Here is a 112,415-nt window from a genome sequence, read left to right on the forward strand (position 1 = left end):
TCGCGCCGATGATAGTGCGGATTCCCGTGTGAAAGTAGGTCATCGTCAGGCTTTTATACTGATCAACCCCTCTGCTCCTCCGAGTAGAGGGGTTTTTCTTTTGGGCCGCTGCCCTAGCGCTGCCAGGCAGTGCATGCCGCATAATGGCTCATCCAGAACAACAAGCACAGACAAGGGGACCATGACACCGACTTATTCCATCGGGCAGCTGGCAGCAGAATTTGATCTGACGACCCGGGCCATCCGCTTTTACGAGGACATGGGCCTGCTGCACCCTGAGCGCACCGGCACCGGCGGCAAGCAGCGCGTGTACTCGGCCAAGGAGCGCACACGCCTGCGCCTGACCTTGCGTGCCAAGCGCCTGGGGCTCACCTTGCAGGAAGCCAAGGAAATCATCGACCTCTACGAGTCGCCGCGCGATACTGGTGTGCAGCTGAGCCGCTTTATCGAGGTGCTGACGGCGCATCGCCAGCGCCTGCAGACGCAGTTGGCAGATTTGCAGGCCAACTTGGCAGAAATTGATGAGCATATGCAGGAAGCCCATGCTTTGCTCTCAAAGCAGCCGTCAAAAAAATAATATATAGTTGACGTGAACGTAAACGTAATGATGCCGCTCTACCGCCTTGGCGTGCCGGCGGCATCTGGTGCGCCATATAGATAGGAGACAAGACCATGTCCGGATTACCAGGCCTGAATTTCCAGTTGGGTGAGGATATCGACGCCCTGCGCGACGCCGTGCGCGAGTTTGCGCAGGCCGAAATCGCGCCGCGTGCCGCCGAGATCGACCGCAATGACCAGTTTCCGATGGACCTGTGGCGCAAGTTTGGCGACCTGGGTGTGCTGGGCATCACAGTGTCCGAGCAATATGGCGGTGCCGACATGGGCTACCTGGCCCATATGGTGGCGATGGAGGAGATCTCCCGCGCCAGCGCCTCGGTGGGCCTGTCCTATGGCGCCCACAGCAACCTCTGCGTGAACCAGATCAACCGCAACGGCAATGAAGCCCAGAAGGCCAAGTACCTGCCCAAGCTGATCAGCGGTGAGCATGTGGGCGCGTTGGCGATGAGCGAGCCGGGCGCCGGCTCCGACGTCATCAGCATGAAGCTCAAGGCCGAGGACAAGGGCGGCTACTACCTGCTCAATGGCAACAAGATGTGGATCACCAATGGCCCGGATGCCGACACCCTGGTCGTGTATGCCAAGACCGAGCCGGAGATGGGCGCACGGGGCGTGACTGCCTTCCTGATCGAGAAGGGTATGCCCGGTTTTTCGATTGCGCAGAAGCTGGACAAGCTGGGCATGCGCGGCAGCCACACCGGCGAGCTGGTGTTCCAGAACGTTGAAGTGCCGGCCGAGAACGTGCTGGGCCAGGTCAATGGCGGCGCCAAGGTGCTGATGAGTGGTCTGGACTACGAACGCGCCGTGCTGACCGGTGGCCCGCTGGGCATCATGCAATCGGTGATGGACAACGTGGTGCCTTACATCCATGACCGCAAGCAGTTTGGCCAGAGCATTGGTGAGTTCCAGCTCATCCAGGGCAAGGTGGCCGATATGTACACCGTGCTGCAAGCAGGCCGCTCTTTTGCCTATACGGTCGCTAAAAACCTCGATCTGCTCGGAACAGACCATGTACGCCAGGTGCGCAAGGACTGTGCCAGCGTTATCCTCTGGTGCGCCGAGAAAGCCACCTGGATGGCCGGCGAAGGCGTGCAAATCTATGGAGGCAATGGGTATATCAATGAATATCCACTCGGCCGCCTCTGGAGAGATGCGAAACTCTATGAAATTGGCGCCGGCACCAGCGAGATTCGCCGCATGTTGATTGGGCGTGAGCTGTTCGCAGAGACCTGCTGACCGGCTGCGCTGCGCCATCCTGATACCCACACAACAAAGGATAGCCTTATGACTACGACCTCCATCAAAGACCTGTTTGACCACAACCGCTTGTGGGCAGAGCAGATGGAGCGTGACCGCCCCGGGTTCTTCACGGGCCTGATGTCGCAGCAGCACCCCAAGTACATGTGGATCGGTTGTTCGGACAGCCGTGTACCGGCCAACCAGATCACCGGCCTGGAGCCAGGTGAAGTGTTTGTGCACCGCAATGTGGCCAATGTGGTCGTGCCCAGCGATCTGAACTGCCTGTCCACCATCCAGTATTCGGTGGACCAGCTCAAGATCCAGGACCTGATGGTCGTGGGCCACTACGGCTGCGGCGGCGTGCTTGCGGCGCTTGAAGGCCTGCGCCTGGGCCTGGTCGACAACTGGACGCGCCACGTGCGCGATGTGCGCGACAAGCACCTGGACCTGCTGCAAAGCCTGCCGCCCCAGCACCGCCATGATGCGCTGTGCGAGCTCAATGCCATCGAGCAGGTGGTGAATGTGGCGCAAAGCACCATCTTGCAGGACGCCTGGACGCGCGGCCAGAAGGTGACCTTGCACGGCTGGTGCTACAGCCTCAAGAACGGCCTGATCACCGACCTGGAGATGACCGTTCCAGGCATTGGCGGGCTGTCCGAGGTCCACCAACGCGCCGTGGCCCTGGTGGCCGAGCGCAAGCGCGATTAAACCCGCCAGGCATCCCTGCGTCCAGGGCTGCCTTTTTTACAGCGCGAGCGGTCCCTGAGAGGCCTGCCGCACAAGACCCGAATTCAATCAGGAGACACCAGATGCATGATCCCGTCGTTATCGTTGGCGCAGCCCGTACCCCCATGGGTGCCTTCATGGGCGATTTTGCCGAGCTCTCGGCCAATGACCTGGGCGGCGCGGCCATCAAGGCAGCGGTGGAGCGCGCGGGTGTCGCCCCTGAAAAAGTGGAAGAGGTGCTGTTCGGCAACTGCCTGATGGCTGGCCAGGGCCAGGCCCCGGCGCGCCAGGCCCTGTTCAAGGGTGGTCTGCCCAAGAGCACCGGCGCTGTGACCCTGTCGAAGATGTGCGGCGCCGGCATGGAGGCCACCATCCTGGCCCATGACCAGCTGGTGGCCGGCAGCCGCGATGTGATGGTCGCCGGCGGCATGGAAAGCATGACCAATGCCCCCTACCTGCTCAAAAAGGGCCGTGGCGGCTACCGCATGGGCCATGACAAGGTGTTCGACCACATGATGCTCGATGGCCTGGAAGACGCCTATGAGCCCGGCCGCTCGATGGGGACCTTTGGCGAGGACTGTGCCGCCAAGTACCAGTTCAGCCGCGAGCAGCAGGACCAGTTCGCCATTGCCAGCGTGCAGCGCGCGCAGGCGGCGACCGCGTCCGGCGCTTTCAAGGCCGAGATCACGCCGGTGACCGTCTCCACCCGCAAGGGCGATGTCACCGTGAGCGAAGACGAAGGCCCCGGCAAGGCGCGTCTGGACAAGATCGCCGCGCTCAAGCCGGCGTTCAAGAAGGATGGCACGATCACGGCGGCGTCCAGCTCCAGCATCAACGATGGCGCAGCGGCCCTGGTGCTGATGCGCGAATCCACTGCCAAGGAGCTGGGCTGCAAGCCACTGGCCAAGATCGTGGCCCATGCCAGCTATGCGCAGGAGCCCGAGTGGTTCACCACCGCACCGATTGGCGCGACCGAGAAGGCGCTGAAAAAGGCCGGCTGGAAGGTCGAGGATGTGGACCTCTGGGAAATCAACGAAGCCTTTGCCGTGGTGCCGATGGCGCTGATGGCCGACATGAAGGTCTCGCACGACATCGTCAACGTCAACGGCGGCGCCTGTGCGCTGGGCCACCCCATTGGTGCCAGCGGTGCGCGCATCCTGGTGACCCTGCTGCACGCGCTGCAGGCCCGTGGCAAGCGCCGTGGCCTGGCCACCCTGTGCATCGGCGGAGGTGAGGCCACTGCGATGGCGATTGAAATCATGTAGTCTAGTCATCCTGACAGAGGAGAAACTATGACGAACGAATCGGTGGGCCCCGGCCCGGGGCAGCTGCAGGCAAAGGATATCGAGTCCTTCTGGCAGGAATTGGCCTACCAGGAGCGCCACCTGGCGCTGTTGCCCAACCAGGCCTTTGTGGTGCAGGCCAACGAGATGCTGGCCCGCATCGCCCCCGATTTGGCGCTGGAGCTGGAGCGCTCGGAAGGCAGTCTGTTTTCGCGCCTGGTGTTCAGCGCCCATGGCAATGTCGACCAGTTCGAGAACCTGATGGCGCTGGTGCGTGCGGCGCCCAGCCTGCCGGGCTACAAGGTGCAGGCCTTCCGCAACCGCAGCCCCATCAACGATTTCAGCATGGCGATGGAGGGACTGGAGCTCTCCTGCTCGGACGTGCTGGTGGCCCACTACGATGCCGGCGGCATCGTTGGCCTGGAGCTGGGTTTTGAGAAGATCATCGCCCCCGAGCAGCGCGAACTGGCCAAGCACATGGCCTTCATCATGCTCGACCATGTCCTGGGCGAATGGGACTTTGCGGTGCGGGTCGGCCCGGTCGATGTGGTCGATGCCTTCGCGCCCGAGGTTGCGGGTGTGGGCCCGCTGTCGGCCTTCCCTGCCGTGTTCGATGCCTTTTTGCGCGACAGCCTGGGGCGCAGCTACCGCTTCCCCACGGCCGACGATGACCGCTGGAAAATGCTGGAGGCACGCCGCCGTGATGCGCCCGCCGATGCCGTGCCCGATCTGCTGGGCCTGCGCCTGTCGGCCAATGCGGTGGCCACGCGCGCCGATCTGCCTTACTGCCTCCAATGGACCTTGGCGTTTGAGGACGGCGAGACCCTGGACCAGGCACGTGATGCACAGGAAGGCTTGCAGGCGGCGCTGGAGCGCATGGAAAACGGCATTCTGGCTTATACCCGTATCGAAGGCATGCGCGAGCGCACTGCCTGCTACTACGTCGACGACGCTGCAGCCGCCCGCCAAAGCCTGCAGCAGCAGGCGGTGGCCCAGCCCGGGCGCGTCGACGTGTCTTTTGATCCCTCCTGGGATGCGTATCTGGCCGTCTATGCAGCCGCAGGCGCTGCGGCGGCCGATGCAGAACATGGTGACCCGGAGGCTGCATGATCGAATCTACCGAGCAACTGCGCGCGCTGTACGCCCAGCCCGCCGAGCGCGCGCTGGCCAAACAGCTCGACCACCTCGATGTGCATTGCCAGCGCTTTATCGCGCTGTCGCCGCTGTGCGTGGTGGCCACGGCCGGCCAAGCTTACGAGATGCTCGATGCCTCGCCCCGGGGCGGCCCGCCAGGATTTGTCAAATGCCAGGGCGCGCAGCACCTGCTGCTGCCCGATGCCGGGGGCAATAACCGGCTCGATTCGCTCAGCAACTTGCTGACCGATGCCCGTATCGCGCTGTTGTTCCTGCTGCCTGGCGTGGACGAGACCTTGCGCGTCAACGGCACCGCAAAGCTGCGCGATGAGGCCCGCTTCATCGATGTGTTCGATGGCGAACGCCAACGGCCCAAGCTGGTGATCGAGATCGAGGTGCGCGAAGCCTATCTGCACTGCGCCAAGGCTTTGATGCGCTCGCGTCTGTGGCAGGCCGAGGCACAGATCGCGCGCAGCACCCTGCCCACGCTCAACCAGATGATCCATGACCAGATGGGCTCAAGCGCGGCGCCCGAGCCGCAGGCGGACATGGTGGCGCGCTACCAGCAGCAAATTCTGCAAGAGCAGGGACAGTGACGACAACCGCCGAGGAGGGCGTAGGAATGGCTGTGATTTTGGTGATTGGCGCCTCGCGCGGCATCGGCCTGGAGCTGGTGCGGGAATATGTGCAGGCAGGTTGGACGGTGCTGGCCACCGTGCGTGATAGCGAGGCCCAGGCGCGGCTGCAGGCGCTGGGCGCGCGGGCTTTTCTGGTCGATGTACTGAAGCCGGAGAGCGTGACCGCGCTGGCGACGGCGTTGGCGGGCCAGCAGATCGACTTGGCGATGTATGTGGCCGGTGTGATCCGCCGGCCCAATGCCCGCACGGTGCCGACCCAGGCCGATTTTGATGCGGTGATGCACACCAATGTGCTGGGCGCCATGCAACTGCTGCCGCAGATCGGCCCGATAGTCGAGGCCAGCGGCGGCGTGTTTGCCTTTATCTCGTCGTCGATGTCACAGATCGAAGGTGTGGATGACAGCTATTCCTGGCTGTACAGGGTCAGCAAGACGGCGCTGAACATGGCGGTGGCCTCCGCCCAGCATGACTACCCCGGCGCGCGCCTGATCACCTTGGACCCGGGCTGGGTGCAGACCGACATGGGCGGGAATGAAGCGCCGCTGACCGTGCAGCAAAGCGTCAGCGGCATGCGCCAGACCCTGGCCTCGGTCAGCGATGCGGACAAGGGGCGCCTGCTGCACCACGATGGCCGCCGCGCCAAGCACTGGTAAGCCCGCCAAGCAGACAGCGACAGAACGAGAAAATCCGGAGACAACCGATGCTTTTGAACGACGACCAGACGATGATCCGCGACGCGGTGCGTGAATTTGCCCAGGCCGAGCTGTGGCCGCACGCCGCGCAGTGGGACCGCGACCATGTGTTCCCCAAGGCAGCCCACCAGGGCCTGGCCCAGCTGGGTGCCTACGGCATCTGCGTGCCCGATGCGCTCGGTGGCGCAGGGCTGGATTACATCAGCCTGGCCTTGGTGCTGGAAGAAATTGCCGCTGGCGACGGCGGCACCAGCACCGCCATCAGCGTGACCAACTGCCCCGTCAATGCCATCCTGATGCGCTACGGCAGCGATGCGCAGAAAAAGCAATGGCTGGCACCATTGGCAAAGGGCGAGATGCTGGGCGCCTTCTGCCTGACCGAGCCCCATGTCGGCTCGGACGCCAGCGCGCTGCGCACCACCGCCAGCAAACAGGGCGATGCCTATGTGATCAATGGCGTCAAGCAGTTCATCACCAGCGGCAAGAACGGCCAGGTGGCGATCGTGATTGCGGTGACCGACAAGGGCGCCGGCAAAAAGGGCATGAGCGCCTTCATCGTGCCCACCGACAACCCGGGCTACCAGGTCGCGCGGCTGGAGGACAAGCTCGGCCAGCACAGCAGCGATACCGCGCAGATCAATTTTGAGAACTGCGTGGTGCCGGCCGAGAACCTGATCGGCGCCGAAGGCGAGGGCTACAAGATTGCGCTGGGCGCGCTCGAAGGCGGGCGCATCGGCATTGCCGCGCAGAGCGTGGGCATGGCGCGCAGCGCCTTTGACGTGGCCGTGCAGTACGCCAAGGAGCGCGAGAGCTTTGGCACGCCCATCATCAACCATCAGGCCGTCGGCTTTCGCCTGGCCGAATGCGCGACGCAGATCGAGGCGGCCCGCCAGCTGATCTGGCATGCCGCCAGCCTGCGCGATGCCGGCCAGCCATGCCTGAAGGAAGCCGCCATGGCCAAGCTGTTTGCCAGCGAGATGGCCGAGCGCGTCTGCAGCGCCGCCATCCAGACCTTGGGCGGCTATGGCGTCGTCAATGATTTTCCGGTGGAGCGCATCTACCGCGATGTGCGGGTCTGCCAGATCTACGAAGGCACCAGCGATGTGCAGAAGATTCTGATCACCCGCGCGCTGGCTTGAGGGCCTTTGCAGGCGTACTAAAAACAAACCCGGCGCTGCCGGGTTTGTTGATTTGAACAGGCTCTTAAAGCGCCAGGCGCCGGCCGTCGGCAAACACCATCAGCTCGCCGGGTTGGAAAGCTGTCCACTGCTCGTTGGTGGTCAGTGGCGCTGTCACTACTACGGCCACCCGGTCCTGCGGTGTGGTGCAGGTGGCAAAGTCGATGCTCAGGTCCTCATCGCTCAGCTGTGCCTGCGAGAAGGGATGCGCGCGCTCGGTGTAGCAGAGGAAGGTGTTGGCATGGGCCCAGAGCGCATCGCCGTTGGAGAGCAGAAAGTTGAAGGTGCCATGGGGCGCAATCTGCGCCGCCAGCTCGCGCAGGGTGTGGGTCAGTTCGGCAATGCTGGGCGTGCCGGCATGGGATTTCCACAGCTCCTGCATCAGCCAGCAAAACACATGCTCGCTGTCGGTATCGCCCACCGGGTGAAAGTGGCTGTGCAGGCGCGGGCGGAAGTCCTTGAGATCGCCATTGTGGGCAAACACCCAGTTCTTGCCCCAGAGCTCGCGCACAAAGGGGTGGCAGTTTTGCAGCATCACTTGGCCCTGGGTGGCCTTGCGGATATGCGCAATCACATTGCGGCTGTGGATGGGGTAGCGCCGCACCAGCTCGGCCACCGGCGACTGGACGGCCGGCTGGTGGTCCACCAGCAGGCGCAGGCCGCCTTCTTCAAAGAAGGCGATGCCCCAGCCATCGCTGTGGTGGTCGGTATTGCCGGCCCGCTGCGAAAAGCCGCTGAAGCTGAAGTTGATGTCGGTGGGGGTGTTGCAGTTCATCCCCAGCAGTTGGCACATGGCAAAAACTCTTTGGAAACCGTTGGATGGCCCAGTGTAGACCATTCGCCAGCTGCTCAGGGCTTGGCGCCCGCACGCGGCTGCAGCTGGCGGGCAGCGATGCCCGCGAGCACGCAGACCACGGCCAGCATCAAAAAAGTGTCGCGAAAACCCGCCACCCGCTCGGCCAGCGCAATGTCGATGGCGGGCGACTGGTTGGCGTAGAAGGCCACGCGCCACTCCAGAAAGATGCCGCAGAGGCTCACCCCGGCGGCGCCGCCGAGCATGCGCAGAAAGCTGAAGCTGCTCGACCCCTGTGAGATCAGGCTTTTGTCCAGCGAGCGCATGCTGCCCAGGGTCAGCGACGGCAGGATGAAGCCCAGGCCAACCCGGCCCAGCACCGTGTAGCCGACCAGCAGCCACAGCGACGAGCCAGGCTGCAGCACACCGGTCAGCACAAAGGACAGCGCCAGCAGCGAGAGGCCGCCGATCACCAGCCAGTGCACAGGAGTGCGGTCGGCCATGCGGCCGGCCAGCGCGATGACGCCGCCCAGCACCAGGCCGGCGGGCAGCATCGTGGTACCCACGACCGACGCCGAATAAGACAGCCCCAGCTGCATGAAAACCGGCAGCAGGTAGGTGGAGCCAAACAAGGCCACGCCGTAGATGAAGGCCACGATGCAGCCGGCTGCAAAAGGCTTGCTGGCAAACAGGCGCAGGTCCATCAGCGGCTTGCCGCCCTGGGCCAGCAGGCGCCGCTGCCAGCCAATGAAGGCGGGCAGGCAGACCAGCGCAATCGCCAGCAGCACGGCGCTTTGCTGCCAGCCGCTGCCATGCAGGGCCACCAGGCCATTGAGCAGGCAGACCGTGCCGGTGGTGGCAATGGCCAGGCCCAACCAATCCAGGCTGTTGCCATGGCGGTCGGCGGCGGCACCGCCCGGCGCACTGACCGGCACAAACTTCAGCCCCAGCCAGACCGAGGCCAGGCACAGCGGCACCACCATGAAGAACACCGAGCGCCAGCCCATCCAGTCGACCAGCAGGCCGCCCACGCTGGGGCCAATGGCCGGCGCCAGCACGATGCCCATACCAAACAGGCCGTTGGCGCGGCCCTGCTCATGGGCGGCAAAGGCATGCAGGATGATGATGGCTGGAATTGGCTGGATCACGCCGGCCGCCAGGCCTTCGACCACGCGCGCCACCAGCACCAGGTTGTAGTCGCTGCTGAAGCCCCCGCCAATGCCGCCCAGCATCAGCAGCAGCACGGCGCCCAGGTAGGTGTTGCGGTAGCCGTAGCGCGACAGCAGCCAGGGCGTGGTCAGCATCGCCACCGTGGTGGCCACCATGAAGGACGAGGTCACCCATTGCGCGCGCGACTGGCCGAGCTGGAAGTGCAGGCTCATCGCCGGGATGGCGACATTGAAGATGGTCGAGGAGATGATCGAGGCCATCGTGCCCACCATGACGCTGAACAGCAGGTACCAGCGAAAGCGGTCCCCATAGAGGCTGCGCAGATCCTGGGAGGTGTGGTGTCGTATCTGCATGGCGTGGGCTGAGCGGATGGGCGCGTGTGGCGGGGGCCTGGTGGGGTGCCTGCAAGCAGGCGGGCCCCGGGCGTTTGATGATGATCCTGGCGCTGGCGCTTGTCAGTCACCCCGGTTGGGGCGGGCGCCGGGATCGGGCTCCGCGCGGCCACAAGCCGGGCAGATACAGCGCTGGCCGCGCTCGGCAGGGGCCAGGCGCTGCAAGGCCTTGGGGTCGATATCGGCGGTTATGCACCAGCACTGGGCAGCAGGCAGGCCCTGGGCCACGGCACAGCCGTTGCGCTGGCCGCACAAGGGGCATTGCTGCGCCCAGGTGCTGCTGTCCGTGCGGGTGGCAGGCATCATGGCGTGCCCGTGGGCACCGGGGTGGGGGCGGCGGCTGGCGCAGGGCGTGGGGGCGGCAGTGCGTCTTCGGGCCGGGCGGTCAGGCTGCCGGCCAGCAGCTCGGGCAGGCGGTCCACCCCCATGCGGAAGCCGCAGGCCTGGGCATGGCCGCCGCCGCCCATGCTTTCGGCCAGCGGGATGCAGTTGAAATCCGAGCGCGAGCGCAGGCCGCATTTGGCGCCCTTGGGGCTGGCGCTCCACATCAGCGCAAAGGTGCCGCTCTGCTTGGCCAAGATGTCGCCGACCTGGCTGTGGAACATGCCCGGGGCGTTGACCATCAGACCGGCCACGCCATTGAACACCAGCGGCTGTGCGCCTTCGGCGATGTCGCTGCAGAGCTTGAGGTATTTCTCGTCCATCGCGCCGCCACGGGCCATGAAGGCGCTCAGCTGCTCGGGGCTGAAGGCCGCAATCTCGGCCCAGCGCTCAAAGCTGCGCGGCTCCATGTCCAGCGCGGCCAGAAAGGCACCGCTCTCGGGGTACTGCCAGCGCCAGATGTCGCGGTCTTCGATGTGCAGCACCAGCGCGGGGATGGGGTCCTTGGGGAAGAAGAACTCCCAGGCCAGGCGTGCGCCGGACTTGTTCATGTCGAAATGCACGACGCCGCAGGTGCATTGGTAGCCATTGAGCTTCTCGGCCGCGCTCTTGTGGTGGTCCAGCAGCACCAGCTTGTGCGCCTGGGCTTCGATGGCCGCCAGCAGCTCGGGGCCAAAGGCAAAGTCCAGGATGTAGATCGTGCGGCCGGCCAGCGGGCCCAGGTCGTCCACGGTCTGGATTTCGCCATGGTCCAGGCCGCGAAACTCTGCGTTGCCGGAGAAGAACAGCCAGGCCGCCAGCGCCGCGCCATAGCCATCGGGGCAGTTGCGGCCGTGGTAGAGGATCAGGGGCTGGGGATCGTTGATGTCGGCTTTTACCGGCAGAGAAAGGTCGGGCAGAAGTTTCATCCTGCCATTTTCCGCCAAGCGCAGTACCTGAGGGTGGCCAGGTACTGCGCAGACGCGTGTCAGACGCTTAGGCCAGCGTATAGGCGGTCTTCACCGTGGTGTAGAACTCCTGCGCATAGCGGCCTTGCTCGCGCGGGCCGTAGCTCGATCCCTTGCGGCCACCAAACGGCACATGGTAGTCCACGCCGGCGGTGGGCAGGTTCACCATCACCATGCCGGCCTGGGCATGGCGCTTGAAGTGGCTGGCGTACTTCAGGCTGGTGGTGGCAATGCCGGCAGACAGGCCAAAGGCGGTGTCGTTGGCAACGGCCAGCGCCTCTTCATAGTCCTGCACGCGGATGACGCTGGCGACGGGGCCGAACACCTCTTCGCGGTTGATGCGCATCTGGGGTGTGCTGTCCACCAGCAAGGCTGGCTGCATGAAAAAGCCTTCCTTGCCGCTGCCGGTATGGCAGGCAATGCGGCTGCCACCTGTTGCCAGCACGGCGCCTTCGGCCTTGGCGATTTCCACATAGCTCAGGTCCTGCTCCAGCTGGGCCTGGCTCACGACGGGGCCGATATCGGTGCCGGCGGCGCGCGCATCGCCCACCTTGATCTTGGCCATGCGCTCTTGCAGCGCCTGCACAAAGGCGGGGTAGATCTTGTCGGTGACGATCAGGCGGCTCGATGCGGTGCAGCGCTGGCCAGTCGAGTAAAAGCAGCTCTGGGCTGACAGCTCCACGGCCTGGGCCAGGTCGGCATCGTCCAGCACCACCTGCGGGTTCTTGCCACCCATCTCCAGCTGCACCTTCTTGCCCGATTTGACGCAGGCCTCGGCAATGCCCCGGCCCACACCGACCGAGCCGGTAAAGCTGATCGCAGCCACATCGGGGTGCTGCACCAAAGCATCGCCAATGATGCGGCCCCGGCCCATCACCAGATTGAAGACGCCAGCGGGGATGCCGCTGCGGTGGATGATGTCGGCCAGCGCCCAGGCGCTGCCGGGCACCAGGTCGGCGGGCTTGATCACCACGCAGTTGCCAAAGGCCAGCGCGGGTGCAATCTTCCAGGCCGGAATGGCGATGGGGAAGTTCCAGGGCGTGATCAGGCCGACCACACCGATGGGCTCGCGCGTGATTTCCACGCCAATGCCGGGGCGCACCGAAGGCAGGCTCTCACCGGCCAGGCGCAGGCATTCGCCGGCAAAGAACTTGAAGATCTGGCCGGCGCGGGCCACCTCGCCAATCGCCTCGGGCCGGGTCTTGCCCTCTTCGCGGGCCAGCAGGTCGCCCAGCTCTTCCTTGCGTGCCAGGATTTCGTTGCCGATCTTGTCCAGCGCATCATGGCGCGCCTGGATGCCCGACACGCTCCAGGCCGGGAAGGCGGCCGTGGCCGCCGCCACTGCGGCATCCACGTCGCTGGCATCGCCTTGGGCGTACTGGCCGATCACATCGGACAGGTCGCTGGGGTTGGTGTTGGGAGAGGTGGTCTTGCCGGGTGTCCAGCTGCCGTTGATAAGGTTGTTGTGTGTCGTCATGGGCTTGCCAGGCGGTTGGGGCCTGGTCTCAAGAAATGGGTGGATGGTTCGGTCGTCGTCAAAACGTTATCAGGCAGCGCGGGCCTGTGCCGCAGCCTGGGACCAGGGCACTTCCTGCAGCGGCTGGCCGTGGTCGATCAGGCTGCGCAGGTTGGCCAGCACCAGATCGGCCATCGCGCGGCGCGTCTCCTGCGTACCGCTGGCGATATGCGGTGCCAGCACCACGTTGTCCTGCTGCAGCAGGCCGGGCAGGGGGCGGGGCTCGTCCTCGAACACATCAAGGCCGGCGCCGGCAATGCGCTGGTGTAGCAGCGCGTCCAGCAGCGCCGCTTCATCGACCACGCTGCCGCGCGCGACATTGATCAAAAAGCCCTGCGGGCCCAGCGCTTGCAGCACTTTGGCATCGACCAGGTGGCGGGTGTCGTCGCCACCGGCGGCGGTGATGACCAGAAAATCGCACCACTCGGCCAGCTCCTGCAGCGATGCCATGTAGCGGTGCGGCGAATCGCTGACCGGGCGGCGGTTGTGGTAGGCCACCTCCATGTCAAAACCGCTGGCGCGGCGCGCCACTTGGCGGCCAATGCGGCCCATGCCCAGAATGCCCAGGCGCTTGCCCGAGGCGCGGGTGTAGACGCCAAAGCGCTCGCTGGGCCAGAGGCCGGCGCGCACAAAGCGGTCGGCCGCTGCCAGGCGGCGGGCGCTGTCCAGCAGCAGCGCAAAGGCCATGTCGGCCACGCAGTCGTCCAGCACGCCGGGGGTGTAGCCCACGCGGGCGGATTGGGCCAGGATGGCCTGCTGGTCCAGCGCATCAAAGCCGACGCCAAAACTGCTGATGCCGCGCAGCGCCGGCAAGGCCTGGATCACCGAGGCCGATGCGCCCATGCTGGCCGAGGTGACCAGGTAGGCAAACTCCGAACCATGGGCAGCCAGGAACTGCTGCGGGTCCGCTTGTGCGCTCAGCACGGTGGTATCGAATTCCTGGGCCAGATCGGCATCAAGCGCGGGCAGCGGCATCTTGCCCATTTGCAGCACGCGCGGGCGTTGGGTAGCAGTCATGTGTGGAGGGGGCTTTCAACGGAAAGAGCCCGGCACCATCCGCAGCACAGCGCTGCGGGGGGTTACCGGGCCAGGAGGTCAACGCAGATCAGGCTTCAACCTTCTTGATCAGCGCTGCCAGCATATCGACTTCCTCGGGCTTGAGGTCGGCCAGCGGTGCGCGCACCGGACCGGCATCGTGGCCCACCAGCTTGGCGCCGGCCTTGATGATGGACACGGCGTAGCCAGCGCTGCGGTTGCGGATCTTCAGGTAAGGCATGAAGAAGTCCTTGAGCAGCTGGTGCTGGGTGGCGTGGTCATCGGTGCGCACGGCTTCGTAGAAGCGGATCGCGGTCTTGGGGATGAAGTTGAACACGGCGGACGAGTACACCGGCGTGCCCAGCGCCTTGTAGGCAGCGGCATAGACTTCGGCGGTGGGCAGGCCACCCAGGTAGGCCAGGCGGTCACCCATGGTCAGGTACATGGCTGACATGGCTTCGATGTCGCCCACGCCGTCCTTGAAACCCACCAGGTTGGGGTTGCGTTCGCAGAGCTTGGCAACGGTCTCGGGGGTGAAGCGGCTCACGCCACGGTTGTAGATGATGACGCCGAACTTCACGCTCTTGCAGACGGCTTCGACGTGGGCGGCCAGGCCTTCCTGGCTGGCTTCGGTCATGTAATGGGGCATCAGCAGGATGCCGTGGGCGCCAGCGGCTTCCGCAGCCTGTGCGCACTGGATCGCAAAGCGGGTCGGGCCGCCTGCACCGGCAATGATCGGCACCTTGCCCTTGCAGGTGTCCACGGCGGTCTTGATGATGGCGGGGTATTCCTCGGCGGTCAGCGAGAAGAACTCACCGGTGCCGCCGGCGGCGAACAGCGCGCTGGCGCCGTAGGGGGCCAACCATTCCAGGCGCTCGGCATAGCCCTTGGCGTTGAAGTTGCCTTGTGCATCGAAGTCGGTAACGGGGAAGGACAGCAGTCCGGAACTCATCACGCTTTTCACATCCTGGGGGCTCATGGTGCTCATATCAAACTTTCAAAAAAAACGAGGGCTAATGCAACAGTGCCAAATCTGCGCGGCTCAATCGAGCTGCAGGTTGGCGGTTTGGACGACCGTGCGCCAGCGCTGGCGTTCGGCCTTGAAAAATTGGTCGGTCTCGACCGGCGTCATCGTGACCACCTCGGCGCCCTGGCCGGTCAGGCGCGAGCGCACCTCGGGCGAGCGGATGGCGGTCAGCAAAGCCTGGTTGACCTTCTGAATGATGGCTTCGGGGGTCTTGGCTGGCAGTACCACGCCTTGCCAGGTGCCCGAGGCAAAGCCGGCTGCGCCTTGTTCGGCCAGGGTCGGCACATCGGCGATCAGCGGCATGCGGGTGTTCTTGGAAATGCCCAGCAGCTTCAACTTGCCGCTTTGCACATGGGGGTAGGTGGCCAGCATGCCGTTCATCAGCACCTGGGTCTGGCCGGCCACGGTGTCCTGCACCGATTGCACGCCGCCCTTGTAGGGCACATAGACCCACTTGGCGCCCGTCAGCCGGGCCAGTTCCACACCGGCCAGGTGCGGCGCGCTGCCGGTGGCCGTGACGGCAAAGTTCAGGTCCTGCTTTTTAGATAGCGCCACCAGCTCTTGCAGGTTGTTGGCCTGCACCGAGGGGTGCACCACCAGCATGTGCGGCGAGTAGGCCAGCATGGCGGCGCCACGCAGGTCCTTGCTCGGGTCAAAGCTGAGCTTGGTATAGATGGATGGCGAGATCGCCAGCGCACCCAGGTCACAGAGCAGCCAGGTGTAGCCATCGGGCTGGGCGCGGGCCACAAACTCGGCCCCCAGGTTGCCGTTGGCACCGGGCTTGTTGTCGATCACCACCGTCTGCTTGAGCTCTTGCGAGATCAGCTGGCCAATCGAGCGGGCGATGATGTCCGAGCTGCCGCCGGGTGGGTAGGGAACGATCAGCCGGATCGGCTTGCTCGGCCAGGCATCGGCCGCCAACAGCGGAGTCGATAACAAGCTACCGGCAGCCAGGGCCAGCGCTGAATAGATCAGGTGCGAACGGCGATGCATATGTCTCTGTCTCCTTTTTAGATATAAGACATCATACAACTTAAAACATAGATCGCCAAGGTTTGGTGGACTAGGGGAAACGCTTGGCTGGGGGATGGGGGTGGGGATTCAGACCGCTTTGCGCGGCCTCGGTTCGAGTGCTGGCGCGGGCCTGTTGCTGTGTTTTGGCGGGCTGGCTGGCTCAGCTGCTGAGGGGCTGGGTTATAGCGCAACAGCCCGGGGCGGGGCCGTTGCGTGTGTGGTTTAGCGTTCGCTGCCCGGCGCGCCGGCTGCTTGCTGTTCCTGGGCCAGGCGCTGGGCCAGGCGCAGGCGTTCGCGCGAGTTGGTCAGGTGGATGCGCATGGCTGCGCGGGCCGAGTCGGCATCCTGGCGCTCGATCGCAGAGAAGATTTCTTCATGCTCGCGGTTCACGCGCTTGAGGTAGTCCGGGTCGCGCGTGGGGATGTGGATCGAGGCAATCCGGTTGCGCGGAATCAGCATCGAGCCGAAGTGCTGCAGGATCTCCTGGAAGTAGCGGTTGCCGGTGGCCTTGGCGATGCTGAGGTGAAAGTCCAGGTCATGGCTCACGGTCTCGCGGCCCAGTGCAAAGTTCTGCTCAAAGGCCTGCAGGGCAGTGCGCATCGCGCGCAGATGCGGCTCCTGGCGCCGGGTGGCGGCCAGGCCGGCGGCCTCGGTCTCCAGGCTGATGCGCAGCTCCAGCACGGCGAGCACATCGACCGATTCACTCAACTCATGGGCACTCAGCACCATGCCCGGCGTGCTGCGCGCGGGCAGCACAAAGGTGCCGATGCCGTGCTTGGTCTCCACCAAACCGGAGGCCTGCAGCTTGGACAGCGCCTCGCGCACCACGGTGCGGCTCACGTCATAGCTGCGCACCAGTTCGGTCTCGGTGGGCAGCTTGTCACCCTCTTGCAACAGGCCCTGGCGGATCTTGTTTTCAAACTCTTCCGACAGCAGATTGGCCAGGCTGCGGCTGCCTTTGGCGGCACGGCTGCCGCGCAGGCTGGCGGCCGAGTCCGATGCCATCGATGGGGATGCGGCTAATTCCGAAGGGCTTTTAAGCATGGCTGTGGTCCGGCAGAACAAGGGTCTGGCCGTTGGCTTGTGCGGCACGGCAACCGTGGCAAATGGCATCCGGGGTGGATGCCATTGACGGGGATGCGGGTAATTCCGAGGGGCTTTTGGGCATAGCTGTGATCATAATTCAGCCTTGTCATCAGACAACACATGACTGATGCCTTGTTGTAACCTACTTTCCCATCATGCTCAAGCTTTTCTCGAAAACCACCGTATGTGCCGTCACCCTGCTGGCTGCTTCCCTGGCGCAAGCGCAGACCCCCAGCACCCTGGAGAAGATCAAGCAAAGCGGTGCGATCACCATCGGTGCACGCGACATGTCCGTGCCCTTCAGCTACAAGGTCAACGGCAACGCGGATCCCATCGGCATGATCAACGACATCTGCCTGAAGGTGGCCGAGGCAGCACAAAAGGCCGCTGGCCTGCCCAAGCTTGAGATCAAGTACCTGATCACCACGCCCACCAGCCGCATTCCGCTGATCCAGAACAACACCGTCGATCTGGACTGCACGCCGGTGACCAACACCATCGCGCGCCAGGAGCAGGTCTCCTTCTCGCCCAGCTACTTCTCGGCCAACGTGACCCTGGCGGTGCGCAAGGATTCGCCAGTCAAGGGCATTGCCGATCTGCAAAACCGCAATGTGGCCACCGTCACTGGCACCACCTCGATCCAGCTGCTGCGCGCCTACAAGAAGGCCCAGAACGTGAAGTTCAACGAGGTCTATGGCAAGGACCCGTCCGAAGCCTTTGTGATGTTCGAATCGGGCAAGGCCGATGCCTTTGTGCTCGATGACGTGCAACTGGCCAGCTTTATCGCCACCTCGCCCCAGCGCGACCAGTACGTGATCCTGAACGAGCCACTGCGCACCGAGCCCTATGGCGTGATGCTGCGCAAGGACGACCCCGCCTTCAAGAAGCTGGTCGATGACACCGTCTACGCGATGATCAAGTCCGGCGAGATGGAAGCGCTCTACCAAAAGTGGTTCATGGCCACGATCCCTCCGCGCAACGTGAACATCAACTTCCCGCTCAGCGATTCGACCAAGGCGCTCTACGCCAACCCCAATGACAAGGGCATCTAAGAGAAACTGAGCGATTGCGAATTTATGTTGAAGCTAAGTCAAAAAGTCGAGAGCCTGCCATCGTCGCCCAGCATGGCGATTTCCTCGCAGGCCAAGAAGATGAAGTCCGAAGGCATCGATGTCATCGACCTGAGCATTGGTGAGCCCGATTTCAATACGCCCGAGCACATCATCGATGCGGCGATGGCGGCGGCCAAGGCCGGGGCCACCAAGTACACCGTGCCCGCCGGCAACGAGAGCCTGCGCAAGGCGATTGCGCAGAAGTTCAAGCAGGACAATGAGCTCGACTACACCGTGGCCGAGATCACCACCGGCGTCGGCGCCAAGCAGCTGATCTTCAATGCCTTCATGGCAACCCTGGAGAGCGGCGATGAGGTCGTGGTACCCACGCCTTGCTGGGTGTCCTATGGCGACATCGTGGCCCTGCATGGCGGCGTGCCGGTCTATGTGCCTTGCTCCGAGGCGGTGGGCTTCAAGCTGACGCCCGAGGCCCTGCGCCAGAGCATCACGGCCAAGACGCGCTGGTTGATCATCAACAGCCCCGGCAACCCCACCGGCGCGGTCTACAGCCGTGCCGAGCTGGAAGCGCTGGGCGAGGTGCTCCAGGACTTCCCCGAGGTGCTGGTCATGTCCGATGAGATCTACGAGCACATCATCCTGACCGGTGTGCCCTTTGTCTCGTTCGCCCAGGCCTGTCCTTATCTGAAGGACCGCATGCTGATCATCAACGGCGTCTCCAAGTCCTACGCAATGACCGGCTGGCGCCTTGGCTATGCGGCAGGCCCCGAGAAGCTGATCGGCGGCATGAACAAGCTCGAATCGCAAAGCTGCACCAGCGCCACCTCGGTGGCGCAGGCCGCAGCGCAAGCGGCGCTGCTGGGCGACCAGGACTGCGTGCGCCAGGCGCGCCAGACCTTTGTCGACCGGCTGGCGACCATCCGCAGCGAGCTGGCCATCGTGCCTGAGCTGACCCTGTCGTCGGTGCCTGATGGCGCCTTCTACCTGTTCCTCGGATGCCAGAGCCTGATCGGCCGCCGCACGGCTGAAGGCAAGGTGCTGGACAGCGATGCTGCCGTGTCGGGCTTCCTGCTCAACGCCGCCAAGGTGGCGACCGTGCCGGGCGCTGCCTTTGGCATGTCGCCTTATGTTCGTCTGTCGTTCGCCACCGACCCTGCGCTGGTGGTGAAGGCCCTGAAGAACATCCGTTCTGCCATCGACGGCCTGGCACAAGGCTGAGCAACCAAGGCGCTTTTCATAAGCGCCTTTTTTTATGAAAAAGGAGCAGCAGATGCAGGCACAAACTCCCCCGCTGCAACGCTTGCTGTTGACCGGCGCCGCCGGCGGCCTGGGCCAGGTGCTGCGCCAGCGCCTGCGTGGCCTGGCGCCCGTCTTGCGCGTGTCCGACATCGCCGGCATGGGCGCGCCGCAGGATGCCCGAGAGGAAGTCAACACCTGCGACCTGGCCGACAAGCAGGCGGTGGATGCGATGGTGGCCGGTTGCGACGCCATCGTGCACCTGGGCGGTGTGTCGGTGGAGCGGCCTTTTGAAGAGGTGCTGGAGGCCAATATCAAAGGCATCTTCCACCTCTACGAGGCCGCACGCCGCCATGGCGTGAAGCGCATTGTGTTTGCCAGCTCCAACCATGTGATCGGCTTTTACCAGCAGAGCGAAAAGATCGACGCCAACGCGCGCCGCCGCCCGGATGGCTACTACGGTCTGTCCAAATCCTTTGGCGAAGACATGGCGAGTTTCTACTTTGACCGCTATGGCATCGAGACGGTGAGCATCCGCATTGGCTCGTCCTTCCCCGAGCCCAAGGACCGGCGCATGATGCACAGCTGGCTGAGCTATGACGACCTGGTGCAGCTGGTGGAGAAAAGCCTGTTCACCCCGAACGTTGGCCATACCGTCGTCTACGGCGCATCGGCCAACCGCGACCTGTGGTGGGACAACCATGCCGCGGCCCACCTGGGCTTTGTGCCCAAGGACAGCTCCGAGCCCTGGCGCGCCAAGGTGGAGGCGCAACCTGCGCCCGCCGCCAACGACCCGGTCGCCGTCTACCAGGGTGGTGCCTTCACCGCCCAGGGCCCCTTTGGCGATACGCCGGAGCAGCCTGCATGACAGCCGCCGAGCTGGTCCTCGATGCCCGCAACGCCACCGGCGAAAGCCCCGTGTGGCGTGCGCAGGAGGCTGCGCTGTACTGGGCCGACATACCGCGCGGCCTGCTGCAGCGCTGGCAGCCCGGGCAAGGCAAGGCCAGGCAATGGCAGCTGCCGCAGATGCTGGCCTGCATGGCCGCCTGGCAGGGTGAGCCGCAGCGCTGGATTGCAGGTTTGGAGGATGGCATTTATCAAGTGACGCTGGGCGATGGAGGGGCCCACACCCAGCCGCTGGCCACTGTTGACCACGCCATGCCTGGCATGCGCTTCAACGACGGCCGCTGCGACCGCCAGGGCCGCTTTGTGGCGGGCAGCATGCTGATGGATATGGCGGCCGCGCAGCCGGTGGGCAAGCTCTACCGCTTGGGGGCCGATGACCTGGCGGCAGGACGCGCGCAGGACCTGCAGCTGGGCCCGCTGATCACGCCCAACGGCCTGGCCTTCAGCCCCGATGGCCGGACCATGTACCTGTCGGATTCGCACCCGCGCAGCCAGCAGATCTGGGCTTTTGACTACGACACCGACAGCGGCACGCCCCGCAACCGCCGCCTGTTTGTCGATATGACGGGCCTGCCGGGCCGGCCCGATGGCGCGGCTATCGATGCCGAGGGCTGTTACTGGATCTGCGGCAATGACGCCGGCCTGGTGCACCGCTTCCGGCCCGATGGGCAGCTGGACCGCTCGCTGCCGCTGCCGGTCAAAAAGCCGGCCATGTGCGCCTTTGGCGGCCCGGGTCTGGATGTGCTCTATGTCACATCGATACGGCCCGAGGGCATCGATCTGTCGGACCAGCCGCTGGCCGGTGGCCTGTTTGCGCTGCGCCCCGGCGTATCAGGAATGGAGGAGACGGAATTTCGGCCCCTGTAAACAGGCGAGGTGTGTGTGACCCAGAGACCCGGAAACCATCCGGGCATGTTCCCCAACCACAGAGATAACGAGGTAGACAAATGCGACTTTCCACTATCAGTGCAGCACTGGCTGCCGGTCTGCTGGCGCTCAGCGCGCAGGCCACCGAATTTCGTTCATCGGATATCCACCCAGACGACTACCCGACCGTGCAGGCGGTGAAGTTCATGGGCGAGCGCCTCAAGGCGCTGTCAGGCGGCAAGCACAGCATCCGCGTCTACCCGAACGGGGCGCTGGGGGGCGAGAAGGAAACCATCGAGCAGGCCAAGATTGGTGCGCTGGCGATGGTGCGGGTCAATGTGGGCGCGATGAACAATGTCTGCAACGAGACCGTGGTGCCCACGATGCCCTTTCTGTTCCGCTCGGTGGAACATATGCACAAGGTGCTCGATGGCCCTGTGGGCGAGGAGATCCTCAAAGCCTGTGAGAAGCAGGGCTTTGTCGGCCTGGGCTTTTACGACAGCGGCGCGCGCTCGATGTTCACCGCCAAGCGGCCGGTCAAGAGCCTGGCCGACATGAAGGGCATGAAGGTGCGCGTGCAGCAGTCCGATCTCTGGGTGAGCATGCTCGAAGCCATGGGCGCCAATGCCACACCGATGCCGATGGGCGAGGTCTACACCGGGCTGAAGACCGGCCTGATTGACGCCGCCGAAAACAACTACCCGACCTTCGAGAGCTCGCGCTCGTTTGAAGTCGCCAAGTACTTCAGCAAGACCGAACACTCGATGGCGCCGGAGATTCTGCTGTTCTCCAAACGGACCTTCGACAAGCTCTCGCCCGAGGAGCAGGGCTGGGTGCGCCAGGCTGCCAAGGAGTCGGTGCCCTATATGCGCAAGCAGTGGGCCGAGCGCGAGGCCAAGTCGCTCGAGGTCGTGAAGGCAGGCGGTGCCGAGATCATCGAGGTGGACAAGGCCCCGTTCCAGGCGGCGATGCGGCCGGTGTACGACAAGTTCATCACCGATGCCAAGCTGAAGGACCTGGTCAAGCGCGCGCAAGACACGCCTTGATCCGACGCTGATCCCACGCCAATGCCAGTGCCCGCCGGGTGCTGGCTCCTTGCAACCATCGCCCGGAGGCTGTGCGCCCCGGGCTGCTCGGGCACCACGATGTTTACCAAGATTTGCAGCGCCTTGTCGCGCTTGTGCATGTGGCTGGGTATTGCCGGCCTGATGCTGCTGATTGCTGCCGTCAGCTGGCAGGTGTTTGGCCGCTATGTGCTCAACAACACGCCGACCTGGGCCGAGAGCCTGTCGCTGTTGCTGGTGCTCTACGTGACCATGTTCGGCGTGGCGGTCGGCGTGCGCGACAGCAGCCATATCGGGCTGGAATCGCTGCTGGTGCTGGCGCCGGACTGGCTGCGCACCAAGATGGAGTTTCTGATCCATGCGCTGATCCTGCTGTTTGGCGCGACCATGGCCTATGGCTGCGCATCGCTGGCCGAATCGGTCTGGGACTACCGCCTGCCGACCTTGGGCGTGTCCGAAGGCTGGAAATACGTGCCCGCCATCATTGCCGGCAGCCTGATCGTGCTGTTTTCCATCGAACACCTGATCGCACTCGCGCAAGGCCGCGAAGTGCAGCCCAACTAGGAGCGCGGCGATGACCACAGCCTTGCTGATTCTGAGCCTGAGCTTTGCCGTCCTGCTGCTGCTGGGCGTGCCGGTGGCCTTCTCCATTGGCCTGTCTGCGCTGGCCACCCTGGCCTACGAGGGGCTGCCGCTGGAGGTGGGTTTTCAACAGATGACCGCCGGCATGGGGGTGTTCTCCTTCCTGGCGATTCCCTTCTTCATCTTTGCCGGTGAGCTGATGCTGCACGGCGGCATTGCCGACCGCATCGTCAACTTTGCGCGGGCGCTGATCGGCCATGTGCGCGGCGGCCTGGGCATGTCGAATGTGGTGGCCTGCACCTTGTTTGGCGGTGTCTCGGGCTCGCCGGTGGCCGATGTCTCGGCCATGGGCGCGGTGATGATCCCGATGATGAAGAAAGAGGGCTACCACGCGGACTATGCCGTCAACGTGACCACGCATGCAGCCCTGGTGGGCGCGCTGATGCCGACCAGCCACAACATCATCATCTATGCGCTGGCGGCCAGCGGCAAGGTGTCGATTGCGGCGCTGATTCTGGCGGCCATCATCCCGGCCATCATCCTGACCCTGAGCAACCTGGGTGCGGCCTACTGGGTGGCACGCCGCCGGGGTTACCCGGCCGGCACCTTCCCCGGCTGGCAGGTGGTGGGCCGCAGCCTGGCGGCGGCGCTGCCGGGGCTTTTTGTGGTGGTGCTGATCCTGGGCGGCATTCTGTCGGGCGTGTTCACCGCCACCGAATCGGCTGTCGTGGCCGTGCTGTATGCGCTGGCGCTGACGGTGTTTGTCTACCGGTCGCTGAGCTGGTCGCACTTTGTCAAGGCCGCCTCCAAGGCGGTGCGCAACACCGGCATCATCCTGCTGCTGATCGGCATCTCCAGCACCTTTGGCTACCTGATCAGCCTCTACGGCGTGGCCGAGCTCACCGGCCAGATGCTGGCCCAGGTGACCACCACGCCGTGGATGGTGTTCCTGATGATCAACATCATCCTGTTCCTGCTCGGCACCTTCCTCGACATGGCCGCCACCATCCTGCTGTGCACGCCCATCTTCCTGCCGATTGCCCAGCACTACGGCATGAGCTCGGTGCAGTTCGGCATTGTGCTGCTGATCAACTGCGCGCTGGGCCTGAACACGCCGCCGGTGGGCACCACCCAGTTTGTCGGCTGCGCCATTGGCGGTGTGTCGGTGGGCACCGTCATGCGCACCATCTGGCCCTTCTATGGCGCGCTGATCTTTGCGCTGGGCCTGGTGACCTTTGTGCCGGCCTTCACCACCTGGCTGCCGCAGATCATCATGACCGTGCGCTAAGCCTTCACAGCCTCCCACCCCTTCACCCCTTCTGCTTTCTTCTGCGTTTTCACGATGAGTACCTCACACGCCATTCGCCATATCCGCATCACGCCGATTGCCTTCCGCGACCCGCCGCTGCTCAACGCTGCCGGCATCCATGAACCCTGGGCGCTGCGATCCATCATCGAGATCGAGACCGCCTCGGGTCTGGTGGGGATCAACGAGAGCTATGGCGACCAGCCCATGCTTGATGCGCTGGCCAAGGCGGCGCCGGCCTTGGTGGGGCTGTCGCCCTGGGCGCTGAACGAGATGGAGCAGCGGGTGGCTGCGCTGGTGGCACCACCGGTGCAGACGGCCTCGGAGTTCCTGGGCCAGCAGGTATCGCTGGCGCCGGGCACCCATGTGTCGAAAACGGTGGCCAAGGTGGTCAGTGCTTTTGAGGTGGCCATGCTCGATCTGCAAGGCCAGATGGCGAATGCGCCGGTGGTCGATCTGCTGGGGGGTGCGGCGCGCAGCAGCGTGCCGTTCTCGGCCTACCTGTTCTACAAGTACGCCGAGCATGCCGGCCAGCCCTATGCGCCCGATGCCTGGGGCGAGGCGCTGACACCGCAGCAGCTGGTGGCGCAGGCGCAGCGCATGATAGGCCAGTACGGCTTCCAGAGCATCAAGTTGAAGGCCGGGGCCTTGCCGCCCGATGAGGAGGCCGCCGGCATTCTGGCCATGGCCGAGGCCTTTCCCGGCCTGCCTTTGCGTATCGATCCGAATGCCAACTGGACGGTGGAGACCAGCCTGCGCATTGTCGAGAGGCTGCGCGGCGTGCTGGAGTACTACGAAGACCCGGCGCCCGGGCTGGATGGCATGGCGGCCGTAGCCCGCGCCTGCGAGGTGCCGCTGGCCACCAATATGGTGGTGACCGATTTTGCCGAGTTCCGGCGCAATGCCGAGATGGGTTGCCCGGTGAAGATTGTGCTGAGCGACCACCACTACTGGGGCGGCCTGCGCGCGACGCAGCGCCTGTCCACCCTGTGCCGCACCTTTGACCTGGGGCTGTCGATGCACAGCAACTCGCACCTGGGCATCAGCCTGGTGGCGATGACGCATCTCTGCGCCAGCGTGCCCTTGCTCACCTATGCCTGCGACACCCACTACCCCTGGCAGGACGAGGAGGTCATCGAGGGCGGGCGCCTGCAGTTTGAAGCGGGCAGCCTGCGTGTGCCGACAACGCCAGGCCTGGGCGTGCGCCTGGACCGCAACGCGCTGGCGCGCCTGCATGACAACTACCTGCACTGCGGCATCCGCAACCGCGATGACCTGGGCCAGATGCGCAAGTACGACCCCAGCTTTGACGGCAAGCAGCCGCGTTTTTGATCCCCACCGAGTTCATTGCTTTCGACGATTACAAACCAAGGAGACATCCATGCAACGCAGAACCCTGATCCAAAGCTCGCTCGCAGCCAGCGCCCTGATGCTGGGGGCCGGCCTGGCCAGCACATCCGCGCTGGCACAAAGCAGCTGGCCCACCGGCAAGTCCATCACCTACCTGGTGCCGTTTCCGCCCGGTGGCAATACCGATACCCTGGCGCGCGTGGTGGCCCAGCCGCTGGGCAAGGCACTGGGCACACCGATGGTCATCGAGAACAAGGGCGGTGCGGGCGGCAGCGTGGGCTCGGCCCTGGCGGCCCGCGCGGCGCCCGATGGCTACACCATCCTGGGCGGCACGATCAGCTCGCATGCGATCAATATCAGCCTCTACTCCAAGCTCGACTACGACCCGGTCAAGTCCTTCACGCCGGTCGCGATGCTGGGCTCGGGCCCGCTGGTGCTGGTGGTGCCCGCCTCCAGCCCCTACAAGACCCTGGCCGATGTGATGGCCGGCAGCAAGGCCAAGGCATCGAGCGGCGGGCTGACCTCGGCGTCGCCGGGCAGCGGCACCTCCAACCACATGGCGCTGGAGCTGCTGGCCTACCAGACCGGGGTCAAGTTCACCCATGTGCCCTACAAGGGCAGCGGCCCGGCGGTGCAGGATGTCATCGGCGGCCAGGTGGACATGATGTTCGACACGGCCCTGGTCGTGGGCCCGCATATCCAGGCCGGCAAGCTGCGCCCGATTGCGGTGACCAGCTCCAAGCGCCTGGAGTCGCTGCCCGATGTACCCACCATTGCCGAGGCCGGTGAAAAGGGCTTTGACATGGGTTCCTGGCAGGCGGTGTTTGCGCCAGCGGGCACGCCCAAGCCGGTGGTGGACCGCCTGCATGCCGAGATCATGAAGATCGTCGCCACACCCGAGGTACAGGCTCGCCTGAAGGCCTTTGGCATGCAGCCTTCGACGATGACGCCGGCCGAGCTGGCCGAGTTCCAGAAGGCCGAGGTGGCCAAATGGGCGCAGGTGATCCAGGCCGCCGGCATCAAGGCCGATTGACCGTGAGTAGCCGGCCCGGTGACTGACAGGGCCGCGCGGCCGGGTGGCACCAGCACGCTAAGCTGCTGGTGCCCCGCGCCAGAGAGTATTGGATATGACACAAGCCAGAACGACCCCCCTTTCGATTTCCATGCATGCGGCGGACAACGTCGCGATCATCGCCAATGACGGCGGGCTGCCGGCGGGCACGGTGCTGCCCTCGGGCCTGCGCCTGGTCGAGCAGGTGCCGCAGGCCCACAAGGTGGCCCTAGTGGACCTGGCAGAAGGCGAGGCCGTGCGCCGCTACAACGTGGTCATCGGCTATGCGCGCCAGGCCATTGCGGCGGGCAGCTGGGTGCATGAGCGCCTGCTGCAGATGCCCGAGGCCCGCTCGCTCGAAGGCCTGCCGATCGCCACCGTGCCGGCGCCCGATCTGCCGCCGCTGGAGGGCTATACCTTTGAGGGCTACCGCAATGCCGATGGCACGGTGGGCACGCGCAATATCCTGGCCATCACCACCACGGTGCAGTGCGTGGCCGGCGTGCTGGATTTTGCGGTGCGCCGCATCAAGGCCGAGCTGCTGCCGCGCTATCCGCATGTTGATGATGTCGTCGGGCTGGAACACAGCTATGGCTGCGGCGTGGCCATTGATGCGGTGGGTGCTGACATACCGCAGCGCACCTTGCGCAATATCAGCCACAACCCGAACTTTGGCGGCGAGGTGATGGTCGTGAGCCTGGGCTGCGAAAAGCTGCAGCCCGAGCGCCTGCTGCCGCCGGGCTCGTTTCCGATCACCGACGAGCGCGCGCCCGAGCTCGATGTGGTCTGCTTGCAGGACGAGGCGCATGTGGGCTTTATGTCGATGGTTGCATCGATCATGACCCGGGCCGAGGCGCACCTGGCACGGCTGAACCAGCGTCGGCGTGAGACTGTGCCGGCCAGTGCCCTGGTGGTGGGCGTGCAGTGCGGCGGCAGTGATGCCTTCAGCGGCGTGACGGCCAACCCGGCCGTCGGCTTTTGCACCGATCTGCTGGTGCGCGCCGGTGCCACGGTGATGTTCAGCGAGGTGACCGAGGTGCGCGATGGCATTGACCAGCTGACCTCCCGCGCTTCCAGCCCCGAGGTGGCGCAGGCCATGATCGACGAGATGGCCTGGTACGACGCCTACCTGGACAAGGGCAAGGTGGACCGCAGCGCCAACACCACGCCGGGCAACAAGAAGGGCGGCCTGTCCAACATTGTGGAAAAGGCCATGGGCTCGATCATCAAGAGCGGCACGGCGCCCATCACCGGCGTGCTGTCACCCGGCCAGCGGCTGGCCGAGCGCGGCATTGAGCGCGGCCTGGTCTATGCGGCCACGCCCGCGAGCGACTTCATCTGCGGCACCTTGCAACTGGCCGCCGGCATGAACCTGCATGTGTTCACCACCGGGCGCGGCACGCCGTATGGGCTGGCGCAGGTGCCGGTGATCAAGGTGGCCACACGCAGCGATCTGGCGCGCCGCTGGCATGACCTGATGGATGTGAACGCCGGGCGCATTGCCGATGGCGAGGCGACCATCGAGGAGATGGGCTGGGAGATGTTCCGCCTGATGCTGGAGGTGGCCAGCGGCCGCAAGAAGACCTGGGCGGAAGAGTGGCAGCTGCACAATGCGCTGGTGCTGTTCAACCCGGCCCCGGTGACCTGAAGCGCTGGGCGCTTAGCGGCTTATTTTTTCCACTTCTCGCGCAGCGCGGCGCAGTGGTCCTGGGCCGGCAACGCCGGGGTGCTGTGCACCCAGTCACGGTCGGCCGCATCGGCCTGGGCCTGGCTGCCCGCCTGGCCAATGGCCACCACCGAGCGGGTGCCCGCAGGCAGCCAGGTGGGAATGCCGATGCTGCGCAGCACGTGGCCACGCCCGGCGATCAGCAGCACGGTCTTGCCGGGCTGCAGCTGGGATGTAACGGTCTGGGCCATGCTGTCGTCCTTGGCCAGCTGGATGCGCGCCATCGGGGCCAGCTGGGTGTCGGGCAGCAGGCCGCAGTGGCCGTCGGCAATGGCGTCGAGCTGGCGTTGCCATGCGGCGGCAGGCAGGTGGCTGTCCCAGCGGGTTTACTGCATCACATCGCGCATCTGCGCACGCGGCAGATTGCCGCCCAGCACGGGCACTCCCGCCTTTACCGCCGTCATCACCGCCGGGCCATAGTGGCGCCAAGGCCAGCCCTTGTCATTCCAGGCCAGTGCCTGCTGCACCTGGGCTTCGCTGGCATCGGCGGCCAGGCCCTGGGTGCTGTGGCCGGCATCGGCCATCTCCAGCACCACGGCCGCCAATTGCCGCCGTGCCGCCCAGTGCGCCACCGTGGCCTGCTGCCACTGCTGGTGCGCTTCGGCATCATGCTGCTCGCCCAGCAGCAGCACATCGGGCGCTTCGGCCAGTGACATCGTCGACCGGTCGAGCTCGGCGTTGGCAGCGCTTTGCGGCGCCTGGCTGGCGCAACCGGCCAGCAGCGCCAAGCCCAACAGGCCGGGCAGCCAGCCAGCATTGCGAATGAATTTTATTTGCATCATTCGCGCATGGTAGTGGCTGGCCAGCGGCCTGAGGGCTTGAAGGGTTGCCGAAGGGGTACTTAACGGCGCTGGCCGTTGGTCCAGATCGCGCCGGTGGTCAATGCGCCTTCCATCGACACATTGACCAGGGTGGCGCCGCTCAGGTTGGCGCCGGCCAGGTTGGAGTTGTCCAGGCTCACATTGACCAGCTCGGCGCCCTGGAAGTTGGCGCCCTGCAGGTTGGAGTTGGACAGGTCCACATTGGTGAAGCTGTGGCCGGCAAAGTTGGCCTGGGGCAGGTTGGAGCCCGACATATTGGCGTTCACATGGGCCTGGTTGCTGCCGCCGCCGCTGCGCTTTTGGCTGCGCACGGTGGTGGAGGACTTGCCCTGGCCTTCGACCACGACCGCTGCGCCACCGGCACCACCGTGTACGGTGCTGCTGCGGCCGGGGATATTGGTCTCGGCCACGGCGCCACGGCCCGAGGCCGCGTTGACGACGGAGCCGTTGACGGTGACCGAGGCGCCCTGGCTGCCGCCACGCACATCGACGCCGGGGGCGGAGATGACGGCGCCTTGTGCCCAGACGCCGCCAGCGGCCAGGCCCAGGGTCAGCACGGCCAGGGCCTGCTTGATGTTGGTTTGTTGCATGCTTGTCCTTTCTTGCGCTACTCGGTGAGCGGCGCATTGTGACTCAGGTTGGAGGGCTGCATGCCTTGGGCATGCCCGGGAGCGGGACGCTCCTCGTTCGGCACCGCTTGCTCCTGCGAGAGCGGCGGTGTGTTGGTATCCGTCGCCGCATCGCCATCGGCGGCGGGCGGCTCTGGCCAGGCAAAGGGCTGCTGGCTCAGTTGCGCCAGCGGGTCGGCCACGCGCTGGGGGCGATCCGGCGGCGCGCTGGGGTGCTTTTCCTCAACCTGCAGGGCCACGGCATTGATGCGCGCGGCGAGCTCCTGCATCCAGGCTTCGTCGATGACCGGCTGCTTCTCGTTGCTGCGGCTGAAGATCAGCGCCAGAAACTCGCGCGCCTTGGGCGAGCCGGCATCGGCCGCGCGCCGGTAGTACTGGATGGCGGTGGCGAAATTGCGCTGCACGCCGCGCCCCAGGTGGTAGCGGTAGGCCAGCTCCAGCAGCGCGTTGGCATTGCCCTCGTCGGCACGGGCGCGCAGGCGGCCCAGCTGCTCGGAGGTGCTGGCGCGCTGGTAGCTGGCGATGCGGCCCAGGTTTTGCGCCGCCGTCTGGCTGCCACCGGCCTGGGCCTGGGCGTACAGCTCCTTGGCCTCGTTCATGCGTCCTTCGAGCTCACGCTCGACGGCCAGGTCATTGAGCGCCATCGCATCGCCATCGCGCGCGGCCTGCTCCAGCAGCAAACGCGACTGCTGCATGGCCTTGGGGCCGGTCACCTTGCGCTCGACCAGGGACAGCAGATAGGTGGCCTTGGCCAAGCGCGCATCGGCTGCGCGCTGCAGCCACTGGCGGCCGGTGGGCACATCCCGCACACCACCGGTGCCCGTGCCCAGCATGTAACCCAGCGCCGCCATGGCCCGGGCATCGCCTTGCGCAGCGGCCTGGCCCAGCCACTGGCGGGCCTGGGCGCCCGCTTGTGGCAGGCCGGCGTTCTGGTAGTAGTAGATGCCCAGCTCGAACTGGGAGCTGACATCGCCTTCCTGCGCCTGTCTGCGCAGCGCCTGCAGGCTGGCATCGCTGCGCTGGGCCGGCAGGCGGATGGACGAGGAGGCGCCCGGCGCGGCGGGTGCTGCCGGGGCCTGGCTGCTGCTGGCGGCCGCGCCGGCATCGCCACCGCCTGCCGATGGCAGCACGATGGCGGCCCAGCTGGCGCAGGCCTGCAGCAGCAGCCCGCCGGTCAGCGCCACCAGGCCGGCCCGGCGGCCGGTCACTGCGGGGCGCCTCATGGCTTCTTGCCGCGGCGTGCGGGTGCGGCGGGCGGGGCAGTGACGGCGGCCACAGGGCCTTCCACTTCCCAGCGCAGCTGCGACTGGGCGATGACGCCGGTCTGCGCGGCAATCTGCTGCTGCACGGCTTCGATCGTGGTCAAGCCCTCAATCGGTGCGAGCTGGGCCTGGGTCAGAGCCACCGGCACGCGGCCGGTCAGCGGCTTGGTGGTCTGGGCGCAGTACACCTGCTCCACGCCGGGGCGTGCGGTCTCGATCAGGAAGGAGTTGGCCTGCGACACATCCGGGACCATCAAGCCGATGCGGCCCTGGGCCACCACGGCCTGCTGCTGCGGGTTGGGATAGACCTGGGTGACCACCTGGGCGGCATCCTGGTAGTAGCAGTAGAGGAAGCCGGTGCGGGCCGGTGCCACACGCAGCACCACCGAGGTGCCGATGGGCAGCTGCGATGTCAGCTCCTTGTGGCCGAGCAGGGACAGGGCCAGCGCATCGGTGGTGGGCTCGTTGTCCGGCAGGCCGTGCGGTCGCGGTTTCAGTTCATCGCTTTGCGGCGAGTAGCTGGAGGCGATCTTGTCGTCAGCCGACATGCCGGCATAGAGGCGCAGCAGGCCCATATAGGTCTCGAAGTTGACGACGCCGACAGGGGTCAGGTCCAACGATGCCTGGTAGAGCGCCAGCGCATTGCGCAGCGCGGTGGAGTCGTTGCCATCGATGGGACCGTTCCAGGCGCCTTCGGCCCGCAGCACGCGCTGGGCCAGGTTGATGCGGTCTGCCGGGCCCTGTTCATCAAACCAGGTGCGCATCTGGCGTTTGAATTCGGGGTGGTTCTGCTCGTAGTCGATGCATTCCCAGTACGGCACCTTGGCCCATTTGCCCACCAGCTCGATGGTGGCCAGATCGACCAGCAGGCGCACCGCTGCGCCCGCGCCCTGGTTCACATCGGCAGCCACTTCGTACTGCACGCCCAGGCGGTAGATATGTTTGGGCAGGCCGGTGGCGCGCCCGCCGATCTCGACCGAGCGGCCTCCGGTGGCGACGACCAGCTCGTTGGCCGAGTCCAGACCCGGGTAGAGCGTGCGGGAGTTCATGTCGCCCAGATGCAGATCCAGCCCCACCACGGTGCCCAGCAGATCCCAGCTGTAGCCGGTGTCGGTGTTGGCGGTGGAGACGCCCAGGCTGCTGCGCTTGGAGACCACTGTCTTGTCGCCAAAGCTGATGGCGCCCGAGACATAGATCTGCGGCTTGCGCAGCTCGATCTGGCCGTTGTTGAGCAGCAGGCTGGTCATCGTCTGCACGGTGTCCTGCTTGAGCGCATCCACTTCGTAGTCCACCACGCGGAAAGCCTGGCTGGTGCGCGACATGCGCGAGAGGGCGGTGATCACCATTTCCTTGGTGCCGGTGGAGAACAGGCCGGAGGGGTCGGGGATGCTCTTGACCGCGACCAGGGTCGAGGGCACCTGCTCGGTGGCGAGCATGCGGTCCATGCAGGCCAGGCCTTCGCGCATCGCCGATGCGGATTTGCTAGGGGTGACCAGCGGCGATTGCTCGGTGATGCCTTTTTCAATGATGTCCTTGCGGTCGGACAAGGTGGGCTGGATGCTGCAGGCGGACAAGGCCAGCACGCAGGGCGCCAGGGCCAGGCGGCGAATCGATGAAAGATGCATGGTGGTTATTCGTTATTGCGATGGTGGGGCTGCGCTGGCGGCGGCGCTGCCGCGCTGGCCAGCGTCGCCGGGCTCCCTCGCCCCGGGGGGCTGCGCAGAGATGGCAGGCTCTGGCGCAGAAACCATCGTGTTTATTTGCAGATGTTGATGACGGAGCCACGAACGACGGTCACCTGGTCGGCATTGCCTGCCCCATAGCGGTTACCGATACCGGCCGTGCCTTCGTTGATCTGGGGGGCTGCGCCCACGTTGGTATTGCAGTTCTTGCCTGAGGGGCCAGTGACCATTTCACGCTCGATGGCGGATCTGGAGTCCTGCTCCGTCAGGTAGTTGCGGGCCATGGCATTGCTCACCTTGTTGCGTGAGGCCGGGTCGAGCCCGGTGCGGCCTGCGGGTGGCTTTTGCTGCGCCTGCGCGGCGGCGCACAACAGGGCGAGAACCCATACCCCGGCATAGCTGGCTTTCATGCGCAGTCTCCTGAAGGGACCCTCTGCACAACGGTCGCAGGCTCAGAAATGCGGTTGCATCCCTTGGCGCTGGCGAATGCTCTGCAGAAGATCTTTTTTATAGGGGCCGGCCAGCGAACGGTCTCCAGACGCAATCGGTGGCCAGCGGGGATGAAGGGGAGGGGATTACTTGCCGTCGTTGGAGGCGAGGTTTTGCTCGGCCTTGGTCATCGCACCGATGGCCATATTGGCCACGGCACCGTTGGTGACCGAGACTTCCTGCTTGTTATTGCCGCCGATATTGACGTTGCCCTTGTTGGAGGCCAGGTTCTGCGTGGCGGTAGCACCAGCGCCAATGGCCATATTGGCTACGGCGCCGTTCTTCACGGTGACCTTCTGGTCGTTGTTGCCCTTGATCTTCACTTCTGCTTGTGCAGACATCGCGATAGCCGAAACCGAAACCAGAATTGCGAAAAACTTCTTCATAAAAATCTCCTCGTTACTGAAAGAATATGGTGCAGACCCTTGTGGTGCACCTCTGCAGTCAGCTCCCCATGTCGGAGAAACCGAACCGTTCATTGGCGTGCGGCCGCATGGCGCCCTGCTACCGTCCACCAATGTTCACTACGCTGCGCATGCCGGTGCCGGTGGCCTGGTTGACCACGGGGCCGCCGACGGAAACCACCTGGCTGCCGCTGCCGACTCCGCCATTGCGCGACGCAATATTCAATTCGCTATAGGCACCAAAACTGGCCATGTTCGCGACCACGCCATTGACCGAGGTCACCTGGTTGTTGCCGCGGATCTGGCGGATGTTCTTGTTCGACGAGATATTCATCACCGCCTGGGCTGCGGGCCCGGAGATATTGACGATGCCGCCATTGACCACCACCTGCTGGTTGTTCTGGGCGAATGCCGAGGCACCCAGCCCCAGGCCTGCCCACAGCAGCAGATGGCGCTGTTTTGCCAATGCCTGGACGAATGCCTGCTTGGCGCTGGAAATGGATTGATGGCCCATGGTCAAAAGCTCCTTGCCGATAGCCGAAAACTTGCTAAGGCGTGTTTTTAACTGCAGTGCGGCGCAGGCAAATGACGAGTTGAAACCGGGTGAATCATGAATATTTCATGACATAAGAAATATCTCGTAGCAATCAGATTTAGGTTTTTTGGAAGTGCCTATAGAAATCAAATATGCCGGTAACAATTGAAATACATATGAGGCTATAAACTGAATGGATGCGTAGGCAATTTCTTTACAAAGATCTGCAAATTGGGAACTCGCTTTACTTTTGAGCTTTGTTTTTACGAATGCGTAAAAAAAGCCTGCCCCCACTGGGCAGGCTTCGAAGAGTATTAGCTTAGTTGCTATAAAAAAAGCAGCCCCAGGGGCTGCTCTTGGTGTTTACCCTAGGGTAAACCTTGGGCCGTGGGCGCTGAATGCCCCAATCTATATTCAGGCGCCGGCTTTGACCTTCAGGCGCCAGGCGTGCAGCAGGGGTTCGGTGTAGCCCGAGGGCTGTTCCTTGCCCTTGAACACCAGATCCAGCGCGGCCTGGAACGCGGCGCCCTGTGGGTTGGCCACCAGGCTCTTGTAAGCCGCATCGCCCGCGTTCTGGCCATCGACCACCTTGGCCATGCGGGCAAAGCTGTCACGCACCATGGCCTCGGTCACGATGCCGTGCTGCAGCCAGTTGGCGATATGCTGGCTGGAGATGCGCAGGGTGGCGCGGTCTTCCATCAGGCCCACGTTATGGATGTCAGGCACCTTGGAGCAGCCCACGCCCTGGTCGATCCAGCGCACCACATAGCCGAGGATGCCCTGCACGTTGTTGTCCACTTCCTGCTGCTTCTCGGCATCGCTCCAGTTCGGGTTGGCAGCCACGGGCACCTGCAAGATGGCATTGAGCAGGTTGTCGCGCTCGGTGTCGGCGCTGGTCTTTTCCAGCTCCTTTTGCACCTCGGCCACATTGACCTGGTGGTAGTGCAGCGCATGCAGGGTGGCGCCAGTGGGCGAGGGCACCCAGGCGGTGTTGGCGCCGGCCTTGGGCTGGGCAATCTTCTGCTCCAGCATCGCCTTCATCAGGTCCGGCATGGCCCACATGCCCTTGCCGATCTGGGCGCGGCCGCGCAGACCCATGGTCAGGCCCACCAGCACATTGCTCTTTTCATAGGCAGGCAGCCAGGCGCAGGTCTTCATGTCGGCCTTGCGCACCATGGGGCCGGCGTACATGGCGGTGTGCATTTCGTCGCCGGTGCGGTCCAGGAAGCCGGTGTTGATAAAGGCCACACGCGCAGGCGCTGCAGCAATGGCGGCCTTCAGGTTCACCGTGGTGCGGCGCTCTTCGTCCATGATGCCGAGCTTGACGGTGTTGGCTGGCAGACCCAGCATCTGCTCGACGCGGCCAAACAGCTCGTCGGCAAAGGCTGCTTCGGCGGGGCCGTGCATCTTGGGCTTGACGATATAGACACTGCCGGTGCGGCTGTTGCGGATGCCCTGGGCGCCCTTGCCCTGCAGGTCGTGCATCGCAATGGCGGTGGTCACCACGGCGTCCATGATGCCTTCGGGAATCTCTTGCTTGTTGGCACCCCAGAGGATGGCGGGGTTGGTCATCAGGTGGCCGACATTGCGCAGGAACATCAGCGAGCGGCCATGGAGCTTGAGGCGGTCGCCATTGGCGGCTGTGTATTCGCGGTCGGCGTTGAGGCCACGGGTCACCGTCTTGCCGCCCTTGTCGAAGGATTCGGTCAGGGTGCCCTTGAGGATGCCCAGCCAGTTGGCATAGCCGTTGACCTTGTCTTCCGCATCCACGGCGGCGACGGAGTCTTCCAGGTCCAGAATGGTCGACAGCGCTGCTTCCACTACCACGTCGGAGACGCCGGCGGCATCGCTGCTGCCAATGGGCGTGGCTTTGTTGATGATGATGTCGATATGGATGCCATTGTTCTTCAGCAGCACCGACTTGGGCGCAGCCGCATCGCCTTGGTAGCCGACAAACTTGGCAGCGTCCTTCAGGCCGGTCTTGCTGCCGTCCTTGAGGGAAACGGCCAGTTGGCCGCCTTCGACGGCGTAGCCGGTGGCATCGGCATGCGAGCCCTGGGCCAATGGCACGGCCTGGTCGAGGAACTGGCGGGCGTAGGCAACGACCTTGGCGCCGCGCACGGGGTTGTAGCCCTTGCCCTTTTCTGCGCCACCGTCTTCGCTGATGGCATCGGTGCCATAGAGCGCGTCATACAGCGACCCCCAACGGGCGTTGGCCGCATTCAGTGCGTAGCGGGCATTCAGAATGGGCACCACCAGCTGGGGGCCGGCTTGCACGGCCAGCTCGGAGTCCACATTCTCGGTGCTGGCCTTCACGTCCTTGGGCTGTTCGACCAGGTAGCCGATCTGGGTCAGAAACTGGCGGTAGGCCGGCATGTCGGTGATCGGGCCGGGGTGGGCCTTGTGCCAGCTGTCCAGCTCCGTCTGCAGGCGGTCACGTTCGGCCAGCAGGGCGGCGTTCTTGGGGGCCAGGTCAGAGACGATGGCATCGAAACCTTGCCAGAACGCAGCGGGCTCTACACCGGTGCCTGGCAGGACCTGGTTGTTCACAAAGTCATACAGAACCTGGGCCACTTGCAGGCCGTGGACGGTGGTGCGTTCAGTCATGGTGTCTTCCTTTCAATACATACAGATGGGGCTGTGACAGCCCATCAGCACACTTTATTCCATACCCGCCATGGCAATCAATCCATTAAAAACACTTTGATATGTGACTTATATGAAGGTAATCGACGCCTGCTGACGCGGTCTCGTTCAGAAGGAGTTTTGGAGTTCAGATGATTTCATCAGTAATGCCTATATGAAGGGGTGGCTTTGCAGCCTGCTGGGCTCGTAGCGCTGCTGCTAGCACAGCTGTTGCCGAAAAGTAGCAGGCCATCAGAAAATGCGCGCAAAGCTTGATGGAAATCAGAAATGATCAGATACAATCATTTTCATCAGGGGGCGGTAATTTTTGATGCGCCTTCGCTTCTCAGGAGTGTTTTCATGGCGAATTTGACCGACAGCTTGAATGATCTGATGTCTCTGGAAGGTGCCCTGTGCGCAGCCGTTGTGGACTACAACAGCGGCATGATGCTGGCCAGCGCCGGCACCGGCGTGGACATGGAGCTGGCAGCTGCCGGTAACACCGAAGTGGTGCGCGCCAAGATGAAGACCATCAAGGCCCTGGGCCTGAACGAGAACATCGACGACATCCTCATCACCCTGGGCAAGCAGTACCACATCATCCGCCCTTGCTCGCGCCTGGCCGGCATCTTTGTGTACTACGTTCTGGACAACAAGCGCGCCAACCTGGCACTGGCACGCCGCAAGGTGACCGACGTCGAAAGCGAAATGACGATGTAATGCCGGGGCTGGCTTCAATGCCAGCTCTGCTTTTTGCCTTGGGCGGTGCCGGCCGTGCCACCTGACTGCGCACTAGCCCGCCTCGCCGTCGCAAATAACACACGCTTAGTTACGGGTCGCGGGTGCTGCCGCTGTCCGCTGTTTTTGTAGCCGGGTGCAAGCCAGTGCATCTGCGGCTGCTATCTAAATATCAGATTCCTGCAGGGGTGTCTGCCTGCTTGGGCGACAACTGCGGGAAGCGAATGATTGCGCTGATCAGAAGTGACTTATTAGAATCATCTATACCTTCATAAGGTAATAGTGGTTGATCTAAATCACATAGATTGGAGTGGTTATGGCAAATCTGAACGACAGCTTGAACGATTTGATGTCGATGGACGGCGCCCTGTGCGCTGCCGTGGTGGACTACAGCAGCGGCATGATGCTGGGCAGCGTAGGCACTGGCGTGGACATGGAGCTGGCAGCGGCGGGTAACACCGAGGTGGTGCGTGCCAAGATGAAGACGATGAAGGCCCTGGGCCTGAACGACAACATCGACGACATCCTCATCACCTTGGGCAAGCAGTACCACATCATTCGCCCATCGCAGCGTCTGTCCGGCATCTTCGTCTATTACGTGCTGGACAAGGCCCGCTCCAACCTGGCGCTGGCCCGCCGCAAGGTGGCCGATGTGGAATCGAACATGAGCATGTAAACACGTTCTAGGGCGCTGGTCGCCACAGCACAACGGGCCCTGCGGGCCCGTTTGCTTTTGGGATGAAGGTGGAACAGCGCTAGGCCGAGACCAGCGAGGCGCGGAACTGGTAGCCCACTTTTTGCTGCGATTGCAGCGGCACCGCCAGCGGCGTGGCCTTTTCGATGCGGCGGCGCAGGCGGTAAATGGTGGCATGCAGGCTGTTGTCGGAGTCGCTGGCCGTCGGGTAGCCGAGCAGCTCACGGATCTGGTCGCGGCCCACCACGGCGCCCTGGGCCTTGAGAAAGCACTGCATCAGCAGCAAGTCGGTGGGGCTGAGGTCGACACTCTGGCCATCGGGCGTCAGCAGCAGGCTGCGGTGGCTGTCGAGCTTCCAGGCTGTCGCCACCTGGGCGGCGGTCATGATGCGGCGGTGCACGGCGCGCACGGCCAGCTCCACCTGCTCGAAGGTCACCGGCTTGGTCAGGTACATGTCGGCGCCGGCATGGATGACCTCGGCAAACACCTCGGGGCCGAGCCGGCCCGAGACGATCAGCACGCCCGACTGGTTGCGCTTGCGCAGAATGCGCAGCAGCTCGGTGCCGTTGACGCCGGGCAGCATCAGGTCCAGCACATAGAACTCAAAACGGTAGGGCTCGTTGTCGGCCAGCAGGTCGCTGCTGTCGTTGTAGACCTGCACCTGGACGCCCTGGTTGCGCAGGTGTTGGGCCAGGAATTCGCTGTATTCGGGGTCATCGTCGACCAGGGCAAGCGTGGCGGGGAGCATGGTGGTTCCGTGAAAGGGACAATTCAGTGAAAAGGCCTGAGAAGTGCGGTCACCACTTCAGCAGGGGCAAGCGGCCAGAGGCCAGGCTGTGCTGGCTAATCGTCCAGCCCTTGGGGCAACTCAATGCGCATGATGGTGCCGTTTGGCTGGCGCGGCAAGGCCTGCACCGTGCCCTGGTGCAACTGCACCACCGAGCGCACGATGAACAGGCCCAGCCCGGCGCCGGCACGGTGGCGGTGTTCGCTGCCGCGTGTGCCTTTCTCGAACAGGCGTGGGCGCAGGCTGTCCGGAATGCCCGGGCCTTCATCGATCACCTCGATGATCAGCGCCAGCGGGTCGTCCGAATCGGCCAGGCGCAGCAGCACCGGGCTGTCTGCAGGCGCGTAATTGAGGGCGTTGTTGAGCAGATTGCGGATGGTCAGCCGCATCAAGGCCGGGTGAAGCTGCACCGTGCGGGCCTCTGCATCCCAGACCACCTGGATGCGCGGCCGGGCATCGGCAGCAATGTCGTGCAGCACCAGGTTGACGAGGGTTGGCAGATCGGTATCGGACGAGGCGCCGGCGTGCCCGCCAACGGCCAGGATGGTGCCGGCGGCCAAGGTGTTGTCCAAGGTGCCGATGACCTGCTGGAGCACATGCTCGGCGCGCAGCAAGGCCTTCGTGGCTGGCGTGGTCTGGGCCAGTTGCAGATCGGCAATGGCCGACATGGTGGCTTGCATCGCGGCCGATGCATTGTTCAGCGGCTGGCGGATCTCGTGCGAGAGCAACTGCAGCATCTCGCTGTGCTCGGTCAGCATGGCGGTGCGCCAGTCCAGCAAGGTGCGCAGTTTCAGCAACTCGCCCTTCTCTTCGGTGCGCTCCAGATCGGTGGACGAGAGCGCGGCCAGCTGTGCGCGCAGCGCATCGGCCTGGGCCGCGTTGGCGTATTCGGCGCTGCAGTCCTGCATCAGCATCAGGGTGCCCTGGGCCGTTTTGCTGCCTGCCGGCCCGGGCCAGAGGTGGGGTGACAGGCTGACGCGGCGCCAGGCGACCTGGCCATGGGGATCGGTCTTGCGGATGTCGAACTGCTGGCGCAGGCCTTGCGCGGCGGCCTGCAGCGCCTCCTGGTGCTGCTGGACAAAGTCGGGCGGCAGCGCCTCGCCCAGCAACTGGCCGACGATGCCGGTGGCGGGCACGCCAAACCATTCGCACCACTGCGGCGTGGCCAGGCGCAGGCGCTGGTCGCGGCCCCAGTAGGCCATGGCCACAGGGCTGCTGCCAAACAGGCGCAGAAGTTGCGCCGGGGCGTACCAGAGGGCCTCGGCGCTGTAGGAAGAAGCAGATGGCGGCGTTGGATCTGGCGGCATAGGAGCGGGGCGCAGGAAAAGAGCGGCTGTCAATGATGTCGCAGCGGGATGTGCGCTTTCATGCGCCCGCCAGGCCGGAGCCCCGATCATAATAGGCGGTGGCCCTGCCGGCGCGTCGCACAAGCGGCGGCCAGCGGGCTTTGCGTATTTACTGTGTTCAGTCTGGTATGGATCGCCTCAAGCAGCTCGAATCATTTGTCGCCATCGCCTCGCGCGGCAGCCTCACTGCGGCTGCCAAGGCCGAAGGCGTGGCTCCGGCCATCATGGGCCGCCGGCTCGATGCGCTGGAGGAGCGCCTGGGCGTCAAGCTGCTGGTGCGCACCACGCGCAAGCTCACCCTGACCTATGAAGGCGCGGCCTTTCTGGAAGACTGCCAGCGCCTGCTGGCCGAGCTGGCCAGTGTCGAGGCCAGCGTCAGCGCCGGCGGCATCAAGGCCACAGGCCATCTGCGCGTGACGGCGCCAGCCGGCTTTGGGCGCCGCCATGTGGCGCCGCTGCTGCCGCTCTACCATGCGCGCCATCCGGAGGTGACCATCTCGCTGAACCTGAGCGACCGGCTGGTGGACCTGGCCGGCGAGGGTTATGACTGCGCGATCCGCGTGGGCGACCTGCCCGACTCCTCGCTGGTGAGCGTGCGCGTGGCGGACAACCGGCGCCTTTGCGTGGCGACACCCGAGTACCTGCGCCGCCGTGGTGTTCCCCGCCACCCCAGCGAGCTGAACCAGCATGACTGTCTGACCTTGTCCAGCGAAGCCTCGCAGACGCGGGGTTGGGCGTTTCGCATGCCGGCGGCCACCGGCGGCAGCGAGGTGGTCTACCTCAAGCCCGGCGGGCCGCTCGATTGCTCGGACGGCCAGGTGCTGCACGACTGGTGCCAGCAAGGCTGGGGCATTGCCTGGCGCAGCACCTGGGAGGTCGAGTCGGAGATCGCCGCCGGCCGCCTGGTCGAGGTGCTGGAGGACTTTGCCGCGCCGCCCAACGGCATCTATGTGATGTTCCAGCAGCGCAAGCACCTGCCGCTGCGGGTGCGCTTGTGGATTGATTTCGTCAAGCAGCACTACGAACGTGCCGATTTCTGGAAGAAGATGGAGTAACACGATGACTTTGGAAGCTGTTCTGGCCTGCCTGCACCTGCTGGCCTTGTTGACCATGGTGGTTTTTCTCTCCAGCGAGGCGGCACTGTGCCGCGCCGAGTGGATGAATGCGGCCGTCGTGCAGCGCCTGGCGCGCCTTGACCTGATTTACGCCTTTGCCGCGCTGGCGGTGTTGGCCACCGGCCTGCTGCGCCTGTTTCTGGGTGCCAAGGGCGTGACTTGGTATGTCAGCCAGCCGCTCTTTCACCTGAAGATGACCTTGGTGGTCGTCGCCGTGGTGCTGTCGCTCAAGCCGACAGCCGTGTTCCGCCGCTGGTTACGGCAATTGCGCGACAATGGCGCTTTGCCCGGGGACGCCGAGGTGCGCGCCACGCGTAAATGGGTCATGTGGCAAGCCCACCTGATTCCCGTGATCGCCGCCGTCGCCGTGTTTTATGCCCGTGGCTGGTAAACCGGCCTGGCGCTGGTAACCGCTTCGTCTAAGTTTCTAATATGTTGCAAGTCAAAAAAGATTTGCTCGCAGTGCTTGCTGCCGAGCTCGAGAAATTGTCGCCTGGCGCAGGTAGCCGTGCGGCCTTTGAAACGCCCAAGGTGGCCGCCCACGGTGACTATGCCGTCACCGCCGCGATGCAGCTGGCCAAGCCGCTCAAGGCCAATCCCCGCGCACTGGGCGAGCAGCTCAAGGCCGCGCTGGAGGCCGCACCTGCCTTCGCGCAATGGGTGGATGCGATCGAGATCGCCGGCCCCGGCTTTTTGAACCTGCGCCTCAAGCCCGCTGCCAAGCAGCAGGTGGTGCAGGAAGTGCTGGCCCAGGGCGAGCGCTTTGGCATGCAGCCGCAGCGCGATGAAAAGATCATCGTCGAGTTCGTCTCGGCCAACCCCACTGGTCCGCTGCACGTGGGCCACGGCCGCCAGGCCGCGCTGGGCGATGCCATCTGCAACCTCTACGGCAGCCAGGGCTGGTCCGTGCACCGCGAGTTCTACTACAACGACGCGGGCGTGCAGATCGACACCCTGACCAAGAGCACCCAGCTGCGCGCCAAGGGCTTCAAGCCGGGTGACGACTGCTGGCCCACCGACAGCGACAACCCGCTCGCCAAGAACTTCTACAACGGCGACTATATCGGCGACATCGCGCAGGCCTTCCTTGCCAAGCAGACCATCAAGGCCGATGACCGCGAGTTCACCGCCAATGGCGATGTCGAGGACTACGACAACATCCGCAACTTTGCGGTGGCCTACCTGCGCAACGAACAGGACAAGGACCTGCAGGCTTTCAACCTCAAGTTCGACGAGTACTACCTCGAATCGAGCCTGTACCAGAACGGCCATGTGGACGAGACCGTCAAGCGCCTGATCGCCAGCGGCCACACCTATGAGCAGGATGGTGCGCTGTGGCTGCGCACCACCGACTTCGGTGACGACAAGGACCGCGTGATGCGCAAGTCCGACGGCAGCTATACCTACTTCCTGCCCGATGTGGCCTACCACACGCAAAAGTTCCTGCGCGGCTACGGCAAGGCCGTCAACATCCAGGGTACGGACCACCACGGCACCATCGCCCGCGTGCGCGCCGGCCTGCAGGCGGTCAACGTCGGCATCCCCCAGGGCTACCCTGATTACGTGCTGCACACGATGGTGCGCGTGGTGCGTGGTGGCGAAGAGGTCAAGATCAGCAAGCGCGCCGGCAGCTATGTGACATTGCGCGACCTGATCGAGTGGACCAGCAAGGACGCGGTGCGCTTCTTCCTGCTGTCGCGCAAGCCCGATACCGAATACACCTTCGACGTCGATCTGGCCGTGGCCCAGAACAACGACAACCCGGTGTTCTACGTGCAGTACGCCCATGCGCGTATCTGCTCGGTGCTGCGCGGCTGGCAGGAGCAGGGCGGCGCTGGCCTGCCCGCGCTGAGCGGTATCGACCTGGGCGCGCTGCAAGGCCCGCAGGCGCAGACTCTGATGCAGATGCTGGCCCAGTACCCCGAAATGCTGACCAGCGCCGCCGACGGCAATGCGCCGCACGATGTTACGTTCTACCTGCGTGATCTGGCCTCGGCCTACCACAGCTACTATGATGCAGAGCGTATCCTGGTGGATGACGAAGCCACCAAATTGGCCCGTCTGGCCTTGGTGGCGGCGGTAGCCCAAGTGCTGCGCAACGGCCTGGCCGTGCTGGGTGTGAGCGCGCCAGAGCGCATGTGATTTTGCGAACAAAGGTAATAACTGCAATGCGACGACATCAACGTGGTGGAACCATCCTGGGCCTGATCCTGGGGCTGCTGGTGGGCGTGGGCGCGGCCTTGGCCGTGGCCGTGTACGTCACCAATGTGCCGGTGCCGTTTGTCAACAAAGGTGGCGTCAAGGGCGAGGCCAAGGACAAGGCAGAGGCGCAGCGCAACCAGAATTGGGACCCGAACTCGCCGCTGTATGGCAAGAACCCCGCGCGTGCGCCGGCTGCCGTGGCACCGGCTGCGCAGGGCGTGGTGGTGCCGGAGCCACCGCGCACCGTGGCCGACAATGCCACCCCGCCAGTCGAGAACAAGCCTGCCAAGCCTGAGGTGGTGCTGCCCGATCCGGCCAAGCCTGCCGACAAGACCCAGGTCGCCAAGCTCGACCCCAAGGCTGGCCAGGGCGCCGATCCGCTGGGTGATCTGGCCAAGTCGCGCAGCGCCGATGGCACCGATGGCTTCCAGTACTTTGTGCAGGCCGGTGCGTTCCGCAGCCAGTCCGATGGCGATGCACAGCGCGCCAAGCTGGCGATGATGGGCTGGGAGGCCCGCGTCAGCGAGCGCGAAGTCAATGGCCGCACGGTATACCGGGTGCGCGTAGGCCCATTCAACAAGCGCGATGATGCCGACGGCCTCAAAGGCAAGCTCGATGGCGCCGGCGTGGATGCGCAAATCGTCCGCGTACAGCGTTGAACTTTTGGCGGTACAGGGCACTCCTAACCGCAACTTGTCACTGGAGTTAACAAAACATGAAACGTCGTGAGTTTTCCACTTTGGCGGCTTCCGCTACTGCCGCTTCCGCGCTGAGCCTGCCGTTTGCCACCGGCGCCAACGCACAGGCCAAGTTCAAGGAAGGCAAGGACTACATCAAGCTGGCCAAGCCTGTGACCCCGGACGCACCTGCTGGCAAGGTCGAGATCATCGAGTTCTTCTGGTACAGCTGCCCCCACTGCAATGCCTTTGAGCCGCAGTTCGAGGCCTGGGCCAAGTCGGCACCGAAGAACCTGCAGATCCGCCGCGTGCCGGTCGCCTTCAACAACACGTTTGTCCCCCAGCAAAAGATCTACTTTGCGCTGGAGTCGATGGGTTTGATCCCTGACGTGCATGTCAAGGTTTTCCGCGCGATCCACGTCGAGCGCCAGCGCCTGAACAAGGACGAAGAGATCTTTGCCTGGATGGACAAGAACGGCGTCGACCTTGCCAAGTTCAAGGAAGCCTACAACTCCTTCAGCGTGGCAGGCCAGGTGCGCAAGGCCACCCAGCTGCAAGAATCCTATGGCGTCGAAGGCGTTCCATCCTTGGGCGTGGCCGGCAAGTACTACACCGATGGCACCCGTGCCGGCTCGATGAGCAATGTGCTGCAAGTGGTAGAGTTCCTGGCTGCACAAGGCTGAGCGGATTCCCCAACGCTTCAGACAGAGCCCGCGCACGCGGGCTTTTTTGTGCCAAAAACGGCCCCAGGCTCCAGCATGGCTACAATGGGGCAGAGCAAGATTCATGCCTTATGAGACACCGTATTTTTAACTCTTTGTTGGTGGCAGTGGCCCTGGCCGTGCCGCTGCTGTCGCACGCCGAGCGTGCAGACCGCACCAAGCCCATGAACATCGAGGCGGACGATGGCCGCCATGATGAACTCAAGCAGACCAGTGTCTTCACGGGCAATGTGGTGGTGACCAAGGGCACCATCATCATCCGTGGTGCGCAGCTGACCGTGAGCCAGGACCGCGACGGCTTCCAGCATGGCGTGGTGACCGCTGCGCCAGGCAAGCTGGCCTTCTTCCGCCAAAAGCGGGATTCCGCACCCGGTGCACCGGATGAATTCGTCGAAGGCGAAGGCGAGGTCATCACCTATAACGGCCGCGACGACACCGTGCACTTTGAGCGCCGTGGCGAGCTGCGCCGCTACCGCGAGACCACGTTGACCGACCAGGTCAGTGGCCCGTTGATCGTCTACAACAACCTGAGCGACACCTTCACGGTCTCCGGACAGAAGGGTGCGCAGGCCTCGGCCGATCCCAAGCCCGGCGCGCCCAAGAAGGACCGCGTGCGCGTGATTCTGACGCCCAAGACAGACGGCAAGGCGGACGACAAGGCCAGCACCCCGGCCAAGCCCGCAGCCGATGACAGGACGCCATTGCGCCCCAGCACCCAACTGAACGACGGAGCCAAGTAACCGTGGCAGAAAACTCGTCGACCATTTCCGTCAACGCCCGGGTTGCCAACAGCGACCACCGCAGCCAGCTCGAGGTGTTGCACCTGGAGAAGTCTTACGGCAGCCGCAAGGTCGTCAAGGATGTGTCGCTGTCGGTGCGCAAGGGCGAAGTGGTGGGCTTGCTCGGCCCCAATGGCGCCGGCAAGACCACCTCGTTCTACATGATCGTGGGACTGGTGCGCAGCGATGGCGGTGATATTCGCATCGATGGGCAGTCGGTGGCCAATATGCCGATCCACCAGCGCTCGCAGCTGGGCCTGTCCTACCTGCCGCAGGAAGCCTCGATCTTTCGCAAGCTCAGCGTGCAGGACAACGTACGCGCCGTGCTGGAGCTGCAAAAGGACGAGCATGGCAAGTCGCTGTCGCGCGCCGAGGTGGAGCGCCAGCTGACTGCGCTGCTGCAGGAGCTGCGTGTCGAGCACCTGCGCGAGTCGCCTTCGGTGGCCCTGTCCGGTGGCGAGCGCCGCCGGGTCGAAATTGCCCGCGCGCTGGCTACCCAACCCCGTTTCATCCTGCTCGACGAGCCCTTCGCCGGCATCGACCCCATCGCCGTGATCGAGATCCAGCGCATTGTTGCCTTCCTGAAGGAACGCGGCATTGGCGTGCTGATCACCGACCACAATGTGCGCGAAACCCTGGGTATCTGTGACCATGCCTGCATCATCAGCGATGGCAAAGTGCTGGCCGCAGGAACGCCACAAGAGATTGTGGAAAACGCAGAGGTGCGGAGGGTGTACCTGGGTGAGCATTTCCGTATGTGACACCGCACGCCTTGGCGGGCGTGCCAGCCAAGCTACCGTGCCGTTCTGCGGCGCCGGTGGGGCTGATCTGTTGCCGGCTACCGCAGCCCGCGCGGAGGCGCAGCCATGATGCCTTCGCTGTCGCTGCGCGTATCGCAGAACCTGACCCTGACGCCCCAGTTGCAGCAGTCGATCCGCCTGCTGCAGCTGTCCACGCAGGAGCTGACGCAGGAAGTCGAGCAGATGCTTGACGAGAATCCGTTTCTGGAGCGGGAGGGCGATGATGCGCCCGAACCCGAACCGGGCAAGGAAGCCGCCGAATCTGCTGAATCTGCCGAGTCCACCGAGGCTGCAGATGCAGCCGACAAGGTTGCCGACGCGGTGACCGACCCCGGCAACACCAGCGATTTCGAGCCGGGTGCATCGGATCTGCCGCTGGACTTTGGCGCCGGCAAGGAAACGGGCGTGGATGCCGAGGCGGCTGCGGGCGATTCGGCTTCGGACTGGGAAGAGTGGGGCGGCGAGCTGCCCGCCCGTGCCAGCGCCACTGACGATGACGACGAGACGCCGATGTCCGACCGGCGCAGCGAGCACCTGAGCCTGCAGGATGTGCTGCACCGCCAGGCGCTGTCGCTGCGCCTGTGCCAGGAAGACCGGGCGGCGCTCTACTTTCTGATCGAATCGCTCAACGACGACGGCTACCTGGAAGAGACGCTGGCCGAGCTGGCGCAAAGCTTTGGCGATGCCAGCGATCCCGAGCGCTACGAAGCGCTGCTGCACCACCTGACGGTGGCGCTGCGCCTGTTGCAAAGCCTGGAACCCATTGGCGTGGGCGCGCGCAACCTGTCCGAATGCATGCAGCTGCAGATCAAGGCCCAGCAGCGGCTCCTGGATGAAGAAGGCTCGGACACGCCCGAGGCCGATGCGCTGGCGCTGGACACCGCCTTGCTCGTCTGCCAGGAATCGCTCGACCTGCTGGCGCGCCGCGATGTGCGCAAGCTCACGCAGCTGACCGGCTGTAACGAAGCGGCGGTGCGCAGTGCGCTGGGGTTGATTGCCAAACTCGAACCCCGTCCGGGCCGGCCCTATGCCGATGTGGACCGCAATGCCATCATCCCCGATGTGATCGTGCGCCCCAGCAACGAGCGTGGCCTGCCGGTGCCCGGCTTCAGCGTGCAGCTCAATGCCGAGGTGATGCCGCGCCTGCGCGTGCAGGATGTCTATGCCAATGCCTTGCGCAGCCACAAAGGCAGCGAGGGCCATGGCGCGTTGCAGCAGCGGCTGCAGGAGGCGCGCTGGTTCATCAAGAACATCCAGCAGCGCTTTGACACCATCTTGCGTGTCTCGCAGGCCATTGTGGAGCGCCAGCGCAATTTCTTTGTGCATGGCGAGCTGGCGATGCGCCCCATGGTGCTGCGCGAGATCGCCGATGAGCTGGGTCTGCACGAGTCCACCATCAGCCGCGTGACCACGGCCAAGTACATGGCCACGCCGCAGGGCACCTTTGAGCTCAAGTACTTCTTTGGCTCGGGCCTGGGCACCGAGACCGGCGGCAGCGCCTCCAGCACGGCGGTCAAGGCGCTGATCAAGCAGCTGCTGGACGAGGAAAGCGCGAAGAAGCCGCTGTCGGACGCAAAAATTGCCGACCTGCTGCAGGCCCAGGGCATTGAATGCGCGCGCCGTACCGTGGCCAAGTACCGCGAAGCGATGCGCATCCCACCGGCCAGCCTGCGCAAGGCGCTGTAGACGTAGGCATCACGGGCCCATGAAAAAACCGCAGTGGCGTTGCACACTGCGGTTTTTGCGTTGAGGCGCTGCGGTTTTACTTCGGCCACAGCCACCAGATGAACAAGGCCAGTACGGCCAGCATCAGGCCGAACTTGGTCAGCTTGTAGGCCGTCTTGTTCCAGGCCTTGAAGCGGCGGCGGTACTGGCCCATGTAGAACGAGACCTTGAAGATGCGGCTGATGAAGCCGCGCGGATCGCCTTCGTTGTTGGGCGAGCTGGCAGCAGCCACCACATGCGTGCCCAGCCAGCGGTTGAGCCACCGCGCAAAGCCATTGGTCATCGGGCGCTCGACATCGCAGAACAGCACGATGCGGTTGCCCTCGGACCTGTTCTCGGCCCAGTGCATATAGGTCTCGTCAAAGACCACGCCTTCGCCCTCGCGCCAGCTGTAGGGCGTGCCATCGACTTCGATCATGCAGCGGTCATCATTGGGCGCCAGCACGGCCAGGTGGTAGCGCAGCGATCCGGCGTAGGGATCGCGGTGCAGGTTGAGCTTGGCGCCGGGTGGCAGCTCGGCAAACATGGCCGCCTTGATGCCGGGGATGGACTGCACCAGCGCCGTGGTCTTGGGGCAGAGCTCCATTGCCGAGGGGTGGGCCTGGCCGTACCACTTCAGGTAGAAGCGCTTCCAGCCGGTCTTGAAGAAGGAGTTGAAGCCCGCGTCATCGTTGTTGGCCGCTGCCTTGATCTGCATGGCCTGGTGCAGGCCGATGGCCTCTTCGCGGATCTCGCGCCAGTTGGCCTGCAGCGGGGCCAGGTCGGGGAAGGTGCTGGTGGGCAGGTAGGGCGTGCGCGGGACCTTGCTGAACATCAGCATGAACACATTGAACGGCGCCGTGAAGGTGGAGTGGTCAAACAGCTGGCGCAGCAGCTTGTGCCGCACCTTGCCGCGCAGGTGCATGTAGAGGCCGCAGCCAAAGAAAAGCAGCACCAGGGCCAGAACGATGATTTTTGCCATAGACAGCGATTTTAGCGACTGCGCTGTGGCAGGTGTCTGCGCAAGCGCAAACCGGCGCGCTGCAAGGCCTGCGGGGCGGTTGGATGGCCTGCTGCCAGCAGGCCTATTGCAGCGGGCGCCAGGGTCGCGCGCTTACTTGGGCTGAGCGGCGAAGGCGGTTTTCAGGCGCTGCAGCATCTCGCGGTTGAGCTGGCGCTGCTGGCCGCTCCAGTGCGTCATCGCCTTGTTCAGCTCGGCCTGCAGCGCATTGGCGGTCTGCCAGTCGCGCTGGCCTGCAGCCCAGATCGCATACTCGGCCATCACATCGAAGCTGCCCGAATGCTGGCGCGCAAAGTCAAAGCTCTTGCGCGCCATCTCCTGGTCGCCCAACTGGGCATAGGCCTTGGCCACCAGCAGGCCCACGGCCTCGGCGCGGAAATGCACATCGGCCTGGGCAATCACGCGCAGCTGCTGCAAGGCCTGCTGCGGATGGCCGGCCTGGTAGGCGGCTTGCGCAGCGCCCCAGCGGATATCGAGGTCATTGGCAAACGGGCCCTTCATGCTTGCCTCGAAGTGGCCAAAGGCCTGCTCGGCCTGGCCGGTGGCCAGCAGCGCCAGGGCCAGGCGGATCTGGTTCTGCGCGGTGGGGCTGTAATCGTAGGCGGCCTGGGCTTCGCGCACCTCGCGGGTCGGGTCCAGTGCCTTGACGGCGTTGTTCGCCAGGCTGCGGGCATGGCGCTGCAGCCGCGAATTGGGCAGGTAGATGGCGAAGAAATACACCACGCTGCCCAGGAAGGGGAAGGCCAGCAGCACAAACAGCCAGTAGTTGTTCTGGCCGCTGCGCACCGCATGGACGGCAAAAAATAGCGCAATGATGACGTGTACGCCGGCTCCGAGGTAGGGCATCCGCTTATCTTTCTTCAAGGGTCTGGGGAGGGTCTGGGCGCACGGGGCGGCGGCCCGCTCTGGAGTCGGACTATAGCAGCCGGTCTGCTGTTATTGAAGCCCTATCGGCGGTGGGCTTCGAATGCAGTTGTCACAGTACACATTCCCATGCGCTTGCGCAGACAATGGCGCAAGCGCGTATGCTTGCGCCCCTGCTTATGAACCAACTGCATTTGTTTTTGCCCTGCGCCGCCGGCGTCGAGGGCCTATTGGCGGACGAAGTCCATGCCATCACCGGCGCCAGCGGCCAGGACCTGTTGGTGGCGCGCGGCGGCGTCATGCTGCGCGGCATGTGGCGCGACGCGCTGCTGCTGAACCTGCACAGCCGCCTGGCCCAGCGCGTGCTGGTGGAGCTGTCGCACAGCATGTACCGCAACGAGAACGATCTCTACCGCGCTGCCAGCGAGGTGGCCTGGGAGATCTGGTTCTCGCCCAAGGAGACCTTCAAGATCGAGGTCACCTCCCAGCACAGCCCGCTGACCAGCCTGAACTTTGCGGCGCTGCGCGTCAAGGATGCGATTGCCGACCGCTTCCGCGAGCGCCGCCACGGCGTGCGCCCCAGTGTGGAGACGCACCACCCCGATGTGCGCGTGCACCTGCACCTGACCACCGATGGCGCCACCATCTATATCGACACCTCGGGCGAGGCGCTGTTCAAGCGCGGCTGGCGCGAGGACAAGGGCGATGCCCCGCTGAAGGAAACCCTGGCTGCCGCGATGATTGCCGCCAGCGGCTGGGACCCGCATGGCGACGACCCGCAGCCGCTGTACGACCCCTGCTGCGGCAGCGGCACGGTGGTCATCGAGGCCGCCCAGATTGCGCGCAAGATTCCGGCCGGCATTCTGCGCCGCTTTGCATTTGAGAAGCTGGTGCCTTTCCAGCGCCATGTCTGGGAGGCGATGCTCGACGAGGCCGAGCGCCAGATCCTGCCCCAAAGCCCGGTGGGCATCTATGGCTCGGACATCTCCTTCCGCATGGTCGACTTTGCCCAGCGCAATGCCGAGCGTGCGGGTGTGGCAGAGACCATCGAGCTGCGCGGCGGCGATGCGCTGCAGCGCATGCCCCCGAGCGAGCAACCCGGCATGATGCTGCTCAACCCGCCCTACGGCGAGCGTATTGCCGCAGCCGGCAGTGCCGGCCGCAACGCGGCCGAGCGCATGGGCCATGTCGAGCGCGCAGGGCGCGAGACGGCGCAGACCGAGGATGGCGGCGAGTTCTTCACCCAGCTGGCCAGCCACTGGAAGAAGAACTACAGCGGCTGGAGCGCCTGGATGCTGACCCCGGACCTGAAGCTGCCCGGCAAGATGCGCCTGAAGGAATCGCGCCGCACCCCCATGTGGAACGGCCCGATTGAGTGCCGCCTGTTCCGCTTTGACATGATCAAGGGCGCGCTCAAGCCCCGGGGCGAGCAGGCTGCGCCTGGCGGCCAGCGATGAAGGTCGTGCTGAAGTGGCCTTCCTGCAATGAAGGCTACACCGGGCCCCTGCCCCGGCCCGTTGTGCTGGACACCAATGTGGTGCTCGACATGCTGATCTTCGACGATCCCCACATCCCGCCGATCCGTGCGCTGGTGGCACAGGGCGCGCTGCGCTGGATTGCCGACCAGGCCCAGCGCATCGAGCTCGAAAGGGTGTTGCACTACAGCCAGATCGCCCCGCGCGTCAGCTACTACGGCAAGACACCCGAGGGCGTGATGGCCGCGTTCGATGCCGCCGTGCAGTATGTCGATGCCGCCCCCAAGATCCGCTTTACCTGCACCGACCCGGACGACCAGCATTTTCTGGACCTGGCCAGCCAGCACCGCGCGTTGCTGGTGAGCAAGGACAAGGCCGTGCTCAAGCAGCGCAAAAGGGTGGCCACCTACTACGGTGCCACTGTGGGCAACCTGCTGCAGATGGAGCCCGCCGAGACCGAGGCCGAATCCCTGGCCTGATCGCGCTGCCCACTGTGGCGCGCCAACCACCCACAGCGCCACGGGCGATCCAGCCGCCACCTGGCCCTGCGCAGGCCGCGCCGCTATCATGGGACCCAGTTGCGCAGGGACGGCCCTGCATGGCGCTGCAGCTGCGGCGCGCACCACCGCCAGGACGGCCTGGCCATTCCAAATTTCCGTTTTTCAAGGAGTTCGATATGGCCTGGGTCTATTTGCTGGTTGCCGGTGTGCTGGAGGTGGTGTGGGCGTTCACGATGAAGCAGTCCCATGGCTTCACCAACATCAAATACAGCGCGATCACGCTCGTTGCGATGGTTGCCAGCTTTGGCCTGCTGTCGGTCGCGATGCGCAGCCTGCCGCTGGGCACGGCCTACACCATCTGGACCGGCATTGGCGCGGTGGGCGCTTTCCTCGTCGGCATCACGGTGCTGGGCGAGGCGCTGACGCCGATGCGCGTGGTGGCGGCCTTGCTGATTGTCAGCGGTCTGGTGCTGATGAAGCTGTCCTCGTCGTAATCCTGCTGATGCCTTAGGCTTGCGAACGTGTTTGCAGGCCCTGCGACAATAGCGGGATGACCGATTCTTCTATTGCTGCAGGCACTGTGCCTCGCAAGTCCCCGTCCCGGCTTTCCACGGTTGACAAGACCCGCATCGATGACACCCGCATCAAGGTGGTGCGCCCGCTGATCACGCCCGCCTTGCTGGAGGAGTGGCTGCCCATCACCGACGAGGCCTACCAGCTGGTGGAGTCGAGCCGCGCGGCCATCTCCAAGATCCTGCACGGCCAGGACGACCGCCTGGTCGTCGTCGTGGGCCCTTGCTCCATCCACGACCATGACCTGGCGATGGACTATGCGCGCCAGCTCAAGGTACAGGCCGAAGCATTGAAGGACGACCTGCTGGTGGTCATGCGCGTGTACTTTGAAAAGCCGCGCACGACGGTGGGCTGGAAGGGCTATATCAACGACCCGCACCTTGATGGCAGCTTTGCCGTCAATGAGGGGCTGGAACTGGCGCGCCGCCTGCTGCTGGACATTCTGGCGCTGGGCCTGCCAGCGGGCACCGAGTTTTTGGACCTGCTGTCGCCGCAGTTCATCAGTGACCTGGTCAGCTGGGGCGCCATTGGCGCGCGCACCACCGAGAGCCAGAGCCACCGCCAGCTGGCCAGTGGCCTGTCCTGCCCGGTGGGCTTCAAGAACGGCACCGATGGTGGCGTCAAGGTGGCCAGCGACGCCATTTTGGCGGCCCAGTCCGAGCATGCCTTCATGGGCATGACCAAGATGGGCCAGAGCGCCATCTTCGAGACCCGGGGCAACCAGGATTGCCACATCATCCTGCGCGGCGGCAAGCAGCCCAACTACAGCGCGGCCGATGTGCAGGCCGCCTGCGAGGTGCTGGCCAAGGCCGGCCTGCATGAGCAGGTGATGATCGACCTGTCGCATGCCAACAGCAGCAAGCAGCACCGCCGCCAGATCGATGTGGCCGCCGATGTGGCCCAGCAGATCGCAGGGGGCGACCGCCGCATCACCGGCGTGATGATCGAGAGCCATATCCACGAAGGCCGGCAAGACATCGTCGAAGGCCAGCCACTGGCCTATGGTGTCTCGCTCACCGATGCCTGCATCAGCATGGAACAGACCCTGCCGGTGCTGGCCCAGCTGGCGCAAGCGGTGCAGGCGCGCCGCGCTGCCAACAAGGGCTGAACAAAGGCCGGCGCGGCTCAGCGCTGCGCCGCGCCCAGCATGATCACGCCCATGCCGGCCAGGCACAGCAGCACGCCGGCGATGTCCCAGCTGCTGGGGCGGATGCCATCGACCAGCCACAGCCAGGCAATCGCCGTCGTCACATAGACGCCGCCGTAAGCGGCATACACCCGGCCCGATGCGGTCGGGTGCAGGCTCAGCAGCCAGACAAAGGCCAGCAGCGCCAGCACCGCCGGCAGCAGCACCCAGGCCGGCGCCTTGTCCTTGAGCCAGAGATAGGGCAGGTAGCAGCCCACGATCTCGGCAATCGCCGTCAGCACAAACAAGGCGGTGGTCGTCAGCAGAGACATCAAGACGCTTTCGTAAAGGTGGGCAGGCGGGCGGCCAGTTCGGTGTCGTGCTGCGCCAGCTGCTGCAGCTGGGCAAAGGCCGGCGCTGCAGCGGGCACGATGCTGTGGCCGCAGACCTGGGCATAGCCATCCAGAAACGGCTGCGCCATCTCAGCGTTCTGCAACCAGGTATCGGCACAGGCCAGCAACGCCGTGCAGGCGGTTTCATCGCGCCCCATCTGGGCGATGGCCCAGAGGGCGGCCTGGCTTTCCACCTCGTCCAGATCGGCATGGTCCTGCACCAGCAGATCCAGGGCCTGCTGGCGCTCGGCGGCGGGCAGTTGCCGGTCCGCCAGCAGTTGGCCGATGGCGGCGATCGCGGGTACGCGGGTGGGCAGACCGTGTTGGTTCAGGCTCATGGCAGACGGGGAGTGTTGCAGATTGCCGCCAAAGGGCGGCTAGGGGCATCAAGCGGGCGTGCAAGCTGCCCATATCGGACCAATCCCGATTAGAATTTCATAAATCGAGACATTAGTCTCGTAATAAGTAACTTATATACTGAAATATGAATTCTGAAGCGGATGGAAAACTGGTCAGTGCCTTGGTGCGCGGCGTCAGTATTTTGCAGTGCTTTAACAACAAGCAGCAAGAACTCAGTGGCAAAGAGCTGATGGACCTGACGGGTTTGCCCAAACCGACCTTGTTCCGCCTGACCGAAACCCTGTGCGAGCTGGGCCTGCTGCGCTATTCAGAGCGCCTGTCCAAGTACGTGCTCGGCATCGGGGTGCTCAACCTCGCATCGCCCTTGCTGTCGCGCATGACGGTGCGGCAGTTCGCCCGCCCGCAGATGCAGGAGCTGGCCAACTACATGGGCGGCCAGATCCAGCTGGCGGTGGGCGAGGGCCGGCGCCTGGTGCTGGCCGAACTGGCCAATGGCATGGACAACAAGGTGTTCACGCCCGAGATCGGGGTGGCCGTATCGTTGGTGCGCACTGCCACTGGCCGCGCTTACCTGCTGGGCCAGAGCGAGGCGGAGCGCCAGGCCTATCTGGACGAGCTCGATGGCCGCGCGCCCGAGCGCGCCGCGCTGCTGCGCGAGCGCCTGGACGATGCGCGCCAGGACCTGGCCTTGCACGGCTTTTGCCGCAGCCATGGCGATCTGCACCGCGAGATTCTGTCGATCGCCGTGCCGCTGTCGCAGCCCATCGATGGCGAGCGCTGGGTGTTTGGCGCCTCCGTCCCCACCTACAACCCCAAGAGCCGCGAGCTGGAGACCGACATCGGCCCGCGCCTGGTGACCCTGGTGCGCTCGCTCGAAGGGCTGATCGGCACCTCCAGCCTGTCCTGATCGGGCCCGATCTGGCTGGGCCTCACCCGGCCGGGCCTCACCTGGCTGGGCCTCACCTGGCCGCGTCAGGCGGCGCATCGCAAAAAAACAACCACAGGAGACAAGCATGAAAGTATTGGACGGCATCAAGGTGCTGGAGATTGGTGGCCTGGGACCGGGCCCGTTCTGCGCGATGCACCTGGCCGACCTGGGCGCCGATGTGATCTCCATCGTGCGTGAGGAAAAAGGCGCAGCCCCCACCGGTAATCTGCTGAACCGGGGCAAGCGCTCGGTGTTTGCCGATCTCAAGAGCGCCGAAGGCAAGGCCCTGGTGCTGGCCCTGGTGCGCGATGCCGATGTGCTGATCGAAGGCATGCGCCCCGGCGTGATGGAGCGCCTGGGCCTGGGCCCGGCCGAGTGCCAGGCCCTCAACCCGGCCCTCGTCTACGGCCGCATGACCGGCTGGGGCCAGACCGGCCCGCTGGCCCCGCGCGCCGGCCATGACAACAACTACGCGGCCGTCTCGGGCGCGCTCTGGGGCTGCAGCCCGGCCGATGCGCGGCCCGTGTCGTCGTTTGCGATGGTGGGCGATATCGGCGGCGGCGCGCTCTACCTGATGACCGGCCTGCTCGCCGGCGTGATCCAGGCGCGCAGCAGCGGCAAGGGCAGCGTGGTGGATGCGGCCATTGTCGATGGCGCTGCCCATATGCTGAACCTGGCGCTCAGCGCCCGCCAGCGCGGCGTGGTGGCCGATGTGCGCGGCCAGAGCATCCATGACAGCGCACCGTTCTACGAGACCTATGTCTGCGCCGATGGCGAGCACATCACCATCGGCAGCATCGAGCCGCAGTTCTATGCGCTGCTGCTGCAGACCCTGGGCCTGGCGGACGACCCGGATTTTGCCGCACCCCAGTCGCAGTGGGACAAGGCGCTGTGGCCGCGCCGCCGTGCGCGCCTGCAGGCGCTGTTCATCACCGAGCCGCGTGCGCACTGGCAGCAGGTGTTCGAGGGCAGTGATGTCTGCTTTGGCGCTGTGTTGAGCCCGCTGGAGGCCGCAGCGCACCCGCATATGCAGGCGCGTGGTGTCTACCACGCGCAGGGCGGCGTGTTGCAGGCCGCCCCGGCGCCCCGCTTTGACGGGCAGGCCTATGACACGCCGGCGATGTGCGCCGCAGGCGCCCATACCGAGGCCGTACTCGCGCAGGTGAACGCAGGGGATGGCAGCGCTGCCTGGCGCCGCTGAGCGCGCCGGGGTGCGACAATGCGGCCCTGCCTGGGCAGCACCTGGCCGGGCGCCGACACAAGGAGTTGCCGATGGGCATCGTGGTTTTTTACCTGCGCAACAAGGCCGAAGATGCCGAGGGCCTGCCGCCCGACTGGCAGCCGCAGTGCCTGGCCTATAGCGACCAGCAGATGAGCGAGGCGCTGGCGCAATGCCAGCGCCTGCGCGCCGATCCGCGCCATGCGCATGTGGTGATGTCGTCCGAGCTGCGCGACATGGTCGGCCAGATAGGGGTAGCGGCAGTGGAAGACGGCCGCACGCCCGATGGCGAGCACTATGACTGGAGCAAGGCGGGGCGGGCAGGGATGAGCCGCCGCAATGCGATGGAGCCGCCCAAGAAGCGCGGCAGCGCCAGCAACGAATAAGCCGGTTTTGTCAGCCCCGCGCCGGCCACTGGAAGGGCGCAGGCTGCTTGTTCAAAAAAGCCTGCACGGCTTCGCGGTGCTCGGCCGTGCCCATCGCCAGCGCCTGGGCGTTGGCCTCTTGCTCCAGCAGCGCAGGCAAGTCGTTGGCGGCCATCGCGAGCGAGCGTTTGATCAGGCTCAGCGCCACTGGCGATGCACCCACAAAGCTCTGCGCAATCGCCTGGGCCCGCGCCTGCAGCTGCTCGGGGGCGACCAGCTCGCTGGCAATGCCCAGCTGCAAGGCCTCCTGGGCAGAGACTTCGCGGCCCGAGAGCATCAGCTCCCGCGCGCGCTGCACGCCGACGACGCGCGGCAAGGTGTAGAAGGCCGCGCAGTCGGGCACAACGCCCACCCGGATAAAGGACATCGCAAAGCGCGCCCGGTCCGAGGCGATGATGAAGTCCGCCGCCAGTGCCAGGCTGAAGCCCGCGCCATAGGCGGCACCGTCCACCGCCGCAATCACCGGCTTGTCCAGCAGCATCAGGTCCTTGAGCCAGTGGTGCAGGCTGGACAGCCGCGCACGCCAGCCGGCATTGTCCAGGCCCGAGGCCGCAATATTGCCCAGGTCACCGCCCGAGCAGAAGTGGCTGCCCTCGCCGGTCAGCACCAGCGCACGCAGGCTGGCGTCGGTCTGCACCAGGCGCACCACCTCGGCCATCTCCTCGCGCATCTGCGGGTCGAAGGCATTGCGCTTGGCCGGGTAGTTGAAGCGCAGGGTGGCCACGCCATCCTGGCGCTCAAAAATGATGCGTTCGTAGCTGTGGCTCATGCGGCGCTCCTGGGGACGTAGGACGCACGCATGTCGCGCCCGCCGCGCAGCGCGGCGCCGCCATCGACGGGGATGATGGCGCCTGTCACATAGCTGGCCAGCTCGGACGACAGGAACAGCGCCATGTGGGCGACATCGTCGGTGCTGCCCATGCGCAGCAGCGGCACGGTGGAGACGGCGCGCTCGAGCGCATCGGCCGTGGGCGCCAGGCGCCGCATGCCCTCGGTATCGCCGATGGGGCCGGGCGAGATGCTGTTGACGCGGATGCCGTCCTCGCCCCATTCCAGCGCTAGCACCTTGGTCATCATGTCGATGCCGGCCTTGGCCGCGCAGGCATGGACCTGGTACATCGTCGGGTTGACGCCTTGCGGCGCCGAGATGTTGATGACGCTGGCGCCGGGCTTGCGCAGCATCGGGTAGGCCAGGCGCAGCACATGGAAGCTGCCATTGAGGTCGATATCGACAACGGTCTTGAAGCCATTGGGCGACAGGTCCTTGGCCGGCGCAATGAAGTTGCCCGCAGCGCCAGAGACCAGCACATCAATGGGGCCAAAGCGGGCATGCGCCTGCTCCAGCGCGGCCTGCACGGCAGCGGGGTCGCGCACATCGGCGCTCAGGCCCAGGGCCTGGGCGCCCAGTGCTTCGAGCTCGGCGGCGGCCTGGGTCACCTTGTCGGCCGAGCGGCTCATGACCACCACATGCGCACCGGCGCGGGCGAAGGCCTTGGCAATGCCCAGGTTGATGCCACTGCTGCCGCCTGCGACAAACACATGCTGGTGGTGAAAGGAAAAAGAGCTCATGGGTGTTCCGTATGCAAAGAAGGGGAGGAGGCAGCGGCTTGCTGCGCCGCCTCCTGCAATGCGCGCCACTGGATCTTGCCGGTGGCGGATTTGGGCAGCGCGGCGAGAAAGTCCACCGCGCGTGGCACCTTGTAGGCGGCCATCTGTTCACGGCTCCAGCCGATGATCTCGTCCTCGGAGCTCTGCGCGCCGGGCCGCAGCACCACCAGGGCCTTGACCGATTCGCCGCGCCTGGCATCGGGCACGGCAATCACGCAGGCCTCGAGCACGGCCGGGTGGCTGTACAGCATGTTTTCGACCTCGGCCGGCCAGACCTTGTAGCCGTTGGCATTGATCATGCGTTTCAAGCGGTCGCGCATGAAGTAGTAGCCGTCCTCGTCGACCGAGGCCAGGTCGCCGGTGCGAAAGTAGCGCCGGCCATGGCGTTCGAAAAAGGCCGCGCGGTTGGCCTCGTCATTGCGCCAGTAGCCTTGCATCACCTGCTCGCCGCTGGAGACCAGCTCGCCCACCTCGCCAGCGGGCAGCTCTTGCAGGGTCTCGGGGTCGACGATCATCGAATGCACGCCCTGGGTGGGCACGCCCAGGCACTGGCGCTTGGTGTGGCCCGGCGGGTTGGCATGCAAGAAGGCGGCGGTCTCGGTCAGGCCATAGCCTTCGCTGTAGTGCAGGCCATAGCGCTCGGCCAGCATCTGCGAGACGGCCTCGGGCATGGCCGCGCCGCCACCGGCCAGCATGGCCAGGCTCGACAGGTCCAGCCCATGGGCAGCGGCCTGGCTGAACAGGTCGATCACCATGCTGGGCGGCGCCGTCCAGGCGGTGACCTGGTGGCGCTCGATCAGCCGGGCGGCCAGCAGCGCATCCCAGCGTGGCATCATCACCACGGTGCCGCCCACGGCGATGGGCATGTTCATGCCGTACTGCGTGCCCAGCATGTGGAACATCGGCGCGACCGACAGAAACACCAGGTCGTCATTGAAGCCACGCCACAGCCTTGAGCCGGTGAGCGATGCCAGCACCGAGTGGTGGCTGTGCATGCAGCCCTTGGGGTGGCCGGTGGTGCCCGAGGTATAGGGGATGGTGGCCAACATGTCGGCCTGGGCCACACGCGGGCCGGGCGCCAGCTGCAGCGCCAGCGCTGCGGCAAAGCCATGGTAGGGGCCGGCGGGCAGCGGCAGGCGCGGCGCGGTCACCACCTCGGGCAGCGCATCGGGTGGCGGGGTGGTGGGCAGCGCATCGCTGTAGGCATGGACGATCACCGCATCGAGCAGACCTTCGTCCACACAAGGCTGGGCGCTGGCCAGCAGCTCCTGGGCGACGATGGCCAGGCGCGCGCCGCTGTTGTCGGCGTAGTAGCGCAGCTCGGTGGCGGTGGTCATCGCGCTCACGGGCACCACCACGCCACCGGCGCGGTAGATGGCATAGCAGGCGATGACGAACTGCGGGCAGTTCTGGCTTTGCAGCAGCACGCGCTGGCCCGGTGCCAGCTGCAGGCGCTGCTGCAGGAAGCCGGCCAGCGCCTCCACCTGGGCCAGCAGCTGGGCATAGCTGGTGCTGGCGCCCGCGTAGATGATGGCGGCCTTGTCCGGGTAGCGCTGAGCCGAGGCGCTCAGGTTCTCATCCAGGCTGATGCGGGGCACGCGCAGATCGCGCGACACCCCTTTGGGCCAGTAAAACGGCAGTGCGGGGCGTGAGGAAACGGTAGAGGTGTCAGGCATGGGCAGCTCGCTTCAATCCAGCTGCAGCTGCTGGCTTTGGATCAGCGCGCCCCAGGTCTGCTGGTCATCGGCCACCAGCTTGGCAAAACCGGCTTGCGGCATGCCGCCGGGGCGGCCACCCAGCTCGCGGTAGCGGCGCATGATGTCGGGGTCATGCAGCACGGCCTGCAGGTTCTCGGCCAGCTTTTTCTGTACCTCGGGCGGGGTCTTGGCGGGCACGAAGAAGCCCATCCAACCGACCTGGTTGAAGTTGCGCATGCCCAGCTCGGTCATGGTCGGCACCTCGGGCAGATCGGGCTCGCGCTGGTCGCCGGTAACGGCCAGCGGGCGCAGCTTGCCATCCTTGATATGGACCAGCGAGGCGGTCATGTTGTCGAACATGAACTGGGTCTCGCCGGTCGCAATGGCCATGGTGCCGGGGGCCGATCCCTTGTAGGGGATGTGGACCACATCGGTGCCAGTGCGCTCCTTGAAGAGCTCGCCCATCAGGTGCGTGGTCTGGCCCACACCGGCCGACGAGAACGACAGCTTGCCCGGCTGTGCCTTGGCAGTGGCCACCAGCGCATCCAGGCTCTGGATGGGCGACTTGGCGGGCACAACCAGCACGTTGGCGAACGAGATCATGTCGGTCAGCGGGGCAAAGTCGCCGGGCTTGTAGCTGAGCTTTTTATAGGCCGTGTAGTTGATCGCATTGGAGCCGCTGTTGCCCACCAGCACGGTATAGCCATCGGGCTGGGCGCGCGCCACTAGGCTGGCCCCCAGGCTGCCGCCGGCGCCGGGCTTGTTGTCGACGATCACCGACTGGCCCAGGCGCTGGCCCAGCTTTTGGGCCAGCAGGCGTGCGGGGATATCGGTCGATCCGCCGGCTGCGCCGGGCACCACCAGGGTGATGGTGCGCGTGGGCCAGGTGGCCTCGGCATGGGCGTGGAATGCGCTGGCGAGCAGCGCCAGGGCCGCCAAGGCCCGCAGGGGCTGGCGAAGATGCTGGCTACGTGGCATGGGTTTGTCTCCTGCTGCGCGCTTCTGTGGCGCGTCCAAGGGCTGTGCAACTGAGAGTGTTGGACGGGGATCAGGCACCCTTCCAGACCGGTGCGCGCTTTTCCGCAAAGGCGGCCGCGCCTTCGCGCGCATCCTGCGAGCTGAAGACCGGCGCGGTGATGGCGGCCTGGCGGTCGAACATCTCCGCCAGCGGCCATTCGCCCGACTGGCTGGCCACCTGCTTGCTCGCGGCCACGGCCAGCGGGCCATTGGCGGCAATGGCCTGCGCCAGTGCCAGCGCGGCATCGAGTGCGCCGCCGCGCTCGGTCAGGCGGTTGACCAGGCCCAACTCGGCAAAGCGCTCGGCGCCAAACATGTCGCCGGTGAGGATGCATTCCATCGCCACGTGGTAGGGCAGGCGTTTGGGCAGGCGCAGCAGGCCACCGGCCGATGCGGCCAGGCCACGCTTGACTTCGGGCAGGCCAAATTTGGCATCGCGCGCGGCCACGATCAGGTCGCAGGCCAGCGCCACCTCAAAGCCACCGGCCAGCGCATAGCCTTCCACCGCCGCGATCAGCGGCTTGGCCGGTGGGCGCATCGTCAGCCCGCAAAAGCCGCGCCCCGGCAGGCTGGGGCGCTTGCCCTGCAAAAAACCCTTGAGGTCCATGCCGGCGCAAAAGCTGCCGCCCGCGCCGGTGATGATGCCCACCCGCAGTTCTGGCTGGCTGTCCAGCGCATCGAGCGCGCTGGCCATTGCCTCGGCCATCTCCAGGGTGGCGGCATTGCGCGCCTGGGGGCGGTTGAGCTGCATGACGAGCACCGGGCCACGGGTTTCGACCAGGAGTTCAGCGGTTTCAGAGCCAGACATGGGAGCCTTTCAAAGGGTGCTGCAGGGCAGGGGTTCAGCGCGGTTGCATGCGGATCGCTCCGTCCAGGCGGATGGTTTCGCCGTTCAGCATCGGGTTCTCCAGAATGTGCAGCGCCGTCATCGCATACTCGGGCGGACGGCCCAGGCGTGCCGGGTTGGGGACCGAGGCGGCCAGCGACTGGCGCACGTTCTCGGGCAGCTTGGCGAGGATGGGGGTGTCGAACAGGCCCGGTGCAATGGTGCAGACGCGGATCATCTTGGAGGCCAGGTCGCGCGCGGCGACGATGGTCATGCCGATGACAGCGGCCTTCGACGAGGCATAGGGGATCTGGCCGATCTGGCCTTCATAGCCCGCGACCGAGGCGGTCAGCACGCAGGCGCCGCGCTCGCCTTCCAGCGGCTCGTTCTGCGCCATGGCCACGGCCGACAGGCGCAAGGTGTTGAAGGTACCGATCTGGTTGATGCGGATGATGTTGGTGTACTTTTCCAGCGAGCCGGGGCTGCCGTCTTTCTCGATCAGGCGCACCGGGCCGCCGATGCCGGCGCAGTGCACCAGCGCACGGAACTGGCCCCAGGCCTGCGCGGCAGACACGGCCTTTTGCATCTGCTCGGCATCGGCCACATCGGCCTTGATGAATTGGAGCTGGCCGGCGTACTGCTTCTCCATCGCCGCGCCGCGCTCTTCGTTCAGGTCCACCGCCACCACGTTCAGGCCGCGCTCCAGCAGGGCCACAGCGCTGGCTTCGCCCAGCCCCGATACGCCGCCGGTCACGAGGGCGGTCATTCCTTGGGTCAGTTGCATCTCAAAAATCCTTGTCAGTTCAAACGTTCAATCCGATGGAGCCCGGAGGGCTTTGAGGCGCTAACACGGCCCTTGAGACTAGGCGCTAAGCCGCAGGCAGTACTGGCGTACGACAAGGCTTGGCAACGACGTATCAAGGGTTGTGTTTGCGACTCCTAACGGAGCACTTCGATGATGGTCGCGTTGGCCATGCCCCCCGCCTCGCACATCGACTGCAGGCCATAGCGCTCACCGCTGTCTTCCAGCGCATGCAGCATCGTCGTCATCAGCCGCAGGCCCGATGCGCCCAGCGGGTGGCCCAGCGCAATCGCGCCGCCGCGCGGGTTCAGGCGTTCGCCATCGGCGCCCAGCTCTTTCTGCCAGGCCAGTGGCACCGAGGCAAAGGCCTCGTTGATCTCGTAGTGCGCAATGTCGCCCAGCTGCATGCGCGCCTTGGCCAGCACGCGCTGGGTGGCGGGGATGGGGGCGGTCAGCATGTAGAGCGGGTCATCGCCCACGACATCAAAGGCCACAAAGCGGGCGCGGGGGCGCAGGCCCAGTTGCAAGGCGCGCTCCTCGCTCATGATCAGCATGGCGCTGGCGCCATCGGTCATCTGCGAGGCATTGCCGGCCGTGGTGCTCCACTGGATCTGCGGGAAGCGGGCCGAGAGTTCTTCGCTCTCGAACACGGCCTTGAGGCCGGCGAGCTTCTCGGCCGTGGTGCTGGCGCGGATGGTCTCGTCAGCACTGACAAGGCCCAGCGGGCTGCGGATGGGCACGATCTCGCGCGCAAAGCCGCCGCTGCTTTGGGCGGCATGGGCGCGCTGGTGCGAGCGGGCGGCATAGGCATCCAGATCGCTGCGCGACAGGCCCCATTTGGCGGCCACCAGATCGGCCGACACGCCCTGGCCCACGAGGCCCGGTGCATAGCGCTCGTCAAAGCGGGCGCCGGTGGTGTTCTTGCCCATGCGCGAGCTGCCCATCGGCACCCGGCTCATCGATTCGACACCGCAGGCGATGACGATGTCCTGCGTGCCGGACATGATGGCCTGGGCGGCAAAGTGCACCGCCTGCTGGCTGGAGCCGCATTTGCGGTCGATGGTGGTCGAGGGCACATGGGTGGGCAGGCCGGCGGCCAGCCAGGCCAGGCGCCCGGGCGTGCCGGCCTGCTCGCCCGCCTGGCTCACGCAGCCGCAGATCACGTCATCGACGGTCGCGGGGTCGAGCTGGTTGCGGGCCACCAGCTGCTCCAGCACCTGGGAGAGCAGGTCGACCGGGTGGACTTCGGCCAGGGCGCCATCGGGTTTGGCCCGGGCCATGGGGCTGCGGATGGCATCGACTATGACGGGTGTTTTCATCATTTAATGAGACTTGTGGATCATTAAATTAATAATAGGTTTCAGAAAACTGAATACATACTGGTATTTACCCGCAGCAAAAATCGAAAAAAACGCCAGATACTGTCCGTGAAACGAAGAAATTCGAGACAAGAGATTCAAAATTAAAGTAAAGATGTAACACAGGTGATTGCGTGCGGCGGTCAGCTGTGCACCACGGAGACCGAGGAGATGCACAACTTCTTCAGCTGGGCCCAGGCCCAGCCCGAGCGGGTGGTTTTGACGCAGGCCGACACCGGCCGTCGCTACACCGCAGGCGAGATAGCGCAGGGGGCCGAGCAGATGGCGCAGTGGCTGGCGCAGCAGGGGCTGCAGGCCGAGGAGACCATCGCGGTGCTGCTGGAGAACCGCTATGAAATCATGCAGCTGGTGCTGGCCGCGCGGCTGGCCGGCCTGTATGCCGCCGTCATCAGCACCCACCTGACCGCGGCCGAGGTGGCCTATATCGCCCAGGACAGCGGTGCCAAGGTGCTGCTGGTCTCCAGCAAGACCTGGCCGACTGCGCAAGAGGCGGTGCAGGGCTTGGCGCTGGCCTGCTATTCGGTCGATGGCGATACGCCGGGTGTGGCGCCCCTGGCCGATGCGCTGGCCGCCGTACCCCAGTGCGCGCCGATCGACCTGGCCACGCGCCCGCTGGGCCGCGATCTGCTCTATTCCAGCGGCACCACCGGCCGGCCCAAGGGCATCAAGAAGCCGCTGCTGGCCGCAGCCTACCGCACGCAGCGCGACCCGGAGGTAGCTGCATGGATGCGCAGCATGCGGTTTGATGAAGACGCCGTCTACCTCTCGCCCGCGCCGCTCTACCATGCGGCACCGCTGCGCTACAGCCTGCGCACCCTGGATGTCGGCGGCTCGGCCATCATCATGAGCCGCTTCGATCCGGAGCAGGCGCTGGCGCTGATCGAGCGCTACCAGGTCACCCACAGCCAGTGGGTGCCGACGATGCTGGGGCGCCTGCTCAAGCTGCCCGACGAGGTCAAGCGCCGCTACCGGCTGGACAGCCACCGCGTGGCCATCCATGCGGCAGCGCCCTGCCCGGTGGCCGTCAAGCAGGGCATGCTGGACTGGTGGGGCGACATCTTGCTGGAGTACTACGCCGGCTCCGAAGGCTGCGGCACCACCTTGATCGATTCGGCCGAATGGCGTGCACGGCCAGGCTCGGTCGGCCGGGCCATCAGCGGCCAGTTGCATATCGTTGGTGACGACGGCCAGGAGCTGGGCGTGGGCGAGGTCGGCCGGGTCTATTTCTCGGGCGGCGGTGCCTTCCAGTACCTCAATGACGAGCGCAAGACGCGCGAGGCCATTGATGCGCGCGGCTGGGCCACCTATGGCGACATCGGCCATGTCGATGCCGAAGGCTTTCTGTTCCTGAGCGACCGCCGCGCCGACCTGATCCTCTCGGGCGGGGTCAACCTCTACCCGCAGGAGATCGAGAACGCGCTGGCCCAGCATGCCGCCGTGGAAGAGGTGGCCGTCGTCGGCGTGCCCGATGAGGACTTTGGCGAGCAGACCCTGGCCGTTGTGGTGCTCAAGCCCGGCTTTGCGCCCGACGAGGCCATGGCGCGCGCGATCGTCGACCAGGCCGCTGGCAGCCTGTCCAAGGTCAAGCGGCCGCAGCGCCTGGTGTTCGAGCCCAGCCTGCCCCGGCTGGAGACCGGCAAGCTGCTGCGCCGTGTGCTCAAGGACCGGTTCAAGGCGTCGCCGCAGGCGGGCTTTGGCCTGCGCAGTACCAGCGGCGCCCAGGGCTGATGCCCCCCATTCATTTTTCTTCATTCCATCCTCTGACCACCATGCAAGACCTGACCCAACGCAGCGTGTTCCGCGAAGACCATCTGCAGTTCCGTGATGCCGTCCGCCATTTCTTTGACAAGGAGATCGTGCCCTTCCATGCGCAGTGGGAGCGCGATGGCATCGTCCCCAAGGAGGTCTGGCGCAAGGCCGGCCGTGAGGGCCTCTTGAACACCATGCTGCCCGAGCCCTATGGCAGCGGGGGTGATTTTGGCCATGCGGCGGTGCTGATCGAAGAGATCGCCCGCACGGGCGCGAGCGGCCTGGGCTTTCCGCTGCATTCGGACATCGTCGCGCCCTATATCCATGCCTATGGCAACACCGCGCAAAAGGACCGCTGGCTGCCCAAGATGGCAGCCGGCGAGATGATTGGCGCGATTGCGATGACCGAGCCCGGCGCGGGCAGCGACCTCAAATCGGTGCGCACCACGGCCAAACGAGACGGCGACCACTATGTGATCAATGGCGCCAAGACCTTTATCACCAACGGCATCAATGCCGAGATCGTCGTGGTGGTCTGCAAGACGGCGCCCGACCTGGGGGCCAAGGGCGTGTCGCTGATCGTCGTGGAAGACGGCACCCCCGGCTTTGCCAAGGGCCGCAAGCTGGAGAAGATCGGCCTGATGGCGCAGGACACCTCGGAGCTGTTCTTTGACAACGTGCGCGTGCCGGTGGACAACCTGCTGGGCGAAGAGAACATGGGCTTCAAGTACCTGATGCATGAGCTGGCGCAGGAGCGCCTGGTGGTGGCGGTGCGCGCTGCCATGTCGATCGAGGCCTTTTTGCAGAAGACCGTGGACTACACCCGCGAGCGCAAGGCCTTTGGCCAGACGGTGTTCGAGTTCCAGAACACCCGCTTCAAGCTGGCCGAGGCCAAGGCCCAGGCAACGATGCTGCGCGTGTTTGTCGATGACTGCATGCGCCTGCACCTGACACGCGATCTGACCCCGGACCGCGCGGCCATGGTCAAGCTCAATGCGACGGCGCTGCAGAACAAGCTGCTCGACGAATTTCTGCAGCTGCACGGCGGCTACGGCTACATGACCGAGTACCAGGTCGGCCGGGCCTGGACCGATGCCCGCATTGGCCGCATCTACGGCGGCAGCGACGAGATCATGAAGGAAATCATTGCCCGAACGCTTTGATCATGACCAGCGCCCCGAGCCCGCCACAGAGCGCGCCAGCGGCATAACCAGCAATAGGAGACAAACCATGCAAAACCGCCGCTCGGCCCTGGGCCGTGTGCTCACAACTGCAGCCTGCGCTGCCCTGGTGCTTGCCACCGGCAGCGCCCTGGCCGCCGACAACTACCCCAGCAAGCCCATCCGGCTGGTGGTGCCCTACCCGGCAGGGGGCGGCACCGACATCATTGCCCGCCTGATGGGCACCCAGCTGTCGCAGCGCTGGGGCCAGCCGGTGATTGTGGACAACAAGCCCGGTGCCAGCGGCATGATGGGCAATGACTTGGTGGCCAAGGCGCCCGGCGATGGCTACACGGTGCTGCTGGCCATCACGGCGCTGGTGCAGATCCCCGCGCTGTACAAGAAGGTGCCATACCAGCTGAGCGACCTGGCGCCGGTGTCGCAGGCGGTCAAGTCGGCCGACCTGGTGTTTGTGCCGCGCAGCTCGGGCATCACCAGCCTGCAGCAGTTTGTGGCCAAGGCCAAGGCCCAGCCGGGCAAGCTCAACTACGGCTCCTACGGCAATGCCACCTCGTCCCACCTGCATGGCGAGCAGCTCAAGCTCAAGGCCGGCATCGACATGGTGCACATCCCCTACCAGGGCTCGGGCCCGGAGATGGCGGCCATGCTGGGCGGCCAGCTGGAATCGGCCTTCATCGATGCAGCGGCCGCCTACCCACATATCAAATCGGACAAGGTCAGCATCCTGGCGGTGACCGGCTCGCAGCGCCACCCCGCGCTGCCCGATGTGCCGACCATGGCCGAGGCCGGCTACAGCGGCTTTGAGGCCAATGGCTGGTTTGGCTACTTTGTGCCAGCCAGCACCCCGCAGCCGATTGTGGACAAGCTGGGCAATGAGCTGGCCGCCATCGTCAAGATGCCCGAGATCAGCAAGCGCCTGCTGGACATGGGCCTGATCCCCGTGGGCTCGACGCCGGCGGAGTTCAAGCCGCTGCTGGCCCGCGATGCGGCGCACTGGAAATCGATTGTCGATGCGGCGAAGATCTCGATGGATTGACGCGAAAACACAGCGCTTTAACGGGACTTCAGGGAGCTGGCGCGGTACAGGAGAAGCCCAGCCATGGCAGACTATCGCCTATGTCCCCTCCCGCCTTGCTTGTTGCCGATGACCACCCCCTGTTTCGCGCTGCCGTTGTGCAGGTGATCCGGGGGCGTTTTGGCGCCTTCGAGGTGCTGGAAGCCTCCAGTGCCAGCTCGCTCAGCGCGGCGCTGGCGGCCCACCCCGGCATCGAGCTGGTGCTGCTCGATCTGACGATGCCGGGCACCCATGGCTTTTCGGCGCTGCTGCATGTGCGCGGCGCCTACCCGCAGCTGCCGGTGGTCGTCATTTCGTCCAACGACCACCCGCGCATCATCCGCCGCGCCCAGCAGTTTGGCGCCTCGGGCTTTATCTCCAAGGCCGCAGCGGCCGATGCCATCACCGCAGCCATCGAGGCGGTGCTGGAGGGGGACACCGTCTTCCCCTCGATGGCGGCCGAGCTGTCGCAGGAAGATGCCGAGTTGGCTGCCCGCCTGGCGCAGCTCACGCCCCATCAGTTCAAGACCCTGCTCTACCTGGCCGATGGCCTGCTCAACAAGCAGATTGCGCAGGAGATGGGCGTGACCGAGCACACCGTGAAGGTGCATGTGACGGCCATCCTGAAAAAGCTCGGCTGCCACAGCCGCACCCAAGTCGCTGTGCTGGTGCGCAACCTGGAGGCCGATGGCGGTATGCCCACCGACGACTCAGCGCTGCCTTAGAGCCGCCAACACAACCCTTGATACGTCGTTGCCTCGCCGGCCGCGCCAAGCCATGTCGTACTACTGTACTGCCTGCGGCTTGACGCCTAGTCTCAACCGCAAACCTTCGGTTTGCTGGGTCGTGTTACCGGCTCTTAGCAGCAGCTGGCCGACCAGCGCACGCAGCGCGGCAGGCCGCGCGGGCTGGGTCAGCACCCCCCAACCCAGCGCACTGGCCTGTTGGCTGGCGGCATCCTGCTGATCGGCATCGGCGCTGAGCCAGACGACGCCCGGTGTTTTGGGCCCGCAGGCCAGCAGGGCGCGGATGGCCGCTGGCGTGGCATGCGCCGCATCCACCACGACAAAGGCGGGCCAGGGGCCCTGGCCGCTGCGCGCCTGTGCCAAGGCCTCCTCGGCATCGGCATGCTGTGCCACCTGGCAGCCCCAGCGCTGCAGCAGCGGGGCGGCCGTGGCGATGGCGGCTTGCCCAATGCACCAGGCGCTGTTGCCTTGCAGCGGGGCAGGGTTGCCGCCCGCAGGCGCTGCCTCGGCGGGCTGGCGTGCAGACTCCTGGGCCAGGGCGGCCTGGCTCAAAGGCACCTCCACCCAGAACACCGAGCCCCGGCCCAAGGTCGAGCGCAGTCCAATCGGGTGCTGCAGCAAGCGGCCCAGGCGGTCGACAATGGCCAGGCCCAGGCCGGCGCCCCGTTCATGCTGGCGGCCGGTTTCCAGCCGGCGGAATTCTTCAAAGATCTCGCGGTGCAGGCTCTCGGGGATGCCCGGGCCCTGGTCATGCACCTCGATGCGCAGATGCTGGCCCACGCGGCGGCAGCCCAGCACGATGCGGCCGTGGCGCGTGTAGCGGATGGCATTGGACAAAAAGTTCTGCACGATGCGGCGCAGCAGCGCCTCATCGCTGTGCACCATCGCGCGGCAGGGAATGACCTGCAGACGCAGACCATGGCCCTGGGCCAGCACGCCCAGGCTGCTGCCCAGCTGGGCCAGCATGGGCTGCAGCGCAAAGTCACGGCGGTTCACCTCCAGCTGGCCCGATTCCATGCGCGCGATATCAAGCAGGCTGTTCAGGATATCGTCCTGAGAGGCCAGCGCCCCTGCGACATCGCTGGCCAGCTGCAAGGCCTTGTCGCCCTGCACATGCTGGCGCAGCAGCGAGGCAAACACGCGCGCGGCGTTCAGCGGCTGCAGCAGGTCATGCACGGCGGCGGCCACGAACTTGGATTTGTAGCGGTTGGCCTGCTCGGCCTCGCGCTTGGCCTGGGCCAGGTCTTCGGTGCGGTCGGCAATGCGCTTTTCCAGCGCATCGGCCAGGGAGCGCAGCTCGCGCGCGGCGTTCTTGTAGCTGGTGATGTCGGCATAGCTGGTCACAAAGCCGCCATCGGGCAAGGGGTTGCCCCGGATCTCCAGCACGGTGCCATCGGCCTTTTCGCTCTCGCGCGCATGGGGCTTGCCGCTGCGCAGAAACTGCATGCGACGCTCGATGGCCTCGTCGATATCGCCCGAGCCCAGCAGACCCCGGCGCGCGTTGTAGCGGTACAGCTCTTCGACCGACATGCCCACCTTCAACAGGCCCGCCGGCAGCCGGAACAGTTCCATGTAGCGCGAGTTCCAGGCGACCAGGTTCAGCGCGGCGTCGATCACCACCACGCCCTGGGGCAGGTGCTCCAGGCTTGGGCTGTGGCCGGCACCGGCCTGGTGGGCAGCCACCACGACGCCATCCTGCGCGGTGCGCAGCTCTTGCGCATGCTGCTTCAAAAGCGCTTCCAGCTCCTCGCGGCTGCGCTGGCGCAGGGCCGACAGGCGCTGGCGCTGGCGTGCATAGAGCAGCAGCAGCGACAGCGCCAGCCAGCTGCCGCCCGCCGCCGCAGCGGCCCACCAGGCAGATGCCACGCTGTTGTCCACATCGTGCAGGATGTGCAGTTGCCAGCCGGTATCTGGCAAGGCCAGGCTTTGCCAGAGCTTGCGGCCCACGGCCGGGTCCTGCCATTGCACCAGCGCGCCGCCTTCGTCCAGCGGCTGCTCCTGCGTATAGCGCATGGTTTTGAGTGGCTGGCTGCGGTACTGCTGGGTGCGGTCCATCTCCAGCTGCGCACTGGCATCGATGGGCTTGAGCTTGCGGTAGCGCCAGTCCTCGTTGCTGGCGAGAAACACGACGCCGTTGGCATCGCTGGCCAGCACGATGTCGGGGTTCTGTATCCATTCGCGCTCCAGCTCCAGCAAGACGATCTTGATCGCGATCAGACCTAGCACGCGGTGCTGGCCGCCGGCCTCGCTGGTGATGGCGCGCGAGAGGAAATAACCGGCCTCGCCGGTGGTCATGCCAATGCCGTAGAAGCTGCCCTTGTCCTGGGCCAGTGCCAGTTGCACATAGGGGCGAAAGCTGTAGTCCTCGCCCACGTTGCTGGAGGGGCCACGCCAGTTGCTGGCGGCCAGCGCCACGCCCTGGGCATCGATCAAGGTAAGGGTGGAGGCCAGGCTGGCACCGTTGGCCTGCTCCAGCTTGCGGTTGAGACGCAGCACCTGCTCGGGGCTCTGCGGGCTGCTCAGCGCCTCGCGCAGCTCGGCATCGAGCGCCAGCACATCGGGCAGCACCCGGTAGCGGTCCAGCCGCTGGCCCATGGCCTGGGCGTACAGGCCCAGCTGGCGGTGGGCCTGCATGTTTTCCTCGGCCAGGCTGTGCTGCAGCATCCAGTGCCAGGCGGCTGCAGCGGCTGCGGCGGTGCTCAGCAGCACGGCGCAGAAGGTCCACAGGGATTGCAGGGAGCGGCGGGGAATCATAGAGGAGGTTGTAACAACGAGCTAGGTAGTTTCCCTGGGTTTGGGTTTTCCGTAGCTCTGGGAAGGCGGCGCCTAATACTAATGTCTAATGGGCAATCTGTAAGGGCTGGGATACAAACGCGCCTCAGCGCACCGAGTTGGTGCCGAGAATATTTGGAGCCCCACCATGCAGATCGATACCACCGCCAGCCAGGCGCCCGTACAGGCACCGCCTTTTTACCGGACTTTGTACTTCCAGGTGATTATCGGCATCACCATCGGTGTCTTGTTGGGGCACTTCGAGCCCCAATATGGTGCGGCGATGAAGCCCTTTGGTGATGCGTTTATCAAGCTGATCAAGATGATCATCGCTCCGGTGATTTTCCTGACCATCGTGACCGGCATTGCGAACATGACGCACCTGAGCACCGTGGGCCGCGTGTTCGGCAAGGCGATGGTGTACTTCCTGACCTTCTCGACCCTGGCGCTGATTGTGGGCCTGATCGTGGCCAATGTGATGCAGCCGGGCGCCGGCATGCACATCAATGTGGCTGATCTGGACCAGAAGGAAGTCAGCTCCTATGTGGCCAAATCGCATGACATGACCCTGACCGGTTTTGTCATGGACATCATCCCCAAGACCTTGATCAGCCCCTTTGTTGGCGACAACATTCTGCAAGTGCTGCTGGTGGCGGTGCTGTTCGGCGTGTCGCTGGCCATGGTCGGTGACAGCGGCAAGCCGGTGCTGAATCTGCTCGAATCGCTGACCAAGCCCGTTTTCAAGCTGGTCAACATCGTGATGAAGCTCGCCCCCATCGGTGCCTTTGGTGCGATGGCTTTTACGATCGGCAAGTTCGGTCTGGGCTCGCTGCTGAACCTGGCCGAGCTGGTCGCCACCTTCTACATCACCTCGCTGCTCTTCGTGCTGGTGATTCTGGGTGCCGTGGCCCGTGCCTGCGGTTTCTCGGTGCTCAAGTTGATCCGCTACCTCAAGGATGAGCTGCTGCTGGTGCTGGGCACCTCGTCGTCCGAATCGGCCCTGCCTTCGCTGATGCACAAGATGGAAAAGGCTGGTTGCAGCAAGTCGGTGGTGGGCCTGGTGGTTCCAACGGGTTACTCCTTCAACCTCGACGGCACCAACATCTACATGACCCTGGCGGCGCTGTTCATCGCCCAGGCGACCGACACCCACCTGACCCTGGGACACCAGATTGCACTGCTGCTGGTGGCGATGCTGAGCTCCAAGGGCGCTGCTGGCGTGACCGGCGCGGGCTTCATCACGCTGGCTGCCACCCTGGCTGTGGTGCCAGAGGTTCCGGTGGCCGGCATGGCGCTGATCCTGGGCGTGGACCGTTTCATGTCCGAATGCCGCTCGCTGACCAACTTCATCGGCAATGCCGTCGCCACCGTGGTGGTGTCGCGCTGGGAGAACGCGCTGGACTACACCAAGTTGAACGCGGTGCTGAACAACGAGCCAGTGCTGGAGAACGCGCCGGTGCAGGTGCCCGTGGTGGAGACTGCCAAGGGCTGATAGCCACTCGCTCCAAAAGCAATGGCCTGCAGATGCAGGCCATTTTTGCGTCTGTGAAATGCCTGGAGCAGGCTCTTAGGGCAGCGGGCGCAGCAGGCCGACCATCGCCCGCAGGCGCAGGGTATCGCGCCCCAGCTTGCGCTGGTTGGGCAGCTTGCCAACCCAGCGCATCTGCTGCACGGTGCGCTCCAGCGCGGCGCGCACGGCAGGCTCGGTCTGCGCCAGCCAGGCATGCCAGTCGACACGGGCGGCCTCCAGGGTGCCGGCGTTGTCCAGGAACAGCGCGGTGGAATGCGCATAGCACAGGGCATCCTTGACGATGCACAGCGCAGGCGGCAGGGTCGCCAGCGGGTCGTCTTCGAAATCGATGTAGCCGATGACGCCATCGGGGCAGCGCACCATGTTGCGGGCAAAGGCCTGGCTCAGGCAGGTACCGCTGGCATGCACGCGCTGCAAGGCCGCAAAGCCCTGCTGCCACAGCACCAGGGTGTTGGCCGGGGCTTGCCGGGCTGCTGCTTCGATCTCGTCGCTGAGCGATGGCGTATTGCCGCCGGGCAGGCCCAGGTGGCGCATCAGAAAGCCATCGGGGGCATCGGCCAGCACCATCGGCACGCGCAGGCCGCGCGCATGCAGGTCGCGCAGGCGCCGCACCTCGGTGGCAATGGCCGTGCGCCCGCCGGGGTTGACGACAGGCTGCAGCACCGGCACATCGAGAAGCCGCGAGAGCAGGCCCAAGGTCCGGTAGCGCCAGGCCGCAATCGCCGGGCCCGCCTTTTTGAGCCAGACCGATTCGCCCGGCAGCTCGTAGCGCACCACATTGAAGGTCTGGCTGGCCAGGTGCTGCTGCAAAAAGCCGGCATAGTCCGGGCGCTCGGAGGACAAGGTGCCGGGCGCGGGGTCAGCGGGGGCAGGGGGCTGTAAGGGGGAAGCGGTATCGGTCATGCGCAAGCGGGGCGCACGCCGCAGCGGCCACTCCAGCAACAGTAAAAACCTTGCATTATCGCTTCCCGCTCAGCGCCCGCCTGCCGCCTGGGGCACCATGTCGTGGTGGTCGGCCGGCGCCGACGGTTTGACATGGGGCTGCGCCAGCGGCTGGAAGCTCTCGGCGCTGGCCAACGGCCAGTAGGTGCAGAAGACGTCATGCTGGTGCGCCAGATCGTCGAGCAGCGCGCCAGGCCGCACCTGCAGCAGCAGGTTGGACAGCAGGCGCACCTCGGTGTCGCTGATGCGGCGCACGATGTGGTGGGCATTGAGCTCGCAGGGGTGGCGCAGGCCGGCGGCCTGCACCAGCTCCTGCAGCGCATGCAAGGTGCTCTTGTGGAACTGGGCCACGCGCGTGGCCTTGTCGGGCACGACCAGGGCCTGCTGGCGCACGCCATCCTGCGTGGTCACGCCGGTGGGGCAGTTGCCGGTGTGGCAGGTCTGCGCCTGGATGCAGCCCAGCGCCATCATGAAGCCCCGGCCGGCATTGCACCAGTCGGCGCCCAGCGCCATCATGCGGGTGATGTCAAAGGCGGTGATGACCTTGCCGGCAGCGCCCAGCTTGATGCGGTCGCGCAGGTTCACACCGATCAAGGTGTTGTGCACCAGCAGCAGGCCTTCTTGCAGCGGCACGCCGACGTGGTCGGTGAACTCGACCGGCGCTGCGCCGGTGCCGCCTTCGGCACCGTCGACGACGATGAAGTCCGGTGTGATGCCGGTCTTGAGCATGGCCTTGACAATCGCAAACCATTCCCAGGGGTGGCCCAGGCAGAACTTGAAGCCGGTGGGCTTGCCGTCCGAGAGCTGGCGCAGCCGGGCGATGAAATGCATCATCTCCTCGGGCGTGGAGAAGGCGCTGTGCCGGGCCGGCGAGATGCAGTCGATACCGACCGGTATGCCGCGCGCTGCGGCGATCTCGGGGGTGACCTTGGCGCCCGGCAGCACACCGCCATGGCCGGGCTTGGCACCCTGGCTGAGTTTGAGCTCGATCATCTTGACCTGGGGCTGGGTGGCGTTGGCGATGTAGCGCTCTTCGCTGAAGCTGCCGTCATCGTTGCGGCAGCCGAAATAGCCCGAGGCGACTTCCCAGATCAGATCGCCACCATGCACGCGGTGGTGCTGGCTGATCGAGCCTTCGCCGGTGTCATGGGCAAAGCCGCCAATCTGCGCGCCCTTGTTCAGCGCCAGGATGGCATTGGCCGACAGCGCGCCAAAGCTCATCGCCGAGATGTTGAACACGCTGGCATGGTAGGGCTGGGTGCAGGGCGCCACCGACTGCGAGGGCGCATCGGGCGAGCCGCCAATCCAGACGCGGAAATCATGGCCATCCAGCCGTGTGGGTGCCATCGAGTGGTTGACCCATTCATAGCCGCGTGCGCCCACATCCATCAGGGTGCCGAAAGGGCGGTTGTCCGGGTCTCCCTTGGCGCGCTGGTAGACCAGCGAGCGCTGGGCACGCGAGAAGGGCAGCGCCTCGGTATCGCTTTCGATGAAGTACTGGCGCATTTCCGGGCGGATGAATTCCAGGAAAAAGCGCATATGGCCGATGACCGGGTAGTTACGCAGGATGGCGTGGCGCGTCTGGCGCCGGTCGCGCAGACCCAGCAGGGTGAGCGCGGCGCCGGCCAGCACGGCCAGCCACCACCAGGGGCTGCCATGCAGTGCCAGCGCAATGATGCCGGCCAGCAGCAACAGCATGCACAGCACCATGACGGTGTAGCGGACGGGAAAAATCTTGTGGAGCTGGTTCATCGGGAGTCGGTGCAGGTCAGGCCGGCCGGGCTGGCGCGCAAATCCCGGGCTGCAGCACAGGCGCCTCGGTGGCGCTACACTGCAGGCCCTGCCTGGCGCAGCGGCCGTCTGCCATTGCAATGTTGTTACAAAACCAGACCCATCATAGGGGGCGCTGGTGGCATTGCAAGCACGCAGGGCTTTGAGCTGCGCGGCCCCCTATTGAGAGAGCTCCGATGACCCAGCCCCAGATCCCCGATGGATTGAATGACGACCAGTTGACCGAGATCGACCAGATCCTGGAAGACATGCGCACACGCGCCGAAGAGATCCCGCAGTGGGAGTTTGCGGACGGCGCACTCACCGCGCTGGTCTGCACGCGCCGCGCGGTGCCGGTCGAAGAGTACCTGCCGATGCTGGTGGGCGATGGCGAGCTGATCGAGCGTGATGCCGACGGCCAGCTGCCGCAGCTGCCGGCCTTCCAGGACCGGGCCCAGCAGGACCGCTTTCTGGAGCTGTGGCAGATCCGCTGGAACGAGGTGACCGCCCAGCTCGACGCCGATGTGAAGAGCCTGGAAGATGACGGCACCTTCCAGCCTGATGCCATGGACATGCGCGGCGCGATTGCCAGCCTGCCCGAGGAAGAGCGCCAGGACCTGGACGGCCAGGAGATTCCATCCTTTGGCCAGGTCTGGGCGCTGGGCTTCATGTTCGTCGTCGAAAACTGGGCCGACGAGTGGACCGCACCGCGCGACAAGGAAGCCGCCCGCTGGCTGAACGATGCGCTGGAATCGGTGGTGGCGCTGACCGAGGACGACACCGGCACCCCCACCGTCTGCATGTATGACGAAAACGGCCCCGCCAGCACCAGCCAGGAGCGCGTGGAGACCTTTGGCGAGGCGATCTGGGCGGTGTATGACCTGCGCCAGATCTGGAGGAGCATGGGCCCGCGCCAAGCCACCATCGTCAAGGGCGAAGTGCCCGGCCGCAACGACCCCTGCTCCTGCGGCAGCGGCAAGAAGTACAAGAAGTGCTGCGGTGCTTGATCGCGCGCTTTAAGCCTTCCCTCTGACAAACAGCCGCTTTTGCGGCTGTTTTGCCATCCGGCCGCAGATCGTCATCGCCCCAGGCGGGCAGTGGCTCTAGAATGGCCTGGTTTTCATCTCTTTTGGCCAAGGATCTCCGATGAACCTCATGAACATCATCACCAAGCAACTGATCGAGATCATCGAGTGGACCGATGACTCGCGCGATACCTTGTCGTACCGCTGGCCCGATGAGGACAAGGAAATCAAGAACGGCGCCCAGCTGATCGTGCGCGAATCGCAGCAGGTGCAGTTTGTCTCCGAAGGCCAGTTTGCCGACCTGTTCGGCCCCGGCCGCCACCAGCTGACGACGCAGAACATCCCGATTCTGTCGACCCTGCGCGGCTGGAAGTACGGCTTCAACTCGCCGTTCAAGTGCGATGTGTACTACATCAACACGCGCCTGTTTACCGGCAACAAGTGGGGCACCTCCAACCCGGTGATGATGCGCGACAAGGACTTTGGCGTCGTGCGCCTGCGCGCCTTCGGCACCTATGACTTCCGCATCGTGCAGCCGGCCAAGTTCCTCAAGGAAGTGGCGGGCACGGACCAGAACTTCCGCCTCGATGAGTTTGCCGACACGATGCGCTCGCGCATTGTCAGCATCTTCAGCGAAGCGCTGGCCAAGGCCCAGGTGCCCGTGCTCGATGTGGCCCAGCGCTACACCGAGATGGGCGACGCGCTGCTGCAGCTGATCAACCCGGCCGTCACCGAAAAGTACGGTCTGGAGATCACCAGCTTCCTGCTGGAGAACGTCTCGGTGCCGCCGGAGGTGGAGCAGGCGATCGACAAGCGCTCGTCGATGAGCGCGATCGGCAATCTGAACGACTATGTGAAGTACCAGATGGGCCAGGCGATGGCCAATGGCGGCGAAGGCGCAGCAGCGGCCACCATCCCGGCGACGATGGCGATGGGCTTTGGCATGGCGCAGGAGATGATGAAGGGCATGCAGCAGCCTTCGGGGGCGGCTGCAGCCGACCCGTTCTCGCCAGCGGCAGCACAGGCGGCGCAAGCTGCGCCTGCAGCCCCGGCTGCCGGCGGCGTGCAGGTGCTGACCCCCGAGCAGGCCGCGCAGGCACTGGGCGTGACGGTGCAGGACGTCGTGGCCGAGCTGGAATCGGGCGCGCTCAAGGGCCGCAAGATTGGCAGCGCCTGGCGCATTTCGCAGGAATCGCTGAACGAATTCCTGCGCGGATAAATCTGCGCTGCTCGCGCATGCACCGCCGTCTTGGCCGGTGCATGCGCGTCTGTGTGTCCCCATTTTGAGAACCCGTGGCGCAGACCTGCTGTGCGCCGACGCTGAGTTGGACCGTGAATTCACCCCCACCCGCCACCGATCCCTTTGCGCCACCGCCGACCTCGATGGTGGCCAAGCATGTCTGCCCCGAATGCGGCGGTAATCTGGAATGGAATGCCAAGGCCCAGTCGCTCAAATGCCCCTACTGCGGCACCGTAGTGCCCTGGACCGAGGAGCAGCAAAAGCAGCTGGACGGCGAGATTGTGGAGCAGGACTTGGCAGCTGCGCTGGCCAACCCCGCCAGCGGGCGCGGCTGGGGCGAGGCGCGGCGCGAGTACCAGTGCCAGAACTGCCGGGCGATTTCGGTGTTTGTTGATGGGCGGGTGGCATCACGCTGCGACTTTTGCGGCTCCCCTGCGATCCAGGCGCATGAAGAGCGCAATGATGCGATCACGCCGCAGAGCCTGCTGCCGTTCAAGATCAGCGACGGGCAGGTGCGCGACCTGATCCGCAAATGGTATGGCAGCCGCTGGTTTGCCCCCAACAAGTTCAAGAACGCGGCGCTGACCGATACGCTCAAAGGCATCTACCTGCCGTACTGGACCTTTGATGCCCATGTGCAGGCCCAGTGGCGCGCCGATGCCGGGTTTTACTACTACACCACCGAGCAGTACCGCGATGCCAATGGCAACATCAGCACGCGCCAGGTACGCCATGTGCGCTGGGAGCCGGCATCGGGCAGCCTGCAGCATTTCTTTGACGATGAGCTGGTGGCGGGCACGGTCGGGGTGCACCAGGGGCTGCTGCAGAAGGTCGAGCCATTTCCGACCCGGACCGATCTGAAGCCCTATTCGCCCGAGTTTGTGCGCGGCTGGACGGTGGAGCGCTACCAAGTCGATCTGAACCGGGCTGCGACGATCAACGAGGGGGATATGGACCAGCAGGTACAGGCACTGTGCGCACGCCAAGTACCGGGCGACACCTACCGCAATCTGCAGGTGCAGCGGCAGTACCAGGGCCGCAGCTTCAAGCATGTGCTGGTGCCCGTCTGGCTGGTGGGCTACACCTATGGCAGCAAGAGCTACCAGATTCTGGCCAACGGCTACACCGGCCAGTTGGCCGGTGAGCAACCCTATAGCTGGGTAAAAATTCTGTTCACCGCGCTGGCGGTGCTGTTGGTACTGGTGCTGCTGATGGCAGCCAGCCGTTAAGACGGCCGGATGCAGGGGTTGAAACCCCTGTTCCTCAGCGCTTAACGGCGGCGGCGGTTGCCGTCCATGTTGTCACCGACCTGGTTACCAAAATAGGCACCGGCTGCTGCACCGCCAATGGTGCCCAGGGTCGAGCCGAACACGGCATCACCCAGCACACCACCGGCTACGGCGCCGACGCCGGTACCGATCTGGGCATTGGTGGGGTTGCTGGAGCAGGCGGTCAGGCCGCTCAGCGCCAGAACGATGGAAGCAGTGGTGATGGCAAGTCGTTTCATCGGAGTTCTCCTCTTGTTCGCATCGGCTGTCAGTCAGAAGAGTGCTGCAAACCGGATTGCTGTGCTTGCAGTGTCGCGCACAGCGGCCGTTCACCACATCGGCGAAGTCAAAGTTTGGGTGTCGGACGGCGCTTACTGCGCCGGCGCGGCCTGCACCAGCGCCAGCAGGCGGCGCAGTGCATGCTGCACGGTGGCCTGGCGGATGGCGTGGCGGTCGCCTTCAAAACGCTGCACTTCGCTGTGCAGCTGGCCAGCGACCTGCCAGCCAAACCAGACGGTGCCTACCGGCTTGCTGGCGCTGCCGCCATCGGGCCCGGCCACGCCGGTAACGGCCACGCTGACCTGGGCCTGGGACTGGGCAATCGCACCCTGGGCCATCGCGCGGGCCACCGGCTCGCTGACGGCGCCGTGGGCGGCAATCAGCGCTGCGGGCACATCCAGCATCGCGGATTTGGCACGGTTGGAGTAGGTGACAAAACCGCAGTCCAGCCATTGGCTGGAACCGGGCCGCTCGGTGCAGGCACCGGCAATCAGGCCGCCGGTGCAGCTTTCGGCAGTGGCCATCATCCAGCCCCGTTGGCCCAGGTGCTGGGCCAACTGGGCGACGGCTTCGGGGATGGGCGGCCCATCTTTGGTCAGCAAGGCGGCGGTGGCGTTCATAGCAGATGTCTCCCTATCGCGATGACAAGCAAGGTGCAGAAGGCGGCGACCAGATCGTCCCAGATGATGCCCCATCCGCCGCCCCAGCCAAAGCCTTTGAAGCAGCGGTCTGCCCAGCGTACCGGCTGGGGTTTGACGGCATCGAAAAAGCGGAACAGCACAAAGGCCGTCAACTGGCCCCAAAAGCCTGTGGGCATGACCAGCCACAGAATGAGCCAGAAGGCGATGATCTCGTCCCAGACGATGGCGCCGGGATCGGCCACGCCCAGGTTGCGCGCGGTGGCCGTGCAGGCCCACCAGCCCAGTACCAGCGATGCTGCAATGACCCAGCCAATCGCCGCCGGCGTGAGCCACAGCTGCAGCACCAGGTAGGCGACCCAGGCCCAGAGGGTGCCCACTGTGCCCGGTGCAATGGGGCTCAGGCCGGAGCCAAAGCCCAGCGCCATCCAGTGCAGGGGATTGCGCAGCATAAAGGACCAGTTGGCGCGGCGGGGGGGCGCTGCGGCACTGGGCGCGGGGGTGGAAAACGGCGTGTCGCTCATGCCCGCCATCATAAGCCTGCAGGCCGCTGCTGTGCAGTGGCGGCCGACCTGGCTGGCTCAGGATGCGAAGTGGTCAAACGAGGCCCAGCGCTGCGCCATGGCCTGGCCCTGCGCATCGCGCACACGCAGGCCTGGTTCAGCGGTGATGCGGCCGATGCGCTGCACCGGTGTGTTCGCTGCCAGGCTGGCCTGCTGTACGGCGCCGCGCCGGTCTGCGGCGGCGGTAAAGCAGAGCTCGTAGTCATCGCCGCCTGCCAAGCAGCACTGCAGTTGCAAGTCGATGGGCAGAGGGAGCGCCGTGGCGGAGCTGCCTGCCGTCGCCGCCATGCAGGCCAGCACCTGGTCGGCCTGCAGCTCTGCACCCACCGCGCTGGCTTGCAGGATATGGCCCAGGTCGCCCACCAGGCCATCGCTCAAATCCAGCGCGCTGCTGGCAATTCCTCGCAGCGCGGTGCCCAGGGCGACGCGCGGGCTAGGGCTTTCCAACCGCTGGCGAGCAGCGGCCAAGGCGGCGGCTGGCAGTTGCACGTGGCCCAGCAAGGCTTTGAGCGCCAGGCGGGCATCGCCCAGGTGGCCGCTGACATAGATGTCATCGCCGGGCTGGGCGCCGCTGCGCAGCAGCGCCTGGCCGGCCGGCACCTCGCCAAACACGGTGATGCATATGTTCAGCGGGCCCTGGGTGGTGTCGCCGCCGACCAGCTCGCAGCCATGGGCATCGGCCAGGGCGAACATGCCTTCAGAGAAGCCTTGCAGCCAGGGCGCATCGACAGCGGGCAGGGCCAACGCCAACGTAAAAGCCAGCGGCTGCGCGCCACTGGCGGCCAGGTCGCTGAGGTTGACGGCCAGCGCCTTGTGGCCGAGCGTGCGCGGGTCCACATCGGCAAAGAAGTGGCGGCCCTGCACCAGCATGTCGCTGGAGATGGCCAGCTGCATGCCAGGCTGCGGCGCGAGCAGCGCGCAGTCGTCGCCGACGCCAAGCACGGCCCGCCGCACCGGGCGTTGGAAATACTGCGCAATCAACGCGAACTCGCCCTGGGCCATGTCAGTGCTCTCCAGGTGGGGAGTGGCGGCTCAGGCGCAGCGGCAGCAAAAAGCTCAGCGGCCGCGTCAGCACTCGCTTGATTAGCGCCTTGTAGATGTGCGAGCGCTCGACATTGCTGACGTTTTGCGCGCGCAAGGCCAGGCGGAATGCGAGGTAGAAGCTGACCAGGATGTTGAAGCCGCCCAGCAGCGGCAGCGCCGCCACGCAGAGCCAGAAGCCGTGGAAATGCAGCACCTCCAGGCCCATGCTGGTGGCGGCTGCGGCGATCTGGCCGGCGGCCAGGGTCACATGGCGGATATCGAGCGGCAGGCCAAAGAACTGGGCCACCACGGGGATCAGACCCAGCATGAACCCCAGCGAAATGTTCGAGGCAAAGCCGGAGATATTGCGGCGCATGAAGGCCGCCCAGCGTGCGGCCCGCGCCTTGCCCAGAAAGCGCGTGATGCGCGGGTTGTAGCGGATCGCCGAGTCCATGTGGTGCAACACGAACCAGTTCTCGGTCCAGCCGGCGATGATGCTGGAGGAGAACAGCAGCACCCCGGTGAAGGCCGCATAGAACACCGAAGGCCCCCAGAGGCTGAGCGACTTCAAGGTCTGCTCGGCCTCGTGCTGGTCGATAAAGGGCGCGCCGGTGGCGCGGGCCCAGCCCCAGGTCAGCAGCAACACCATCGGGAAGACGGTGAACACATTGCCCAGCACGGCGGCCACCTGGGAGCGCACCAGGTAGCTGACCTCGTCGACAAACGACGCAATGCCTGCCTCGGTATCGCCCGATTCCTTGAGCTTGGCGGCCATCGCAGGGGCGGTCATCGCTGGCTGCTTGGTGGCGACGGTGAAGTGCAGCAGCTGGATCAGCACAAAGCTGATCGCGTAGTTGATGCCTGCCAGGAATCCCGCCCAAAACGCGGAGATGGCAATCGCGTGCAGCGAGAACTTGATCAAGGTGGTGAAAGCCATCACCAGGCCGCCGCCGGCCGCCTTGCGCGCCATCTGCGCGTATTCGCGCTTGTCGCGGGTGATGTAGTGCTCGCCAGTCTCGGCGCTGCGCTCGGCCACCTTGGAGGCCAGCAGGGACGAGTTGGACGAGATCAGCGCGCGGATGCTCTGCCGCTCCAGGCCGACGGCCACCAGGTGCGCCAGCAGCTTGGCGGTGATGACCTTGGGGTTGGCCGACAGAAGGCAGTCGAGCAGCTCGCGCACGCGCAGGATGCGCATGCGCAGCTGGCGCAGCCGGAACACGACGCCGACCGACACGCCGTTGTCCTCAAAATGCTCGTAGATCGACGCTACGGCAGTGCGGCATTCGTCCAGGCTGCGGCGCACGCTCTCTTCGGCCTCCAGCACATCGGCAGCCTTGGGACTGTGGTGCAGCATCGCGCGGCGCAGCTCTTCCACACCGCTGATCAGGCTGTAGAAGGGCTGGGTGTTCTTGGCGCTGCCGCTCATGCGCAGGCGCAGCTCCGGTGCAAAGCCGGCCGCCAGAATCTGGCCCGCGCAATAGGTGATCGCATTGAGCACCAGATGCTGCCAGGGCGAGAGGCGGTTGCCGTAGTGCTCCAGCCCGGCAATGCTGCCGGCATCGACATCGCTCTGCGCGATCTGGGTGGGGACAACCATCACCTCCAGCGACACAAAGCCGGGCGACAGCAGCTGGGCGATGCGCTCCAGCAAGGGCTTGTCCATGGCCTTGAGCCACTGGGCATCGAAGGGCGTGTGCAGCGCCATCGAGAACAACACGGTGGCGTCGATGGTCTCGGGGGTGGAGGGCAGCAGTTTCCAGCGCAGGCGCTCTGCCATCTCGTTGAAGAACGCGGTGCGGGGCGCAAACCCAAAGTCCGCCAGCAGCGCGGTCAGGTCGATGGTCTGCAGCTGCACGGCCCACCAGCGCTGCACTTTTTCTCGCAGTGCGGCATCGCCATCGATGGCGTCCAGCAACTGGCTGACGCGGGCAATGGCCGCATCGACCGAGTTCTGCTGGCCGCGGATCCAGGCGAAGATTTCAATGATCCAGAGGTTGCGCTCGGCCAGCGGTGCATCAGGGTTGAGACCCGCCAGCAGCTGGGGCAGGGGGGCTTGCTTTTTCTTGCGAAACATCAGTGCAGCACTCGTCCTTGCGCCAGGTCGTCGTCTTGGGCGGGGTACTGGGTCGCATCGAGCACGAAACGCGGGATCGGGCAGTCAAAAGTGTGTGCCTCGTCGCTGATGCACAGATAGCTGCCTTCCATGCTGCCCTGGGGTGTGGCCAGGCGGCACTGGCTTTGGTACTCAAAGGATTCGCCGGGTGCGAGCAGCGGCTGGTGGCCCACCACGCCCAGTCCCTTGACCTCCTGGACCAATCCAGTCGCATCCTTGATGATCCAGTGCCGTGCAATCAGCTGCGCAGGCACATCACCACTGTTTCGGATGATGATGCTATAGATAAAGTGAAACACGCCGGCCTCGGGCATGGACTGCTCAGGCAGGTACTGCGGTGTCACCGACACCTCAAACTGGAACTTTGGCATGTGAAACTGGATTGAAGTCAGGTAGAAATACTAACTGCGACAATAGAGGGATGAGCTCCACCTACCGAATTGCCCCCTCGATCCTGTCTGCAGACTTTGCCCGCCTGGGCGATGAAGTGCGCAACGTACTGGCCGCTGGCGCGGACTGGATACATTTTGACGTGATGGACAACCACTACGTCCCCAATCTGACCTTCGGCCCCATGGTGTGCGCGGCCTTGAAGCCCCATGCCATCAAGCCCGATGGCACGCCGGCGCCTATCGATGTGCACCTGATGGTGCAGCCGGTGGATGAGCTGGCCGCCGCCTTTGCGCAGGCAGGCGCCGACTATATCAGCTTCCACCCCGATGCTTCGGCCCACGTGCACCGCAGCATCCAGGCGATCAAGTCACAGGGCTGCAAGGCCGGTCTGGTATTCAATCCCGCGATGCCGCTGGATGTCCTGGACTGGGTGATCGAGGACATCGACCTGATCTTGCTGATGAGCGTCAACCCCGGTTTTGGCGGCCAGAGCTTTATCGATTCGACCCTGCGCAAGATCGAAGCCACCCGCAAGCGCATCGATGCCAGCGGCAAGGACATTCGCCTGGAAGTCGACGGCGGCATCAAGGAAACCAATATCCGCCGCGTGGCGGATGCGGGTGCCGACACCTTTGTGGCCGGCAGCGCGATTTTTGGCAAGCCCGATTACAAGGCCGTGATCGACCAGATGCGGGTGGCACTGGGATGATGGTGTTGCCCTGAGGATGGGCGATAAAAAGGCTCCGGCAATGGGTTGCCGGAGCCTTTTTTGATGCAGACTTCGCTGAAGTCTGGTGCTAAATTATTTGTTCCAACAGCTGCTATCGTAATCTGAGGCGCCTTCGGTTTTTCCTTTGGCGCCCTGCAGGCCGGTATTGGTCAACGTGTAGTTGCCGCATTTGTCGTTAGCCTGCGCATTCTGGGCTGTTGCAGTTAGCGTGAAAGTTGCGCCATCGGAGTCGAGGCTGATCGCGTAACGCCCGGAAGCCATGCTTCTCATGCTGTCGGGCAAACTGGTGGGATACGTGCCATTGGCTGTGGCAGCACGCTCCATCCACTGAGCCGTTTGCAGCAATGTGGCACGGGCATCTGCACGATGACCGCGAAGGATGTACTCGTTGTAGCTCGGTAGCGCGATCGCGGTCAGGATGCCGACTATAGCCACCACAATCATCAATTCGATCAGCGTGAAGCCAAGCTGTTTCTTCAGGTGTTTTCGTGTCATGGCGGATCTTTCTTAATGCAGCTGGCGCCAACTGGGTCGCAGGGTTTGCTCGGGCATGCGCAGCAGCGCTTCCATATTGTTGATGCACCGATCGCCGGTACAGGTGCTGATATCCAGCATCTGGGTCTCGGATGCAGCCACTTGGGAGTGCGATCCCTTGTCGACCTGCGAGCGCGATGCATTACCGTTTTCCGTCGCGCCGAAGGAGGTATTGCTGCCCAGGTTGATCAGTTGGATGCTGGGCTTTTTGCCATCCATGATATTGAGCATGGTGCGGTACTGGCGCTCCGTGTCCACCGAGGTGGAATCACAGCTCTCGCGGTTGACATCCACATCCAGACCCTTGGCCGGCACCTGGGTGTAGGCGACCAGGATGTTGGTGTTGTCATACAGCTCCAGATTTTTGAGCGCACGCTCGCCCACGGCCGGCAGGTCGATGTACCAGCCGTTGTAGGTGGTTCCCCATGTGGTCTTGTCCAGCGTGTCCACTTCATCGACTCGTCCGCCTACGCCACCAGCAATGGTCAGCTCGGCAATTTCCCGCTTGGCCAGCCCAGCGGTGGCCACGCCTGTACCCAAGGCGGCAGGCGCAGGTACTGCCAGACATTCCGCAGGTGCAGAGGAGGTGCAAGCCTTGCCGGGATGCACTTCCAGCCATTGGCTGGAGCCTTCCGTCTTTCTGACACGATAGCGCGTGTTGTCCAGCACGGAATAGATGCTTTGGACCAGCACATCGCTGGGGTCATTGCGGCTGACATTGCGACCGGTGCCAAAGGCGACCATCATGCCGCCCACAGGCACGGTTTTCTTCGTGCCATCGGACTGCGTCACTTCCTTGACCCGGTCATTGGCGCGTGCTGTGGGTGCCACGGTGATGGGCTGGACATTGGTTCGGGACGAAGAACTGAGGGCCGAGGGGCCACGCGCGGTGAACAGAGGAGTGCCGCTGAAGGCGACGTTCCATTCGCTGGCAACATCGCTGGTCAGGTCGAATTTCCAGATATTGCCAAGGTTGTCTCCCGCATAGGCGATGTCGATGCGACCATCACCGTTCAGGTCGATCAAGCGTGGCGCTGACAGGCCATTGTCATTGGCATTGCCGGTGCCGGCGGTGGCGGTTGTCACTGGAATGCGAACCAGCTCCTGGCCTTTGTCCAGGTACTGGATCAGCAAGACCGGGCGCTGGTTGGTGCTGTTGTAGCCATTGCCCATTACCGCTGCCCAGCGGCCGTTGTTCATGCGGGTGATTTGTGTGGTGCGCAGGAAGTCCGTTTCATCCATCACCGGCTTGGCAGTGATGTGGCCAATGTCGCGGTCTTCTTCTGCGGTGGCAATGCACGCGGTGCGTTGCGCTCCGGTCAATGCTGTGCAATCCAGAGGGTCAGCCACGCCGCGGGTACGGTCCAGGCGTACCAAGGTGTTGGCATTGGCTGCTGCAAAGCTGGGTGCGCTGGAGGTGCTGCCGGCTGCTGGATTGGTCACATCCAGTACAAAGTAGCCTTTGCCGCCGGCTCCCATCGTGCCCACCAGTAGGGTGCGCCAGTCTGCAATATACGCCTGGTTGCCGGGCGTGGTTTCCCTGACGCCTCCGAGCTCCACATCACCCGTCATCGGTGAGCCATCGACAAAGTATTGGTGGGTATAGCCCGAGCTGGCCAGGTTCTTGAGCGATGTCAAAGCGCCATTGGGAATGTACGCCAGCTTCTCCGATCCATCGGCCGCCGAGAAGCCGTGCAGCATGCCATCATTGCCGCCTACGTACACCATGGGTACGCGATTTTTCTGTGCTTGCACGAAGCTGCTGTAGCCTTGCAGCGCATACGTGCCAGACGGAGCGCCTGTGTACCAGACGCCGGAGTTGATAATATCCCCCTGGCGGCTCTTGCGCTCGCGGAACGGCCTGGCGGTGGTATAGCCGGTAGTGTCCGAGCCTTCCAACGTGCGATCACCTCGGATAAAGTTCACAATGCTCTCGCCGCTGGTGGCGATGGGTGTGGCACTGGCCAGCCCGATCTTGGCCTTCTGTGCGGTGCTCAGATAGGTCTGGTCGCTGGCCCACTTGAACTGGATACCACCCTTGTCACCTGATGTCGTGCTGGTCTTGGTGACCCACTGGTCGCTCCAACCCAGAATCAAGCGGTTTGTCACGCTGGGCAGTGCATCGAGAAGGTCGGCAGTCGTTCTGTTTTCCCAGGCTGGTGTGCTGGTGCCGCTCTTGCTCACCGTTCTGGCCGCCACATAGCCCTTCCAGCTGGAGTCGGGCTGGTAGCCTGCAGTGAAGGTGGCCACATCGTAACGCGCCGCGTTTGAGCCACTGCTGACAGAGGAGGTCAGATCGGCATCAGTTTGGGTATTGATCTGGCCAAAAATTTCGCGGAAGGCCTTTTCCAGGTCTTCGCCCTTTTCCACTGCATAGAAGCGGCCTCGGCCATTGATGGCCGAGTGCCACAGGTCCAGCGCACGAACCTCTTCCCCCCCGCCGTTCATGTCTGGCCATGTTTTAGTGCCGTTGACGAGGTTGGGGAAGCTGCCGTCATAGCCAAAAGGCACCATGCTGGACGAAGCGCTGATGTTGTACTTGGCGTCGCTGTAGTTCTGCTTCCAGGTGTAGGAAAGCGCACTGAATCCAATGGTGTAGGTCACCATGTGAGGCCAGGTGGCGGGGTTGTAACGGGGGTTCCAGTACCGGTCCAGGGTGGCAGTGGTGGTGCCATTAGTGAATGTCTCGGTGGCGGGCGCCTTGCGGTAATCGGCTGTAGGCTGCATGGTGCCTGTCCAGCCAGAGGTGTGTGGCGGCACGGCCCAGCTGTAGAAAGCCCAGTCAGCGAGCGTGTTCTCAAACGCGTCGCGGTAAAGTGCACTTTTGGCGCGTGCTGCCGCAGTGGTGCCGCCGTAGACGGTGCCGTCTGGCAGGGTCAGGTTGGTCGCATTGTCTGTCTGGCTGGGCTTAGAGGCGCCGCTGTTCCAGCGGCCATCGGTCATGATGATGTGGTAGCTGCGTCGGCATGCAAGGTAAGGCGATCCTGTCGTGCCGGGTACAGACGCCCAGGGGCTATTGGTAGCCAGAGGACGCCGCATGTAACTGTCTGCCTGAGAAAACATCTTGTGCGATGGCGTGCCGTTCACGGCGCTCAGCCCGTTGACAAAACTGATCAGGTTGTTGCGGTGGTTGGTATTCAGCACTCGCATGGAATTGGTCTTCATCGTAGTGCTGTCGACACTGTCAGCCCCAGAAGCATTGCCGTTGTTCCACATGGCCTGCCAGGACATGCGAACCTTGCCGTCAGGTAGCAGGGACGTATCGCGCAGCACGCCGCCACTTCCGCCATTTCCGATAAGGGCGTACTTGAGCACATTGATACGCCGGGCGGACACGGGCCAGGAACCATCAGCATTGGGCACCTGCGTATTGCTGGCGCCTGATTGGTTTTCCCGATCCAGCCGGTATTGCATACTGCCCGAGTCATCGATAGAGATGATGATATTGGGCGCCACATAGGGCTCCTTGGTGCCAGGTGGCCCGCTGGCCAATTCCAGCGCCCAGCTGCTGTGCGATGCCAGTGCTGCGCATGCAGCAAGCGCCAGCAGATGTTTGCGGAAATGGGGGGTGTTGTTGTGGGCCACAGCGCCTCCTGTCGATAGTGCGAATAGTTGGTTTCAGCCAGTACTGGCGCAATGGCCCATGTCTGGTGGTTCAAGCGTCAAAGTGAGGATGCTCAGTCCTTAAGCCTTTGCCGCGCGTAGGTCTGCTGCAATACCACCTGGGTGTTGGGTTTACGGCCATATGCCAGGCTCGTGATGCGGTAGACCACATTGGGGACCAGATTGAGGGGCAGAAAATTGTTGGCCACCATGCTGTTGCCATCTCCGTCTTCTGCCACGATCAGATTGGAGTTCTTACTGCTCTCGTCGTAGGGCAGCACCTCAATCCAGTACCAGCCGCCGCGGTTGGCAGCACTGCGGTCTGCAAGAATGGGGTTGGCCGGGTTGCTGGCATTGCCCAGCTTGGCACCGGTGTACTGACCATAGCGCGCACCGACGGGTGCACCGCCGGTGGGGGTGCTGGTCATCTGTGCCAAGGTGACGCCGCGATCGGCATCGCTGTTGTTCCAGAAATCCTGGTTGCCTTGGCGTTTGGTGCACAGGCCGTTGCGGCACTTGTAGCTTTGGCTGTCCAGCGTGGCCAGCAGTTTGCCGACGGAGGGCGCTTCCAGCGGGATCTGGTCTGCGGTGCTCTGACGGCAGACATCGCCGGTACCGCTGCACACCGAACCGTCCGCGTTTTCGTTGCGGATATCCAGCTCCGCATCCTGCAGCAGCGCCTGCCCTGCCTCAAAGGCACGCTGGTAGTCTGCATCATTGCCGACGAGCATCTCTCCAAACAGCGAGGTGCGTGCCGACCACAGGGCCAGCAGCATGGACAGCATGACAAAGATGATGACGACGAACAGGGCTACGCCGCGTTGCTGGCGGCGCGGTGGGCGTTGGTCGCGAATGAAGAATCTGCCTTGCATGGTTAGGGCTCTTGGTTCGGGTTACAGCACATTGCCGATCAGCCCCTGGCTGCGCAATTGGTAGACGCTGCGAAACACCATGTGCAGGCGTTGGGCGCGATCTGCGCCAATGGCGTTGCCGCTCATATCGGTTGCGTCGGCGCTGGTGTAGCCAACCACGGTGGTGCCGTCGCAGTCGGTATAGCTGGACGTGGAGGGCAGGTTCATGCGCTCGGTGCCATAAAGCACGAGGCAGACTTCCACGCCGGTGACTTGTCCCCAATTGGTACCGACTCCTGCCGCATTGACGTACTGGATTTTGGGTGCGCCGCTGGCGATGTCGGTCATGCGCAGATAGCGGATTCTGAAGTTGGCGACGTTGCCAATCACCGGCTGGGTTGTACCCGACGTTCCCGTGCAGACCAGGTTGTTGGTGTTGAGTGCGAATGCGCTGGAAATTCGCATAAAGCTGTTGTTGTCTGCTGTGTCCAAATCTTGTGGCCCGCCTTGACAATCCCTAGACAGAGATTGCGTGGCTGGAGATGTGTCGCTGATGGGGTACACCGGTTCCTTGTAGCGCCGGTAGCCGACGGTGAGCGTGGTGTCTGTGCCGTTGATGGTGTCAGTGGCGGGGGAAAAATTCCGGTCCGGGTCTGATGAGGTGGCCTTGGCCTCGAAAGCCACCGGCAGCGCATACCGGTCAATGTCGGTGCTGGCATTCTTGGTAGCATTGAGGTTGAGGTAGAGCGAGCCCGACTGCCTCAATTGTTGGCCAATGACGCGGAAGGCGTAACCTGCCTGCTGCTGCAGCTGGCTCGCGTCGCTGACGGTTCCCGAGGTGCTGCGCGAGACCATCAGCGCGCCACCGGCGACCGCGACCACCATCAAACCGATGGCGACGCCGACCATCAGCTCCACCAGGGTGATTCCGTTTTGGCGCTTGGGTTGGGGGGCCTTGCCCAGATTTGCTGCTTGCATGCTGCGCAAACCCGTTTTTATTTTGGTGTGCATATCAAGTCCCAGGGCAGAAGAAACGGGCGGTACTGGTGCCTTTATAAGGCGCGCAGCGGGCACTGACGGGGATGTACTGCAGGTGGCAGGTGTAGCCTTCGCCGCAGCTGACGGCGGCCCCGCTGTCCGCGGCGGCATTGATAGCGGAACGGTAGTCGCTGTCGGCGCCTTTTCTCTCGTTTTCTCGCCACCGGATCATCACGCCTAACTGACGGCGGTTGGCGGCGACATCTTCGCCTGCGGACGTGAAGAGATTGGCATCGCCCAACGGCAATGCTCTGCTGACAAATGCTTTCCACTGCGAAACATCGTAGACGGCGAGTTCCGCTCCGGTGCAAACGGCGGTGCTACATATTTTGCTGGGGGTGGGGGTATCGTCCCAATCGCTGAGATAGCTGCTCATATTGGCCATCGCATTGGGATTGACCTTCATGCGCTCACTCAGGTCTTCGATGAGCCGGATCGCCTGTTCTCGGCGCACGCTGGTCTGCGTGTCGCTGAGGGTGCGCAGCTGAACGCCCACGATACCCAAGATGCCCAGGGCTGCGACCACCAGGGCGATCAGTGACTCCAGCAAGCTGATGCCGCGCTGGCTGCGCTGCGTTGCAGAGCTTCTCGTCAATCTGCGCATAGGACTTCTTTCTGTATCTGGGCTTGTCAGGGGCGACCGTGGACCGCGTATCGATGGCAATTGCATGGTCAAGGGCAATCTGCGGCGCCGGAGTTCAGGCGTTTGATCAAACCACCGGGCTCGATACAAAGCGCGGAGGCTGCAGAGTCACTGCTGCTCGATCCTTGCGGCCAAGCCCGAAAGACGAAGGTCTGTGCAGCGTTATTACTGAAATGTCCCCAGCGGTCGACACTGATCATGGCGTTCATGGTGGTGCCCGCACTGCTGATCTCCATTTCGGTGCGTGTCGGCGCACTGGTTTGTTGCAGTGTGATTTCTGAAGTGCCGCTCTGCGATCCATCCCGGTTGGTGTCAACAAACACCAACCAGCCACACCCCCATTGGGCATCGCTGCCAGCATTGGTGCAGCCGCCGCCGTCGGCCTTTTTCACAATGACCACATTGCCCGCGCGCCGAATGGCCTCAGAGCGGGCGTAATACAAGGTGGATTGCAGATCCTCAATCGCACTGCGTACGCGCCAGCGCTCAGTCAAACCCTTAAAGCTGGGCGCTGCCAGTGACGCGAGAATTGCCACAATGGCGATCACCACCAGAAGCTCGATAGCAGTAAAGCCGGATGTCCGACGCAGCAGTGACCATTGCCCATGTTTCATAAAGCCGGATCATAGGTAGGAGATTGGCGATCGCGGCAGCTGGGCGACGAGTGGCTGCACGCGGTCGATGAGCGGCATCGCCTGCAGATATGCCTCCGTAAATGGGATGCAAAGTGATCTGCGGCACAATCACCGGGTGGTCCAAAAGAATCTGTAATGACTGATGTGAACAAAACCTTGCAGCGCTGCGAAGCCGTCATCGTCGACCTCGACGGCACCATGGTCGACACCATGGGGGACTTTGCCGAGGCGCTCAACCGCATGCTGGCGGATCTGCAGCTGCCGGCGATCGATGTGCAGACCATTGAACCGATGGTGGGCAAGGGGTCGGAGCATTTGCTGCGCGCGGTGCTGACCCATGTGCTGGCCCAGGTGCACCAAGCGAGCGGCCAGCCCGTGCCGGCTACCGAGATCGACAACCGCTACGCGCAGGCCTGGGAGCGCTACCAGCACCACTACCTGGCCATCAATGGGCGCTTCTCCCGCGTGTATGACGGAGTGGAGAAGGGGCTGGCGCAATGGCGCGCCAAGGGGCTGAAGATGGCCTGCCTCACCAACAAGCCGCTGTCCTTTGCCGAGCCGCTGCTGCGCGCCAAGGGCTTGCGCGACTATTTTGACCATGTGTTTGGTGGCGATTCCTTCGAGCGAAAGAAGCCCGATCCGCTGCCGCTGCTCAAGACCTGCGAGGCGCTGGGCAGCAAACCGGCCTTGACCTTGATGGTGGGCGACAGCAGCAACGATGCCGAGGCGGCGCACAACGCCGGCTGCCCGGTGGTGCTGGTCAGCTATGGCTACAACCACGGCCAGCCGATCCGCCAGGTGGCTGCGGCCGGCTATGTGGATGCGCTCAGCGAGCTGCAAGCCTGAGGCAGCTCGGTGGACGGACTGCACCTGACCGCCGATCTGTATGACTGCCAGTGCCCGGCGGCCTGGCTGGTCGATGCGCAGGCGCTGGCTGCGCTGTGCAACCAGGCAGTGGCCGATGCGGGGCTGACGCGCATGCATGACAGCTGGGTGCCGTTTCCCGGCCACAACGGCCAACCCGGTGGTGTTACCGGCGTGGTTTTGCTGGCCGAGTCGCATGTGGCCATCCACACCTGGCCGGAGCTGGGCCATGTCACGCTCGATGTCTATGTCTGCAATTTCTCTGGCGACAACTCGGCCAAGGCGCAGCAGGTCGTCGATAGCCTGGTGGCTGCTCTGCAGCCCAGGCGCTGCCAGCACCAGCGGCTGCAGCGGGGCAGTCTGCAGGCGGGGCCAGGGGCGGCTGCGGGCTTGCCGCGCTGAAATCCCCGGTTTTCTGGTTTTTAAACTGTAGTTTGTGGTTTCGTTTGCTACACTAGGCGCCATGTTCATCCATCACGCAGTCATTACAGGTCGTTCCGACCGGGGAGCTTGGCCCTGGCGTAAGCCTGTATCTATGCCTGTTTGATTGCCGCTGGGTAACACGCCCCAGCGTGCGCCCGAGGGCTGGTTGCAAGACCAGTCCACCAAAGATGAACTGCAGCGCACGATACGCACACATCCAGCGTGCGCTGCTCAAGCTGGGGATGGTTCTTCGTGATCACCGAACTCGAATTCAAAAGTCTGGCCAACCAAGGCTACAACCGCATTCCTCTCGTCGCAGAAGCGTTTGCGGATCTGGAAACCCCTCTCTCCCTGTACCTCAAGCTCTGCCACACGCATGACGATGGCAAGCACAGCTTTCTGCTCGAATCCGTGGTCGGAGGCGAGCGTTTTGGCCGTTACAGCTTTATCGGCTTACCAGCCCGCAGCCTGCTGCGCGCCAGCGGCTTTGGTGCCGATGCCCGCACCGAGGTCGTAACCGATGGCCAGGTGGTCGAGACCCATGCGGGCAATCCGCTGGATTTCATTGCTGATTACCAAAAACGCTTCAAGGTCGCGCTGTCGCCTGGTCTGCCGCGCTTTTGCGGCGGTCTGGCCGGCTATTTTGGCTATGACGCGGTGCGCTATATCGAGAAAAAGCTCGAAAACAGCTGCCCGCCCGACACCCTGGGCACGCCCGACATCCTGCTGCTGCAGTGCGAAGAGGTTGCCGTCATCGACAACCTCTCGGGCAAGCTCTACCTGATCGTCTACGCCAACCCGGCCGAGGCCGAGGCCTATTCCAAGGCCAAGAAGCGCGTGCGCCAGCTCAAGGAGCAGCTGCGCTACTCGGTCAGCGTGCCGCAGATCAAGGCCGGAGACAGCTACCCGTCCGAGCGCAGCTTTGCCAAGGCCGATTACCTCCAGGCCGTGCTGGAGGCCAAGGAGATGATTGCCGCCGGCGATTTCATGCAGGTGCAGGTGGGCCAGCGCATCCAGAAGCGCTACACCGAGAACCCGCTGTCGCTGTACCGCGCGCTGCGCTCGCTCAACCCCAGCCCCTATATGTACTACTACCACTTTGGGGATTTCCAGGTGGTGGGGGCCAGCCCCGAGATCCTGGTGCGCCAGGAGCAGGTCGAGGAAGGGCAGAAGATCACCATCCGCCCCCTGGCCGGCACCCGCCCACGCGCTGCAACGCCTGAGAAAGACAAGGCCACCGAGCTGGAGCTGGTGAACGACCCCAAGGAGCGCGCCGAGCATGTGATGCTGATCGACCTGGCACGCAACGACATCGGCCGCATTGCCAAGACCGGCTCCGTCAAGGTGACCGAGGCCTTTGCGGTAGAGCGCTACAGCCATGTGATGCACATAGTAAGCAATGTCGAGGGCATCCTCAAGGATGGCATGACCAGCATGGACGTGCTCAAGGCCACCTTCCCGGCCGGCACCTTGTCGGGTGCGCCCAAGGTGCATGCGATGGAAGTCATCGACCAGCTCGAACCGGTCAAGCGCGGCATCTATGGCGGCGCCTGCGGTTACCTGAGCTTTGCCGGCGACATGGACCTGGCCATTGCGATCCGCACCGGCGTCATCAAGGACGGCATGCTCTATGTGCAGGCGGCAGCCGGCGTGGTCGCCGACTCGGTGCCCGAGCTGGAATGGAAAGAGACCGAACACAAGGCCCGCGCACTGCTGCGCGCTGCTGAACTCGTTGAAGAAGGACTGGAATGACCCGCGCTATCGACAAAGTAGAAGACTGCAACACCATGGCCGATGTGCGCCGCAATGTGAATGCGCTCGACGACATCCTGGTGCCCCTGCTGGTGGAGCGCGGCGGTTACATGACCCAGGCCGCCAAGGTCAAGAACAACCCCGAACTGGTGCGTGATGAAGAGCGCATCGAGACCATCGTCAGCCGCGTGCGCGAACGCGCTGCGCTGGAAGGTGGCCAGCCCGATGTGATCGAGGCCATCTACCGCGCGATGATGGAGGCCTATATCGCCTACGAACACCGCGAACTGGCCCGCTTGCAAGCCGGCGGAAAACCCCGGGAGTGACGATGAAAAAACTGTTGATGGTCGATAACTACGACAGCTTCACCTACAACATCGTGCAGTACTTCGGTGAGTTGGGGGTCGAGGTCGTGGTGGTGCGCAATGACGAAACCTCGCTCGAGGCCATCGCCGCCCACCAGCCCGATTGGCTGGTCATCTCGCCCGGTCCCTGCTCGCCGGCCGAAGCCGGTATCTCCATCGCGGCGATCCAGCACTTTGCCGGCAAGCTGCCGATTTTGGGCGTGTGCCTGGGCCACCAGGCCATCGGCGCGGCCTTTGGCGGCCAGGTGGTGCGGGCCGTGCAGCAAATGCATGGCAAGACCAGCGTGATCACGACCACGCAAGAAGGCGTGTTTGCCGATCTGCCTGCGCAATTCACCGTCAACCGCTACCACTCGCTGGTGATCGAGCGCAGCAGCTGCCCCGATTGCCTGGAAGTGACCGCCACCAGTGAAGATGGCGAAATCCAGGGCGTGCGCCACAAGAGCCTGCCGATCCAGGGCGTGCAATTCCACCCCGAGAGCATCCTCACCGAGCATGGCCACGCCATGCTGAAGAACTTTCTGGAGCAGCGCTGATGATCGAGCTGCACCAGTTGCTGATGTTCATGGCAGCTGGCTGGCTGCTCAACCTCACCCCGGGCCCGGACGTGTTCTACATGCTCAGCCATGCAGCGCGCCAGGGCTGGCGTGCCGGCCTGGTGGCCAGCGCCGGTATCACCGCCGGCTGCATGGTGCATGTGACCGCTGCTGCCTTGGGTGTGGGCGCGCTGCTGGCAGCCTCGGCCACCGCCTTTAGCGTGCTCAAGTGGCTGGGCGCGGCCTATCTGCTGTGGATGGGTGTGCAGATGCTGCGCAGCAAAAACAATAGCAAGCTGATGGCGCCTGCAGATAACGCTCCGGGATTGACCGAGACGGGCAGCAGCCTGGCACGCATCTTCTGGGGCGGCTTCTGGACCAACGTGCTCAACCCCAAGGTCGCCATCTTCTTTCTGGCCTTTATTCCGCAGTTCATCGCCGCCGACTACGCCCACAAGAGCCTGGCCTTTGCCGCGCTGGGCCTGCTCTTCAACCTGAACGCCATCCCCGTCAATGTGCTCTGGGTCTGGATGGGTGCCGGCATGGCCCGCCGCGCCGGCTGGCTGCGCCAGCGGCTGCACTGGCTGGACCGCACGGCCGGCGCCATGTTCATTGGCTTTGGCCTCAAGCTGGCGCTGACCGACAAGCCTGGCGCCTGACCCCAAATACAGCGAGAAACTCCATGTCGATTACTCCCCAAGAAGCGCTGCAGCGCACCATCGAGCACCGCGAAATCTTCCACGACGAGATGCTGCACCTGATGCGCATGATCATGCAGGGCGAGCTCTCCCCGGTGATGACCGCCGCGATCCTGACGGGCCTGCGCGTCAAGAAGGAAACCATTGGCGAGATCAGCGCTGCCGCCCAGGTGATGCGCGAGTTCTCCAACAAGGTCCATGTGGCCGATCGCCAGCACCTGGTCGACATCGTCGGCACCGGTGGCGATGGTGCCAACACCTTCAACATCTCCACCTGCTCGGTGTTTGTCATTGCCGCTGCCGGCGGCAAGGTCAGCAAGCATGGCGGGCGCAGTGTCTCCAGCAAATCGGGCAGTGCCGATGCGATGGAAGCGCTGGGCGTCAACATCCAGCTGAGCCCCGAGCAGATCGCCCGCAGCATTGCCGAGGTGGGCATCGGCTTCATGTTTGCGCCCAACCACCACCCGGCGATGAAGAACGTGGCCCCGGTCCGCAAGGAGCTGGGCGTGCGCACCATCTTCAACATCCTGGGCCCGCTCACCAACCCGGCCAGCGCGCCCAATATCCTGATGGGCGTCTTCCACGAAGACCTGGTCGGTATCCAGGTGCGCGCGCTGCAGCGCCTGGGCGCCGAGCATGCCATCGTCGTCTATGGCCGCGATGGCCTCGACGAGATCAGCCTGGGCGCCAGCACCCTGGTAGGCGAGCTCAAGGACGGCGTGGTGCGCGAGTACCAGATCCATCCGGAAGACTTTGGTATACAAATGGTGGGCACGCGCGCCTTCCGCGTGGACAATGCCGAGCAGTCCAAGGCCATGCTGATGGGCATCCTGCAAGGCGAGCAAGGCCCTGCACGCGATATCGTCTGCCTCAATGCCGGTGCCGCACTTTATGCGGCCAATGTGGCCAGCTCGATCGAAGACGGCCTGCAGCGCGCCCGCGCCGCGATTGACAGCGGTGCGGCCTTGCAAAAGCTGCAGGACCTGGTGGCCCTGACGCGCCAACTCGCCGCCTGAGCCGGCCTCCCAACCAAGGAAAAAAAATGTCCGATATTCTGAAAAAAATCTGTGAGGCCAAGGTCATTGAAGTGGCCGAGGCCAAGAAACGCAGCCCCTTCGAGGTGATGCGCCGCGATGCCGAAAGCCGTGTGCTGACCCGTGACTTCGTCGGCGCACTGCGCGCCAAGATCGCCCAGGGCCAGGCCGCGGTGATCGCCGAGGTGAAAAAGGCCAGCCCCAGCAAGGGCGTGATCCGTGCCGATTTTGACCCGGCCGACATTGCCCAGAGCTACATGGTGGGCGATGGCAAGACCAGCGCTGCCTGCTTGTCGGTGCTGACGGACCGCCAGTTCTTCCAGGGCGAGCCTGATTATCTGAAGCAGGCCCGCGCCAGCACCTTGCTGCCGGTGCTGCGCAAGGATTTCATGGTCGATCCCTACCAGATCTATGAATCGCGTGCGATGGGCGCCGACTGCGTGCTGCTGATCGCCGCCTGCCTGGACGACGCCCAGATGGCCGAGATGGAGCAGATCGCGCGCAGCCTGGACATGGCCGTGCTGGTTGAGGTGCATGATGGCGCCGAGCTGGAGCGTGCGCTCAAGCTCAAGACGCCGCTGATCGGCATCAACAACCGCGATCTGCGCACGTTTGAAGTCAGCATCCAGACCACCTTGGATCTGCAAAAACAGGTGCCTGCGGACCGCCTGCTGGTGACCGAATCGGGCATTGCCAGCCCGGAAGACGTGAAGACCTTGCGCGATGCCGGCATCCACGCCTTCCTGGTGGGCGAGGCCTTTATGCGCGCCGATGAGCCGGGCGACGCGCTGGCCAAGCTGTTCGCTTAAAGCTGTCTATTCGTAGCGGCGCAATGCTGCTACTGCGCCGCGCGTACCTTGGCCAGCTGGCTCTCAAACCAGGGCTGGCTGCGCACTTCCGGCTGGCCCGGGCAACGCACCAGATAGGGCTTGCCCGACATGCTGCTTTGGCTGGCAGCACGCGCAATAAAGTCCTCAGCCGTGGGCGCCAATGCCCTTTTTTGCAGGTAGCTGTACTTGCGCTGCAAATGCGCGCTGGCCTCGCTGGCGCTGTACCACTGGCCATTGCGGGCAAATTCACAGCCCGACTGCTGCAAGGCCTGGAACAGCGCATGAATCTCGCGCTCGGTGGTGCTGGTGTCGCTGCTGGCGGTCTGCGCGCCGGCTGCCAGGCTGCACAGCAAAAAGGCTGCCGCCAGGGCCTGGGTCCAGGGGTATCGTTGATGGGGCATAGCGCGTCAAGCAGTGTGGTGGGTTTGGCAGCGCAGGCGCTGTGCTAGTATCAATTGCGAATAATTCCCATTTCTAAATTTCAGAAATGGGTTTTTCTTCGCCCCTATCCCTTCCTATCCGGCCAGCGGCCCCATGCGCAGCAGGGTCCGCCGGCCTGTTTGCCATTGTTTGTCCATGAGTATCCATGATCGCCATGCCCCCCAAGCGCCCAGCGCCTTTGTCCTACCACCATCGCGTATGCGCGGGCTCGCTGCCAGTGCAGCGCTGGGGCTGACCGTGCTGGGCGGCTGTGCCAGCGCACCCGAGCGCCCAGCGCCTGCGCAGCTGCTGCGCATCGGGCAAACGGTGAAAGGCCAGTTGGCCCCTGGCGCAGAGCAGCGCTGGCAGCTCGACGCCCAGCAGCTGCCCGCCGGCAGCGTGGTGCGCGCGGAGGTGGATGGCAGTGGTGTGCAGCTGGATCTGCAAGATGCAGCAGGCCGGCATTTGCGCCGCTTGCTGCGCAGCGATGGCGTGGGGGAGGGCTTTACCTGGCAGGTCCAGGCGGGCCAGCAGTTGTTGCTGCACTGGAATGCCCAGCCAGCAGTGGCCTATGCCAGCAGCAACGCCGAGGCCGGCCAGCTGCCCGCGCAGGCGACTGCCGGACATTACCGCCTGGAGATCCAACGCGCCTGGGCCCCGCGCGCCGACCAGTCGGTGGCCTTGCCCAACAAGCCGCTGCAAAGCCCGCGCCTGCAGGCCCTGGCGCGCGATCTGGAAGGTGGCGGCAGCAGCGATACATTCTGGCAAGAAATGGCCCAGCGCGGCACGCCCTTGGTGGAACCCTGGAGCGACAAGGAACGGCTGGTGAGCTTTCTGTGGCGCGGCGCGCAGCACAGCGTGCGCCTGTTTGGCAGCCCCTCGGGCAACCATGAATCGTTGCAGCGCCTGGGCAACTCGGATGTCTGGTGGAGCAGCTTTGTGATGCCCAGCGATGCGCGCCTGAGCTATGGCATGGCGCCCGATGTGCCCAATATCGAAGGCACGGCGATCGAGCAGCGACGCAGCATTTTGGCCACCTTGCAACGCGACCCCTTGAACCCGCGCAGCTGGGCCGCGTCGGACGATGGCGCTGCAGCGGTGGACCACTACCAGGGCCGCTCGGTACTGCAGCTGCCCGATGCGCCGGCGCAGCCCTGGTCGCAGCCGGCCAACGGGCCGTTGCCAGGCGATCTGCAGCGCCACTGGCTGCATTCGGCGGCCCTGGGCAATGGCCGCGATGTCTGGATCTACCGCCCTGCGGGCTGGGCCCAGGCCGCCCCGGAGCTGCGCGCCTTGCTGGTGCTGTTCGATGCCCATGCCTATCTGCGCCAGGTGCCCACGCCGCAGATTGTCGAGCGGCTGCAGGCGCAGGGCTTGATCCCCGCCACGGCCGTGGTGCTGGTGGCCAATGCCAGCAGCGAGCTGCGCAATACCGAGCTGCCGCCCAACCCCGCATTTGCCGATTTCATGGGCCTGCAGCTGATGCCCTGGCTGGCCACGCAAGGGTTGGATGTGCCCGCTGCGCGCACGGTGATTGCCGGCTCCAGCTATGGCGGCCTGGCATCGAGCTATATGGCGCTGCGCCATCCGGAGCGCTTTGGCAATGTGCTGAGCCTGTCTGGCTCCTACTGGTGGGCGCCGGAGGCCGAAGCACCCAATGCGATGGCGCGCTGGTGGGCGGCCGCCCCCCGCAAGGATGTCCGCTTTTACCTGGATGCGGGCCTCTACGAAAGCGCACGCGGCGGCCAGGCCGGCATTCTGGAAACCAGCCGTGAGCTCGGCGATGTGCTGCGGGCCAAGGGCTACCGCGTGACCCAGCGAGAGCACAGCACGGGCCACGACTATGTGCACTGGCAGGGCTCCATCGCCTGCGGGCTGGTGGCGCTGCTCCATCCGGCTGCACTGTCCAAGCTACAGGCGGAGTGCAGAGGGCGATAACTGATAGGCGCCCGCGCAGCGTGCACAATGCGGGCATGCAACTGACATCTGAAGCGCTCCATGACCACCAGGTGGCTGCCGGTTGGCAAGCCACGGTGGACCAATTCTTTGACAGCCCCAAGGGCCAGCAGCTGTCGCAGTACCTGCAGCAGCGCCTGGACGCCGGCGCGGTGATCTTCCCGCCTGAGCCGCTGCGCGCGCTGCGCCTGACCCCGCCCGAGAGCGTGCGCGTCGTCATCCTGGGGCAGGACCCCTACCATGGTCGCGGCCAGGCCGAGGGCCTGGCTTTTTCCGTGGCCTCCGGCGTGCGCCTGCCGCCATCGCTGCAGAACATCTTCAAGGAGATGCAGCGCGACCTGGGCGTGCCGTTCCCGCCTTTTCCCGATCCGGGCGGCAGCTTGGTCAAATGGGCCACCCATGGCGTGCTGCTGCTCAACACCTGCCTGACGGTGGAAGAGGGCCAGGCCGCCAGCCACAGCGGCAAGGGCTGGGAGCTGCTCACCGACGCGCTGATCCGCCAGGTGGCCGAAGGGGACAAGCCGGTGGTCTTCATGCTCTGGGGCAACCATGCGCAAAGCAAGCGCGCGCTGATCCCGCAGGACCGGGGCCATCTGGTGCTGACCAGCAACCACCCCTCGCCGCTGTCGGCGCTGCGCCCGCCGGTGCCATTCATCGGCAATGGGCATTTCAGCCAGGCGCAGGCGTTTCGCAAGCAGCTGGGTCTGTAAAACCGGGGCTTAACGCGGGCCCGGCAGCGCCTGCAGCTCCTGCACCAGCAGCCCTAAAAAGGCCTGGGCGGCGGCGGGCAGCTGGCGGCCCGCCAGGGTTTGCACTTCGATGTCGCGCAGGTCCAGGCCGGCATCGGTCAAGGGGCGGGCGACCAGGCTGCCCGCTGCCAGCATATGGCGCACCCCCACTTCGCTGGAGACGGTGACACCGCCGCCATGCACCGCAAAATTGAGCAAGGTCTTGGCATGGTTGGTGGTCAGCACCGGGTCCAGCTGCAGGCCCTGGCGGCTGCAGGCCAGGTCGATCATCTGGCGGATCGCCGTCTCGGCCGGTGGCAAGGCCAGCGGATGCCGGGCCAGCTCGGCCAGCGTGAGCGATGCCTGGCTTGCCAGCACATGCCCGGGCGGCAGCACCGCCAGCACCGGCGCGCTTTGCCGGTGCACCACCGCAATGTTCTTGAGCGGGGACATGCTGAAGCGCAGGCCAATATCGGCCTCGCCGGCCAGCAGCTTGGCCGAGACCTGCAAGGTCGGCACCATGCTCACCTCAAAGCGCAGGCCCGGGTGGCGGCGCTGAAAGGCCACGCAGGCCTGGGGCAGCAGCTCATTGGCAAAGGCATCCGAGGTGGCGATGCGCACCAGGCCGGCGCGCAGGCTGTCGAGTGCATGGATGGCTTCGATGGCCTGTTCGGCATCCAGGCTGATGCGGCGCGCGAGCTCGGCCAGGATCTGCCCGGCCGCCGTGGGCTGCATGCCCCGCGCATGGCGCTCGAATAGCGCCGTGCCCAGCTGGGCCTCCAGCCCGCTGATCTGGCGGCTGACGGCCGAGCTGGCCACATGCAGGCGCAGGGATGCGGCGCTGACCGAACCGCACTGCACCACCTCGTGGAAGTAGCGCAGCGCGGTGTCCTGTAGGTGTGTGGGTGGGCGGTTGGGCATGGTGGTATTGCGCAAATGAATGGTCTAAGCATAAACCCATTGCCGTATCGGCAAACGTACCTTGCCAAATCGGTGGTGGTGTCGCTTGTCACAGGCTTTTAATATGCAAGGCTTCACGCAGGCGCCTTTGCCCTCGCGCGCATGGCACACCCGCCATGGGCGCATAAGAACCGGTTGTTCTGGCCCGCGCCACAAGCGCAGAGTGCTTCGCAGATGTTTTGCAACACGCTTACCACCATGCCAACTACCTCTTCTCTTCTCTCTCGTATGCCCGGCCGCCGGCCACTGCTCGCCGGCCTGGTGGCTGGCACGGCGCTGGCTGTGCTGTCTCCGTTTGCCGCTGCGCAGGGCGGCCAATGGCCTGAGCGCGCGATCCGCGTCATCGTGCCCTTTCCGCCCAGCGGCGCGACCGATCTGGTGGCCCGCGTGGTGGCGCAAAAGGTGTCGCAGGAGCTGGGCCAGTCGCTGGTGATCGACAACCGCCCGGGCGCGGGTGGCACCATCGGCACGGCCGAGGCCGCCAAGGCCAGTGCCGATGGCTACACCCTGCTGTTCACCACCAGCAGCACCCATGCGATCTCGCCGCACCTGATGCCCAAGCTGGCCTACCGTGCGGACAAGGACTTCACGCCGATCGCCCATGTGGCCGATGCCGCCAGCGTGCTGCTGGTGACCAACTCGCTGCCGGTCAAGACCGTGCAGGAGCTGATCAGCTATGCCAAGGCCAACCCCGGCAAGCTGAACTACGCCACCAGCGGCAATGGCACCATCGTGCACCTGAACACTGCGGCCTTTGCGGCCCAGGCGGGCATCACCCTGACCCATGTGCCCTACAAGGGCACGGCCCAGTCGATCAGTGATCTGGCCACCGGCCAGGTGCATATGCTGTTTGACTCCATCCCCACCGGCATGCCCCATGTGGCCAGCGGCCGCCTGCGTGCGCTGGCGGTGACCAGCGCCGAGCGCACCCAGCTCGCGCCCCAGCTGCCCACGGTGGCTGAATCCGGCCTGCCCGGTTACTCGTCGGTGACCTGGTTTGGCGTCTATGCGCCTGCGGGCCTGAAGCCCGAGCTGACCGCCAAGATCAATGCCGCCTTCAACAAGGCCATGCAAAATCCTGATGTGGTGGCCAGCCTGGCCAAGCTGGGCGCCGATGTGGCCAAGCCTGGTACGCCTGCGCAGTTTGCGGACCTGGTGAAGGCCGACAGCGTCCGCTGGGCCAAGGTGATCCAGGACAACCACATCACGCTCGAATAAGCCTTGCCACCACAAAGACCGGGGCGCTAGTTGCCGCCCCGGCTGCCATCTCGTTTGCATTCAGAAAGACAAGACATGACAACCGTGAAAGACTGGGCCCAGCCCTATGCCTCGCAGCGCTCGCCCGTACTGGGCCGCAATGTGGTGAGCACCTCGCAACCGCTGGCCGCGCAAGCGGGCCTGCGCATGCTGCAAGCAGGCGGCAATGCGGTGGATGCGGCGCTGGCCGCAGCGATGACCTTGACGGTGGTGGAGCCCACGGGCTGCGGCATTGGCAGCGATGCTTTCGCGATTGTCTGGGACGGCCAAGAACTGCATGGCCTGAACGCCTCGGGCCGCGCCCCGGCCGGCTGGACGCCGGGGTACTTCGACAAGCTCGGCGGCATCCCTGAAAAGGGCTGGAACGCGGTCACCGTGCCCGGCGTGGTCTCGGGCTGGGTGGAGCTGTCCAAGCGCTTTGGCAAGCTGCCTTTTGCGCAAGTGGCGCAACCGGCGATCGACTATGCGCGCCACGGCTTTGCGGTGTCACCGACGATTGCCAAGCTCTGGGCACTGGGCCTGGCCAAGCTGGGCGACCAGCCCGGTTTCAAGGAATGCTTTGCCCCCGACGGCCAAGCACCGCAGGCGGGCAGCTGGTTCCAAAGCGAGGCCCATGCCCGCACCTTGGAAGAGATTGCAGAGACCCTGGGTGAATCCTTTTACCGGGGCGCGCTGGCGCAAAAGATGGCGGCCCACAGCCAGGCCAACGGCGGCGTGATGACGGTCGAGGACCTGGCCGCCCACCGCTGCGACTGGGTGGGCACGGTGGCCCAGCCCTTTGGCGACTCGGTGGTGCATGAGATTCCGCCCAATGGCCAGGGCATTGCCGCGCTGATCGCGCTGGGCCTGCTCGATGCCATCGGCATTGGCGACCAGCCGCTCGACAGTGCCGAGACCGTGCACCTGCAGATCGAGGCGATGAAGCTGGCGCTGGCCGACCTGGCCGAGTACAACGCCGATATCGACCATATGCGCGTCCACCCCCAGCAAGACCTGCTGAACCCGGCCTACCTGGCCGAGCGCGCCAAGTTGATCGACCGCAGCAAGGCCAGCGTTGCCAGCTACGGTGCGCCCAAGCCGGGCGGCACGGTCTACCTGACGGCCTGCGACGAGAGCGGCATGATGGTGTCCTTCATCCAGTCCAACTACATGGGTTTTGGCTCGGGCGTGGTGGTGCCGGGCACCGGCATCAGCCTGCAAAACCGGGGCGCCGGCTTCACCACCGAGGCGGGCCATGCCAACCAGGTGGCGCCGGGCAAGCGCCCTTCGCACACCATCATCCCCGCCTTTGCGATGCATGCCGATGGCACCCCGCAGATGGCTTTTGGCGTGATGGGTGGCCCGATGCAAAGCCAGGGCCATGTGCAGATGTCCGTGCGCGTGCTGCGCTATGGCCAGAACCCCCAAGCCGCTGCAGACGCACCGCGCTGGCGCGTGACCGGTGGCAACCAGGTCTCCGTCGAGCTGGGCTTTGACCCGCAGGTGATTGAAGCGCTGCGTGCGCTGGGCCATGAAGTGAGCATCGAAGAAGGCCATGGCGTGTTCGCCTTTGGCGGTGCGCAGTTGATTTTGCGTGAAGGCGCGCACTATGTGGCCGGCTCCGATCCGCGCAAAGACGGCCAGGCGGTCGCCTACTGACGCGCAGCTAGATCCAACACACCCAGGGCGCCACCGGACTTGTGTCGGTGGCGCTTTTTTGCGTCGGTCTGGGCCCGCCGGGATCAGCGCGATTCGCGCACCGACAGCCAGGCGCTGAGCGCCCCGCCCAGCGCAATCGCGACCATGCCGAGCACCGCCCAGTGGTCGGGGATATGGCCATAGAGCAACCAGCCGGAGAACACGGCAAAAGGGATCTGGCTGTAAAGGAAGGGCGAGATCGTGGCCGGCTTGGCATGCTCATAGGCCTTGAGCAGCATCAGGTGGCCAATGGTGCTGCCCACGCCCATGGCCAGCGCCGCCAGCCACAGGGCCGTCGTCGTGGGCATCTGCCAGAACCAGGGCAGGCTGGCGCTGGTCAGCACCAGGGCCAGCAGGCTGGTGTAGATCTGGGTGGTGACGGGCCGCTCCTTGCCGGCCATCTGGCTGCTGACGATCTGGTAGGCGGTGTTGGCCGCCAGTTGCAGCGCTGGCCAGACCAGCGCGCCACCGCTGAAATTGGCGCTGCCCGGGCGGATGATGACCACGGTGCCCAGAAAGCCCATGGCCACCAGCACCCAGCGCAGCGGGCTGACGGGCTGCTTGAGCCAGAGGGCGGCCACCAGGGTCATCGCCAGCGGCGTCATCGCGACGACGGCGGTGAATTCGGCCAGCGGCAGGTAGCGCAGGCTCATCATCGCGCAGGCATTGCTGCTGCAAAACAGCGCGGCGCGGGCAATCTGAAAACGCGGATGCGTGGTGCGGAACACGCCTGCGCCGTACTGGTAGACGCCCCAGCCGACGGTGAAAACCGACTGCAGCATGTAGCGCAGCCACAGCGCCATCAGCAGCGGGAGCAGCGCACCCGCGTACTTGGAGCCGGTATCGAGCAGGCAAAAGCAGGCACAGGCCAGCACCGTCAGCACAATGCCCGTCATTGCCGAGCCTTGGCCGGGGCGGCGCGGTGCAGGGGTGCTGGGGGTCTCGGGCACGCGGCTGGCGCTGTCCGGTGCAAGGGCAGGGGAATGCATCAGGCCTCTGGCAGGCAGGGCCAAGGCAGGGTCAGGGGCTGTCGGGGGAGTCACGCGGGCAAAGTCACCCTGGGGCGGCCGGTCTCCTGCGGAGTCGAAGGGCTGGCGGGGTGTGGCTCCATTGTAGAAAGCTGCAGCCGGTTGCAGGCACCCGCGTGGCGCAGCGACTGCAGTTTTCATGCCCGGCTGTCCAATCAGTGACAGTCGGGAGGCTGCCAGATGCGTCTCCGGGTTTGTACCCGCCTTCTACCGAGGGGAACAAAACTGCGTGTTACCATTCAAATGAGAACGATTCGCAAATGTGTCAGCTCTGTAAAGCCTCCGGGCGCTACAGCTTGGCATCCATCAGGCGAAGTTTCCATTCCATCAACCGCTGGGGCTTGAGGTGCGGGCACAAGAAGAGAGTAGCGATACGGTCTTGGGTCGGGTGCATGCAGGGGCTGCCAGCTTTCCGACCAAAGGATGTTCCATGTCGCGCTCCGCTCGCTCCACCGTCAACCGCCGCCAGTCGCTGCTGCAACTGGGTGCCCTGGTGACCTTGCCCTGGGCGGCAGGTTCTGCACTGGCGCAGCAGACCCTGGCGGTGCAGCAAGCGGGCGGCACGGTGCAGATTCCGGTCAAGCCCAAGACCATCCTGGTGTTTGACCTGGCCGCGCTCGACTGCCTGCGCGCGCTGGGCGCTGAGGTCAAGGGTGTGCCGGAGGTGGTAAAGTTCCCTCCGGTGTTGGAGCAGTACGCCAGCAAGGACTATGTCCGCATTGGCAGCCTGTTTGAGCCCAACTACGAAGTAGTGAAGGGCCTCAAGCCCGATGTGATCGTTGCCGGTGGCCGCTCGGCCGCCAAGGTGGCCGAGCTGGCCAAGATTGCGCCTACCTTGGACCTGACGGTGGACAACACCCAGCCGGTGGCCAGCGCCTTCAAGCACTTGAAGATCCTGGGCGAGATGGTCGGCAACGAGGCCCAGGCCCAAACCCTGATGGCCGCGATGCAGGCCGATATCGACAAGCTCAAGGGCCTGACAGCCAACAAGGGCACCGGCCTGATGGTGATGACCAATGGCGGCAAGCTCAGCGCCTATGGCCCTGGCTCGCGCTTTGGCATGCTGCACGATGTCTATGGCATCCCGGCCGCGAACAAGGACATCAAGGTGGCTGGCCACGGCCAGGCGATCTCGTTCGAGTTCATCCTCAAGACCAACCCGGACTGGCTGTTTGTGCTGGACCGCGATGCCGCCATTGGCCGCGAAGGCGCATCGGCCGCCAAGTTGCTGGACAACCCGCTGGTCAACGCCACCAAGGCGGCCAAGAAAAAGCAGATCGTCTACCTGAACTCGGCCAACTGGTACCTGCTGGGCAATGCCAGCCCCGGCTCGCTGCATGACGATGTGACGCAGCTGATCAACGCCTTCTCCAAGGCTTAATCGCTTGCTGAGCCAGCCCCTGTTGCGAGCCACAGCATGACAACCACGATTGAGAAAGCGCCACGCGGCGGGCGCGGCCTTGCGCTGCGCCCGCTGGCTTTTGTGCTGCCAGCCATCGCCTTGCTGGCGCTGCTGGCCTTTATCAGCCTGTTGGTGGGCGTCAGCGATGTGTCGGTGACGACCTTGCTGCGCCTGTTCTCCCACAACGACGATGACCTGGCCACCCAGGTGCTGGTGGCCAGCCGCGTGCCGCGCACCCTGGCGCTGCTGCTGGCCGGCAGTGCGATGGCGGTGGCCGGTCTGCTGATGCAGATGCTGGCGCGCAACCACTATGTCGAGCCCACGACGATGGGCACGGCGGAGTCGGCGGGCATGGGCATGCTGATCGGCATTCTGTGGTGGCCCGATATGCCGGTGTTCGGCAAGATGGGGCTGGCGGCAGTGTTTGCATTGGCGGGCACGGCCTTGTTTTTGGCGGTGCTCCGCCGCATACGGCTGCGCTCGGCGCTGATCGTGCCCCTGGTCGGCCTGGTGCTGTCGGGCGTGATCGAATCGGCCACCACGTTCATCGCCTACCGCTTTGACCTGATGCAGGCGGCGCGCTCCTGGATGACGGCCGATTTCTCGGCCATCGTGCAGGGCCGCTATGAAATGCTCTGGCTGTCGCTGGGCATCACGGTGCTGGCGATGCTGGCGGCCGACCGATTCACGGTGGCCGGCATGGGGCAGGAATTTGCCACCAACCTGGGGCTCAACTACAAGCGCCTGGTGGCGCAGGGCGTGCTGGTGGTGGCGGTTGTCACCGCCTCGGTGATCGTCACCGTCGGCATCATTCCCTTCGTCGGCCTGATCGTGCCCAACCTGGTGCGCCTGGTGGTGGGCGACAACGTGCGCAAATCCGTGCTCTGGGTGGCCTGGGCGGGGGCCTTGATGGCGCTGGCCTGCGACCTGATCGGGCGCGTGGTGATCGCGCCCTACGAAATACCGATCGGCACCGTCATGGGGGTGCTGGGCAGTGCGATGTTCCTGGCGCTGCTGCTGTCGCGCCGCAAGCGCATGGGGGGCTGAGATGAACACTTTGTCTACCTCGCCCTCCGCAGCGGCGCCTGCACCTGCACCCGTCTCCTGGCTGGGCACACCAGCGCGGCGCCTGTGGCTGCTGCTGGCGCTGGCGCTGCTGGCCAGCCTCTACTTCATGACCAGCCAGGTGCAGGCCGAGTGGAGCTTTGTGCTGCCCTTGCGTGGCAAGAAGCTGGCAACGATGTGGACGGTGGCCTTTGCCATCGGCGTGTCCACCGTGCTGTTCCAGACGGTGACCAACAACCGCATCCTGACGCCGGCGGTGATGGGCTTTGACGCGCTGTTCCAGCTGATCCAGTCGGTGCTGGCCTTTACGTTGGGGGTGGCGGCCATGCAGATCCCCGAGCTGTCGCGCTTTGGCATGAACGTGGGGCTGATGGTGCTGCTGTCGACCAGCCTGTTTGTCTGGCTGTTCCGGGGCCAGGCCAGCAACCTGCATTTGTTGCTGCTGGTGGGCATTGTGGCGGGCATCTTTTTTCGCAGCCTCAACAACTTCGTCTGGCGCGTGATGGACCCCAATGAGTTCACCGTGCTGCAGGACCGCTTGTTTGCGAACTTCAACACCGTCTCGCTGCCCTTGCTGCTGCTGTCGCTGCCCGCGATTGCGCTGGTGGGCGTCTGGGTCTGGCGCCAGCGCCATCTGCTCGATGTGCTGGCGCTGGGGCGCGAGGTGGCCATCAACCTGGGCGTGAACTACCAGCGCTCGGTGATGGGCGTCTTGGTGGTGGTGGCCATTCTGGTGTCCATCTCGACCGCGCTGGTCGGGCCGGTGACCTTTTTTGGCCTGCTGGTGAGCAATATGGCCTACCAGCTGATGCACAGCCACCAGCACCGCTACACCTTGGCCGGTTCGGTGCTGCTGGGTGGCCTGTTGCTGGTGGGCGGCCAGATGGTGCTGGAGCGCCTGTTTGGCTTCAATACCTCGCTGTCCATCGTAGTGGAGTTCCTGGGCGGACTGACCTTTATTTATCTCTTAGTGCGCAAAGCCAAGAGCTGAGCGCAGTGACCAGCCATGATTGAAACCGACAAGCTGCGCAAGACCCATGGCACCACGACGGTGCTGCACGATGTGAGCCTGCGCATTCCCCAAGGGCAACTGACCGCCATCATCGGGCCCAACGGCGCGGGCAAATCCACGGCGCTGTCCCTGATCAGCCGGCTGATGCCGATGACCTCCGGCAGCGTGCGCATCGAGGGCCAGGACATTACCACCACCGCCAGCGATGCGCTGGCGCGCGTGATGGCCATCCTGCGCCAGGACAACCAAAGCGCGTTGCGCCTGACGGTGCGCGACCTGGTGGCCTTTGGCCGCTTTCCGCATTCCAAGGGCCGGCTGACCGAAGAGGACCGCGTGCATGTGGATGCGGCGCTGAACTACTTGAAGCTCCAGCCGCTCAGCGAGCGCTTTCTGGACGAGCTCTCGGGCGGCCAGCGCCAGCGCGCCTACATCGCCATGGTGCTGTGCCAGAACACGCGCTACATCCTGTTTGACGAGCCGCTCAACAACCTGGACATGGCCCATGCCGTGGGCATGATGAAGCTGCTGCGCCAGGCGGTGCAGGATGCCGGCAAGACCGTGGTGGTGGTGCTGCACGACATCAACTTTGCCGCCAGCTATGCCGACCACATCATCGCGATGAAGGCCGGCGCGCTGTACTGCGAAGGCCCGCCCGAGCGGGTGGTGCGCGACGAGGTGCTCAGCGACCTGTATGAAATCCCCGTGCAGGTGCATGAGGTGGGCGGCCGGCGCTTCTGCGACTATTTCTGACCGCAGGGTTTGCCAAGGCAGGCGGCGGGCGGCCGCCGCCGCGTGCACTGCGACCCTCGCGCCGAGAAGCCAAGCAGCGCCTGCCCGACAAAAGCCTCAGGACGCGGCCATCGGCTGGTCCGTCGCCGCATCGGCAGCGACCGGCTCCATCATGCGCTGCAGCAGCATCGAGTCGCCATAGCTGAAGAAGCGGTACTCCTGCGCGATGGCGTGCCGGTACAGACCCATGATGTGCTCATAGCCGGCAAAGGCGCTGACCAGCATCATCAGGCTGCTCTTGGGCAGGTGGAAGTTGGTGACCAGCATGTCCACCACGCGGAACGGGAAGCCGGGGGTGATGAAGATATTGGTGTCGTCCGAGAGCTGGCCGGTGCGGGCCCAGGATTCCAGGGTGCGCACGGTGGTGGTGCCCACCGCAATGACCCGGCCGCCGCGCAGGCGGCAGCGCTCCAGCGCCGCCAGGGTGGGCAGCGGAATGTTGTACCACTCGCTGTGCATCTGGTGGTCTTTGAGGTTCTCGGTCTTGACCGGCTGGAAGGTGCCCGCGCCGACATGCAGGGTCACGCTGGCGCGCTCCACGCCCTTGGCCTCCAAGGCAGCCAGCACCTTTTCGTCAAAGTGCAGTGCCGCAGTGGGGGCCGCCACGGCGCCGGGGTTCTTGGCAAACACGGTCTGGTAGCGCTGCTCGTCCTCGGCCTGGTTGGGATCCTGGCCGGTCTGCTGCTCGCGCTCAATATAAGGGGGCAGGGGGATGTGGCCGTGCTGCTCCATCAGTTCCCAGGGCGATTCGCCCTGTGGGCCGGTCAGGCGCAGGCGGAACAGCGCGCCCATCTCATTGGGCCAGCGGCCCAGCAGGGTGGCGTCAAAGCCGCCAGCCTTCTTGCCGCCCATCATGTGCAGCACGCCGCCCACGGCCGGCTTCTTGCTGACCTTCATATGGGCCACGACTTCGTTGTCCTGCAGCACGCGCTCGATCAGCAGCTCGATCTTGCCGCCGCTGGATTTCTCGCCAAAGATGCGCGCCTTGATCACCTGGGTGTCGTTGAAGACCAACAGGTCGCCGGCCTGCAGCAGATCGGGGAGTTCG

The 112,415-nt window shown here is 64.7% G+C and carries 108 protein-coding genes and 1 pseudogene (1 of these 109 running past the window's edge); 60 read left to right on the forward strand and 49 right to left on the reverse strand.

The window, feature by feature from the left end; genetic code table 11:
* The first annotated feature begins 181 nt into the window (after positions 1–181).
* The 8 genes from LPW39_RS17885 (at position 182) to LPW39_RS17920 (ending at position 7,469) form a co-directional block, all read left to right on the forward strand.
* Positions 182–577, forward strand: coding sequence for a MerR family transcriptional regulator (locus tag LPW39_RS17885; RefSeq protein ID WP_230778370.1), 396 nt, complete (start codon positions 182–184; stop codon positions 575–577).
* Positions 578–672: 95 nt separating this feature from the next.
* A complete protein-coding gene (locus tag LPW39_RS17890) occupies positions 673–1,854 on the forward strand; it encodes an isovaleryl-CoA dehydrogenase (protein ID WP_021024982.1) in 1,182 nt (393 codons plus the stop codon).
* A gap of 48 nt (positions 1,855–1,902) precedes the next feature.
* Positions 1,903–2,565 carry a carbonate dehydratase gene (gene can, locus LPW39_RS17895; protein WP_230778373.1) on the forward strand — a complete coding sequence of 221 codons (663 nt, stop codon included), beginning with the start codon at positions 1,903–1,905 and terminating at the stop codon, positions 2,563–2,565.
* 101 nt (positions 2,566–2,666) lie between these two features.
* Positions 2,667–3,848 carry an acetyl-CoA C-acyltransferase gene (locus LPW39_RS17900; protein WP_230778376.1) on the forward strand — a complete coding sequence of 394 codons (1,182 nt, stop codon included), beginning with the start codon at positions 2,667–2,669 and terminating at the stop codon, positions 3,846–3,848.
* Positions 3,849–3,875: 27 nt separating this feature from the next.
* Positions 3,876–4,976 carry a hypothetical protein gene (locus LPW39_RS17905; RefSeq protein WP_230778378.1) on the forward strand — a complete coding sequence of 367 codons (1,101 nt, stop codon included), beginning with the start codon at positions 3,876–3,878 and terminating at the stop codon, positions 4,974–4,976.
* The gene (locus tag LPW39_RS17910) at positions 4,973–5,596 is read left to right on the forward strand and encodes an MSMEG_1061 family FMN-dependent PPOX-type flavoprotein (RefSeq protein WP_230778380.1); all 624 of its coding nucleotides are present in this window, start codon (positions 4,973–4,975) and stop codon (positions 5,594–5,596) included. The genes LPW39_RS17905 and LPW39_RS17910 overlap by 4 nt, the downstream gene beginning before the upstream one ends.
* A 26-nt stretch (positions 5,597–5,622) precedes the next feature.
* Positions 5,623–6,291 carry an SDR family oxidoreductase gene (locus LPW39_RS17915; protein WP_230778382.1) on the forward strand — a complete coding sequence of 223 codons (669 nt, stop codon included), beginning with the start codon at positions 5,623–5,625 and terminating at the stop codon, positions 6,289–6,291.
* Between the two features lie 47 nt (positions 6,292–6,338).
* Entirely contained in the window at positions 6,339–7,469 is a 1,131-nt protein-coding gene (locus LPW39_RS17920) for an acyl-CoA dehydrogenase family protein (RefSeq protein ID WP_230778384.1), read from the forward strand.
* Between the two features lie 64 nt (positions 7,470–7,533).
* On the opposite strand, the gene LPW39_RS17925 is transcribed toward LPW39_RS17920, so the two are convergent.
* The 9 genes from LPW39_RS17925 to LPW39_RS17965 form a co-directional block, all read right to left on the reverse strand.
* Positions 7,534–8,301 (reverse strand): class II glutamine amidotransferase, encoded by a 768-nt coding sequence (locus tag LPW39_RS17925; RefSeq protein ID WP_230778386.1) that lies wholly within the window; start codon positions 8,299–8,301, stop codon positions 7,534–7,536.
* Positions 8,302–8,357: 56 nt separating this feature from the next.
* Positions 8,358–9,824, reverse strand: coding sequence for a DHA2 family efflux MFS transporter permease subunit (locus LPW39_RS17930; protein ID WP_230778388.1), 1,467 nt, complete (start codon positions 9,822–9,824; stop codon positions 8,358–8,360).
* 102 nt (positions 9,825–9,926) lie between these two features.
* Positions 9,927–10,169, reverse strand: a complete 243-nt coding sequence (locus LPW39_RS17935) for a cysteine-rich CWC family protein (RefSeq protein WP_330166622.1) — start codon at positions 10,167–10,169, stop codon at positions 9,927–9,929.
* On the reverse strand, positions 10,166–11,152 hold the full coding sequence (locus tag LPW39_RS17940) for a DHH family phosphoesterase (RefSeq protein WP_230778391.1): 987 nt from the start codon (positions 11,150–11,152) through the stop codon (positions 10,166–10,168). Before LPW39_RS17940 ends, LPW39_RS17935 begins: the two co-directional genes overlap by 4 nt.
* 67 nt (positions 11,153–11,219) lie before the next feature.
* On the reverse strand, positions 11,220–12,668 hold the full coding sequence (locus tag LPW39_RS17945; protein ID WP_230778394.1) for an aldehyde dehydrogenase family protein: 1,449 nt from the start codon (positions 12,666–12,668) through the stop codon (positions 11,220–11,222).
* Positions 12,669–12,737: 69 nt separating this feature from the next.
* Positions 12,738–13,724 carry a 2-hydroxyacid dehydrogenase gene (locus LPW39_RS17950; RefSeq protein WP_230778396.1) on the reverse strand — a complete coding sequence of 329 codons (987 nt, stop codon included), beginning with the start codon at positions 13,722–13,724 and terminating at the stop codon, positions 12,738–12,740.
* A gap of 88 nt (positions 13,725–13,812) precedes the next feature.
* Positions 13,813–14,721, reverse strand: coding sequence for a 5-dehydro-4-deoxyglucarate dehydratase (gene kdgD, locus LPW39_RS17955; RefSeq protein ID WP_230778734.1), 909 nt, complete (start codon positions 14,719–14,721; stop codon positions 13,813–13,815).
* A 63-nt stretch (positions 14,722–14,784) separates the two neighbouring features.
* Positions 14,785–15,762, reverse strand: a complete 978-nt coding sequence (locus tag LPW39_RS17960; RefSeq protein WP_133855934.1) for a Bug family tripartite tricarboxylate transporter substrate binding protein — start codon at positions 15,760–15,762, stop codon at positions 14,785–14,787.
* Positions 15,763–16,005: 243 nt separating this feature from the next.
* Positions 16,006–16,788, reverse strand: a complete 783-nt coding sequence (locus LPW39_RS17965; RefSeq protein WP_230778737.1) for a FadR/GntR family transcriptional regulator — start codon at positions 16,786–16,788, stop codon at positions 16,006–16,008.
* 236 nt (positions 16,789–17,024) lie between these two features.
* On the opposite strand from LPW39_RS17965, the gene LPW39_RS17970 reads away from it, so the two are divergent.
* From LPW39_RS17970 to garD, 10 genes are all read left to right on the forward strand, one after another.
* A complete protein-coding gene (locus LPW39_RS17970; RefSeq protein ID WP_230778398.1) occupies positions 17,025–17,921 on the forward strand; it encodes an amino acid ABC transporter substrate-binding protein in 897 nt (298 codons plus the stop codon).
* A 24-nt stretch (positions 17,922–17,945) separates the two neighbouring features.
* Positions 17,946–19,157 (forward strand): pyridoxal phosphate-dependent aminotransferase, encoded by a 1,212-nt coding sequence (locus LPW39_RS17975; RefSeq protein WP_230778400.1) that lies wholly within the window; start codon positions 17,946–17,948, stop codon positions 19,155–19,157.
* 52 nt (positions 19,158–19,209) lie between these two features.
* The gene (locus LPW39_RS17980) at positions 19,210–20,043 is read left to right on the forward strand and encodes an NAD-dependent epimerase/dehydratase family protein (protein ID WP_230778401.1); all 834 of its coding nucleotides are present in this window, start codon (positions 19,210–19,212) and stop codon (positions 20,041–20,043) included.
* The gene (locus LPW39_RS17985) at positions 20,040–20,948 is read left to right on the forward strand and encodes an SMP-30/gluconolactonase/LRE family protein (RefSeq protein ID WP_230778404.1); all 909 of its coding nucleotides are present in this window, start codon (positions 20,040–20,042) and stop codon (positions 20,946–20,948) included. Before LPW39_RS17980 ends, LPW39_RS17985 begins: the two co-directional genes overlap by 4 nt.
* Positions 20,949–21,028: 80 nt before the next feature.
* A complete protein-coding gene (locus LPW39_RS17990) occupies positions 21,029–21,994 on the forward strand; it encodes a TRAP transporter substrate-binding protein (protein ID WP_230778406.1) in 966 nt (321 codons plus the stop codon).
* Positions 21,995–22,093: 99 nt separating this feature from the next.
* A complete protein-coding gene (locus LPW39_RS17995) occupies positions 22,094–22,576 on the forward strand; it encodes a TRAP transporter small permease (RefSeq protein ID WP_230778408.1) in 483 nt (160 codons plus the stop codon).
* A gap of 10 nt (positions 22,577–22,586) precedes the next feature.
* Complete coding sequence (locus tag LPW39_RS18000) at positions 22,587–23,882, forward strand: TRAP transporter large permease (RefSeq protein WP_230778411.1); 1,296 nt, start codon at positions 22,587–22,589, stop codon at positions 23,880–23,882.
* A 54-nt stretch (positions 23,883–23,936) separates the two neighbouring features.
* Positions 23,937–25,232, forward strand: a complete 1,296-nt coding sequence (locus tag LPW39_RS18005; protein WP_230778413.1) for a glucarate dehydratase family protein — start codon at positions 23,937–23,939, stop codon at positions 25,230–25,232.
* A gap of 49 nt (positions 25,233–25,281) precedes the next feature.
* Positions 25,282–26,283 carry a Bug family tripartite tricarboxylate transporter substrate binding protein gene (locus tag LPW39_RS18010; protein WP_230778416.1) on the forward strand — a complete coding sequence of 334 codons (1,002 nt, stop codon included), beginning with the start codon at positions 25,282–25,284 and terminating at the stop codon, positions 26,281–26,283.
* A gap of 94 nt (positions 26,284–26,377) precedes the next feature.
* Complete coding sequence (garD, locus tag LPW39_RS18015) at positions 26,378–27,949, forward strand: galactarate dehydratase (RefSeq protein WP_230778419.1); 1,572 nt, start codon at positions 26,378–26,380, stop codon at positions 27,947–27,949.
* 20 nt (positions 27,950–27,969) lie between these two features.
* Here the strand turns inward: garD and LPW39_RS18020 are convergent.
* From LPW39_RS18020 to LPW39_RS18055, 8 genes and pseudogenes are all read right to left on the reverse strand, one after another.
* A pseudogene (locus LPW39_RS18020) lies at positions 27,970–28,806 on the reverse strand (ChaN family lipoprotein).
* A gap of 62 nt (positions 28,807–28,868) precedes the next feature.
* Positions 28,869–29,438, reverse strand: coding sequence for a pentapeptide repeat-containing protein (locus LPW39_RS18025; protein WP_230778422.1), 570 nt, complete (start codon positions 29,436–29,438; stop codon positions 28,869–28,871).
* A gap of 17 nt (positions 29,439–29,455) precedes the next feature.
* A complete protein-coding gene (locus LPW39_RS18030; protein WP_230778424.1) occupies positions 29,456–30,700 on the reverse strand; it encodes a tetratricopeptide repeat protein in 1,245 nt (414 codons plus the stop codon).
* Positions 30,697–32,364 carry a DUF4384 domain-containing protein gene (locus LPW39_RS18035; RefSeq protein WP_230778426.1) on the reverse strand — a complete coding sequence of 556 codons (1,668 nt, stop codon included), beginning with the start codon at positions 32,362–32,364 and terminating at the stop codon, positions 30,697–30,699. Before LPW39_RS18035 ends, LPW39_RS18030 begins: the two co-directional genes overlap by 4 nt.
* Positions 32,365–32,495: 131 nt before the next feature.
* The gene (locus LPW39_RS18040; RefSeq protein ID WP_021025065.1) at positions 32,496–32,831 is read right to left on the reverse strand and encodes a hypothetical protein; all 336 of its coding nucleotides are present in this window, start codon (positions 32,829–32,831) and stop codon (positions 32,496–32,498) included.
* A gap of 165 nt (positions 32,832–32,996) precedes the next feature.
* Positions 32,997–33,251: a hypothetical protein gene (locus LPW39_RS18045; protein WP_230778428.1), complete on the reverse strand. Its 255-nt coding sequence runs from the start codon at positions 33,249–33,251 to the stop codon at positions 32,997–32,999.
* Between the two features lie 163 nt (positions 33,252–33,414).
* A complete protein-coding gene (locus tag LPW39_RS18050) occupies positions 33,415–33,828 on the reverse strand; it encodes a hypothetical protein (protein WP_230778430.1) in 414 nt (137 codons plus the stop codon).
* Between the two features lie 435 nt (positions 33,829–34,263).
* Positions 34,264–36,456 (reverse strand): malate synthase G, encoded by a 2,193-nt coding sequence (locus LPW39_RS18055; protein WP_230778432.1) that lies wholly within the window; start codon positions 36,454–36,456, stop codon positions 34,264–34,266.
* A gap of 378 nt (positions 36,457–36,834) precedes the next feature.
* On the opposite strand from LPW39_RS18055, the gene LPW39_RS18060 reads away from it, so the two are divergent.
* On the forward strand, positions 36,835–37,194 hold the full coding sequence (locus LPW39_RS18060) for a hypothetical protein (RefSeq protein WP_230778434.1): 360 nt from the start codon (positions 36,835–36,837) through the stop codon (positions 37,192–37,194).
* A 334-nt stretch (positions 37,195–37,528) separates the two neighbouring features.
* Positions 37,529–37,888: a hypothetical protein gene (locus LPW39_RS18065; RefSeq protein ID WP_230778437.1), complete on the forward strand. Its 360-nt coding sequence runs from the start codon at positions 37,529–37,531 to the stop codon at positions 37,886–37,888.
* Between the two features lie 79 nt (positions 37,889–37,967).
* Here LPW39_RS18065 and LPW39_RS18070 read toward each other — a convergent pair whose 3' ends face one another.
* Both LPW39_RS18070 and LPW39_RS18075 read right to left on the reverse strand, forming a co-directional pair.
* Positions 37,968–38,654 carry a response regulator transcription factor gene (locus LPW39_RS18070; RefSeq protein ID WP_230778439.1) on the reverse strand — a complete coding sequence of 229 codons (687 nt, stop codon included), beginning with the start codon at positions 38,652–38,654 and terminating at the stop codon, positions 37,968–37,970.
* A gap of 95 nt (positions 38,655–38,749) precedes the next feature.
* A complete protein-coding gene (locus tag LPW39_RS18075; RefSeq protein ID WP_230778441.1) occupies positions 38,750–40,000 on the reverse strand; it encodes a sensor histidine kinase in 1,251 nt (416 codons plus the stop codon).
* A 167-nt stretch (positions 40,001–40,167) separates the two neighbouring features.
* Between LPW39_RS18075 and LPW39_RS18080 the strand changes: the two genes are divergently transcribed.
* From LPW39_RS18080 to rpoN, 8 genes are all read left to right on the forward strand, one after another.
* Positions 40,168–41,094, forward strand: coding sequence for a LysR family transcriptional regulator (locus LPW39_RS18080; RefSeq protein WP_230778443.1), 927 nt, complete (start codon positions 40,168–40,170; stop codon positions 41,092–41,094).
* A 4-nt stretch (positions 41,095–41,098) separates the two neighbouring features.
* Entirely contained in the window at positions 41,099–41,545 is a 447-nt protein-coding gene (locus LPW39_RS18085) for a DUF2214 family protein (protein WP_230778445.1), read from the forward strand.
* A gap of 41 nt (positions 41,546–41,586) precedes the next feature.
* Positions 41,587–43,296, forward strand: a complete 1,710-nt coding sequence (argS, locus tag LPW39_RS18090) for an arginine--tRNA ligase (protein WP_230778448.1) — start codon at positions 41,587–41,589, stop codon at positions 43,294–43,296.
* Positions 43,297–43,322: 26 nt separating this feature from the next.
* Positions 43,323–44,015: an SPOR domain-containing protein gene (locus tag LPW39_RS18095; RefSeq protein ID WP_230778451.1), complete on the forward strand. Its 693-nt coding sequence runs from the start codon at positions 43,323–43,325 to the stop codon at positions 44,013–44,015.
* Positions 44,016–44,071: 56 nt separating this feature from the next.
* Complete coding sequence (locus LPW39_RS18100; protein ID WP_230778453.1) at positions 44,072–44,716, forward strand: thiol:disulfide interchange protein DsbA/DsbL; 645 nt, start codon at positions 44,072–44,074, stop codon at positions 44,714–44,716.
* 110 nt (positions 44,717–44,826) lie between these two features.
* Complete coding sequence (gene lptA, locus LPW39_RS18105) at positions 44,827–45,495, forward strand: lipopolysaccharide transport periplasmic protein LptA (RefSeq protein ID WP_230778455.1); 669 nt, start codon at positions 44,827–44,829, stop codon at positions 45,493–45,495.
* A 23-nt stretch (positions 45,496–45,518) separates the two neighbouring features.
* Positions 45,519–46,295: an LPS export ABC transporter ATP-binding protein gene (gene lptB / locus LPW39_RS18110; protein ID WP_230778739.1), complete on the forward strand. Its 777-nt coding sequence runs from the start codon at positions 45,519–45,521 to the stop codon at positions 46,293–46,295.
* Positions 46,296–46,400: 105 nt separating this feature from the next.
* Entirely contained in the window at positions 46,401–48,020 is a 1,620-nt protein-coding gene (gene rpoN / locus LPW39_RS18115) for an RNA polymerase factor sigma-54 (protein ID WP_230778457.1), read from the forward strand.
* Between the two features lie 76 nt (positions 48,021–48,096).
* Here rpoN and LPW39_RS18120 read toward each other — a convergent pair whose 3' ends face one another.
* Positions 48,097–49,011: an aspartyl/asparaginyl beta-hydroxylase domain-containing protein gene (locus tag LPW39_RS18120; protein ID WP_407928877.1), complete on the reverse strand. Its 915-nt coding sequence runs from the start codon at positions 49,009–49,011 to the stop codon at positions 48,097–48,099.
* Positions 49,012–49,152: 141 nt separating this feature from the next.
* The gene (locus LPW39_RS18125) at positions 49,153–49,905 is read right to left on the reverse strand and encodes a hypothetical protein (RefSeq protein WP_230778461.1); all 753 of its coding nucleotides are present in this window, start codon (positions 49,903–49,905) and stop codon (positions 49,153–49,155) included.
* Positions 49,906–50,102: 197 nt separating this feature from the next.
* Here LPW39_RS18125 and LPW39_RS18130 point away from each other — a divergent pair, with 197 nt between their 5' ends.
* The 4 genes from LPW39_RS18130 to LPW39_RS18145 all read left to right on the forward strand — a co-directional run bounded on the left by LPW39_RS18130 (position 50,103) and on the right by LPW39_RS18145 (position 53,579).
* Positions 50,103–51,380, forward strand: a complete 1,278-nt coding sequence (locus tag LPW39_RS18130) for a THUMP domain-containing class I SAM-dependent RNA methyltransferase (protein WP_230778463.1) — start codon at positions 50,103–50,105, stop codon at positions 51,378–51,380.
* Complete coding sequence (locus LPW39_RS18135) at positions 51,377–51,877, forward strand: putative toxin-antitoxin system toxin component, PIN family (RefSeq protein WP_230778465.1); 501 nt, start codon at positions 51,377–51,379, stop codon at positions 51,875–51,877. The genes LPW39_RS18130 and LPW39_RS18135 overlap by 4 nt, the downstream gene beginning before the upstream one ends.
* A 197-nt stretch (positions 51,878–52,074) precedes the next feature.
* Entirely contained in the window at positions 52,075–52,392 is a 318-nt protein-coding gene (locus LPW39_RS18140; RefSeq protein ID WP_230778468.1) for a DMT family transporter, read from the forward strand.
* A 56-nt stretch (positions 52,393–52,448) separates the two neighbouring features.
* A complete protein-coding gene (locus LPW39_RS18145) occupies positions 52,449–53,579 on the forward strand; it encodes a 3-deoxy-7-phosphoheptulonate synthase (RefSeq protein WP_230778471.1) in 1,131 nt (376 codons plus the stop codon).
* 17 nt (positions 53,580–53,596) lie between these two features.
* Here the strand turns inward: LPW39_RS18145 and LPW39_RS18150 are convergent, their stop codons facing one another.
* Both LPW39_RS18150 and LPW39_RS18155 read right to left on the reverse strand, forming a co-directional pair.
* Positions 53,597–53,929 carry a YnfA family protein gene (locus tag LPW39_RS18150; protein WP_230778473.1) on the reverse strand — a complete coding sequence of 111 codons (333 nt, stop codon included), beginning with the start codon at positions 53,927–53,929 and terminating at the stop codon, positions 53,597–53,599.
* Complete coding sequence (locus LPW39_RS18155) at positions 53,929–54,327, reverse strand: hypothetical protein (protein ID WP_230778475.1); 399 nt, start codon at positions 54,325–54,327, stop codon at positions 53,929–53,931. The genes LPW39_RS18150 and LPW39_RS18155 overlap by 1 nt, the downstream gene beginning before the upstream one ends.
* 146 nt (positions 54,328–54,473) lie before the next feature.
* Here LPW39_RS18155 and LPW39_RS18160 point away from each other — a divergent pair, with 146 nt between their 5' ends.
* From LPW39_RS18160 to LPW39_RS18170, 3 genes are all read left to right on the forward strand, one after another.
* A complete protein-coding gene (locus LPW39_RS18160) occupies positions 54,474–55,256 on the forward strand; it encodes an IclR family transcriptional regulator (RefSeq protein WP_116926261.1) in 783 nt (260 codons plus the stop codon).
* 106 nt (positions 55,257–55,362) lie between these two features.
* Positions 55,363–56,478, forward strand: a complete 1,116-nt coding sequence (locus tag LPW39_RS18165) for a CaiB/BaiF CoA transferase family protein (protein WP_230778478.1) — start codon at positions 55,363–55,365, stop codon at positions 56,476–56,478.
* 71 nt (positions 56,479–56,549) lie between these two features.
* Positions 56,550–56,882, forward strand: coding sequence for a hypothetical protein (locus LPW39_RS18170; RefSeq protein WP_230778482.1), 333 nt, complete (start codon positions 56,550–56,552; stop codon positions 56,880–56,882).
* 10 nt (positions 56,883–56,892) lie between these two features.
* Here the strand turns inward: LPW39_RS18170 and LPW39_RS18175 are convergent, their stop codons facing one another.
* From LPW39_RS18175 to LPW39_RS18205, 7 genes are all read right to left on the reverse strand, one after another.
* Positions 56,893–57,690: an enoyl-CoA hydratase/isomerase family protein gene (locus tag LPW39_RS18175; RefSeq protein ID WP_230778485.1), complete on the reverse strand. Its 798-nt coding sequence runs from the start codon at positions 57,688–57,690 to the stop codon at positions 56,893–56,895.
* Positions 57,687–58,490 (reverse strand): SDR family oxidoreductase, encoded by an 804-nt coding sequence (locus tag LPW39_RS18180; RefSeq protein ID WP_230778488.1) that lies wholly within the window; start codon positions 58,488–58,490, stop codon positions 57,687–57,689. The genes LPW39_RS18175 and LPW39_RS18180 overlap by 4 nt, the downstream gene beginning before the upstream one ends.
* Positions 58,487–60,205 (reverse strand): long-chain-fatty-acid--CoA ligase, encoded by a 1,719-nt coding sequence (locus LPW39_RS18185; RefSeq protein ID WP_230778491.1) that lies wholly within the window; start codon positions 60,203–60,205, stop codon positions 58,487–58,489. The genes LPW39_RS18180 and LPW39_RS18185 overlap by 4 nt, the downstream gene beginning before the upstream one ends.
* Before the next feature lie 12 nt (positions 60,206–60,217).
* Positions 60,218–61,204: a Bug family tripartite tricarboxylate transporter substrate binding protein gene (locus LPW39_RS18190; protein WP_230778494.1), complete on the reverse strand. Its 987-nt coding sequence runs from the start codon at positions 61,202–61,204 to the stop codon at positions 60,218–60,220.
* A gap of 70 nt (positions 61,205–61,274) precedes the next feature.
* The gene (locus LPW39_RS18195) at positions 61,275–62,051 is read right to left on the reverse strand and encodes a crotonase/enoyl-CoA hydratase family protein (protein ID WP_230778496.1); all 777 of its coding nucleotides are present in this window, start codon (positions 62,049–62,051) and stop codon (positions 61,275–61,277) included.
* A 34-nt stretch (positions 62,052–62,085) separates the two neighbouring features.
* On the reverse strand, positions 62,086–62,853 hold the full coding sequence (locus LPW39_RS18200) for an SDR family NAD(P)-dependent oxidoreductase (RefSeq protein ID WP_230778498.1): 768 nt from the start codon (positions 62,851–62,853) through the stop codon (positions 62,086–62,088).
* Between the two features lie 155 nt (positions 62,854–63,008).
* Entirely contained in the window at positions 63,009–64,190 is a 1,182-nt protein-coding gene (locus LPW39_RS18205; protein ID WP_230778741.1) for a thiolase family protein, read from the reverse strand.
* Positions 64,191–64,400: 210 nt separating this feature from the next.
* Here LPW39_RS18205 and LPW39_RS18210 point away from each other — a divergent pair, with 210 nt between their 5' ends.
* From LPW39_RS18210 to LPW39_RS18225, 4 genes are all read left to right on the forward strand, one after another.
* Positions 64,401–65,978, forward strand: coding sequence for an AMP-binding protein (locus LPW39_RS18210; RefSeq protein ID WP_230778501.1), 1,578 nt, complete (start codon positions 64,401–64,403; stop codon positions 65,976–65,978).
* A gap of 41 nt (positions 65,979–66,019) precedes the next feature.
* Positions 66,020–67,162, forward strand: a complete 1,143-nt coding sequence (locus tag LPW39_RS18215) for an acyl-CoA dehydrogenase family protein (protein ID WP_230778503.1) — start codon at positions 66,020–66,022, stop codon at positions 67,160–67,162.
* Between the two features lie 67 nt (positions 67,163–67,229).
* Positions 67,230–68,216 carry a Bug family tripartite tricarboxylate transporter substrate binding protein gene (locus tag LPW39_RS18220; protein WP_230778506.1) on the forward strand — a complete coding sequence of 329 codons (987 nt, stop codon included), beginning with the start codon at positions 67,230–67,232 and terminating at the stop codon, positions 68,214–68,216.
* 80 nt (positions 68,217–68,296) lie between these two features.
* Positions 68,297–68,959 (forward strand): response regulator, encoded by a 663-nt coding sequence (locus tag LPW39_RS18225; protein WP_133855887.1) that lies wholly within the window; start codon positions 68,297–68,299, stop codon positions 68,957–68,959.
* Between the two features lie 60 nt (positions 68,960–69,019).
* On the opposite strand, the gene LPW39_RS18230 is transcribed toward LPW39_RS18225, so the two are convergent.
* On the reverse strand, positions 69,020–71,734 hold the full coding sequence (locus tag LPW39_RS18230) for a PAS-domain containing protein (RefSeq protein WP_407928871.1): 2,715 nt from the start codon (positions 71,732–71,734) through the stop codon (positions 69,020–69,022).
* Positions 71,735–71,900: 166 nt separating this feature from the next.
* On the opposite strand from LPW39_RS18230, the gene LPW39_RS18235 reads away from it, so the two are divergent.
* Complete coding sequence (locus LPW39_RS18235; protein ID WP_230778508.1) at positions 71,901–73,244, forward strand: dicarboxylate/amino acid:cation symporter; 1,344 nt, start codon at positions 71,901–71,903, stop codon at positions 73,242–73,244.
* A 75-nt stretch (positions 73,245–73,319) separates the two neighbouring features.
* Here LPW39_RS18235 and LPW39_RS18240 read toward each other — a convergent pair whose 3' ends face one another.
* The gene (locus LPW39_RS18240) at positions 73,320–74,186 is read right to left on the reverse strand and encodes a BUD32 family EKC/KEOPS complex subunit (RefSeq protein ID WP_230778511.1); all 867 of its coding nucleotides are present in this window, start codon (positions 74,184–74,186) and stop codon (positions 73,320–73,322) included.
* A 69-nt stretch (positions 74,187–74,255) separates the two neighbouring features.
* A complete protein-coding gene (locus LPW39_RS18245) occupies positions 74,256–75,977 on the reverse strand; it encodes an FMN-binding glutamate synthase family protein (RefSeq protein ID WP_230778512.1) in 1,722 nt (573 codons plus the stop codon).
* Between the two features lie 215 nt (positions 75,978–76,192).
* On the opposite strand from LPW39_RS18245, the gene LPW39_RS18250 reads away from it, so the two are divergent.
* The 3 genes from LPW39_RS18250 (at position 76,193) to LPW39_RS18260 (ending at position 79,489) form a co-directional block, all read left to right on the forward strand.
* On the forward strand, positions 76,193–77,002 hold the full coding sequence (locus tag LPW39_RS18250) for a UPF0149 family protein (RefSeq protein WP_230778513.1): 810 nt from the start codon (positions 76,193–76,195) through the stop codon (positions 77,000–77,002).
* 139 nt (positions 77,003–77,141) lie between these two features.
* Positions 77,142–78,239: an SPFH and helix-turn-helix domain-containing protein gene (locus LPW39_RS18255; RefSeq protein WP_230778516.1), complete on the forward strand. Its 1,098-nt coding sequence runs from the start codon at positions 77,142–77,144 to the stop codon at positions 78,237–78,239.
* 164 nt (positions 78,240–78,403) lie between these two features.
* On the forward strand, positions 78,404–79,489 hold the full coding sequence (locus tag LPW39_RS18260) for a TFIIB-type zinc ribbon-containing protein (RefSeq protein ID WP_269075882.1): 1,086 nt from the start codon (positions 78,404–78,406) through the stop codon (positions 79,487–79,489).
* Between the two features lie 41 nt (positions 79,490–79,530).
* Here LPW39_RS18260 and LPW39_RS18265 read toward each other — a convergent pair whose 3' ends face one another.
* The 6 genes from LPW39_RS18265 to apaG form a co-directional block, all read right to left on the reverse strand.
* Positions 79,531–79,767, reverse strand: a complete 237-nt coding sequence (locus tag LPW39_RS18265; protein WP_027010612.1) for a glycine zipper domain-containing protein — start codon at positions 79,765–79,767, stop codon at positions 79,531–79,533.
* A gap of 132 nt (positions 79,768–79,899) precedes the next feature.
* Positions 79,900–80,427: a CinA family protein gene (locus LPW39_RS18270; protein WP_269075877.1), complete on the reverse strand. Its 528-nt coding sequence runs from the start codon at positions 80,425–80,427 to the stop codon at positions 79,900–79,902.
* A complete protein-coding gene (locus tag LPW39_RS18275; RefSeq protein WP_407928872.1) occupies positions 80,424–80,969 on the reverse strand; it encodes a phosphatidylglycerophosphatase A family protein in 546 nt (181 codons plus the stop codon). The genes LPW39_RS18270 and LPW39_RS18275 overlap by 4 nt, the downstream gene beginning before the upstream one ends.
* 57 nt (positions 80,970–81,026) lie before the next feature.
* A complete protein-coding gene (thiL, locus tag LPW39_RS18280; RefSeq protein WP_230778518.1) occupies positions 81,027–82,010 on the reverse strand; it encodes a thiamine-phosphate kinase in 984 nt (327 codons plus the stop codon).
* A 1-nt stretch (position 82,011) separates the two neighbouring features.
* Entirely contained in the window at positions 82,012–84,105 is a 2,094-nt protein-coding gene (locus LPW39_RS18285; RefSeq protein ID WP_230778519.1) for a site-specific recombinase, read from the reverse strand.
* Positions 84,105–84,515 carry a Co2+/Mg2+ efflux protein ApaG gene (gene apaG, locus LPW39_RS18290; protein WP_230778520.1) on the reverse strand — a complete coding sequence of 137 codons (411 nt, stop codon included), beginning with the start codon at positions 84,513–84,515 and terminating at the stop codon, positions 84,105–84,107. Before apaG ends, LPW39_RS18285 begins: the two co-directional genes overlap by 1 nt.
* 50 nt (positions 84,516–84,565) lie before the next feature.
* Between apaG and rpe the strand changes: the two genes are divergently transcribed.
* On the forward strand, positions 84,566–85,246 hold the full coding sequence (gene rpe / locus LPW39_RS18295) for a ribulose-phosphate 3-epimerase (protein WP_230778521.1): 681 nt from the start codon (positions 84,566–84,568) through the stop codon (positions 85,244–85,246).
* A gap of 93 nt (positions 85,247–85,339) precedes the next feature.
* On the opposite strand, the gene LPW39_RS18300 is transcribed toward rpe, so the two are convergent.
* The 6 genes from LPW39_RS18300 to LPW39_RS18325 form a co-directional block, all read right to left on the reverse strand.
* Positions 85,340–85,762 carry a type IV pilin protein gene (locus tag LPW39_RS18300; RefSeq protein ID WP_330166623.1) on the reverse strand — a complete coding sequence of 141 codons (423 nt, stop codon included), beginning with the start codon at positions 85,760–85,762 and terminating at the stop codon, positions 85,340–85,342.
* Between the two features lie 12 nt (positions 85,763–85,774).
* Positions 85,775–89,386 carry a pilus assembly protein gene (locus LPW39_RS18305; RefSeq protein ID WP_230778522.1) on the reverse strand — a complete coding sequence of 1,204 codons (3,612 nt, stop codon included), beginning with the start codon at positions 89,384–89,386 and terminating at the stop codon, positions 85,775–85,777.
* Positions 89,387–89,478: 92 nt separating this feature from the next.
* On the reverse strand, positions 89,479–90,276 hold the full coding sequence (locus tag LPW39_RS18310; RefSeq protein ID WP_230778524.1) for a pilus assembly PilX family protein: 798 nt from the start codon (positions 90,274–90,276) through the stop codon (positions 89,479–89,481).
* Positions 90,277–90,297: 21 nt separating this feature from the next.
* Entirely contained in the window at positions 90,298–91,233 is a 936-nt protein-coding gene (locus LPW39_RS18315; RefSeq protein WP_230778526.1) for a PilW family protein, read from the reverse strand.
* A 34-nt stretch (positions 91,234–91,267) separates the two neighbouring features.
* Positions 91,268–91,897 (reverse strand): type IV pilus modification protein PilV, encoded by a 630-nt coding sequence (gene pilV, locus LPW39_RS18320; RefSeq protein WP_230778528.1) that lies wholly within the window; start codon positions 91,895–91,897, stop codon positions 91,268–91,270.
* 68 nt (positions 91,898–91,965) lie between these two features.
* Positions 91,966–92,550, reverse strand: coding sequence for a GspH/FimT family pseudopilin (locus LPW39_RS18325; protein ID WP_230778529.1), 585 nt, complete (start codon positions 92,548–92,550; stop codon positions 91,966–91,968).
* A 156-nt stretch (positions 92,551–92,706) separates the two neighbouring features.
* On the opposite strand from LPW39_RS18325, the gene gph reads away from it, so the two are divergent.
* From gph to trpC, 8 genes are all read left to right on the forward strand, one after another.
* Positions 92,707–93,417: a phosphoglycolate phosphatase gene (gene gph, locus LPW39_RS18330; protein ID WP_230778530.1), complete on the forward strand. Its 711-nt coding sequence runs from the start codon at positions 92,707–92,709 to the stop codon at positions 93,415–93,417.
* Between the two features lie 9 nt (positions 93,418–93,426).
* A complete protein-coding gene (gene speD / locus LPW39_RS18335; protein WP_230778531.1) occupies positions 93,427–93,837 on the forward strand; it encodes an adenosylmethionine decarboxylase in 411 nt (136 codons plus the stop codon).
* Between the two features lie 273 nt (positions 93,838–94,110).
* Positions 94,111–95,610 (forward strand): anthranilate synthase component I, encoded by a 1,500-nt coding sequence (trpE, locus tag LPW39_RS18340; RefSeq protein ID WP_230778532.1) that lies wholly within the window; start codon positions 94,111–94,113, stop codon positions 95,608–95,610.
* Positions 95,607–95,936 carry a chorismate mutase gene (locus LPW39_RS18345; RefSeq protein ID WP_230778534.1) on the forward strand — a complete coding sequence of 110 codons (330 nt, stop codon included), beginning with the start codon at positions 95,607–95,609 and terminating at the stop codon, positions 95,934–95,936. The genes trpE and LPW39_RS18345 overlap by 4 nt, the downstream gene beginning before the upstream one ends.
* Before the next feature lie 2 nt (positions 95,937–95,938).
* The gene (locus LPW39_RS18350; protein WP_133855870.1) at positions 95,939–96,511 is read left to right on the forward strand and encodes an anthranilate synthase component II; all 573 of its coding nucleotides are present in this window, start codon (positions 95,939–95,941) and stop codon (positions 96,509–96,511) included.
* A complete protein-coding gene (locus LPW39_RS18355; RefSeq protein WP_230778537.1) occupies positions 96,511–97,170 on the forward strand; it encodes a LysE family translocator in 660 nt (219 codons plus the stop codon). The genes LPW39_RS18350 and LPW39_RS18355 overlap by 1 nt, the downstream gene beginning before the upstream one ends.
* A gap of 23 nt (positions 97,171–97,193) precedes the next feature.
* Positions 97,194–98,225: an anthranilate phosphoribosyltransferase gene (gene trpD / locus LPW39_RS18360; RefSeq protein ID WP_133855868.1), complete on the forward strand. Its 1,032-nt coding sequence runs from the start codon at positions 97,194–97,196 to the stop codon at positions 98,223–98,225.
* 26 nt (positions 98,226–98,251) lie between these two features.
* A complete protein-coding gene (gene trpC / locus LPW39_RS18365) occupies positions 98,252–99,052 on the forward strand; it encodes an indole-3-glycerol phosphate synthase TrpC (RefSeq protein ID WP_230778539.1) in 801 nt (266 codons plus the stop codon).
* 29 nt (positions 99,053–99,081) lie between these two features.
* Here the strand turns inward: trpC and LPW39_RS18370 are convergent, their stop codons facing one another.
* Positions 99,082–99,474, reverse strand: a complete 393-nt coding sequence (locus LPW39_RS18370; RefSeq protein ID WP_230778541.1) for a YfeK family protein — start codon at positions 99,472–99,474, stop codon at positions 99,082–99,084.
* Positions 99,475–99,712: 238 nt separating this feature from the next.
* Here LPW39_RS18370 and LPW39_RS18375 point away from each other — a divergent pair, with 238 nt between their 5' ends.
* Together LPW39_RS18375 and LPW39_RS18380 are read left to right on the forward strand one after the other, a co-directional pair.
* Complete coding sequence (locus LPW39_RS18375; RefSeq protein ID WP_407928878.1) at positions 99,713–101,431, forward strand: enterochelin esterase domain-containing protein; 1,719 nt, start codon at positions 99,713–99,715, stop codon at positions 101,429–101,431.
* Positions 101,432–101,466: 35 nt separating this feature from the next.
* Positions 101,467–102,159, forward strand: coding sequence for a uracil-DNA glycosylase (locus LPW39_RS18380; RefSeq protein ID WP_230778543.1), 693 nt, complete (start codon positions 101,467–101,469; stop codon positions 102,157–102,159).
* Positions 102,160–102,168: 9 nt separating this feature from the next.
* Here LPW39_RS18380 and LPW39_RS18385 read toward each other — a convergent pair whose 3' ends face one another.
* Entirely contained in the window at positions 102,169–103,098 is a 930-nt protein-coding gene (locus tag LPW39_RS18385) for a LysR family transcriptional regulator (protein ID WP_230778544.1), read from the reverse strand.
* A 267-nt stretch (positions 103,099–103,365) separates the two neighbouring features.
* Between LPW39_RS18385 and LPW39_RS18390 the strand changes: the two genes are divergently transcribed.
* Together LPW39_RS18390 and LPW39_RS18395 are read left to right on the forward strand one after the other, a co-directional pair.
* The gene (locus tag LPW39_RS18390) at positions 103,366–104,355 is read left to right on the forward strand and encodes a Bug family tripartite tricarboxylate transporter substrate binding protein (RefSeq protein WP_230778750.1); all 990 of its coding nucleotides are present in this window, start codon (positions 103,366–103,368) and stop codon (positions 104,353–104,355) included.
* Positions 104,356–104,430: 75 nt separating this feature from the next.
* Positions 104,431–106,032 carry a gamma-glutamyltransferase family protein gene (locus tag LPW39_RS18395; protein ID WP_230778548.1) on the forward strand — a complete coding sequence of 534 codons (1,602 nt, stop codon included), beginning with the start codon at positions 104,431–104,433 and terminating at the stop codon, positions 106,030–106,032.
* 83 nt (positions 106,033–106,115) lie between these two features.
* Here LPW39_RS18395 and LPW39_RS18400 read toward each other — a convergent pair whose 3' ends face one another.
* A complete protein-coding gene (locus tag LPW39_RS18400; protein ID WP_230778752.1) occupies positions 106,116–106,967 on the reverse strand; it encodes a DMT family transporter in 852 nt (283 codons plus the stop codon).
* Between the two features lie 562 nt (positions 106,968–107,529).
* Between LPW39_RS18400 and LPW39_RS18405 the strand changes: the two genes are divergently transcribed.
* From LPW39_RS18405 to LPW39_RS18420, 4 genes are read left to right on the forward strand one after another with little or no spacing between them, the layout of a single operon-like run.
* Entirely contained in the window at positions 107,530–108,480 is a 951-nt protein-coding gene (locus LPW39_RS18405) for a siderophore ABC transporter substrate-binding protein (protein WP_230778551.1), read from the forward strand.
* Between the two features lie 36 nt (positions 108,481–108,516).
* A complete protein-coding gene (locus LPW39_RS18410) occupies positions 108,517–109,548 on the forward strand; it encodes an ABC transporter permease (protein ID WP_230778552.1) in 1,032 nt (343 codons plus the stop codon).
* Between the two features lie 10 nt (positions 109,549–109,558).
* Positions 109,559–110,557, forward strand: a complete 999-nt coding sequence (locus tag LPW39_RS18415) for an iron chelate uptake ABC transporter family permease subunit (protein ID WP_230778754.1) — start codon at positions 109,559–109,561, stop codon at positions 110,555–110,557.
* Positions 110,558–110,572: 15 nt separating this feature from the next.
* Positions 110,573–111,328, forward strand: a complete 756-nt coding sequence (locus tag LPW39_RS18420; RefSeq protein ID WP_230778553.1) for an iron ABC transporter ATP-binding protein — start codon at positions 110,573–110,575, stop codon at positions 111,326–111,328.
* A 96-nt stretch (positions 111,329–111,424) separates the two neighbouring features.
* Here the strand turns inward: LPW39_RS18420 and queA are convergent, their stop codons facing one another.
* Positions 111,425–112,415, reverse strand: partial view of a tRNA preQ1(34) S-adenosylmethionine ribosyltransferase-isomerase QueA gene (queA, locus tag LPW39_RS18425; RefSeq protein WP_230778554.1) — the 3' portion only. Its footprint extends 155 nt past the window's final position; 991 of the gene's 1,146 nt are visible here — the last part of the coding sequence; its start codon lies beyond the right edge, outside the window; the stop codon is at positions 111,425–111,427.

Origin of the sequence: Comamonas koreensis, assembly GCF_021026195.1 — a bacterium.
GTDB lineage: Bacteria > Pseudomonadota > Gammaproteobacteria > Burkholderiales > Burkholderiaceae_C > Comamonas > Comamonas koreensis.

Bases quoted from the DNA above. Each gene is read 5' to 3' on its own strand.
- LPW39_RS17885 (WP_230778370.1), top strand. From the start codon at position 182: ATGACACCGACTTATTCCATCGGGCAGCTGGCAGCAGAATTTGATCTG.
- LPW39_RS17890 (WP_021024982.1), top strand. From the start codon at position 673: ATGTCCGGATTACCAGGCCTGAATTTCCAGTTGGGTGAGGATATCGAC.
- can (WP_230778373.1), top strand. From the start codon at position 1,903: ATGACTACGACCTCCATCAAAGACCTGTTTGACCACAACCGCTTGTGG.
- LPW39_RS17900 (WP_230778376.1), top strand. From the start codon at position 2,667: ATGCATGATCCCGTCGTTATCGTTGGCGCAGCCCGTACCCCCATGGGT.
- LPW39_RS17905 (WP_230778378.1), top strand. From the start codon at position 3,876: ATGACGAACGAATCGGTGGGCCCCGGCCCGGGGCAGCTGCAGGCAAAG.
- LPW39_RS17910 (WP_230778380.1), top strand. From the start codon at position 4,973: ATGATCGAATCTACCGAGCAACTGCGCGCGCTGTACGCCCAGCCCGCC.
- LPW39_RS17915 (WP_230778382.1), top strand. From the start codon at position 5,623: ATGGCTGTGATTTTGGTGATTGGCGCCTCGCGCGGCATCGGCCTGGAG.
- LPW39_RS17920 (WP_230778384.1), top strand. From the start codon at position 6,339: ATGCTTTTGAACGACGACCAGACGATGATCCGCGACGCGGTGCGTGAA.
- LPW39_RS17925 (WP_230778386.1), bottom strand. From the start codon at position 8,301: ATGTGCCAACTGCTGGGGATGAACTGCAACACCCCCACCGACATCAAC.
- LPW39_RS17930 (WP_230778388.1), bottom strand. From the start codon at position 9,824: ATGCAGATACGACACCACACCTCCCAGGATCTGCGCAGCCTCTATGGG.
- LPW39_RS17935 (WP_330166622.1), bottom strand. From the start codon at position 10,169: ATGATGCCTGCCACCCGCACGGACAGCAGCACCTGGGCGCAGCAATGC.
- LPW39_RS17940 (WP_230778391.1), bottom strand. From the start codon at position 11,152: ATGAAACTTCTGCCCGACCTTTCTCTGCCGGTAAAAGCCGACATCAAC.
- LPW39_RS17945 (WP_230778394.1), bottom strand. From the start codon at position 12,668: ATGACGACACACAACAACCTTATCAACGGCAGCTGGACACCCGGCAAG.
- LPW39_RS17950 (WP_230778396.1), bottom strand. From the start codon at position 13,724: ATGACTGCTACCCAACGCCCGCGCGTGCTGCAAATGGGCAAGATGCCG.
- kdgD (WP_230778734.1), bottom strand. From the start codon at position 14,721: ATGAGCCCCCAGGATGTGAAAAGCGTGATGAGTTCCGGACTGCTGTCC.
- LPW39_RS17960 (WP_133855934.1), bottom strand. From the start codon at position 15,762: ATGCATCGCCGTTCGCACCTGATCTATTCAGCGCTGGCCCTGGCTGCC.
- LPW39_RS17965 (WP_230778737.1), bottom strand. From the start codon at position 16,788: ATGGCATCGGACTCGGCCGCCAGCCTGCGCGGCAGCCGTGCCGCCAAA.
- LPW39_RS17970 (WP_230778398.1), top strand. From the start codon at position 17,025: ATGCTCAAGCTTTTCTCGAAAACCACCGTATGTGCCGTCACCCTGCTG.
- LPW39_RS17975 (WP_230778400.1), top strand. From the start codon at position 17,946: ATGTTGAAGCTAAGTCAAAAAGTCGAGAGCCTGCCATCGTCGCCCAGC.
- LPW39_RS17980 (WP_230778401.1), top strand. From the start codon at position 19,210: ATGCAGGCACAAACTCCCCCGCTGCAACGCTTGCTGTTGACCGGCGCC.
- LPW39_RS17985 (WP_230778404.1), top strand. From the start codon at position 20,040: ATGACAGCCGCCGAGCTGGTCCTCGATGCCCGCAACGCCACCGGCGAA.
- LPW39_RS17990 (WP_230778406.1), top strand. From the start codon at position 21,029: ATGCGACTTTCCACTATCAGTGCAGCACTGGCTGCCGGTCTGCTGGCG.
- LPW39_RS17995 (WP_230778408.1), top strand. From the start codon at position 22,094: ATGTTTACCAAGATTTGCAGCGCCTTGTCGCGCTTGTGCATGTGGCTG.
- LPW39_RS18000 (WP_230778411.1), top strand. From the start codon at position 22,587: ATGACCACAGCCTTGCTGATTCTGAGCCTGAGCTTTGCCGTCCTGCTG.
- LPW39_RS18005 (WP_230778413.1), top strand. From the start codon at position 23,937: ATGAGTACCTCACACGCCATTCGCCATATCCGCATCACGCCGATTGCC.
- LPW39_RS18010 (WP_230778416.1), top strand. From the start codon at position 25,282: ATGCAACGCAGAACCCTGATCCAAAGCTCGCTCGCAGCCAGCGCCCTG.
- garD (WP_230778419.1), top strand. From the start codon at position 26,378: ATGACACAAGCCAGAACGACCCCCCTTTCGATTTCCATGCATGCGGCG.
- LPW39_RS18025 (WP_230778422.1), bottom strand. From the start codon at position 29,438: ATGCAACAAACCAACATCAAGCAGGCCCTGGCCGTGCTGACCCTGGGC.
- LPW39_RS18030 (WP_230778424.1), bottom strand. From the start codon at position 30,700: ATGAGGCGCCCCGCAGTGACCGGCCGCCGGGCCGGCCTGGTGGCGCTG.
- LPW39_RS18035 (WP_230778426.1), bottom strand. From the start codon at position 32,364: ATGCATCTTTCATCGATTCGCCGCCTGGCCCTGGCGCCCTGCGTGCTG.
- LPW39_RS18040 (WP_021025065.1), bottom strand. From the start codon at position 32,831: ATGAAAGCCAGCTATGCCGGGGTATGGGTTCTCGCCCTGTTGTGCGCC.
- LPW39_RS18045 (WP_230778428.1), bottom strand. From the start codon at position 33,251: ATGTCTGCACAAGCAGAAGTGAAGATCAAGGGCAACAACGACCAGAAG.
- LPW39_RS18050 (WP_230778430.1), bottom strand. From the start codon at position 33,828: ATGGGCCATCAATCCATTTCCAGCGCCAAGCAGGCATTCGTCCAGGCA.
- LPW39_RS18055 (WP_230778432.1), bottom strand. From the start codon at position 36,456: ATGACTGAACGCACCACCGTCCACGGCCTGCAAGTGGCCCAGGTTCTG.
- LPW39_RS18060 (WP_230778434.1), top strand. From the start codon at position 36,835: ATGGCGAATTTGACCGACAGCTTGAATGATCTGATGTCTCTGGAAGGT.
- LPW39_RS18065 (WP_230778437.1), top strand. From the start codon at position 37,529: ATGGCAAATCTGAACGACAGCTTGAACGATTTGATGTCGATGGACGGC.
- LPW39_RS18070 (WP_230778439.1), bottom strand. From the start codon at position 38,654: ATGCTCCCCGCCACGCTTGCCCTGGTCGACGATGACCCCGAATACAGC.
- LPW39_RS18075 (WP_230778441.1), bottom strand. From the start codon at position 40,000: ATGCCGCCAGATCCAACGCCGCCATCTGCTTCTTCCTACAGCGCCGAG.
- LPW39_RS18080 (WP_230778443.1), top strand. From the start codon at position 40,168: ATGGATCGCCTCAAGCAGCTCGAATCATTTGTCGCCATCGCCTCGCGC.
- LPW39_RS18085 (WP_230778445.1), top strand. From the start codon at position 41,099: ATGACTTTGGAAGCTGTTCTGGCCTGCCTGCACCTGCTGGCCTTGTTG.
- argS (WP_230778448.1), top strand. From the start codon at position 41,587: ATGTTGCAAGTCAAAAAAGATTTGCTCGCAGTGCTTGCTGCCGAGCTC.
- LPW39_RS18095 (WP_230778451.1), top strand. From the start codon at position 43,323: ATGCGACGACATCAACGTGGTGGAACCATCCTGGGCCTGATCCTGGGG.
- LPW39_RS18100 (WP_230778453.1), top strand. From the start codon at position 44,072: ATGAAACGTCGTGAGTTTTCCACTTTGGCGGCTTCCGCTACTGCCGCT.
- lptA (WP_230778455.1), top strand. From the start codon at position 44,827: ATGAGACACCGTATTTTTAACTCTTTGTTGGTGGCAGTGGCCCTGGCC.
- rpoN (WP_230778457.1), top strand. From the start codon at position 46,401: ATGATGCCTTCGCTGTCGCTGCGCGTATCGCAGAACCTGACCCTGACG.
- LPW39_RS18125 (WP_230778461.1), bottom strand. From the start codon at position 49,905: ATGCCCTACCTCGGAGCCGGCGTACACGTCATCATTGCGCTATTTTTT.
- LPW39_RS18130 (WP_230778463.1), top strand. From the start codon at position 50,103: ATGAACCAACTGCATTTGTTTTTGCCCTGCGCCGCCGGCGTCGAGGGC.
- LPW39_RS18135 (WP_230778465.1), top strand. From the start codon at position 51,377: ATGAAGGTCGTGCTGAAGTGGCCTTCCTGCAATGAAGGCTACACCGGG.
- LPW39_RS18140 (WP_230778468.1), top strand. From the start codon at position 52,075: ATGGCCTGGGTCTATTTGCTGGTTGCCGGTGTGCTGGAGGTGGTGTGG.
- LPW39_RS18145 (WP_230778471.1), top strand. From the start codon at position 52,449: ATGACCGATTCTTCTATTGCTGCAGGCACTGTGCCTCGCAAGTCCCCG.
- LPW39_RS18150 (WP_230778473.1), bottom strand. From the start codon at position 53,929: ATGTCTCTGCTGACGACCACCGCCTTGTTTGTGCTGACGGCGATTGCC.
- LPW39_RS18155 (WP_230778475.1), bottom strand. From the start codon at position 54,327: ATGAGCCTGAACCAACACGGTCTGCCCACCCGCGTACCCGCGATCGCC.
- LPW39_RS18160 (WP_116926261.1), top strand. From the start codon at position 54,474: ATGAATTCTGAAGCGGATGGAAAACTGGTCAGTGCCTTGGTGCGCGGC.
- LPW39_RS18165 (WP_230778478.1), top strand. From the start codon at position 55,363: ATGAAAGTATTGGACGGCATCAAGGTGCTGGAGATTGGTGGCCTGGGA.
- LPW39_RS18170 (WP_230778482.1), top strand. From the start codon at position 56,550: ATGGGCATCGTGGTTTTTTACCTGCGCAACAAGGCCGAAGATGCCGAG.
- LPW39_RS18175 (WP_230778485.1), bottom strand. From the start codon at position 57,690: ATGAGCCACAGCTACGAACGCATCATTTTTGAGCGCCAGGATGGCGTG.
- LPW39_RS18180 (WP_230778488.1), bottom strand. From the start codon at position 58,490: ATGAGCTCTTTTTCCTTTCACCACCAGCATGTGTTTGTCGCAGGCGGC.
- LPW39_RS18185 (WP_230778491.1), bottom strand. From the start codon at position 60,205: ATGCCTGACACCTCTACCGTTTCCTCACGCCCCGCACTGCCGTTTTAC.
- LPW39_RS18190 (WP_230778494.1), bottom strand. From the start codon at position 61,204: ATGCCACGTAGCCAGCATCTTCGCCAGCCCCTGCGGGCCTTGGCGGCC.
- LPW39_RS18195 (WP_230778496.1), bottom strand. From the start codon at position 62,051: ATGTCTGGCTCTGAAACCGCTGAACTCCTGGTCGAAACCCGTGGCCCG.
- LPW39_RS18200 (WP_230778498.1), bottom strand. From the start codon at position 62,853: ATGCAACTGACCCAAGGAATGACCGCCCTCGTGACCGGCGGCGTATCG.
- LPW39_RS18205 (WP_230778741.1), bottom strand. From the start codon at position 64,190: ATGAAAACACCCGTCATAGTCGATGCCATCCGCAGCCCCATGGCCCGG.
- LPW39_RS18210 (WP_230778501.1), top strand. From the start codon at position 64,401: ATGCACAACTTCTTCAGCTGGGCCCAGGCCCAGCCCGAGCGGGTGGTT.
- LPW39_RS18215 (WP_230778503.1), top strand. From the start codon at position 66,020: ATGCAAGACCTGACCCAACGCAGCGTGTTCCGCGAAGACCATCTGCAG.
- LPW39_RS18220 (WP_230778506.1), top strand. From the start codon at position 67,230: ATGCAAAACCGCCGCTCGGCCCTGGGCCGTGTGCTCACAACTGCAGCC.
- LPW39_RS18225 (WP_133855887.1), top strand. From the start codon at position 68,297: ATGTCCCCTCCCGCCTTGCTTGTTGCCGATGACCACCCCCTGTTTCGC.
- LPW39_RS18230 (WP_407928871.1), bottom strand. From the start codon at position 71,734: ATGATTCCCCGCCGCTCCCTGCAATCCCTGTGGACCTTCTGCGCCGTG.
- LPW39_RS18235 (WP_230778508.1), top strand. From the start codon at position 71,901: ATGCAGATCGATACCACCGCCAGCCAGGCGCCCGTACAGGCACCGCCT.
- LPW39_RS18240 (WP_230778511.1), bottom strand. From the start codon at position 74,186: ATGACCGATACCGCTTCCCCCTTACAGCCCCCTGCCCCCGCTGACCCC.
- LPW39_RS18245 (WP_230778512.1), bottom strand. From the start codon at position 75,977: ATGAACCAGCTCCACAAGATTTTTCCCGTCCGCTACACCGTCATGGTG.
- LPW39_RS18250 (WP_230778513.1), top strand. From the start codon at position 76,193: ATGACCCAGCCCCAGATCCCCGATGGATTGAATGACGACCAGTTGACC.
- LPW39_RS18255 (WP_230778516.1), top strand. From the start codon at position 77,142: ATGAACCTCATGAACATCATCACCAAGCAACTGATCGAGATCATCGAG.
- LPW39_RS18260 (WP_269075882.1), top strand. From the start codon at position 78,404: ATGGTGGCCAAGCATGTCTGCCCCGAATGCGGCGGTAATCTGGAATGG.
- LPW39_RS18265 (WP_027010612.1), bottom strand. From the start codon at position 79,767: ATGAAACGACTTGCCATCACCACTGCTTCCATCGTTCTGGCGCTGAGC.
- LPW39_RS18270 (WP_269075877.1), bottom strand. From the start codon at position 80,427: ATGAACGCCACCGCCGCCTTGCTGACCAAAGATGGGCCGCCCATCCCC.
- LPW39_RS18275 (WP_407928872.1), bottom strand. From the start codon at position 80,969: ATGAGCGACACGCCGTTTTCCACCCCCGCGCCCAGTGCCGCAGCGCCC.
- thiL (WP_230778518.1), bottom strand. From the start codon at position 82,010: ATGGCCCAGGGCGAGTTCGCGTTGATTGCGCAGTATTTCCAACGCCCG.
- LPW39_RS18285 (WP_230778519.1), bottom strand. From the start codon at position 84,105: ATGTTTCGCAAGAAAAAGCAAGCCCCCCTGCCCCAGCTGCTGGCGGGT.
- apaG (WP_230778520.1), bottom strand. From the start codon at position 84,515: ATGCCAAAGTTCCAGTTTGAGGTGTCGGTGACACCGCAGTACCTGCCT.
- rpe (WP_230778521.1), top strand. From the start codon at position 84,566: ATGAGCTCCACCTACCGAATTGCCCCCTCGATCCTGTCTGCAGACTTT.
- LPW39_RS18300 (WP_330166623.1), bottom strand. From the start codon at position 85,762: ATGACACGAAAACACCTGAAGAAACAGCTTGGCTTCACGCTGATCGAA.
- LPW39_RS18310 (WP_230778524.1), bottom strand. From the start codon at position 90,276: ATGCAAGGCAGATTCTTCATTCGCGACCAACGCCCACCGCGCCGCCAG.
- LPW39_RS18315 (WP_230778526.1), bottom strand. From the start codon at position 91,233: ATGCAAGCAGCAAATCTGGGCAAGGCCCCCCAACCCAAGCGCCAAAAC.
- pilV (WP_230778528.1), bottom strand. From the start codon at position 91,897: ATGCGCAGATTGACGAGAAGCTCTGCAACGCAGCGCAGCCAGCGCGGC.
- LPW39_RS18325 (WP_230778529.1), bottom strand. From the start codon at position 92,550: ATGAAACATGGGCAATGGTCACTGCTGCGTCGGACATCCGGCTTTACT.
- gph (WP_230778530.1), top strand. From the start codon at position 92,707: ATGACTGATGTGAACAAAACCTTGCAGCGCTGCGAAGCCGTCATCGTC.
- LPW39_RS18345 (WP_230778534.1), top strand. From the start codon at position 95,607: ATGACCCGCGCTATCGACAAAGTAGAAGACTGCAACACCATGGCCGAT.
- LPW39_RS18350 (WP_133855870.1), top strand. From the start codon at position 95,939: ATGAAAAAACTGTTGATGGTCGATAACTACGACAGCTTCACCTACAAC.
- LPW39_RS18355 (WP_230778537.1), top strand. From the start codon at position 96,511: ATGATCGAGCTGCACCAGTTGCTGATGTTCATGGCAGCTGGCTGGCTG.
- trpD (WP_133855868.1), top strand. From the start codon at position 97,194: ATGTCGATTACTCCCCAAGAAGCGCTGCAGCGCACCATCGAGCACCGC.
- trpC (WP_230778539.1), top strand. From the start codon at position 98,252: ATGTCCGATATTCTGAAAAAAATCTGTGAGGCCAAGGTCATTGAAGTG.
- LPW39_RS18370 (WP_230778541.1), bottom strand. From the start codon at position 99,474: ATGCCCCATCAACGATACCCCTGGACCCAGGCCCTGGCGGCAGCCTTT.
- LPW39_RS18375 (WP_407928878.1), top strand. From the start codon at position 99,713: ATGCGCGGGCTCGCTGCCAGTGCAGCGCTGGGGCTGACCGTGCTGGGC.
- LPW39_RS18380 (WP_230778543.1), top strand. From the start codon at position 101,467: ATGCAACTGACATCTGAAGCGCTCCATGACCACCAGGTGGCTGCCGGT.
- LPW39_RS18385 (WP_230778544.1), bottom strand. From the start codon at position 103,098: ATGCCCAACCGCCCACCCACACACCTACAGGACACCGCGCTGCGCTAC.
- LPW39_RS18390 (WP_230778750.1), top strand. From the start codon at position 103,366: ATGCCCGGCCGCCGGCCACTGCTCGCCGGCCTGGTGGCTGGCACGGCG.
- LPW39_RS18395 (WP_230778548.1), top strand. From the start codon at position 104,431: ATGACAACCGTGAAAGACTGGGCCCAGCCCTATGCCTCGCAGCGCTCG.
- LPW39_RS18400 (WP_230778752.1), bottom strand. From the start codon at position 106,967: ATGACGGGCATTGTGCTGACGGTGCTGGCCTGTGCCTGCTTTTGCCTG.
- LPW39_RS18405 (WP_230778551.1), top strand. From the start codon at position 107,530: ATGTCGCGCTCCGCTCGCTCCACCGTCAACCGCCGCCAGTCGCTGCTG.
- LPW39_RS18410 (WP_230778552.1), top strand. From the start codon at position 108,517: ATGACAACCACGATTGAGAAAGCGCCACGCGGCGGGCGCGGCCTTGCG.
- LPW39_RS18420 (WP_230778553.1), top strand. From the start codon at position 110,573: ATGATTGAAACCGACAAGCTGCGCAAGACCCATGGCACCACGACGGTG.